This is a genomic window from Geobacillus sp. 47C-IIb, from assembly GCF_014679705.1.
In the GTDB taxonomy this organism is placed as follows: domain Bacteria; phylum Bacillota; class Bacilli; order Bacillales; family Anoxybacillaceae; genus Geobacillus; species Geobacillus thermodenitrificans.
Map to the genome: position 1 here is coordinate 1,398,087 of NZ_CP061473.1, position 113,533 is coordinate 1,511,619.

Below are 113,533 nucleotides of genomic sequence, written 5' to 3' on the forward strand. Positions count from 1 at the left end.
TCAATCGGTTTCACTCGCCTCTTCCCTTCATTAACGAGTCGATGCGGACGTCAAAATGGGCGCGCAGCAACACTTGGGCTAAATGCCAACGCGGAGCAGCGGCCACTTCGCGGTACGTCCGGTCAATATAAATGTGTTCCGCTTCCGGAAACATCCGTCGAAATTGCCGGCGCAGCTTTTCTCCTGCTTCATCAGCGTCTGCCAGCACGTACACGTCCTGACCCTCAAGCTCGTCGGCCAGCTCCTCAAGGCGCGAATCACTGATCGTGCCGTTCGTACAAATAATGACGACCGGTTCGTTCAGCACGGCTGACACTTTTTGTTTATCCGATCGCCCTTCTACAATAATCACTTTTTCTGCCCGTCGCATGTCCGACCCACCTAACTTCAAAAAAGGTTACCATATTGTATGCTCTGCGCCAACAAAAAGTTGAAAAAAAGCAACGGCCATCCACCGTTGCCTTTTAACACCAACCCGCCTCCCCGTCGCAATCGACATATTTTTGATCCGGTTCAACGGTAGCGGTCACATCTTTATAGATTTTTCCGTTCTGCTCGGTATACCCGTTTTTCAACTGAACGCCCGCTGCCGGAAGAGGAAGACGTCCGATGAGCTCGCCTTCCTCGTACAAGTCCAGCGAGCGGCCGTTCAGCTTGCCGGTTACCCGATCCGTAATATCGATGCGCGTTGATTGCAGCGCCATCGGGAGCCCCCCTTTTTAATCAAGTTCCGGTATGTATAGGGTGTCCGGATCGGGGGCGAAGATTGCAGGAACGTTTATCCTTCGTTCACCATCGCCGCGTATTGTTCAGCCGTCAACAAGTTGTCGACTTCGCTTAAATCTTTCGGTTCAATAACAATCATCCACGCTTTTTCATACGGCGATTCGTTCACATATTCCGGATTGTCATTTAACGATTCGTTCACTTCGACGATCGTGCCGCTGATCGGCGCATACAGTTCCGAGACGGTTTTCACCGATTCGACGCTACCAAACGGCTCATTCGCCGTAATTTCCGTTCCAACTTCCGGCAGCTCAACAAACACGATGTCGCCAAGCTCTGATTGGGCAAAATCGGTAATGCCGATGCGCACTTTGTCTCCTTCGACGCGCACCCACTCATGCTCTTTTGAATAGCGAAGTTCTTTTGGCGTGTTCATGGAATCCCTCCATTGCGACAAATTATCTCCTTTTTCATCATAACCGATTTTGGACAAAAACTCACCGAGTTCGTCGCATTTTATTAAAATTTTTTATCTTTCTGCCGACAGGCGTCCGGCGAAAAACGATTCGTACTCTTGCTCGCGAAACCCGACAACAACCCGTTCGCCGCCCGTTAAAATGGGCCGTTTTACTAGCATCCCGTCCGAAGCAAGCCACTCAAGCATCTCTTCTTCCGATGCGCCGTTAAGCTTGTCCTTTAATCCGAGTTCGCGGTATTTCATCCCGCTTGTGTTAAAAAATTTTTTAAGCGGCAACCCGCTTTGACGGTGCAAGCGGGCGAGCTCCTCTTTCGTCAGCGGCTCATCGACAAGATGCACCGTTTGCACCTCGATCCCGTGCTCATCAAGCCACCGCTTCGCCTTCCGGCACGTCCCGCATTTCGGATACCAATACAACGTCAACGCCATGGCCGTCCCTCCTCTAGAACTGTTAACGGAAACAATTGATCGGTTGTCCCCGTTTTTCCGAACCATTGCTATCTGCTTCTGACAGAAAGAAGTACCAGGACAAACCTGGTACTTCCTATTATCACACAATATACTGTTCCGCTTCAATGAGGGCTGCAGCCGCTTCGCGTTTTTTCGCGATCACGTTGATCGGGGTATGACGCGTCAACCGACGGAGAGCGGCGAGCATCATCCGAAGTGTGTCGCCTTGCTCCACGGCAACGAGCGTTTCTTTCGCATGGGCTTCGATTTCATTGAACGCCTCTTGGCAGAAAATTTGCGTATACAACACTTTTTGCTTGTTTTTCTCTTCCCCGCTCGCTTGAATCGCTTTTTCTGTGCGCAAAAGCGCCGATTCCATCGCATAAATGTTGGAAACGATATCAGCGATATTGACAAGCACTTCTTGTTCTTCCTCGATCCGTTGACCGTATTTTTGCACCGCTAAGCCAGCGACCATCAAAGCGATCTTTTTCGCGTTGCGCACCAAATATTTCTCTTGCTCAAGCACCCCTGAACCCGGTTCCTCGGCCGTCATCATCATGAGCTCTTCTTGCAGCTGTTGCGCTTTTTGGAAGAGCGGCAGCTCGCCTTTCATGGCTTTTTTCAAATACATGCCCGGCACGAGCAGGCGGTTGATTTCGTTCGTCCCTTCAAAAATGCGGTTAATGCGCGAATCGCGATAAGCGCGCTCGATTTCATACTCTTGCATAAAGCCGTAGCCGCCGTGAATTTGTACCCCTTCATCAACAATGTAATCGAGCACTTCAGTGGAGAAAAACTTGTTCAATGAGCATTCGATCGCATATTCAGCGATGGACTTGGCAATTTCTTTGCCGTCCTTCGCTTTTTCCGCATCAAGCAAGCCCATCCGTTCATCGAACAAACCGACCGTGCGGTAGACGGAGCTTTCCGCCGCGTACAGCCGCGCTGCCATCGTCGCGAATTTTTCTTGCGTCAGCGTAAACTTCGAAATCGGTCGCTTGAATTGCTGGCGTTGGTTGGCGTATTTCAGCGTGATTTCAAGCGCCCGTTTCGCCCCGCCGACCGCCCCGAGACCGAGTTTATAGCGGCCGATGTTCAAAATGTTGAAGGCGATGACATGGCCTTTGCCGATTTCACCGAGCACGTTTTCTTTCGGCACCGGCACATCTTGCAAAATGAGCGTCCGTGTTGACGAGCTTTTAATCCCCATTTTCTTTTCTTCCGGACCGGTTGAGACGCCCGGGAAGTCGCGCTCGACGATGAACGCGGTGAAATGCTGGCCGTCCACTTTCGCGTAAACGACAAACACATCAGCGAAGCCGGAGTTGGTGATCCATTGTTTTTCACCGTTTAAAATGTAATGCGTCCCTTCGGCGTTCAATTTCGCCGTCGTTTTTGCTCCAAGCGCGTCGGAACCGGAGCCCGGTTCGGTTAAAGCGTAAGCGGCAATCTTTTCTCCAGTCGCTAAATACGGCAAATATTTTTGTTTTTGTTCTTCCGTACCGAACAAGACAATCGGCAGCGATCCGATGCCGACGTGCGCCCCGTGCGAAATGGCGAAACCGCCGGCCGGCGCCATATGTTCGGCAATGATGGCAGAGCTCACTTTGTCCAGTCCTAACCCACCGTACTCCTCCGGGATATCGGCGCTTAACAGCCCAAGTTCGCCCGCCTTGCGAAGCAGTTTCACCGAGCGGTCAAACTCATGGTTTTCGAGATGCTCGAGCTGCGGAAGCACTTCGTTGTTGACGTACTCTTCCGTTGTCTTGGCGATCATTTGATGCTCATCGGTGAAATCTTCCGGCGTAAACACACGCTCCGCCGGAATGTCCTCAATTAAAAAGCTGCCGCCTTGAATCGCATTTTCGACCGTTTTTGCCATTGTTTCTTTTCCTCCCCCAAATATCGTGTGATTGCCCGGGCGGCAGCGCCGCCCGCTTCATTTTCTATTGACTTCACATCACAGCAGTTCAAAGACGCCTGCGGCCCCCATGCCGCCGCCAATGCACATCGTAACAATGCCGAACTGGACGTTGCGGCGCCGCATTTCGTAAAGCAACGACAAGGTCAACTTCGCGCCAGTGCAGCCGAGCGGATGGCCAAGCGCGATCGCCCCGCCGTTGACGTTGACGATCTCTTCATCGAGACCAAGCTCGCGAATGACTTGGACCGATTGAGACGCGAATGCTTCGTTTAACTCGATCAGGCCGATATCGGACAGCTCAAGACCGGCCAGTTTCAACGCTTTCGGCACAGCCGCGACCGGACCGATCCCCATCACTTCCGGCGGCACGCCGGCGACGGCGAACGAACGAAACTTGCCAAGCGGCTTCAAGCCGAGCGATTCTGCTTTTTCGCGATCCATGACCATCACCGCCGCGGCCCCGTCGCTCATTTGCGACGCGTTTCCTGCCGTGACCGTGCCATTGACGGCAAACGCCGGGCGCAGTTTCGCGAGCGTCTCCATGTTCGTGTCCGGGCGCACCCCTTCATCTTGCGTAAAGACCACTTTCTCTTCGACGAGTTTGTTGTTTTCTACTTTGCGCACCGTCACTTCTACTGGTACGATTTCCTCATCAAATTTCCCCTCGGCCAGCGCTTTCGCCGCCCGCTGATGGCTGCGCACAGCAAACGCATCTTGGTCCTCACGGCTGACGCCGTACTTTTTCGCCACTTGCTCGGCCGTATGCCCCATCGACATGTAATATTCTGGCGCTTCTTCCGCCAAGCGGGCATTCGGGCGGACGACATGCCCCATCATCGGGACCATGCTCATCGATTCGACTCCGCCGGCGATGACCGTATCGGAATGACCAAGCATCACCCGTTCAGCTGCATAGGCGATCGCCTGCAAACCGGACGAACAATACCGGTTGATCGTGATCGCCGGCACGGTATACGGCAGACCGGCGAGCGCCCCGATGTTGCGGGCGACATTGAGTCCTTGCTCCGCCTCCGGCATGGCGCAGCCGATAATTAAGTCATCGATATTCCCGTCATAGTTTCCTGCTCGTTTTAGCGTTTCTTTGACGACAAGCGCTCCCAAATCATCCGGCCGCACATGAGCGAGCGTCCCTTTTTTCGCTTTCCCGACCGGTGTGCGCGCTCCTGCGACAATCACCGCTTCTCTCACGCCAATCCCCCCTCAACATTCATCCGCCTTAGTTGCGGAGCGGTTTTCCTTTGACAAGCATATGTTGCATTCTCGCTTGCGTCTTTGGCTCGCCGATCAAGCTTAAAAACGCTTCGCGCTCAAGGTCGAGCAAGTATTGTTCATCCACTTCCGTTCCGTATGGCACGTTGCCGCCAGCCAAGACGTACGCCAGCTTTTTGGCAATTTTCAAATCGTGCTCGCTAATGTAGCCGGAATGGAACATCGATTGCGCGCCAAGCAACATGGCGGCATAGCCGCTTTCGCCGGCCACCGGCACTTTCTTCCTTACAGGCGGGCGATAGCCGTCTTCATATAAGGCGAGCACCGCTTGTTTCGCTTCGTAAAGGAGATGATCGCTGTTCATCGTAATGCCATCGCGGCTGTTTAAGAAGCCGAGCTCACGCGCTTCAGCCGCTGACGTCGACACTTTCGCCATAGCGATCGTTTCAAACGTTTTGGCAGCCACTTTAACATAATCGACATCCGCACCGTTTGGCAGGCTGTTCAACCGTTTGATGTACAACTCCTTGTTGCCGCCGCCACCCGGAATCAAACCGACGCCGACTTCCACAAGCCCCATGTACGTCTCGGCCGCTGCCTGGATGTGAGAAGCTGCCAAGCTCACTTCCGCCCCGCCGCCTAACGTCATGGCAAACGGTGCAACGACGACCGGCTTCGGATTGTACTTCATCTTGAGAAGCGCTTGCTGGAACTGCCGAACTGCCAGTTCGAGTTCAAAGAAGTTTTCGTCCTGCGCTTCCATCAACATCATCGCGAGATTCGCGCCGACGCAGAAGTTTTTCCCTTGGTTGCCGATGACAAGTCCTTTGTAGTTGCGGTTCACTTCATCAAGCGATTCGTTGATCATTTGCACGATGTCGGTGCCGATCGCATTGTTCGGTGAATGGAACTCAAGGAGCGCCACGTCATCACCGAGATCAATGAGGCTTGCGCCGGCGTTTTTCTTGATGACGCCGCGCGTCTCTTTCAGACGACGGATATGAACGATTTTTTCGTTTTCTTCCACTACTTTATAGCCGTCAGGCGCATAATAGAACAATTGGCCGTTCTCCGTTTTATAGAACGACGTGGCGCCATCGGCAAGCATATTTGTAATCCATGCCGGGATGTCACGCCCTTCAGCCTGCATTTTCCGCACCGACCGTTCCAATCCGATCGCATCCCACAATTCAAACGGGCCTTGTTCCCAGCCGAACCCCCATTTCATCGCTCGGTCGATCGCCACGATGTCATCAGCGATCTCACCGACGAGCTGAGCGGTATACAGAAGCGTCGGCGCGATGATGTTCCATAAAAGCGTGCCCGCGCGGTCACCGTCGGCGTACACGAGCGTTTGCAGCTTGGCGGACGCACCCTTTGCCTGCTTCGCCATCTCCACCGCCGGCGTGACCAACTTTTTGCGTGGTTCGTATTGCATCGTGATGTAATTGAGCTCGAGAATGTCTTTTCCTTGTTTGAGGAAAAAGCCTTGTCCGGATTTGCTGCCGAGCCAGCCGTTTCCAAGCATCGCTTTCATGAACTCCGGCACGCGAAACGCATCTTTTTCTTCTCCCTCGACGTTTTCGTACACGTTGTTTGCAACATGTACAAACGTATCGAGTCCGACAACATCAAGCGTGCGGAACGTTGCGCTTTTCGGCCGTCCGATTAGCGGTCCAGTGACCGAATCAACTTCACCGACGCTATACCCGCCTTCCATCATCTCACGGACCGTGACAAGCAGCCCATACGTGCCGATCCGGTTGGCGATAAAGTTCGGTGTATCTTTCGCCATGACGACGCCTTTGCCGAGCACCTCCTCGGCGAACGTTTTCATATAGGCGACGACATCCGGGTCTGTCTGCTCGGTCGGAATAATTTCCAGCAGCTTTAAATAACGCGGTGGGTTGAAAAAGTGCGTGCCTAAAAAATGCTTTTGAAAGTCCTCCGAACGCCCTTCCGCCATCGCTGCAATCGAGATGCCGGACGTGTTCGAGCTGACGATCGTTCCCGGCGTCCGCACTTCATCAACGCGGGCCAACACACTTTTTTTCACGTCTAAGTTTTCAACGACGACTTCAATAATCCAATCGACTTCAGCGAGCCGATGGAGATCATCTTCAAAGTTGCCCGTTTCGATGAGCGCAATGTTGTCTTTCGCCATGAGCGGCGCTGGTTTTTGTTTCAACAGTTTTTGCAGCGCTTGATTGGCGAGACGGTTGCGCACTTGTCGATGCTCAAGCGTCCATCCTTTCGCTTCTTCTTCCTTCGTTAATTCCCGCGGCACAATGTCAAGCAACAGCGTTGGGATGCCGACGTTTGCCAAATGAGCAGCAATGCCCGAGCCCATGACGCCAGACCCAAGCACAGCAGCGCGCCGAATGCGTTTCACCATTCCTGTTCCCCCTTACACCATTGAATGAGCCGTCATTCATTTTTCGGTGAAAAAAATAAATGTGAAAACGTTCTCTACACTTAAATATATAGTATGTTATTAATTTTCGCAATATATTTGCTGCATATTTTTTCCCACATCGCAGCTCGGTTTTTGTTCATACTAGGAAAAGGAGGTGAAGGTGATGGCTCGGTTGAAAAAAAATCCGTCAAAAGGCGGCGTTAGCGCAGCAAGCGTGAAAGGAAACGCCGGCCCGACGGTTGAAGCGGACGGCGGCGGCAAACAGACAAGCCAAAACCAACAGTATAAAAAGCACAATATGCAAGGGGACTAAACGCCGGCGGCGTTTAGTCCCCCTCTGATGCATAACGCAGGGAAGTCATCGGCCAAAGCCGATCGTACCAACAAAGGCGGCGCTCCCGCCGCCCTCCGCCTCCCCTACTTCCGAATAATCCCTTTTAAGACGAACGCTACATTGGCCGGACGCTCAGCAAGCCGGCGCATAAAATAACCGTACCAGTCCGTTCCGTACGGGACGTACACACGCATCGTATACCCCTCGCGCACCAGCTCGATTTGGCGCTCCGGGCGGATGCCGTATAGCATTTGAAACTCGAACTGGCTGTTTGGAATGTTGTATTCCTTAACAAGCTGCTTTGTATATTCAATGATGGCGTCGTCATGCGTCGCCACCGCCGTATAGTTGCCGTTAAGCAAATGTTGTTTAATGATCTTTTTAAAATTTTCATCCACATCTTTTTTTTCTGGGAACGCCACTTCCGGCGATTCTTTATATGCCCCTTTGACGAGACGCAAATTCGGGCGGTATGACTTTAAATCTTCAATATCTTTTTCGGTTCGGTATAAATACGCCTGCAGCACCGTGCCGACGTTATCGTACTCTTTTTTCAACTGTTTAAAAATATCGAGCGTCTTTTGGCAGCGCGAGTAGTCTTCCATATCAATCGTCACAAACACGCCACGCTGCTTCGCCACATCTAAAATGCGGCGCATATTGCGCATCACAAGGTCATCGGAAATATCAAGCCCCATCGATGTCATTTTCAACGACAGTTGCGAATTTAATTTCTCCCGGCTAATCGCCTCAATCGCCTCAAGACAGTGCCTTGCCATCTCGTTTGCTTCCCGCTCATTGTCGACAAACTCCCCTAAATAGTCGACCGTGACGGCTAACCCTTTTTCGTTTAGCTGGCGGATGACACGCACCGCATCATCAATCGTTTCGCCGGCGACAAATCTTGAAGCGCCGAAGCGGAGGCCGTATTGCTTCGCCAACTTCGTCAACGTTTTATTTTTCGACAGGAACAAGAAAAAGTCTCGCATCAGCTGCTCCACAGTTGTAAGCCCCCTTGTTTGAAAACGCATTCACATCTTTATTGTACCACGTTTTCACGTCATTGAATATGTTTTTTCCCTGCTGTTTATTTTTTATTTGTGTATAATTTTCCACTCACTGGATAATCTACAAGCGAACAATGAGTGAAAGGAGCAAAAGACGATGCAGCAGCAACCACAAATGAATCCACAAACGGCGATGCCGCAACCGCCGCAAATGGTGTCATCGAAAGACGCCATGTATTTTTCCGATATGATGTCGTGGAATTTGCTGGCAGCCAAAAAAGCGCACTTTTTCGCCTCGCAATGCCGCGATCCCGAGGTGGCGCAGGCGATCGAGCGCGCCGGACAAATGCATCAGCGCCATTACAATATGATTTTGCGCCATTTACAAAACCCACCGCAACCGCCAGTCATGTAATAAGGAGGAGCGTCGCATGAACACAAGACAAGTGCAAAATCCAGAAACACAAGTGCCAAAAACACCGCAAATGAATGAGCGCGACTTTTTGAACGATATGTTGGCGACGGAAAAGTATATGACGTTGTCCTACAGCGTGTTTTTGCATGAGGCGAGCAACCAACCGTTATATCAAGATATGATGAACATTTTTACAGAAACGCAAAATTGCCAGCGTGAATTGTTCAATTTAATGTTCAAAAAAGGTTGGTACAAGCTCGAAGCAGCCGATCCGCAAAAGCTTCAACAAACATACCAACAGTTCCAAGGATATACAAACCAGTTCCCTTATCAAGGAAATCAACTGCAGTGAAGGGAACAAACGGGGATGCCCGCTATTGCGTGCGGACATCCTCTTTCACGTCTGAAAAGCAGAAATTCTGAACACGAAGGGGGAGAGGGATGACAGCTCCACCTCCATCCGTATGGACAACGCTGCAAACATTAGGGAGCTCGACGGATTTCCAAACAAAAGTGTACCGGAACGATACAGCCGGTCTCTATCTATGGGTGTCGTATGTCGAGCCGATGGTTGATATGGAATTTGTTGCTCGCTCTATTTTTCCTTACTTGTTTCATTGTCCATTTTCATCTTTAGAAGAGATCCACCGAGCTCTTCCAATCGACGATGCATATATTTCTAGCGACCCTAATAATGTGAAGGAAAAATTGCTCGAGGGATATTTATTCATCCGCCTTCATGAAACGGACGAAACCGGGCTGCTCGTAAAGGCGCAAAAAACATTGGAGCGTGCACTCACCGTTCCCGAAGTAGAATTTAGCGTCGTTGGTCCAAAAGAGTCGTTTATTGAATCGTTGGAAACGAATTTATTTTTATTGCGCAAACGAATTCCGATCGACCGTTTGACGGTCAAAATGACAACGGTCGGAACGTTGTCAAAAACGAAAGTGGCGGTTGTTTATATTGATGGCATTGCCAATCCCGACAACGTCCAAACGGTTCTTCAGCGCATCGAGGAAGTGGAATTTGACGAGATCATTGACAGCTCTTATATCGTGCAAATCATTTCGGACAATCGACACTCTCCCTTTCCGCAGCTGCTCGATACGGAGCGCCCGGACCGAGTCGCTGCCGTACTGGCCGAAGGAAAAGTGGCGATTATGGTAGATGGATCGCCACACGTATTGATCGGTCCAACGACGTTAGTGGAATTTTTTTCATCCTTTGAAGACTACTTTCTCAATTGGACGGTCGCATCGTTTTTCCGTCTCATCCGCCTGTTTTCGGTCACCTTTTCTATTTTGATTACGCCGATGTATGTAGCGACGTTGAACTATCATTACGAATTGATTCCAAAAGATTTACTCGGCACCTTAATTACATCGAGAAGGGAAATTCCGTTCCCGCCTATTTTGGAAGTGCTGTTTCTCGAACTGACGATTGAGCTATTAAGGGAGGCCGGGGCACGGCTCCCCACAAAAGTCGGCCAAACGATCGGTATCGTCGGTGGGATTGTCATTGGAACCGCTTCTGTTGAGGCCGGTTTGACAAGTAATGTTTTGCTCATCTTAGTGGCGCTCGCCGCATTGGCTTCCTTTACTACCCCCGTTTATAAAATCGGGAACACGATTCGCTTGATGCGTTTTCCATTTATCCTGTTCGCCGAGATATGGGGGCTGCTTGGCGTTGCCTTTTGTTTTTGTATTATCGTGACCCATCTGCTTTACTTGACTTCGCTCGGGCGTCCGTTCCTTTCCCCTTTATATCCGCCGCGTTGGCGGGATTTAAAAGACGCGTTGGTCCGCCTGCCGTTTACAAGCCAATCCAAACGGCCGGAAACATTGCGAACCGAGCAGCCCATTCGCTTTGATGGGAAAAAGGCAAAACAAAAACGAGACATCGACGAGTGAAAACTGATAGGAGGACGACGATGGCTTCTGTTGCCGAACGTCTACAAGTTTCACCTTTCATGACTTTTTTTATCATTATGTCCATGCAAATCGGTATCGGAGTGCTCGGGTTTCAACGGATCATCGCGGAAACCGCCGGACATGATGCGTGGATTTCCGTCCTGCTGGCCGGCGCTTCGTCCCATCTCATTCTCATCTTGATATACTGGCTGTTGCAACAAGCAGATGGCGATTTCGTCCTCCTTCATCAGCGCCTTTTCGGCCGCTGGGTTGGAGGAGTCCTTTCGTTATTGCTTGTCCTTTACTTTGCCATCATACCGTTTGTCGTTTTGAACACATATATCGAAGTGGTTCAAGTATGGATGTTTCCTGACTTGAAAACATGGGAATTTTCCCTCGCATTGTTTCTTCTTTGTTTATACATTACGTTTGGCGGATTCCGGATCGTTGTCGGCATTTGCTTTTTTTTCCTGATCATTCCGAGCTATTTAGTGTTTACCTTTTGGTTTGTCCTTGATTATAGCGACTTTTACCAGTTACTTCCGATCTTCGATCATTCCCCTTCAGCCATTTTGAAGGCAGCGAAGCAAATGACATTGACGATGCTCGGATACGAAACGGTTTTGTTCTTTTACCCTTTTATAAAAGGCGGAAAGCAATCGGCCAAATGGGCGCATGCTGCCGTACTGACGACGACATTGTTTTATACGTTGCTTACCATATTGACGTTGGCCTACTTTAGTGAAAACCAACTGCAGCGGCAAATTTGGCCGACGTTAATGATGTGGAAAGTGGTTGAATTGCCGTTTATTGAACGCTTCGAATATATCGGCATCGCCAACTGGCTGCTGATTATTTTGCCGAACATCTGCTTAGGCTTATGGTGTTCCTCACGTATATGCAAACAACTTTTTTCGATTCGCCAAAAAATGGCTTTACTAGTCATTACAACGATTTGTTTTTTCTGTACGTTATGGATTGACGACCGCGCCGAAATCGATTTCGCCAACACCATTTTAAACAGAGCCGGTTTTTATTTTCTCTATATATGGATTCCTTGCCTCGCAGGCATCACGTATATCGTAAAGAAAGTGAGAGGAAACGTATGAGCATGCGGACCGCTCTGTTGATTGGGGTCACCGTTGTCCTCCTTTGTGGCTGTGTTCGCAAAGAAATTTTGGATGATATCAATATTGAAAGCGCGGTCGGATTTGATGAGGCAGGAAAAGAGAAAATTCGGGGAACCATTGTCATTCCCGTTTACAAAAGAGGGGAGACAGCGAACAAAACGTTGACAACGGTTTCCTCCACAGCGAAAGACGTGCTTGAAGAACTGCAATACAAAACATCCGAGCCACTCGTCAGTGGAAGCATTGAGATCGCCTTGTACGGAAAGCAACTAGCCAAACAAGGAATTTTTCCTTTTATCGATCAATTCCGTCGTGATGCAAGCATCGGGACGAGACTGTATTTAGCAGTGGTCGATGGGACGGCCAAACATTTGCTAGAAGGAAATTACGGCCGGCAAGGAAACGGTATTTATCTCTCCAACTTACTAAAACAAAATATAGAGCGGCGCGATTTGCCAAAAACCAATTTACATTTATTTTTAAAAACGTACTATGCTGATGGAAAAGATCCTTTTTTACCCTATATACGCCGGGTTGGTGAAGATGTACAAGTGATTGGCGTTGTTCTCTTTCGCGGCGATCGGGTAGTCGATACAATTGGGCAAAGTGACATGTTCTACTTTAAAATCGTAGCTGACGGCTATAGTGAAGGCACCCATACGGTCCGATTAAACAATAAAAAATACGTATCAATTAAAAATATCTCGACAAAACGGACCATTTCCTTTTCAGGGCCAAAAACTCGTCCGCATATTCATGTTCATATTGCTCTTGAAGGAATCGTACGCGAATATAAACATGGGCCGTTCACGTCCGCTGTCCGCCGGTCTGTCGAAAAAACGTTTGAACAACAAATTCGTTCGCAAACGGAGGCGCTTCTCCGTCGTTTTCAAGAAAAGCAAATCGATCCGATCGGCTTCGGTGATCTGGCCGCGAGCCGTTACCGCCAGTTTCGCCACCGCGATTTTTATAAGCATTACAGTCAACTTCCGATCCGTATCACCGCTGACGTGACGATTCGCGACACCGGAATCATCGAATAAGCATCCCTGTTTGACCGACGGGATGCTTATTCTTCATGGCTCGTTTTAATACCACCAACCCGGATACGGTGGATACGGCGGATATGGCGGGTACGGATAAAACGGACGCGGGGTGAGGGCACCACCGATCAATCCACCTAAAAACCCGCCGATCAAAGGAGCACCGAACAACAAACCTGGAAATGGCATCTCTCTTTCTCCTTTCCTCCATGAATAAGAATGCGGTACTTTATTCATATGCACACAATAAAAAAAGAGGGTGGGCTGTCCGCCCAACCCCTTCTCCTTTTTTCACCACCAAATCGGGCCATACGAATACGGATAGAAATACGGCGGGAACAATGTGCTGCCGAGCAATCCGCCTAAGAACCCTCCAAAAAACGGCGAGCCAAAAAACGGATATCCAAACGGTCGCCCAAAGCCCCAGGGTCTCCCAAAGCCCCATGGGCGCCAAACGCGTGCATCGGCCATCTCGATATGGTTCACTTTTCTTCCCTCCTTCCCTTAGTCTCACTGTATGTATGATAAACACCCGTTGTTTAGGCTCGCACCCAATCGCCCAAAAAGAAACAGGCGACTATCAAGCCGCCCCAGCCTACATCAGTTCTACACGCACTTGTTCTGACAAACAGGCGATCGAGTCAAACAAAATGCATACGGCCTCATCCACTTCTGCTTCACTCATAGAGAGCACCGGGATGAACATCAATACCAGACCGAGCGGACGGATGATCAATCCGCTTGGGCGCGCCTCAAGAATGATGCGAATCACAACCATTGCGGTGCGCGGAAAAACGACTTTCGTCGCTCGGTCTTTGACGATTTCGATGCCGCACATCAATCCTTTTTGCCGACTTCAGCATCTCATATAGCATTTCTAGCCAATGGAAGGCAAGAGTGCTTCGCACGTTCGTACGAGTGGGTAGTCGCCAGCTCCCGCTTCACACTTCGTCAGAAGTGAAGCGGGAGGCGTTGACACCAATCTGGTTCCGCAAACGCTTTCCCATCTTCAGCCACCCCAATTTAAACAAATTGACGCTCATCCCAAGACGTTCAAACGCCAGCGCGAACATGGACGTGACGACGGTTTTTCCGCCCCTATTCCGGTAATAGAGGCCGTCTTTCCCATTTCCCCCCTTTGCAGTTGGTTTTTATTTTGACGATACCACTCATTTTGTTAATCTTTAATTTATATAAGTTTACATACAAGTAAGAGGCAGCCTGTACCCGCCTCTTACTCCTCTTCGTTCAACAAAGCGAATAAGTGTGGCAGCTCCTTGTCATGTGTCACTGCCTCCCACCGATGTAGGCTTTGCACTTCTTCATTTTCCAATAAAGAAGCCAACATCCGCACAGCTTCAACAATATGAGCTCCTTTATTCAACATGACACATTGCGCCTGCTTCCCTAACGATACATCCGAGATTTCCGCACGCGCTGGCATCCCCTTTTTCGCTAGCTGTTCAAGCACTTGCGTCGCCCAAATGACCGGAACATGAGCCGCCCGGCATAGCGCCAAAATCTCTTGCTGGGTGACGGCCATATGTTCAAATCCGACTTCAAGCGCTAAGTCACCGCGGGCGATCATCACACCGAACGCCGGGAGCTTTAACCCTTCAAGCAAAATGCGGGCTAAGTTTTGGAGCGCCTTCCTCGTTTCAATTTTCGCAATCACCGGGAGCGAAGAAGCCCCGTGCTTTGAAAGCAAGCGATAAAGCTTCCGCAAGTCATAAGGTGTATGGACAAATGACAGTCCGACTATATCGGCATGCTTAGCGATGAACGGAATCAATTCAAGATCGCGGTCGGTAAGCCGCGGAACGGTCAACTGGATGAACGAGTCAGGAAGATGAATGCCCGTCCCTTGCTTGATCGTTTTCTGCTTTCCTCCATCGGCAATGACTTTTGCCTCGATGCACCATTCATGAACCTTGACGACCCTGGCTAAAATTTTGCCATCGTTTAAATACAACCGATCTCCCGCCCGCACGTTGCGCCATGCTTTCGCCAATGTGGTTGTCATCTTTACGCCTTGTTCGGCCTTTGCAGCCGCAAATTGGGCTTCATCGAAATAAATGTAGAGTGTCGTTCCAGTTTTGACAAGTGCTTTCATCGGAATGAACAACGTGGAAGAAAGAGTAAACGATACCGACCCGCCCCACAATTTCATCCCATTTTGCACATAGGCCGTTCGCGAAAGCAGAACTTTAAAACAAGACGGTCCTATCTGTTCCATCACCTTCAATTTTCGTTTTTTCCCACGCACATCATTGAAAAACAGTTCGTCCCCTTGTTCCACAACTGCTTCCTCTTCAGCCGTCAACTCCAAGATGAACGAAACATCATGAGGAAGCGGGGAAAACAGGTTGGAAGAGTCGAAAGAAATGATACCGACCAACGGTTGAACCGACTCTCCATATTCATTTTTCTGTACTGCCAACTTCACCGGTCCTGTATTCACGGCAAGACGGTCGACCCGAATCTTCGGGCCCGGTAAATCCATGTAGATGCGGCAGCGCTTTCCCAACAGTTGTTGTTGCAAACGCTCTTCCGCCTGACGGATGACAGCGGCCAACGTCTCCCATGTTTCCGGCGAACCGTAGGCGCAATTAATACGGGCAATGTCCATGCCGTACAAAAGCAACCGCTCCACGATGTCCGGATGATCGATCCACGCTTCGTCCATTGTCACCATGATGCGTGTCCGCCGGGAATGGCCCCGTGGGCCAAACATGGCTTCCACCTGTTCATCAAGCAGCCGTTTCGCTTCTCTTCTTTTCACCTTTCGGATCTCTTCCCTACGATCAAACGGCGTGCGCAAATAAGTCAAAAACTGTTCCATGGCCGCGATGAGATGAGATTCTTGCCCAGCGAGCAGCAAGCCCTCTTCTTCAAGTGCCTCCATTAAATCTAACGGCATATGCTCGTTCATATATAAATAAGCAAGCAACTGATCCCGGCTTTCTTCACGGGATGAAAGTGGAAAATGTTTTCGTTTTTGTGCGACCCATTCGACCAACGCGTGGTAAAAGGCGGCTAATCGGGCACCTAAATCCCGTTTGTCGTGCATTCGTGGCACCAACCCTCGTGAAAAATGCGGTTTTATTTCTATATATTCGCCGCCGCCAAAAATCAGGACAGAAAAAAAAACCGACGTCATTCGCCGGTTTTCCACTTGAACACTATTACGTCCTTTTTCACCATACTATTTTTGAACAACCAATTTCATTCCACATTGACAAAGCAACGAATGCTTCAGCCGCCGTATAGGTTGATGGCATTGTTCACAAATCTTCGTTTTATTCATTCATGCTTCTCTCCTTTGTCATCCCCTCTGCTTTCTATTATACACACAACTTTATTTAAAGTAAATATAATTTGATAATAAATATCATTTTACAAAACAAATCGTTTGGACTATGTTTCCAACTATGCTACACTGTTTATAGTGTTAATATTCAAACAAAAGGAGGCTGTAAACATGTACGACATTGCCATCATCGGTGCCGGACCGGCAGGAGCGAGCGCCGCGCTTTTCACCGCTAAGGCAGGCAAGAAAACAATCGTGTTTGACAATGATAAAAGCATCACCAAGCGCGCTTGGATCGAAAACCATTATGGCGTCCCGGAAATCAGCGGTCCCGATTTAATCGAAACGGGCAAAAAACAAGCGGCCAAGTTTGGTGCGAACCTAGTGACAGCGCAAGTGACGGACATTCAAAAAACAGAGAGCGGATTCCGGCTCGACACCGACAACGGTTCATATGAAGCGAAACATGTCATTTTCGCTACCGGAGTGGCCACCGATCTGGCAGAAAAAATCGGTCTGCGCACGAAACCAGCCACCGAACCGCGCATTAAAACTGTCATTGCCGTCGATGAAAACGGCAAAACGAACATCGACGGCATTTGGGCGGCCGGCACCGTGGCGGGCACTAGCGTTCATACGATCATCACCGCCGGCGACGGCGCCAAAGTCGCCATTAACGTTATTAGCGAACTGAACGGCGAACGGTATGTCGACCACGATGTACTGAAAAAATAGCAAAAAAGGCTGTCCGAAAAAAGTTGCCTTCCTTCTATCGATGCATTGAGCGCATATAGACGATGAAAAAGGGTGTCCCGTTATTTTGGGACACCCTTTACTCTCATATGAACCGAATAACAGATGCCTCGGCTAGCTGCCAGACACCTGCCTCATCCTTATTGGCCAATGCTTCGATATTTTCCTTCAAAAAATAAGAGCGGATCGCCTGGTTCATCTTTCATCACAATATGGGTCACTTCGCCGAAATAAAGCGTATGGTCGCCGGCGACGTACGTGCTGTGCACACGGCATAACACATTCGCCATCGCATCCGGCAAAATCGGGTGGCCGTCCACCCATTCAAACGCCACATCCCGTTCTTCCTTCAGCTGACCCGCAAACAAACGCGACAAGTCTTCTTGGTCGCGTGTCAAAAGATTGACCGCAAACTTCCCGGTTTGCTTGACGATGTCATGCATCCGCGCTTTATGGCCAATCGAGACGACCACCAGCTTCGGATCAAGCGAAACGGACATAAACGCGTTCGCTGTCATCCCTTTCACTTCCCCTTGAAATTCGGTCGTCACGACCGTCACACCAGTTGCGAATTTCCCCATCGCGTTGCGAAATGTACGATCATCCATCGGTTCTCCCATCCTTCCCTTTTCATCATCTCGTTGTTCTCTTTTGTGATAAAGCAACGCTCATACAGCTTGACGTTTGCTGCTCCCAACAGGCCAATGAAAAATCACTGTGTCCTTCCAGCAATCATTGTTTATTGCTCTAAACATCCGATTTTCTCAATGCGAGAAATCTTTTTTACATTTGCGATTTTCCATCACTAGCCTACTAGGCAGGCGGTTAGCCGTTAGGCGCCTGTTTCAGACAAGCCGATGCTCGATTCCCCACAGGCAAATCTATCCTCATCATAGCAAAAACCAAGCAGGGAAACAACGACGGTGCACCATCATCCATAACCGTACTGAAGATGTCCTTGCTTAAAGCCGGCTGCCTTCTTTCCAGCGCCTGAACCGTTTTCCCATTTGATGCGCAAGAAGGCGGCTACGACTTCGCTATTGACACTACTCCTTTTCTTCAATGGCAGCGCAAGAAAATGACGAGCTTGCATCCATAGATGAAAACGCAACCGCTTGTCCCCAAAGTGACAGATGATGTCATCGCCCATCGCAACCGCAAGAAAAAGGCAGGCCTCATCCAGATGAGCACCTGCCTTTTAGTGGGGTTACGACGCTGTTTGTTGCGCCCGTTCCCGTTTTCCGGCTGCGTATTGAATGGCAAACATGGCAGCAAATAAGACCAATCCAACGATATCGCTGATTTTTTCTGGATAAATCAGCAGCAATCCTGTCACAACCGCCATGGCGCGTTCAAGAATGTTCAGCTTCCGGTACCAAAAGCCGATCATCCCCGTGCTAATGGCTAACATGCCGACAAACGCGGAAAAGACGACCCATATCAAATTTGGAATGGTTGTATCGATCATTAACAGCGCGGGTGAAAGCACAAACATATACGGGATGATAAACGCAGAAATAGCCAACTTTGATGCATTCACACCAGTCCGTAGCGGCTTCCCTCCGGAAATGCCGGCCGCCGCAAACGCCGCAAGCGCCACCGGCGGCGTAATATCAGCAATAATGCCAAAGTAAAAGACGAACAAATGAGCCGCCAATTCCGGCACGCCGGAAGCGATGATTGCTGGCGCGGCGATCGTTGACGTAATGACATAGTTCGCCGTCGTCGGTGACCCCATGCCGAGAATAAGCGATGTCAACATCGTGAAAAATAGCGTTAAAATCAAAATCCCGTTCGACAAATCGACTAACCCGTTCGCCATTTTTAAGCCAAGACCCGTTTTCGTGACGACCCCGACGATAATCCCAGCCGCCGCTGTCGCCGCCGCCACAGACAACGCACTTCTCGCCCCTTCAACTAAAGCGTTGATGATGTCGCGCCATCCTAACCGCGTTTCCTTTTTCAACGCGCTGACCGCAATGATCGCAACGATCGACCAAAGCGCGGCTCTCATCACACTCATTCCGCTCATCAGCAGCAAAATAACGATAAGGATCGGAATGAGCAAGTAAATTTTTCCGAGCACTTCCTTCCGGTTCGGCATTTCTTCCTCTGTCAACCCGCGCAACCCGATTCGCTTCGCTTCAAAGTGCGTCATCATCCAAATGCCGGCGAAATACAAGATCGCTGGGATCGCTGCCGCTTTCGCGATCTCCCAATACGAAATGCCGCCGATAAACTCCACCATCAAAAACGCAGCTGCTCCCATGACCGGAGGCATGAGCTGACCGCCGGTGGACGCCGTCGCCTCCACAGCGCCGGCAAACTCTTTTCCATATCCGAGCCGTTTCATCATCGGAATCGTAAACGATCCGGAAGTAACGACGTTCGCCACTGAACTGCCGCTGATCGTTCCTTGCAGCGCGCTGGAGAACACCGCCACCTTCGCCGGACCGCCGATTCGTCTCCCGGCGACAACGAGCGCCAAGTCATTAAAGTATTCCCCGACACCCGTTTTTACCAAGAAGGCACCAAACAATAAGAAGACGAAAATGTATGTCGCCGATACGTACAGCGGCGTGCCGAAAATGCCTTCCGTCGTAAAAAACATCGTTTTGACGAGCCCTTCCAAATTGACGCCCCGATGGGCTAAAAATCCCGGCATATATGGGCCGAAATAGGCATACAGCAAAAATAGCGACGCAATGATCGTAATCGGCAGCCCAACCGCCCGCCTCGTCGCCTCAAGCACAAGCAATACGGCGACCAACCCAACCGTAAAGTCGAGCGGCGTCATAATGCCGATGCGTTGGACGATGTCATCGAGCATGAGCGGCAAATACGCGCCAACTCCGATCGACAACAGCGATAAAATGATATTGACGATGCCGACGTTGGTGCGATGAAGATTTTTTTTACGCGCTGGAAACAATAAAAAGATAAGCGACAGAGCAAATCCTAAATGAATGGACAATAAAATTTGTTTTGGAAGCGTTTGAAAAATAGAAGCATATAACTGAAAGAGCGAAAAGGAAAGCAGCCCAAAAAAGACAATCCAGCCGAGAGGACCTTTCAATTTGCGCGTCGCTGCTTCCGGATCATATTTTTCCATCAATTGTTGTTGCTCTTCGACAGATAGTTGTTCAAACTTCTCAGCCAAACAACTTCACTCCCTTCCAGCATTGAAACAATGATAGTCGCGTCACCTTGATGCAGACAATGGAGCCGGGAGGGATGACTGTTTTTAACGTCACCGTCTTCCCTTGATAAACGACACGATGGTTGGCGATAACTCGTCCAACGCTCAACCAGATGGATGGAAATTTGCGCTCCATGCCAGTAATATAGTATTTTCCATCGCGAAACGTAAAGGTTTCCCTTGACTCCGCGTTTGCCGGCATCCCGACCGCCGTATCCTCATAGGTGAGAGCGATTTGTTCAATCGTCCCGTCAGCCAGCACTTGATACGTCTCCTCCACCTCCGAACGGTGAATCGAATGCGTATAGCGAATCGCGAACGTGTCCCCTTGAGAAATCGGAATATACGCAGCAACCTGACCTCCCTTTTCAAACGCCAACACTTGGCGGAAAGGAAGGAAAAAGACGGCAGCCACCGCTAGGAGTACACTGGCCGCTAGGATCCGTTTTCGCATCAGCCGCCCCCCTCAGTGGCGGAAATAAGGAAGGGCTGGCGCCATCACTCAAGCCAGTCCTTCCCGCAACATTGTTATTCCGCTTTAACTCCTTTTTCATCAAAATATTTCTTCGCCCCTGGATGAAGCTCGATCGACATGCCGTCCAATGCATTTTCTAGCTTGATTTGTTGGGCTTTGGCATGTTTGACCTTATCCAAGTTTTCAAAAATCGCTTTGGTAATGTTGTAGACCGCGTCTTCCGGCAAATCCTCCCGAGCGACGAGCATCGCGCGCACGGCCACCGTCGGAACCGTTTCCGCTAGCTTATACGTGCCTTGAGGCACTTCGTCTTTCGCATAGTACGGATACTTCTCGATCAGCGCATTGATTTTGTCTTCAGCGATCGGTACAATCACAACTTCTTCCGTTGCTGACAAGCTTTCCACCGCTCCTGTCGGCGTTCCCGCTGTAATAAAGGCGGCGTCAATCGTGCCGTCTTGGATGCCGGAGACGGAATCATCAAACGACAAGTTGCGCGCTTTAATATCATCCAACGTCATGCCGTGAACTTCCAAAATTTGTTCCGCGTTTGCTCTCGTTCCCGAGCCGGCTTCCCCAACGGAAACCACTTTCCCTTTTAAATCTTCAACGGACTGAATGCCTGATTTTTTCGTGGTCACGATTTGAATCGTTTCCGGGTAAAGGGTCGCAATCCCTTTAACGCTTTCAATTTTCTCTTTAAACATGAGCTTTCCTTCCGTCGCATATGTCGCGATGTCGGTTTGAGCAAACGCAACTTCCGCATCGCCCGCATCCAAAATGGCCATGTTTTCCGCCGATGCACCAGAAGTGATGGCATTCGCATCAATGCCGGTTTCATCTTTGATAATGTCAGCAAACGCGCCGCCAAGCGGATAATACGTTCCACCCGTTCCGCCGGTAGCAATACTGAGGAATTTCACATCGCTGTCTTTCTTCCCATCGGCTCCTTCCTTCTCCGTCCCCCCATTACCATTTCCACAAGCGCCAAGCAACAGTGATAGAGAAAGAACAGCCACGGCACTTGTAAACCACTTTCGTTTCTTCAATCCTACCATCCCCTTTCTTTTTTCATCTCCTTTTACGATTATATTGTACAATCGATATTTTCACAACTATCATATTATTTCCATGGTTATTTTTTATCAGTTATCAACAAGTCTATTTTTCTTACTTTTTTATTTTATGCCGGTATAAATATCCCAAAGATCGCTTCTCCATGGTGCAGATTCATTAGAACAATGAACAGACTAGCGACAAGGGGGAAACCATTTCCGGTGAAAAAAGAAGAAACTTCGCCTCTGTGAAGAGTGCTCATTCTATGAATCTATCGCGGAGCAAAAGGGGGAGTTCTACACGTAGATGACTGAGAAACTCTTTCGTGCGTAAACCTCTCTCAACTTCTTCACGAAACAGCAGATGCCTAGCCGGCTATCCGCCGGCCAGCACACCTGCCTCATCCTTATTGGCCAATGCTTCGATATTTTCCTTCAAAAAATAAGAGCGGATCGCCTGGTTCATCTTTCATCACAATATGGGTCACTTCGCCGAAATAAAGCGTATGGTCGCCGGCGACGTACGTGCTGTGCACACGGCATAACACATTCGCCATCGCATCCGGCAAAATCGGGTGGCCGTCCACCCATTCAAACGCCACATCCCGTTCTTCCTTCAGCTGACCCGCAAACAAACGCGACAAGTCTTCTTGGTCGCGTGTCAAAAGATTGACCGCAAACTTCCCGGTTTGCTTGACGATGTCATGCATCCGCGCTTTATGGCCAATCGAGACGACCACCAGCTTCGGATCAAGCGAAACGGACATAAACGCGTTCGCCGTCATCCCTTTCACTTCCCCTTGAAATTCGGTCGTCACGACCGTCACACCGGTTGCGAATTTCCCCATCGCGTTGCGAAATGTGCGATCATCCATCAGTTCTCCCATCCTTTCCCTTTTCGTAAACTTCGTTTGCACAGCTAAAGGACAGAGCCTAAAGCGATGGCCGTCCCATCATTTCGATGTTATACGGCAAAGGCCCTCCTGATCATGGTAAATAAAGAAAGCAATCATAACCACTATCGTCCATGGCCCGCCGATCCGAGATACGCCTCGGCCACCCGCTCATCAACAAGCAGATCAGCGGCTTTCCCGTTTGCCACGATCCGACCGCGTTCGAGAACATACGCATAATCCGCCGTTTGCAGCGCAGCGCGCACGTTTTGCTCGACAAGCACAATGGCGGTATGAAGCTGGTCGCGCAATCGCTTCAGCAACTCCATCATTTCTTTAACGATGAGCGGCGCCAACCCGAGCGATGGTTCGTCAAGCAGCAACAGTTTCGGTTTTGCCATTAAGCCACGAGCGATCGCCAACATTTGCTGCTCCCCGCCGCTTAACAATCCACCTGGGCGATCAAGCATCGTTTTCAATTTCGGAAACAACTCAAGTACTTGCTCGTAATCGCGCTTTACTTCATGAAGATCGCGGCGATAGCGACGATAGGCCCCAAGAAGTATATTATCCTTGACAGACAAGCCATCAAAAATTTGCCGTCTCTCTGGAACAAGGCAAATTCCTCTTTCGACGACTTGTTCCACCTTTCCATACGGGAGCGGTTCATTTTCAAAGAGAATTTCCCCTTCCTTCGGGGCATAAATGCCGGCAATTGTCCCAAGCAACGTACTTTTCCCCGCCCCGTTGGCTCCGACGACAGCGACAATTTCTCCTTCTCTCACTTGCAGATCTACCTCTTTTAACACGTGCAAATGGCCATGATGCACATGGACGTTGCTAACTATCAACATGGCGCCGCCTCCTCTTCACCTAAATACGCCTTAATGACATCCGGATGGCGGGCGATTTCTTCCGGTGTCCCTTCGGCGATTTTTTGGCCGTAATCGAGGACGACAATTCGATCGGCGACCGACATGACCGTTTCCATATCATGCTCCACGAACAAAAACGTGATCCCTTGCTCCCTCATCGCCAACCATACATCAACAAGCTGCTTTGACTCTTGCGGATTGAGCCCGGCCATCGGTTCGTCAAGCAAAATGAGCGAAGGGCGGGAGACAGCAGCCCTGGCAATTTCCACAAGCCGCTGTATCCCATATGGGAGCGTTCCCACCTGCTCCATCGCCAAATCGGCCAATCCGACTTGCTCGAGGCAGGCGAACGCCTCTTCCCGCGCCCGTTTCTCCTCTTTGACCGTATGCGGCAAGCGAAAACCGGCGCTTATGATCCCGCTTTTCAAACGCGGATGGTATCCGACCATCACGTTTTCCAATACGGTCATATCGGCAAACAGCTGCAAGTTTTGAAACGTTCTTGTCATGCCAAGCATCGCCAGCTCATCCGGCCGCTTGCCATTGACCGTCATTCCGCGAAAACGGACGACACCATCTGTCGGCGGAGTAATGCCGCTGATGACGTTGAACAATGTGGTTTTTCCTGCCCCGTTCGGCCCGATCACAGCGACGATGTCTCCTTTTTTCACCCCAAATGACACACGTTGCACCGCCTGAACCCCGCCAAATGATTTGGACAATTGTTCGACTTCCAACAGCATGGCGCTCATCCGTGCCCTCCCCCTATCGAACGCGCCTCATGGCGTTCGGTCGTTGCTGTTGTTCCTGTCTGACTTCCAGCCGTTGTTCTAAATCGTTTCATTCCCTTTTGCACGGCGCCTGTCAATCCGCTAGGCATGTAAATAAGCATGATAATAAGCAGCAAGCCAAAAAAGACGATTTCAAACTCCCCGCCGGCATCCGGCATCAATATTGGAACGACCGCTTTTAGCCATTCGCCTAAGCAAACATAAACAGCAGCGCCAACAAGGCCACCCCATACGCCCGCCGTTCCGCCAATGACGACCATAATGAGAAAATAAATCGAAGGAACGATACCAAATAAGTCCGGGTTGATAAACGTCACATAATGGGCATACAAACTGCCGGCAACCGAAGCATACATGGCGCTAAGCATAAAGATTTGCAGCTTGTATTTGGTGATGTTCACCCCAAGTGAACTGGCCGCCACTTCGCTTCCGTGAATCGCCCGCAGCGCCCTTCCGACCCGAGAGCGGACGATGTTATGGGCAAACCATAAACCGGCAAGGACAAACAGCCAAACAAGGTAATAAAACTGAATATCGGTCTGCAAGGACATCCCCAATACGCTAATCGGCGGAATACCAAAAAAGCCGTTTAACCCTCCGGTGATCGCTTCCCACTCCTTAAACAGCGTAAACATAATGACACCAAATCCTAACGTCGCCAAGGCTAAATAATGCTCACGCAACCGAAACACCGGGATACCCACGACAAACGCCACCAAAGCGGCCAATACCGCCCCAACTGCCATCGCTAGCCAAGGCGGCCATCCTGCATGAGCGGTCAAATAGGCAGACGTGTAAGCGCCGACACCATAAAAAGCGGCTTGGCCGAGCGAAATTTGCCCAGCGTATCCCATCAACAGCGTCATCCCTGTACTGACTAGCGCATAGACCCCAATGATAATGAGCGTGCTCAACAAATAATTGTTTCCTGCCACAAGCCAAGGGAAACCAAGCCAGGCGGCCACCAAAACGAGCAGCACTAGCCGCCTTCGTCCACCTTTGATCCGTTCATCCCGCTCCAACGCCATCCCTCCTTATACCCGTTTCCCTGTCATTTTCGCAAACAATCCATTCGGCATGACAAAGAGCACAAGCAACAGCAACCCGAAACTAACCGCGTCTTTATATCCAGAAGACAAATACCCTTCGGCAAACGATTCGAGCAAGCCGACAAGAAACGCGCCCGCGATCGCGGCCGGAGCGTTCGTCAATCCACCGACAACAGCCGCGATAAATGCTTTCAACCCGATCATAATCCCCATATCATATGAGGCGCCGGAGATCGGGGCGATGACAATCCCCGCCAAAGCACCAAGTCCCGCGCTGACCGCAATGGCGCCAAGGGACATTTTGCGGATGTCAATGCCCATCAGACGAGCAGCAAACGGATTGATCACACAAGCGGTCACCGCTTTCCCAAAATACGTCCGGTGAAAGAACAAGTGTAACCCGATAAAACTAGCGAGCGAAATGACGATCGCCCAAACGCTTTGCCATTGGAGCACCGCCCCAAACATCGAAAGCGATCCACCCCCAGCAAACGGGCGCAAGGCATACGGATCCGTCCCCCAAACAAGCAAAGCGATCCCGCGAAAGACAAATGATGCGCCGATCGTAATAATAATGAGCACGGCGACAGACGAATGACGCGCCGGCTGAATCGCCAACCGCTCAAACAGTCCGCCGATCACCATCGCAGCCATCATGCTCAACCCGATGGCAAGAACAAACGGCACGCCGCTGTTGACCAACGCAATACAAATCAGGGCGCCTAACATCGCGAAATCACCTTGGGCCAAATTCAAAATGCCGGTCACACTGTACGTAATGACAAATCCAAGCGCCACTAATGCATAAATGCTGCCGATCGTCAGCCCAGAAAACAGCAGCTGCACAAACTGGCTCCATGCTTCCATCAGCTTTGTCCTCCCCCATTGGCTAGGTGAAACAAAAGGGAATTAGCATCCTAATTCCCTTTCACTTTCTTAATCCTCTGCCAGTACGAATTTTCCATCTTGAATCTGTACCATCACCAAACTGTCAGCATCCAGCCCGGTATGATCGTCTTTCGACATCCGGAACACACCTGAGATGCCGACAAAATCCGTTGTCTTTTCCAACGCTTCTCGTATATTTTCTTTGTCGGTTTTCCCTTCTTTGATGGCGTTCATCAACAGATGGAACGCATCCCAAGCATGCCCGCCAAATGTCGTCGGTTCATAGTTGTACGTTTTCTCAAACTGTTCTTTATAGGTTAATAGCGTCTCCTTTTGTGGATCGCTGTCCGGGAGCTGATCAGCCACTAAAATACGCCCAGCAGGGAGAATGACGCCGTTCGCCGCTTCGCCAGCCAAATCGATAAAGCTTTTTGTACCAACACCGTGGCTTTCAATAATCGGCACATCAATGCCCAACTCGCGGATATTCTTCGTCACAACTGCTGATTCTTGCGCTGTTCCCCAGACGACGATCGCCTGCGGATTGGCTTTTTTCACTCTTGTCAACATCGCCTTTGCATCGTCGACTGTCGCCTCAAATTCCTCTTCAATCACAGCTTTGACTCCGTACTCCGGAGCATAGTGCGCAAATTCGCTATGCCCGCTTGTGCCATAGGCATTGGCGACGTTGAGCCAGGCGATGCTTGTCCAGCCTTTTTCTTTCAAAAAGCTGAGCAGTTTCTGAATGACGATGTCATCTCCTTGGGCTGTTTTGAATGTCCAATGGCGTGAGGACCCATCGCTTGGGTTGACGATTTGTTTACTTGCTGCGAGGGAAATGTAAGGAATGCCTGCCTTTTCGATGAGCGGGATCATAGCTAGGGAGTTGCCACTGATCGTGCCGCCAATCAGCGCCGTCACTTTGTCTTGCTCGATCAGTTTTTTCGTGGATAATACGGCCTCGTTTTGGTTGGACTTGTCATCATAGGCAATCAACTTGATTTTCTTTCCATCTATACCGCCTTGTTTATTCCATTGCTCCACCAACATTTTGACAGTCTCCATTTCCGGTTTGCCGAGCGGGGCCGCTCCTCCGGAAGCAGAGAAAATGGCGCCAATTTTGATTTCATCCTCAGTTCCGGATGTCGCCGTCTTTCCGCAGGCGGCAACCAAAAGAACGAGCAATGCCGCCAAACAAGCATACACCCTTTTTCTCATCGTCTTTATCCCCCCTTTTAATTGAAATCGCTTCCAATCAAATCAGCCTTCCTCCGCCAAGCGCTCCTGCTTGGCGGAAGGAAGTTAACGCCGCCGCAAAAATGCTTCGATGGTGTTCATTTTATGTTGGCGCGCATACTGCTCCACCTCGTGCGGCGGTGCTTGTTCGCGTAACAGGCGAATCATTTCCCGATGTTCTCCAATCGAAGCTTTCGCCCGCTGCGGGACGAGGGTGAACCCGTAAGCGCGAATGCGCTTCATGCGCTGCCAAATTTGCTTGATTTGCTCTTCTAAATACGCATTGCCACAGTGCGAATAAATCAAAGAATGGAACGCATAGTTCAGCTCGCTGAACCGTTCCAGCTCCAGCTCTTCCAGCGCTCGCTCCATCTGCTCGTTCAACTGTTCCAGCTGCTTGATCGCCTCCTTCGTTAGTTTAGCGGAGCCGAGCGCCGTCGCATAGCCCTCTAAAACCGCCAACACAGACAAGGTTTCCACGTATTCTTTCTCGTTAATCGTGCTGACAACGGCGCCAGCATACGGCTTAAACTCGACCAATCCTTCCGCCTCAAGCTGGCGGATCGCCTCGCGCACCGGGATGCTGCTTAACCCCAACTCGCGAGCAATTTGATCGATGACGACACGATATCCTGGCCCGTAGGCGCCGCTTTCGATGTGGGACAAAATATACTCATACGCCAACTGTGTCTTGTTTTTCGCTTTTGCTTCCATACGTTTATCATATACCATGCCATATATGTTCGCTAGCAGTTATTTCTGTTCGACCGATAAGGCGGATGAAGGCTTCGTTTTGCCGAATGAAGGAATCGGCGGGTCGCCGACGGCGACATGGACAACTTGCACTTCCGTGTAAAAGTCAAAGCTGTAATGCCCGCCTTCTCGGCCGATGCCGCTATATTTTGTCCCACCAAATGGAATGCGCAAATCGCGGACGTTTGGCGAGTTGACCCACGCCATCCCGCTTTCGATCGCTTGGGCGACGCGGTGTCCACGCTTCATATCGTTCGTCCAGACGTATGCTGCTAGCCCGTATTTCACATCATTTGCCAACCGGATCGCCTCTTGTTCATCAGCAAACGCCATGACCGCCATCACGGGGCCAAAGATTTCTTCTTGCGCCACCTTCATGCGATTATGACAGCCAAGCAGCAGCGTCGGCGGCACGAAATTGCCTTTTTCCAATCCTTCCGGCACGCGTGCGGCGTAAACGTCCGCTCCTTCTTGCTTGGCGATCTCAATGTAGCGGTTCACCCGCTCCCAGTGGGCGCGATGAATGAGCGGACCCAGCTCGGTCGCCGGATTCATCGGATCGCCGATGACGATTTGATCGACGCGCTGTTTCAGCCGTTCCACAAACTCATCATATATCGATTGTTCCAACAACAATCGCGAATTGGCGGTGCACCGTTCGCCATTGAGCGAAAACACGCCCCACACTGCCGCATCGAGCGCCCGTTCCATGTCCGCGTCGGCAAAGACGATGAGCGGTGACTTGCCGCCAAGTTCCATCGACGTTTTCTTCAACGTCGCGGCACTGTTGCGGATGATTTCCATGCCGGTTGTCGTCTCCCCGGTGAAGGATATGAGGCGCACGTCCGGATGGGCAACAAGCGCAGCACCCGCTGTCTCACCAAATCCATGCACAACGTTGAACACTCCGGCAGGCAATCCGGCTTCATCGATGATTTCTGCCAGTTTATTAGCCGTCAACGGCGACCACTCAGCCGGTTTCAAGACGACCGTATTGCCGGTTGCGAGCGCCGGGGCAACTTTCCACGTCTCAAGCATAAACGGCGTATTCCATGGTGTGATCAGCCCCGCGACTCCGACCGGTTTATAGACCGTATAGTTTAAAAACTGTCCATTGACGTGATACGCCTCACCGACAAGGCGCGTTTTTACCATTTCGGCGTAAAAACGGAAGTTTTCCGCCGCACGGGCAGCCTGTTTTTTCGCTTGGCTGATCGGAATGCCGGTGTCGAGCGCCTCTAAGTAGGCGATCTCTTCTTTATACCGTTCAATCAACTCAGCGATGCGAAGCACGTAACGAAGCCGCTCCTCGACCGGCATCGTCCGCCACGGGCCGCCATCAAACGCGTCCTTCGCAGCCCGGACCGCCGCATCGATATCTTCTTTGTTCCCTTCCGCCACTTGGTTAATCGGTTCATTCGTAAAAGGGTTTATGTTGTCAAAAAACGCGCCGTTCGCACTTTCGACAAACTGCCCATTAATATAATGAAGCACGTTCGGTTGCGTTGCCATTCGTCTCCCCCTCTGCTACGGCGTTGTTCGATAACGCGCATGAATGTTGTTATGCTTGTACGTCCCCGCCTCGCTGAATTCATATAACTCGAGCGACAACGCCAAATACCGCTTGGCAAACAGCGGGGCGAAATGGTCTTTCATAATCGCAAACAGTTCATCGCCGACTGCTTTTTTCACTGCCTCTGGGCGACCGGCACCGATTTTCAGCGTCCCATGCACAAAAGCATCATCATGGGAGCCATCCGCCACACAATACTCATGAAGCCGGATGGCTCGTGAACGGATGCCGCCGATCGGAAACCAATCGCTCCGGCGTATCAATGCTTGATTGATTTTCGTCAGCAAGCCGCGAATGTCGGCCTCTTCGCCAAGATTGTCCGTATATTCCAAAACAAAGTGCGGCATCGCGCTTCCTCCCTTTCGTTCTGAAAAGGCCCCGTGCTCTTTAACTGAATGGTTCGCGCATCGTTGGATGCTGGTTATTCAATGTAATTGATGAGCCGGCCGATACGCTCAATTTCCGCGACGACTTCATCGCCGGGCTGAACGTTCACCGCCCCTTTCGGTGTGCCGGTCAAAATCAGATCGCCTGGCGCGAGCGTCATAAAACTCGTAATATATTCAAGCAAATATGGAATGGAAAAAATCATATCGCCTGTATATCCTTCCTGCACGAGCGCTCCATTGACATACGTCCGCAACGCCAGCGCCATCGGATCGCCAACTTCCTCATGGCTGACAATCCACGGGCCGAGCGGCGTTGTTCGGTCACGGTTTTTAACGCGAAAATTCGGTCGGTAGTAATTTTCCAAGTAATCGCGAACAGCGTAATCGTTGGCAATCGTGTACCCCCAAATGTAATCATACGCCTGTTCTGCCTTCACTCGACGAGCCGGGCGGCCGATGACCACGGCGAGTTCGCATTCGTAATGCATCATGTCAACCCCTGCCGGCCGGACGGTGCGGCCGCGGTGGCCGATTAGCGTGTTTTTCCCTTTGAAAAAGAAAAGCGGCTCTTTCGGAGCGGCAAACGACAACTCCCCGGCATGATCCGCGTAATTCAACCCAAGCGCCACGATCGTGCGCGGCTCGACCGGGGGAAGCCACATCACCTCATGCTCATCGACGATCGTTCCATCCGGCAGAAGAAGGCGGCCGCTGTCAAGCGGCTCGGCTTCGGTCACCGTTCCGTTCCACGCGACGCGCGCCTGCTTCATTCCCCTTCTCCCCCTTCTTCGGCAACGATCGGATTTTCCAACGCGCCGATCCCGTCCATTTCGATGCGCACCACATCCCCTGCCGAAACGAGCGGGGCGTCGGCCGGCCAGCTGAAAAACAGCACATCGCCCTGCTCAAGCGTCATAAACTCGGTCACGTCCGCGAGCCATTGTTCAGGCGGGCGCCGAAAACGACGGAGATCGACGCATTGAACAAGACGGCCGTTTACATATACGCGTGCCGCCAACGACGACAGCGGCACGGTTTCCTCTTTTGGCACCACCCATGGACCGATCGGAGTGAACCCGTCGCGCGCCTGCTCCTTCACCGCCGGGCGGTACAGCTGCTCATGCGGGATGGACAAATCGTTTACAATCGTATAGCCGAATACGACATCGAGCGCCCCCTCAGGACGGACGCGCGCGGCCGTCCGCCCGATGACAAGGCCGATCGCTGGAGCGGTGCGAAGCCGGTTGACGCCGGACGGGAGAACGACCGGCCTCCGATGGGCGTTGATCGTATTGGCCGGCTTCATATACAGCACCGGACCTTCCGGTGGCTTCCGATACGGCGGGGCGGTCATCGCCTCGGCCATCGCCTCCCATTCCCGTCGATCATTGAGCGCCACCCCATACACGGCACCGACTTCCGGCGCATCCCACTCCCATTCATCGATGCGCGATGTTCGTCTGTCCAACGTCACCGTCCCGCCGCGCCAGTCCACTTCCGCCTCAATCGAATGCCGCCGTCCGGCCAGGCGCAGCCGCACATTCACGATCGCCTCTCTCCCTTCCATCGCGGTAATCAACGTCACAGCCTCTCCATGTCAAGACCGGTGGGCGCGCCGCCCGCCTTCCTTCAGGCGGAACAGCCGGCAACGCTTATTTCGCCGGCTGCTGTGCCGCCTCAGTCAACAACCCATATTTGACGAGCGTGCGGCGGATTTGTTCCTGGTGCTCTTCACTCGGCAAATCAAGCGGCAGACGAAGCTTCGGGGTGATTTTTCCCAACATGCCAAGCGCTGCCTTTACCGGTCCTGGGTTCGTTTCAATAAACAGCACATCATTGAGCTCCATCAGTTCAAAGTGAAGGTCTTGCGCCCGCTTGACGTCGCCGTCAAACCAAGCATCATGCAGCTCGGCTACCTTCTGCGGCACCACGTTGGCCGTTGCGCTGATCGAACCGGCGCCGCCGATCGCCAACATCGGATAGCACAACAGCTCGATGCCGGAGAACAGTAGAAAATCGCGCCCGCAATGCCATAGCACCCGATTGACATGTTCGAAATCTTTGTTGGACTCCTTCACCCCGATAATGTTCGGGCAGTCCTCGACGAGCCGCGCCAACGTTTTAACTTCCAAATTGACCGCCGTACGCCCTGGGATATTGTAGACGATGATGGGAATGTCAACCGACTCAGCCACCGCCTTAAAATGCTTATACAGCGCCTGCTGGGACGGGCGGTTGTAATACGGGACGATGACCATGGCGGCATCGGCCCCAATCTCTTGCGCAAATTTGGTCAACTCGATCGTTTCTGCATGGTTCGTCGAGCCTGTCCCCGGCACGAACGGCACGCGCCCGGCGACCGCCTTTTTCGCTGTTTCCATCACTTGTTTTCGCTCGTCAAGCGTCAGCGAGCTCGGTTCGCCGGATGTTCCCGTCACCGAAATGCCGTGTGTGCCGCTTTTTATATGCCAATCAATGAGCGACGTCAACGTGGTCAAATCAACGTTTCCTTCTTCATCAAACGGCGTGACGACCGGCGCAATCGAGCCGCGCAGCCGCTCTTTCACCTCGCGGTATGCCATCCCCCTTGCCTCCTAATGGACTGATTTTTCAGAATCTTAATCACATTATACAGAATAATATATATCAAATCAACTATAAAATCATATATGATTTTTGTTAGATCAAAAAGGTCGGTTTCACTTTCTGCAACGTCGGTTCGTTCGGTTCAATCGGTTCGCCGCTATGGACGTCCAACATGTCCGACGCCTCTTCAAACCAACTATCCGGCGCCGCATGCCCCCAAAACGTCTGACGCCGCGGATCGTCCAAATCCCAGCGAATCGGCGGAAAATCCGGATCGCTCGTCAAATAATCACCGTTATACAACTCGATTCGATGGCCGTCCGGGTCACGCAAATAGACAAAGAACGCATTGGATAACCCATGCCGCCCCGGCCCCCGTTCAATGCTGGAGCTATATCCCGATGCCGCCAGCACATCGCACGCATGAATCAGGCTGAGCGGATCCGGCAGCCAAAAACCGATATGATGAAGGCGCGGACCTTTCCCGTTCATGAGCGCCAAATCATGGACATTTTGCTTCCGATGCAGCCAAGCCGCCCACAGCTTGCCATCCTTTGTTTCCGTATATTCTGAGCAGGCAAAACCTAAACCGCGGACGTAAAAATCGTATCCTTTCTGGACATCCGTTATTGCGCAGTTGAAATGGTCAATGCGTTGGACGCGGGCACCGCGATACAAGTCATAGCGCTGCAACAACCGCTCGGTTTTCTCCATATGCGCGAAAAACTCAAGCGGCAGCCCTAATGGGTCTTGGACGCGAAACGCCCGTCCGATGGCACGCTGCGAGCCGTCCTCAAGCCATCTCGGGTTCAGCTGTTGCGCCGCAAACCATTCGTACAGCGCTTCGAGTTCTTGCTCGGAACCGACTTTGTAGCTAAGTGCTTCAACCGCCGGACGCGACGCTTTTTTCAGCACTAAGCTATGGTGGTGATATTCTTCCAACCCGCGCAAATAGATATGCTCACGATCCGCTTCCGTCACGACAAATCCAAGCACCCGTTCGTAAAAGTCACGCGACGCGGCCAAATCAGTCACATGCAGCACCGCGCGAGCACAACGAATGATGGAAAACGTCATTGTTCCTCTCCCCCTCTAATCAATGATCGCTGTTCAACGGAATCGAAACACTTTTTTTCGTACGCAAAAATTCTTGCACAAACTGTTTATACGACTCTTTTTCATAGCCGTCGAAATAGGCCATCCCCATCCGCACGGGGTCACCGAAAAAGTAATATTCATAGTGCGTCTGCCGCGCACCGAACGCGCTCATCGTCAAATCCCAAGCCAGCCGGAACAGTTGGACACGTTCATAACCGTCCACCGTCGCCCCTTGCATCGCCCGGCGGACGATGTCCCCAATTTCTTCATGTTCAAAATCTGCTTCCGTCGGAATCGCCATCAAGCCGGACGCCCCTAAAATGCGGATGATTTCCACCAAACGCGGATACACGCGCGGATACCAGTTGCGCGCAGCATCCAAAGCGGCAAAATCCGGTGTCATCGTTCCCCAACGATCTGGCTTTGCGTTATGCTCAGCCCGGTACAAGTGGCTTTTCATCGTTTCGAGAGCAAGCATGATTTCCGCCCCTTTGTCCTTCACATGTTGAAACTCACCAATGCCGATTGCTTCAATGAGACAAAGGGTAACCCCAAGCAAAAACTCCGTTTTGACGATGTTTTTCGCCACAACTTGATGGGACATATGAACGACCGCATTCGTTTCACGGAACGTCCGGTTACAAATCGACGAATTGCCGCAAACAAAGACGCGCTCCCATGGCACAAACACGTTTTCAAACGAAACGATCGCATCGCCTTCTTCAAATCGAGACGCGAGCGGATGATCCCACGTGCTGCGCCCGTAATCGAACGCCTCGCGGCAAATGAACTTCACCCCCGGCGTATTGTTCGGGATGGCAAAGGCGAGCGCATACGGATCTTCACCGGCTGTCGATTTTTTCACCGTAGACGGGAACACTAAAATTTCATCTGTGATTCCACCTTGCGTCGCCAACAGACGGATACCGCTGACGATGATGCCGTCTTTTCGCCGTTCCACCAAATGGAGCGGCACATCGGCGTCTTTTTGCTCGTGAAGCGCCTTGGCGCGGTTCATTTGCGGATGGATGAGCGTATGGGTCAAGCTGATGTCATTTTCCCGCGCATATTCATAATAGTTTCTCGCATTCTCGGCAAACATCGGGTCGTCTTCGGCAAACAAATCATTGGCGATGCCCATCGCCATCACTTCGGCGTTTAAGTAATCCGGCGAGCGCCCCATCATTCCGGCCGACATCCGCGCCCACTCTTGCGTTGCTTCGCGGCGGGCGATGAGCTCATCGATCGTGGTCGGCTGGATAAACGTCATCCCGACCAACTGTCCGGTTGTCGGCGACCGATACAACATCTTGTCCGGCTTTTCATATTGCCGGTCGTACAGCGCCGCCATGGAGCGAACGACATTGCGAAACGCCGGGTGGACGGTGACATCTTCGACTTTTTCCCCATGAATGTACACGCTGCTTTTCGCCTGCTTCAGCCTCTCCATATACTGATTTCCTGTTTTGGCTGGCATTTTCATTCCTCCCATTTTCAAGTATAATAGATGAAGTAAGCGCTATCATTCAGAATGTTCAAAATTAATATAACATATGATTTCATATATGAAAAATACAAAAAGAATCAACTATTCTATATGAAAAATATATAGAAGCGGTAGAGAAAGGAGACACGGACATGATCGATGTGAAACAGCTAAAATACTTCGTTACCATCGCCGAAGAGGGACAAATCACGAAGGCGGCACAAAAACTTCATATCGCTCAGCCGCCGCTCAGCCAACAGTTGAAGCAACTCGAAGAAAAGCTCGGCGTCCCATTGTTTGACCGGAAAGCGAAAAAAATGGAGCTCACCGCACCGGGCAAATTGTTTTACGAAAAGGCGAAACAACTGTTGCACCAGCTAGATGACGCCATCGCGGAAGTGAAAGAAATCGAAACGGGGGCAACGGGAACATTGGCTGTCGGCTGCGTCAAATCGTGCTTTTCCTATTTGGCCCAAACGATCCGCCAATTCCACGAACAGTTTCCGAACGTCACGTTTCATCTTCGCGAAGGAGATACGTTTTCCATTTGCCAGCTTCTTCAAGAGCGGCACATTGACATCGGCATTGTCCGCCTACCGATCGATTCGTCTCATTACGACATCATTCCGCTGCCAAGCGACCGTTATGTCGCCGTCTTGCCTGAGCATTGGGCATTGAGCCGCTCTTCCTTATCGATGCGCGATTTTGCAGAGTGGCCGCTCCTCCTTCTTCACCGTGTACACGGCGCCGGACAGTACGAACGGGTCGTCGAGGAATGCCGCCGTCATGGGTTTGAGCCAAACGTTCTATGCGAATGCCCGGATGCAACCATTTTGCTTTCCCTTGTCGCCCAAGGCATGGGCGCTACCATTGTGCCACAGTCAACCGTTTCCTTGTTTCGTCTTCTTGGCATTCGCGTCCTCCCAATTGTTGACTCATCAATGAAAGCAGAAGCCGCCGTCATCATCGATCGACAACGCTATGTGCCCAAAAGCGTCCATCATTTTCTCAACCTGTTGCAACAAACCGTCGCCATGCCCATCATGAACGAAAAAAGCAACCATGTGTGAAACGAAATGAGGCAGAGAGGAGCAATCGAGTTCCGATGCCAAGTGGGAGAAAGCCAACTGCCGAGGGAATGCGAATGGTCATACCGTGGGATCGATGCGCATAGAAAAAAGAGGGGCTCGTTTATATAGGGACCCCTCGATCCGTCCATGCCCAAAGATGGTGATAGATGAACGCAAACAGCTTTTCTACAACCCAGCCGAACGCATCAGCCGCTTGCCAATGTCCAAAAAGTCTTCCATGGAAATGCCAGGGGCAAATTCTTCCGGCACGGCATCCAAATCTGGAATCGTTCCTCCTTGCGGGGCGCCTTCCACCACTTCCAGCGGCTGTCCGTCACTCGGATGCGTCCCATGCCAAATGCGGGCGATCTCCTTGTAATATCGATCGCTGAACGTATACAAACGGCGATGGAGGCCTTGGTCTTCATATTTGCGCGCTTCATCGAACGCCCGGTTATCTAACTTCGGGATCGGCAACATCTTCTTCACATCAACGCCAGTCGCCACTTCCAATGCTTTCGCATACGCTAAAATATGAACACCGCCCCGCACCAACAAGTAGCCGATCATCTCACGGGCAGTCGGATGGTTCGTCATTTCATACACGCGCATTTTATGCGTGCGCGCGCCGCATTCCAAGAAAAAGTTATGAAGCAAATCCAAAATCAAGTTGCCACTGTTGAACACATACTCTCCCTTCCACGGATTGCCCATAGAATCACCAGGAAAGGCGGTTTGCGCAGTGGCGATGAAATGATACGAATTGCGTTTGTCTTTTGCCTCTCTCATCGGCGTACAATCGGGATCGCCGGGATGGGTGGTCCCAGTTAAACAAAGGTTGATCGTATTGGCGACAAGCTCGACATGGCCGAATTCTTCCGCCGTAATGCTCGCCACCAGCTCGTAAAACGGGCGCAGTTTTGATTTTTGCCGAAAGTTGAATGACTGAAACAAATAATTGTTCAACGTGGACATTTCTCCAAAGCGACCGCCTAGTAGCTCTTGAACAGCGGCCGCCGCATTCGCGTCCGCGTACTTCGGTGGCGGCAATTCGATGGCCAACCGATCAATCCTCTGAAACACCACGGTATGCTCCTCCTTTCCCTACGTCGCCAAGGTGAACGGAAACGACTTGCGCCAAGCGAATATAATACACCTTTTGATGAGCCGTAAGCACGAGATGATCCGGCTTGACGTCTCTCAACGTGCCAAGCAGCGAATTCCGAGTCGTTTCCACTACCACCTGTTGACCGAGCAGTGATTGAAGAGCATGATATACATAAGGATCAATGAGCGAAACGAGCTGAGGGGACGCATACGGTTGGTTCATGCGCTGTTCCTCCTTATAAACTAAAGTAAAAAATCGTTCCTCTTTATACGTATGAAGCCCCACCGAAAACATGACAACAACCAAGCCCGGTCAAGCATCTCGTTACGGGGCGTTTCGCATCAATGGCACGACAAAACAGTAAATATAAAAAGCCTCTTCATCCGCAAAGGAAAAAGAGGCTTTCTTTGATGCGTTTTTTCGTGTGTATGCCTTAATGAACCTCTCTCACTTGTAGAAGCGGGAGCGGCTCATCATTCCTATCTTCAAGTCGTTGCATATGAGTTGAAGGAACAAAGAGGAAAGATATACTAATCATTAGATAAAAATCATTCTTCAGAAGGGGATGGCTGATGACAACGATTTATGATTATCTAGTAAAAAAGCCTAATGGTGAAATCTTATCCATGGAAACATAGCGAAATAAAACGATGTTAATTGTGAACACAGCAAACCACTGTCGTTTTACATATCAATTTGAAGATTTACAAAGATTGTATAAAAAGTTTGCCCATCAAGGATTCGTGATTTTAGGTTTTCCAAGCAATCAGTTTGCAGAGCAAAATCCTGAAAACGGCCAAGAGACGGCAACGATGTGTAAAGTCAAATTCGGTGTAACGTTCCCTATTTTTGAAGTGATTGATGTCAACGGAGAACACGCCCATCCGCTTTTCCAATACTTAAAAGAACAAGCAGATTGTCGTGAGTTCGGTGTTAATTTGGAAGAGAAAATGCTGAAAACGAAAATTCAAGAAATCAACCCATTCTTCCTTGACGGCAAGAACATTCGTTGGAACTTTACCAAATTTTTAGTGGATGCCAACGGACAAGTCCTGAAACGATTTGAACCTACAGATTCCATCATCGATCTCGAACATGCGATTGAAGAGGCTTTAAAAGCAGCTGCGAATGCCTAACGCATCATAAACCGGAATGTCCAAAAAAGAGCGAATGAAGAAAACGACGGATGTTCTCCATTCGCTCTTTCTTTTTTCTACAGTGAGAGATCCGTCGCTTTCGAGAAATAGCTTCAAAATCAAAAAGTGCCAAAACCCTTATATCAAGGATTTTGGCACTTACGACATCAAATGAATGGAGACGGTGGGAGTCGAACCCACGTCCAGAGGCATCGCCACTTAAGCATCTACGAGCGTAGTCGGTATATTTTGCTTCGCCGTTCGTTCCGCCTACCGACAGGCCTCCCGACGGCTAGCCTGGTTCGTCTCTTCCCTCGTCCTCAGGCGGCGGATTTGGGCGTAGCCCGCTTCATATGAACCCCTCGGACGCCACACGGGCGATGGCGGGAGGAGCTAGCTGCAGCAATTAGGCAGCTAAAGCGTAGTTTTCTTTGCCAGTTATCTTTAGGTGACGTTTTTACGAGGACGTCTCCCTCGGCTCGCCGCTTAAGCTCGACCTACCCCTGTCGAATCCGGATCGTCCCCGCGGTTGCGAAGAAAGATCGGAGCTTAAGCATGAATCACTGGCTTTCGTACTCTTATTATATCATGGCTGAACGCATTTTCAATGGAAATATGCGCTAAATTTTTTGCCGCTCACGGAACGCCCGCTCGATTTCTCGCTGCGCTTCTTTCCGCTTCATGTCTTCGCGCTTGTCGTATTTTTTCTTCCCTTTGGCGACGCCAAGTTCCACTTTGGCAAAGCCGTTTTTGATATACAATTTCAGCGGTACGAGCGTATACCCTTGCTCTTTCGTGTAGCCGATCAGTTTGTTGATTTCGCGGCGGTGCAGGAGGAGCTTGCGCGTCCGCAGCGGATCATGGTTGTAGCGGTTGCCTTGTTCATACGGACTAATATGCATATTATGGAGAAATACTTCCCCTTTTTCCACTTTGGCGAACGAATCTTTTAAGTTCACCCGGCCGTTGCGGATCGATTTAATTTCCGTCCCTTGCAAAACAAGCCCCGCTTCATACGTTTCTTCAATAAAATAATCATGGCGCGCTTTTTTGTTTTGCGCGATGACTTTTCCTTCCCCTTTTGGCATGAACGTCCTCCTCCTCATTCGTAGCGCTTTTATTGTACCAAAAACGAAAAAGAAGGAAAAGCCGCCTGCTCGGCTTTTCCTCACCGTTTTTTCTTTTTCTTCTTTTTCGCTTTGGTATGGCGGCCAGCGTTGTTCTTTTTCGCTTGTGCCTTTGCTTTCTTTTGCTTTTTCCCTTCAATGACAACCGGTGCCGCTTTCGCTTTCGGCGGGCGGCGCCCTTTCATGCCGACAATTTCAAAATCAACGATTCGTTCGTCTTTGTTGACGTTAATGACACGGACGGTAATCTCATCGCCGATGCGGTACATTTTCCCCGTCCGCTCGCCGACCATGGCATAGTTGCGCTCGTCGTAACGGTAATAATCGTCTGTTAAATAGCTGACGTGCACCAATCCTTCGATCGTGTTCGGGAGCTCGACAAACAAACCGAAGTTCGTGACGGAACTAATGATGCCGTCAAATTCCATCCCGATTTTATCTTCCATAAACTCTGTTTTCTTTAAGTCATCGGTTTCACGCTCAGCCTCGACGGCGCGCCGTTCCATGTTGGACGCATGTTCGGCGATGTCAGGCAGCTTTTCCGCCCATTTTTGCTGGGTGTCAGGATCCATCTGTCCGTTAATGAGATACGTCCGAATCAACCGGTGGACGATTAAGTCCGGATAGCGGCGGATCGGGGACGTAAAATGGGTGTAAAACTCGGTGGACAAGCCATAATGGCCAAGGCTTTCCGCGTCATAACGGGCTTGCTTCATCGACCGGAGCATGACGGTGGAAATGACCATTTCTTCCGGTTCGCCGCGCACCGCTTCGAGAATTTGCTGCAAGGCGCGCGGATGGATTTGGTTGCCCGTCCCTTTGACGACATAGCCGAAGTTCGTAATGAATTCCAAAAAGCGCTGCAGTTTCTCCGGCTTCGGATCCTCATGGACGCGGTACATAAACGGCACGTTGAGCCAATGGAAATGCTCGGCGACCGTTTCGTTCGCCACCAACATAAACTCTTCAATGAGCCGCTCGGCAACGGATCGCTCGCGCAAAACGACGTCATATGGCTTGCCGTTTTCATCAACGAGCACTTTCGCTTCTTTAAAATCGAAATCGATCGCCCCGCGCTTCATCCGCTTCGTTCGCAAAATGTCGGCGAGCTCAGCCATGAGTTCAAACATCGGCACAAGCGGCGCGTATTTTTCACGCAACGCCTCATCTTTATCGACCAAAATTTTATTGACGTCAGAATATGTCATCCGTTCCGTCGTGCGGATGACGCTCTGGAAAATGTCATGACTGACGACTTCGCCTTGCGGGGTGATTTCCATTTCACACGATAGCGTCAACCGGTCGACTTTCGGGTTAAGCGAGCAAATGCCGTTCGACAACCGGTGCGGAATCATCGGAATGACACGATCGACCAAATAGACGCTCGTTCCGCGTTCGTACGCTTCGCGGTCAATCGGCGAGCCTTCTTCGACATAATGGCTCACATCGGCAATATGGACGCCCAGTTTATAGTTTCCGTTCTCAAGTTTTGTCACGGTCACCGCATCGTCCAAGTCTTTCGCATCTTCGCCGTCGATGGTGACGATCATCTCACCGCGCAAGTCGCGGCGCCCCTCGAGATCCTTTTCCGTAATCACATCAGGAACACGATTGGCATGATCGATGACATCATCCGGAAACTGAAGCGGTAAGCCGTGCTTATAGATGACCGATAAAATATCGACGCCCGGGTCGTTTTTATGGCCAAGAATTTGGACGACTTCCCCTTCGGCGCTCATTCGTCCTTCCGGGTATGATGTGAGCCGGACGACGACTTTATGCCCTTCGACCGCCCCGTTCGCCGCGTTTTTCGGGATGAAAATATCGTTGACGATCCGCTTATCATCGGGGATGACAAAGCCGAAATATTTGCTTTCCGTATATGTACCGACGACTTCTTTCACCCCGCGCTCCAAAATGCGGACGATCGTCCCTTCGCGGCGCGCTCCGCCGGACTCGGATTGGACGCGTACGAGCACCGTGTCGCCGTGCATGGCATTTTTCAGCTCCGACGGCGGGATGAAAATGTCGTCCATTCCCGGTTCTTCCGGCGTGACGAAGGCAAATCCTTTCGCATGGCCAGTCACTTTACCGCGCACGAGATTCATCCGTTCAGGCACACCGTAGCGGTTGCTGCGTGTCCGAACGACAAGCCCTTCCTCTTCCATGGCGACAAGCGTTTTAACGAACGTTTTAAATTCGTCCGCCTCCGTGATCCCAAACGCTTCTTCGAGCTCTTGAACTGTCAGCGGCTTGTACGCCTCGTCGCGCATAAACGTTAAAATTCGTTCGGCCAATGCGTGATCCATCGGCCCTCTCCTCCTTTCCGTCGTTACCAATCTAACGACTCAAGAAACGCATAAATATCTTCATGCAGCTGCTCTTTTTCTTGATCAAGCGTAATAACATGGCCGGATTGTTCGTACCATTTGATTTGCTTGACCGGCGATTCAATTTCGTTATAAATGATGTTGGCGCTGTCCGGGTTGATCATGTGGTCATGGCGCGCTTGAACGACAAACGTCGGCGCGTAAATCAAATCCAGTTGCTCACGCACATCGGCGATCAACGCTTGCAGCGCTTTTAATGTTTTCATCGGCGTTTGTTTGAACCGTTCCATTTCCTGTTCGATTTGTTCTGCCGATTTTCCTTCCCGTTTTTTATATTCGCGCGCATACTCAAGCACACCTTCATACATCGTTTCTTCGCTTTTGATGTACATCGGTGCGCACATGGTCACAATTCCTTCTATAGGTACAGTGTAACCTAATTTTAAGGAAAATACGCCTCCAAGCGACAACCCAGCAACCGCGATTTTTTCATATCCTTTGTTTTTCAAAAACTGATAACCGTTCATCACATCTTGCCACCAATCGTCCGGACCGGTATGGACGAGCTCTTCCGGCGGCACGCCATGCCCTTTGTAAATCGGCGCATGGCACGTGTAGCCTTTTGATTCGAGAAAGCGTCCGAGCATCCGAACATCAGCGGAGTTTCCGGTAAATCCATGCAAAAGCAAAACGGCACGCTCACCGGCTTCAAAGAAAAACGGTTTTGGCGGAACAATTTTCATCATCGTTCTCCTTCCTCTCTAGATGAAATAGAAAAGGCAGCCCGTTTTTGTAAGGACCGCCCCCCGCTTTTCGCTTATGATGGTTGGACATATGCGACGAGAATCGTCAGCACAAAAAACAAAATGGCCAACACGACCGTCACGCGCTGAAACACTGCATCAAGCCCGCGCGCTTTCTGTTTGCCAAACAGCTGTTCGGCACCGCCGGTAATCGCCCCCGACAGCCCTGCGCTTCGGCCTGACTGCAACAACACAATCGCAATCAGCGCAATCGATACAATGACAAGCAACGTCACAAGCAAGGCATGCATGCCTGACACCTCCAACGACCTACGTTGCAATATTTTTACTATACCATACATTATCGTTTGCAGCAACTGCCTCACCTGTCTCCGCCTTGAATGGCACCAATTCATTTGTTGTGAAACAAAGAGACCATTTCGTTGCTCTTCACTTTCATCTGCTAGTGGATCATGATCCCCGCCTAACAATCGCCTTTTCCGATCATTCCAAACATCAAGACGTCTATAATGAAAAAATGTCGTTTTGTGCTACGTTCTTGATGAAATTCACCGCCCTCTAACGCTCTCCCATCCGTTATCCTTAAGAGCGTGTCATGAACGTTGGTGTTCATCCTCAAAATCAAGTACAATGAAAGAAAAAACAGCGATGGAGGGATTCCTAATGGCAAGGCCAGACGAACGAGTCGTCATTGCGATTGACGGCTATCAATTTAAACGAGCACGCGAGGCGAAAGAAGGGAAAATTTTCGTCACCTCGCCAATCGGTTCGAATTTTACGTTTGATGTGAACGTCATGCGGAAACTGATTGAGGCGATCGATCGTGATCCGGCACTCGCCGAGCGATTCGGGCTTCCTGCCACAGAAGCAAATGATTGAGCGATACATAGAAGAAGGTGTCCCAAAAAACGGGACACCTTTTCCTATTCTGAAAACCAACCGTTTCGTCCTCTTTCCTGTGAAGTGCAGACACGTTGCGTCATTCCTTTTAGAGGTAAAGGCGAACGTTTGCCCACGGTCTTTTCCGCGAAAATGCGCGTACCTTGATCGTGTTCAGACGAAGGACACATGTTGCTTATGGATTTTTTCGTCAAAGGCGTCCTTGCCACGCTTCCCGTTCGCGACCGAACGGATCGTCTTCCACATGGCTCGCAGCCGAAAAGACAAACACCGGTTTGTGCTCTTTTGTGTATACGGGCCACTTCTCTGGTAAATGAGCGCCGTTCGGGTTGCCGGTGCGGGCGAACGAAAGCCAGGCACCATGCATTTCGCTGGCAATCGCCTCACGCTCTGGTCGGTTGCCGACGAAATTCTCGACACCAGGCTGATGGAGGTTATGAAACACAAACGGCAACTCGAGCGTATGGCACGCTTTCAGTTGTCCACCGAACGCCGGCGTTTCATAATCAAACCGATACATGTACACATTCGCCCCTTGCGCTGCTTGGGCATCCGCCGTTCGCAACATTCCGTCGACAAAAACAAGGTACGTCATGATGCGCAGCCATGTTTGCCACGCGGGTGCCGACCGATCCGCTGTTTCCGCGTAATAGCGTACCGCCTCCTCCGGAATAGGCCCGACCTCACGGTTCATCCGGTCAAGCAGTTCTTTTTCTTCGAGTCTTGTCAATGACGGATCAGTCAATGAAAACAAATTGTATTCGTCTTTCGTCACGCCAATTAGGATTGGAATATCACTTGCTGCCCCGTCGTGGAGCGCTTCGATCGGATGGCGTCGCAACACATGTCCGTCAACCACTGGACCGTACGTGATTCCTGGGCCGAGCGACATCGCCGCCTGCAATAGCTCTGCTGCTGGAATCGACAGCAGCCGATCGCGGTCACCCGGACGGATGCCGGCACGTTCTAAAATGCGTTCAGTCAGAGCCATCGCCGTCTCCGGAGAACGAAGAAGAAGCGAACCCGATCCGCTTTGCAATATAGCGCGTCGAAACAGCCCGCTTGCTTCCGGAAGCGACAACAGCACGCCAACGCTTGCCGCTCCGGCTGATTCGCCAAAAATCGTAATGTTGTCCGGATCACCGCCGAACGCCTCAATGTTCTCTTTCACCCAGCGCAGCGCCGCCACTTGATCCAATATGCCAAGATTTCCCGCCTGGGCATACGTTTCGCCAAACGCATCTCCCAAATACAAAAAGCCAAACACGCTCATCCGGTAGTTGATCGTCACGACAACGACATCGCCGTGTTTGGCAAACGCCGTTCCATCATACCATGGAAATGAACCGGAGCCGAATAAAAAAGCGCCGCCATGAATCCAAAACAATACCGGGCGCTTCTTCCCATCCGCCGCCGGTGACCAAATGTTCAGATACAACCCATCCTCGCTCATTGGTTCATTCATCCGTCCGAGCAGCTGGCTGAACATCGAATCGGACGGCTGCATGACGACCGGTCCAAACGATGTCGCCTCACGCACTCCGTCCCATGCATCGGGCGGTTCCGGCGGCAAAAAACGGCGTTCACCGACCGGCGCTTTCGCGTACGGAATCCCTTTCCAATAGAAAACCCCTTCATTTGTTCCCCCGCGCAACCGACCGTACTTTGTTTCCACGATCACGGTTCCCATCCCCTTTTTCAATATTCTAACGATTACAAAAAGATATTATAAACGAATGGTTTACCCACGTCCATTTTTTGCTATCGATAGGAAATCATTTCTGTTTCCCGTAATTAAAGAGGGTGTCTCGCAACGTTGGAGACACCCTTTGTTGTTGATTCCCGTTATTTTTTCAAATTGTAAAACGAACGAATGCCTTGGTAAATAGCCGTGTGGCCAAGTTCGTCTTCAATGCGGAGCAGCTGGTTGTATTTTGCGACGCGGTCCGTACGCGACGGTGCTCCCGTTTTGATTTGGCCAGCGTTTGTTGCGACAGCGATATCGGCAATCGTGCTGTCTTCCGTTTCACCGGAACGGTGCGACACAACCGCCGTGTAGCCGGCGCGTTTGGCCATCTCAATGGCATCGAACGTTTCCGTCAGTGTACCGATTTGGTTCACTTTAATTAAAATCGAGTTGCCGACGCCTTTTTCAATGCCTTCGGCCAGTTTTTTCGTGTTCGTTACAAACAAGTCGTCACCGACGAGCTGCACTTTGTGGCCAAGGCGCTCAGTAAGCAGTTTATGGCCTTCCCAGTCATTTTCGTCAAGTCCGTCTTCGATCGAGATGATCGGATATTTCGACACAAGCTCTTCATACCAAGCAACCATTTCTTCTGATGTTTTGACGACGCCTTCGCCTTCCAAATGATATTTGCCATCTTCTTTGTTGTACAGCTCCGACGAAGCAACGTCCATAGCGAGCATCACTTGTTCGCCTGGTTTGTAGCCGGCTTTTTCGATCGCTTCAATGATCGTTTGCAGCGCTTCTTCGTTCGATTTTAAGTTCGGAGCAAATCCGCCTTCGTCACCGACAGCCGTGTTGTAGCCTTTCGCTTTTAACACAGCTTTTAAGCTATGGAAAATTTCTGCACCCATGCGCAGCGCTTCACGGAAGCTTTCCGCACCGACCGGCATGATCATGAATTCTTGAATGTCAACGTTGTTGTCCGCATGCGCGCCGCCGTTTAAAATGTTCATCATCGGTACAGGCAGCGTTTTAGCGTTAAAGCCGCCCAAGTATTGGTACAACGGCAAGCCAAGCTCATCAGCCGCAGCGCGAGCGACCGCGAGCGACACGCCTAAAATAGCATTCGCCCCAAGCTTTCCTTTGTTTTCCGTGCCGTCAAGTTCAATCAACGCGCGGTCGATCGCCACTTGATCAGTCACTTCTAAGCCGATGATTTCCGGAGCAATCACTTCGTTGACGTTCTCAACCGCTTTGAGCACCCCTTTGCCGAGGTAGCGGTTTTTGTCGCCGTCACGCAATTCAACCGCTTCATATTCGCCCGTCGAAGCGCCGCTTGGCACTAACGCACGGCCGAAGCCGCCTTCTTCCGTGTATACTTCCACTTCTACGGTTGGATTGCCGCGCGAATCGAGCACTTCACGCGCATACACATCAATAATCGCAGACATATCGACACTCTCCTTTTCCGTGTTTGTTATTTAACGATTAACGTTTTTCCGGTCATTTCTTTCGGTTGCGGCAAGCCGAGCAAATCAAGCATCGTCGGCGCCAAATCGCCTAAAATGCCGTCTTTGCGCAACTCGATGCCGTGTTTGGTGACAATGACCGGCACCGGATTCGTCGTATGAGCCGTTTGCGGCTTGCCCTCTGGCGTCAGCACTTCATCAGCATTACCGTGGTCGGCAGTGATGATGGCAATTCCACCTTTTTCTAAAATGGCATCGACGACTTTGCCAAGGCACTCATCGACCGCTTCGACCGCCTTAATCGTCGGTTCGAGCATGCCGGAGTGGCCGACCATATCCGGATTGGCGTAGTTCAAAATGATCGCGTCGTACTTGTCCGCTGCAATCTCTTTTAACAACGCCTCCGTCACTTCATAGGCGCTCATTTCCGGTTTTAAGTCATACGTCGCCACTTTCGGCGAGTTGATCAAAATCCGGTCTTCGCCTGGAAATTTCTCCTCACGGCCGCCGCTCATGAAAAACGTCACATGCGGATATTTTTCGGTTTCCGCGATGCGCAATTGGCGCAAGCCGTGCTGCGACAACACTTCGCCGATCGTGTTGTCGAGGTTCGTCGGCTTGAACGCGACATAGCCTTTCACCGTTTCGCTGAAATGCGTCAAGCAGACGAAAAACAAGTTTTTCGGATGTTTCGGGCCGCGATCAAACTCGCGGAAATCTTCATTCGTAAATGTGTTCGAAATTTGGATCGCCCGGTCTGGACGGAAGTTATAGAAAATAATCGCGTCATTGTCTTGAATCGTCGCCACCGGTGAACCGTCTTCGCGGACGATGACCGATGGAAGCACGAACTCATCGTAAATGCCGTTTTTGTATGAGTCTTCGATACACTCGAGCGGATCGCGGTAGGTCGGGCCTTCGCCGTACACCATCGCCCGATATGCCTTTTCAACACGCTCCCACCGTTTATCGCGGTCCATCGAGTAGTAGCGTCCTGATAAGGTGGCGATTTCGCCGACGCCGTATTCCTTGATTTTTTCCTGTAGTTCTTTAATGTATTGCGGCGCTGTCTGCGGGCCAACGTCACGGCCGTCCAAAAAGCCATGGATGTACACGCGTTTTACGCCTTCTTTCGCCGCTAGGCGCAAAAGAGCGTACAAGTGATGGATGTGGCTATGGACTCCGCCGTCGGAAAGCAAGCCGAACAAATGCAAGCTTGTCCCATGTTGTTTCACATGGTTCATCGCCGCTAAAAACGTTTCGTTCCGGTCAAATTCGCCTTCGCGAATAGCGATATTCACTCGCGTCAAGCTTTGGTACACAATGCGGCCGGCGCCGATGTTCAAGTGACCGACTTCCGAGTTGCCCATTTGCCCTTCCGGCAACCCGACCGCCTCGCCGCACGCTTTCAATGTCGCATGCGGATACTCGTTCCAATAACGGTCAAAATTCGGCTTGTTCGCTTGGGCAACCGCATTGCCATACGTTTCCTCGCGCAGCGCAAATCCGTCTAAAATGATGAGAGCAACCGGACGTTTACTCATGGCGCCCCGCCTCCACAAGCTTCAAGAACGAAGCCGGTTCAAGGCTCGCGCCACCAACTAACGCTCCATCGATGTGTTCTTGTGCTAAAAAGTCGCTGATATTTTCCGGTTTGACGCTGCCACCGTATTGGATGCGGATGGCCTCCGCCGCTTCCGCGCCAAACAGACGTGCGACGACAGAACGGATATGGCCGCAGACGTTGTTGGCATCTTCAGCGGTCGACGATTTGCCAGTGCCGATCGCCCAAATCGGCTCGTAAGCGATAACCGCTTGCTTCACTTGATCTGGCGTCAATCCAGCGAGCGCTTTTTCCACTTGTGAAGCGACAACCGCATTCGTCTGCCCTGCTTCCCGTTCTTCGAGCGTCTCGCCGCAACAAATGATTGGCACGAGACCACGGGTGAAGGCGGCCAACACTTTCTTATTGACCGTTTCATCCGTTTCGGCAAACATTTGCCGACGCTCGGAATGGCCGAGAATGACATACGTCACACCAAGGTCTTTGAGCATCACCGGGCTCACTTCACCGGTATATGCTCCTTGGTCGGCAAAATGCATCGTTTGCGCCCCGATTTGTAAATCGGTGCCGTTTGTATTTTGCACCAACCGATCTAAAAACAAAAATGGTGCACAAATGACGGAATCAACTTCCGCTTTCGGAGGTACAAGCCCTTTGACTTCCTCGACAAACTGAACAGCTTCCGTCAATGTTTTATGCATTTTCCAGTTGCCTGCAATGATCGGTTTTCTCATCGTTCACCTTTCCTTTCGCTAGGCGGCGACTGCCGCCAGGGGCGTCCCATCGGACGCGCTAGATCATTTGTCGTTTAACGCTACGACCCCTGGCAGCTGCTTGCCTTCCATAAACTCAAGGGAAGCGCCGCCACCCGTAGAAATGTGGTCCATTTTGTCCGCCAAGTCAAATTTTTCAACCGCCGCAGCCGAGTCTCCGCCGCCGATGACCGAGTATGTATCCGCAGCTTCAGCGAGCGCTTCGGCGACTGCTCTCGTCCCATGAGAGAACGTCTCCATTTCAAAGACGCCCATCGGGCCGTTCCAGACGACAAGTTTGGATTGGCGAATGACATCGCGGTACAATTCACGCGTTTGCGGACCGATGTCAAGCGCCTCCCAATCGCTTGGAATGGCGTCAATCGGCACCACTTTTGTATTGGCGTCATTGGCAAACCGGTCTGCCACAACCACATCGACCGGCATGTAAAAACGGACGCCTTTTTCTTTCGCTTTTTCCATAAACGATTTCGCCAGCTCGATTTTATCTTCCTCAAGCAACGACTTGCCGACGTCATGGCCGAGCGCTTTTACGAACGTATACGCCAGCCCGCCGCCGATAATCAAGTTGTCGACTTTATCGAGCAAGTTTTCGATGACTCCGATTTTATCTTTCACTTTTGCGCCGCCGATAATCGCCGTAAACGGGCGATCAGGGTTCGAAAGCGCCTTGCCAAGCACTTCGATTTCTTTTTCCATCAAAAACCCAGCGACGGCTGGTAAGTAATGAGCGATCCCTTCGGTTGACGCATGGGCACGGTGCGCCGCTCCGAATGCATCGTTCACGTACAGATCAGCCAGTTCGGCAAACGCCCGAGCGAGTTCGGGATCGTTTTTCTCTTCACCAGGATAAAAACGGACGTTCTCAAGCAAGAGGACGTCGCCTTCATTTAAGTTGGCGACTGCCGCTTTTACTTCATCGCCGATTGCTTCGTTCGTTTTCACGACCGGCCGCTCAAGCAATTCACCGAGACGCTTGGCGACGGCATCTAAGCGCAGTTCTTCGACGACTTTTCCTTTCGGACGGCCGAGGTGGCTGGCCAAAATGACTTTCGCTCCGTGTTCGATCAAATACTGGATCGTCGGCAGTGCCGCACGAATGCGTGTATCATCGGTGATGGCGCCATCTTCCATCGGCACGTTAAAATCGACACGGCAAAAGACGCGCTTTCCCCTCACCTCAACGTCGCGGATCGTCTTCTTGTTCATCGTTCTGGCCCCCTTTGGTCACAGTTTTGGCAAAGGAAAAGGAGTGGGGATCATTTCCCCGCTCCCCTCCATTTCCCTATTATAGACTTGAATCAATGGAAAACTCAATGCCAAGCTGGTCTTACAGTCCTTTTGACGCAATGTAGGCGGCCAAATCAACAACACGGTTCGAATAACCCGTTTCGTTGTCATACCACGAAACCACTTTGACCATTTTGCCTTCGATGACCATCGTCGAAAGCGCATCGATCGTGGACGACGCCGGGTTGCCGTTGTAATCGCGCGAAACGAGCGGCTCTTCGCTATAGGCCAAAATACCTTTTAACTCGCCTTCCGCAGCAGCTTTCAACGCAGCGTTCACTTCTTCAACCGTTACTTCTTTTTCGAGTTCAGCAACCAAGTCAACAACCGATACGTTCGGCGTCGGCACGCGCATTGCCATTCCGTTTAATTTTCCTTTCAATTCCGGTAAAACAAGGGCAACAGCTTTTGCTGCACCAGTCGTCGTCGGAATGATCGATTCCGCAGCAGCACGAGCCCGGCGCAAGTCTTTATGCGGCAAGTCCAAAATTTGTTGGTCGTTCGTATACGAGTGAACGGTCGTCATCATACCGCGAACGATACCGAATTTTTCATGCAGCACTTTCGCAAACGGCGCCAAGCAGTTTGTCGTGCACGAAGCGTTCGAAATGACATGATGGTTTTGCGGATCGTATTTGTCTTGGTTGACACCCATCACGATCGTAATATCTTCGTTTTTCGCCGGAGCGGAAATGATGACTTTTTTCGCGCCTGCTTCTAAATGTTTGGCTGCATCTTCACGTTTCGTGAAGCGGCCCGTCGATTCGACAACGATCTCAACGCCAATATCGCCCCATGCGAGTTGTGCTGGATCGCGTTCTGCTTTTACGATAATTTCTTTGCCGTTGACGACTAAGTTATTGCCGTTCACCGACACTTCGGCATCAAGCGGACCATGAACCGAGTCATATTTCAACAAATGAGCCAGCGTGTTCGCATCTGTTAAATCGTTGACTGCCACTACTTCAATGTCCGGGTTTTTCAATGCCGCACGGAACACGTTACGCCCGATACGGCCAAATCCGTTAATCCCAATTTTTACTGCCATCGTATTTTCCTCCTTACATTATGGATGATTTGTATCGGCAAGGGACGTTAATCCCCTACTAACGCTTTGGCGGCGCCTTCGTCCGTCACCAAGAGGGAATGCGGTGCCCGCTTTATGTACGCCTGAATGGCCTTCGCCTTCGAGGCGCCTCCAGCGACGGCGATGACATGTTCAACATGCGGGAGGTTTTCGAGCTGAATACCGACGGTTTTTACTTTGTGAACGACATCACCGTGTTCATTGAAATAATAACCAAACGCCTCGGCGACCGCATGGCGGGCGATGATTTTTTCCATCTCCACAGGCGGCGTCTTCCGCCGTTTCGCCATCGTCACTGCTTCGCCGATGCCATGGACGACCATACGGCACGATTGAATCAGCTCAAGTACTTCTTTCACTGCCGGTTCTTCAATGAGCGATGCATACGCCTCACCGCTCAGCTGGTCAGGCACATGCAACAGCCGGTAACGGCCGGTCGCTTTTTCCGCCATTTTGGCGCAAATCGTATTCGCTTGGTTTTCAACATCTTCACCAAGCCCTCCGCGCGCCGGGACGAACAACACATCAGCAAGCTTCGGATCCGGCGTCATCATTTCAGCCACCGCTGCCATGGTCGTTCCGCCAGCCACAGCGACAATATCGCCGGGCCGGAGCTGTTCTTTCATGCAGGCGACACACGCTCTTCCCAATTCTTTTTTTACCCAAGGAGAACGGTCACTATCCCCAGCGACCACAACAACGCGCGCAACGTTCAACCGCTGTTTCAGCGCTGTTTCCAATTCCTTGAGCCCAAGCGCTTCCCTCATCAAGTCATTAAGCGTGTGAAGCAACGCCTGGCCTTCTTCCGTTAACCGCATGCCTGACACATCGGTAGAAAGCAAGTTTTGCCCTTTTAAAAATTCGGTTTCCGATCGAAGCACTCGCTCGCTCATACCAAGGCTGGCAGCTAGCGCCCGTCTCCCGATCGGTGCCATGAGCGAAATAGAGTGCAAAATTTGATACCGTTTTTGCATAACATCAAGCAAGTCAGGCAATAATTTTTTTTGTGCCTCTAATAACGATTGCATCAGACCTTTCTCCCTAACCAATCATAGGGACATTATGTGTCCCGGTATGACATATTATGTCCCACTAGTCCATAAAAAATTCCTCCCGCTCCATTTCCATTATAGCAGGAGGAATAAAGGTGTTCAACCTTTTTGCGCCTGCCGCAACCGCTTTCTCACCATTTCTTTTTCAATCATCCCGTATCCGATTTCTTCACCGTCAAGTTCGATGACTGGGATCATTAACTGGTATTTCTCAAGCAACGCGTCATCTTGATAAATATCGATCTCTTCGATCGTGAATGAATAGTCCGCTTGCAGCTCGGTTAAAACGGCTTTGGCCTTTTCACAAAGCGGACAGTTCGTTTTTGTATACAGACGGATGTGCATGCGTTTCTTCCTTTCTTTCTTATAGCGTTTGCCACTTGTTTTCTGTTCATTGCCTTTACGGCAGGCTCGTATATTGTTTTCGTTTGGCTGATGACGGAATGCGCAGCTGTTCGCGATATTTGGCGACCGTGCGTCGTGAGATGGCAATGCCATGCTGATCGCGAAGCAAATCGGCAAGCTGTTGGTCGGAAAGTGGCGCCCGCCGGTCTTCGGCGGAAATGAGCGTTTGAATGATCGCTTTCACTTGAACAGAGGAAGCCGTCTCCCCCGCTCCAGCCGTGGCAGCACTGGAAAAAAAGCGACGCAGCTCGATCGTGCCAAACGGCGTTTGCACATATTTATGCCGGACCGCACGGCTCACAGTTGATTCATGGACGCCGAGTTCTTCGGCCACTTCGCGCATCGTCATCGGCTTCAGCGCCGACAGGCCGCTTTCAAAACAAGAGCGCTGGCGGTCAATAATGATGCCCATGAGGTGAACTAGCGTCTGCTTCCGTTGTTCTAAACTTTTGGCGAGCCATGTAAACTGCCGATACTTTTCTTTCATAAATCGCTCAGCGTGCCGATCGCCAACGGCAACAATATGCCGCTCGTATTCCTTATTCCACCCGAGCTCCGGATGGATGTCATCGTTATAGGTAACAATCCAACCGCCGTCCGCTTGGCGGGTGACGATCAAATCGGGCACGATAAAATGCGGCGTTTCGTTCGCATAATGGATACCGGGCCGCGGCTCAAGCGTGCGGATGAGCTCGAAGACACGCTGCAGCTCACCGAGGCTGACGCCGAGTTGTTTCGCAAGCGTCTTCCACGCTTTTTCGGCAAAGGCGACAAAATGATGGCGAACGATCGTCTCCGCCAACTCATCACGCTCCGGCCGGCGCTCAAGCTGCAGAAGGAGACACTCGGCCAAATCACGCGCACCGACTCCCGGTGGGTCAAGCGATTGCACAAAACGCAGCGCACGTTCGACCTCTTGCTCCGATACGGAGAATCGCGCTGCCAACTCGGCAAGCGGTACGCGCAAATAGCCATCTTCATCTAGCGCAGCGATCAGATGACGAACCATGCGCTCTTCCTTCGCCGGCAGCATCAATCCCGGAAGTTGGGCAAGCAAGTGGCCAGCAAGCGTCTCCGTCCGGCCGCTGATATTTTCGAGCCATTGCTTCCGATCTTTGTCCGTTCGGCTTGTTCTCCGCCGCATCCGACCGCGGCGGATTTCTAAAAATGGGTTTTCAAGCGACTGTTCGTATAAAAACGCTTCCAAATCAAGTGCCGAATATTGCAGCAGTTCAATCGCCTGCACAAGCTCCTTCGTCAGCGACAACTGCAGCCGCTGCTCTTGCCATAACTCCGCCCTCATCGTCACGCCCCCTTTCTTTATATTGTACACGACAGTGACGATGGGGGGTAGGAGAAATTTTTGACGGCCGCCCGCAGGCAAAACAAAAGCACCCGAGGACTCGGATGCTTTCATTCCTCTTTTCGTTGAACACGGATATGCCTAAAAGGCCACCTTTCATACTTGAGCAGAGAGCAAAACGCGCTCTCCTTAGGTCTCATGCTCATGCCTAGGTGAAACGCTCATGGGTCTTTTCTATGAACATGTACGTACGTTGGATGCCACGTTCATGCTCGGGCCGAAGACAACATCTTTTCTGTGCCCCCACCACTTAATCCACCTTATGGTTTGATTGAAGTGGGAGCTTCTCAGATAATCCCGTCTATGAAAAATGTATGACACAGGGATTTGGGGGCAGATCTTTTGTTACAATATCATTCAAACGTGCAAAACCGAAAAAGACACTTCGTTTACCGCTCCACAACCATTCCGCGGCATCACGGCAACAGCTTGGCAAATGAAAAACGGTTGCTGACGCAACCGTTTTGTTGAGACGCCCTCGGCAGGATTCGAACCCACGCTAAGAGAACCGGAATCTCTCGTGCTATCCACTACACTACGAGGGCATGTTATGTTGTTGTTTTTTCTGCTTCGTTCCGTCGCATGTTCTATTATAGCAGGATCAAAAAAAAATGCAAGAGGAAAAATACAATAAAAAAAGAGGAAAAATTGGATGGCTATTCCCTGCTGTTGGCGTTCCTATCTTTTATCGCGATCGCCAACAAAGGAAGCGAGGGAAACCTTGGTTTAAAAACTGAAAAAGCGGTTATGATGAAAAGAGGGATGTTCGCTGTTGTTCGCGAATATATATAGGTGAATGGGAGAAGGCGTTTTGTTTGACCTTCATTGACCATTCATGTATGATTAAGGCGTACATAGGGACCCTTATAGTGGAAAAGGAGGCGTTTTGCATGTATTTAATCCCGACTGTCATTGAACAGACCAACCGCGGGGAGCGGGCGTATGACATTTATTCACGGTTGTTGAAAGACCGGATTATTTTCCTCGGCAGCCCAATCGATGATCAAGTGGCGAACTCGATCGTGTCACAGCTGTTGTTCTTGGCCGCTGAAGATCCGGAAAAAGACATTTCTCTCTACATTAACAGCCCGGGCGGCTCGATCACAGCGGGCTTAGCGATTTACGACACGATGCAATTCATTAAACCGGACGTGTCGACGATTTGCATCGGCATGGCCGCGTCGATGGGAGCGTTTTTGTTAGCAGCGGGAGCGAAAGGAAAACGGTTTGCGCTTCCGAACAGCGAAGTGATGATTCACCAACCGCTCGGCGGTGCCCAAGGGCAAGCGACAGAAATCGAAATCGCAGCGAAACGCATCTTGTTCTTGCGTGACAAATTAAACCGCATTTTGGCGGAAAATACTGGCCAGCCGATCGAAGTAATCGAGCGCGATACGGATCGCGACAACTTTATGACGGCGCAAAAAGCGCAAGAATACGGCATTATTGACCGCGTGCTGACACGCTTGGAAGATAAGTAAACGCAAAAGGCTGCTTCCGTTACGAACGGAGCAGCCTTTTTTCTTGTTTGCCTTCCTCCGGTGAAACTTTCCACATCACCCGTACAAGCGCGCCTCTCATTTTTCTTTTTGTACATAGGCGGCAAGCTTTTCGACCGCTTCCTGTGCATCCGGACCGTCGGCGATCAACGTGATGACAGCCCCATGGCCGATCGCTAGGCTCATCAAGCCCATAATGCTTTTCGCGTTCACCCGCTTGCCGTCTTTCTCTAAAAAGACGTCCGCCGAAAAACGGTTCGCCTCTTGGACGAACAACGCCGCCGGGCGCGCTTGCAGTCCGGTTTTTAGTTTCACTTCAACTTGTTTTTCGACCATTCTCCATCTCCCCCTTACAGCGATTTATGGAAATCGACCGGCTTTCCGGCTCTCAGCCGTTCAGCAATTTCGTCAATTTTGCGCAGGCGGTGGTTGATGCCGGATTTGCTGATTTTTCCACCTGCGACCATCTCACCAAGTTCCTTTAAGGTGACATCTTGATGCTCGATGCGGAGTTTGGCAATTTCCCGCAGTTTCGCCGGCAGTGAATCAAGGCCGATCGTTTCATCGATGTAGCGGATGTTTTCCACTTGGCGGAGCGCGGCGCCGATCGTTTTGTTCAAATTGGCCGTTTCACAGTTGACGAGCCGATTGACCGAGTTGCGCATATCGCGGACGATACGAATATCTTCAAAGCGAAGCAGCGCTTGGTGGGCGCCGATAATGTTTAAAAACTCCGCGATTTTTTCCGCCTCTTTTAAATACGTAATAAACCCCTTTTTCCGTTCCAACGTTTTGGCATTTAAAAAAAAGTGACTGTTCATTAATTCACATAACGACCGATTATGTTCCTCATACAAAGAAAAAATCTCTAAATGGTACGAGGACGTCTCCGGGTTGTTGACCGAACCGCCCGCCAAAAATGCGCCTCGCAAATACGAACGCTTACAGCACTTTTTCTTGATGAGCTCCGGAGAAATATCGTGAACGAACGAAAAATCACCGTTCCAAATATAAAGCTCCCGAAGCAATGAGGCCGCACCGTCAGTAATGCGGACGATATAAACGTTATTTTTCTTTAAACGCATCTTTTTGCGGACAAACAGCTCAACGGCGACATCATATCCTTTTCGGAGCAACATATAAATACGCCGGGCAATCGCCGCGTTTTCTGTCTGAACATCGACTGTCATCCGCCCGCCGGAAAACGACAGCGAACCGTTCATACGCAACAGCGCCGACAGTTCCGCCCGCAGACAACAGTGCTTCACTTCTAGATTGGTGAGTTCTTTTTTCGTTTCTGACGCAAAAGACACGATCGCTTCACCTCCATTCGTTCCCCGCATCGGCCGGTTGGAGGTGTCTGAACCTCGGCGCGGCCATCTGTCGCCTCCTCACTCCGGTGCTTCATCACAATATCTTGCCCCGAGCCGCCCGGCGTCTGCCTAGCGGCGGGGAAGCAGCCCAAGAAGAAGGGAGGCGACTTTCGTTGTATTATGACGAATGACCCCATCATCATACGTAACGATGTTGTCATGAATCACTTGGACGCCAAGTCCGCTGCTATCGTCACGCACCGGCTCGGCCCGCTCCTCCTCGTAGCGGCGGCGGATCGCTTCCGGAATCGCCCCGTTGTTGACGATCACTGCATCTAAAAACGGGCAGCCAAGGTGGCTGTGAAGCGCCTTCACATGATCACTCACCGTATAGTGAGGCGTCTCGCCAGCCTGGGTCATAATGTTGCATATATATACTTTTTTCGCTTTCGCCTTGCATACTTCCTGCCCGATTTTTGGCACGAGCAAATTTGGCAAAATGCTCGTATATAGACTTCCCGGTGCGATGACGATCAAATCGGCGCAGCGGATGGCGTCAATCGTTTCCGGCAGCGGTTCAATATCTTCCGGAGTTAAAAACACCCTCTGAATCTTTTTTCCCGTATTCGGAATTTTGGACTCGCCGGAAACAATCGAACCATCTTCCATTTCAGCATGAAGCACGACACTTTTGTTCGCCGCTGGCAGCACTTGACCGTGCACGTTCAGCACTTTGCTCATTTCGCGAATCGCCGTCATAAAATCACCGGTGATCGATGTGAGCGCCGCTAAAATTAAATTGCCGAGCGAATGGCCGGATAAGCCATTGCCATTTTGAAAGCGATGTTGAAACAACTCGACAATGAGCGGTTCGACGTCAGACAGCGCTGCCAACACGTTGCGAACATCCCCAGGCGGGGGGACGCGCAACTCATCGCGCAGCCGCCCGGAGCTTCCCCCGTCATCGGCGACGGTGACAATGGCAGTTAAGTCAAGATCATATTGCTTCAGCCCCCGCAACAAGACAGGAAGCCCGGTGCCACCGCCGATGACAACAACTTTTGCTGTTTGTTCATCTCTCATCGATGCGCTTCCTTTCTCCTCTCCATGTCCCGGTGCGAGACAACCGTTTTATAATCGGCAGAAAAATGGCGAGCGATATATTCCGCCAACGCCACCGAGCGGTGTTGCCCTCCCGTGCAACCGATGGCAATGACCAACTGGCTTTTCCCCTCGCGCTGGTAATAAGGCAACATAAACGCCAATAAGTCAAGCAACTTTTCTAAAAATTTTTGTGTTTCTCCCCATTTTAGCACATACGATGACACTTCGTCATCGAGCCCGGTTTTCGGGCGCATATGCTCAATATAATATGGATTCGGCAAAAAGCGGACATCAAACACTAAATCGGCGTCAATCGGGATGCCGTATTTAAATCCGAACGACATGACGTTGACCGTAAACCCCGACTGGGCGTGCACGGAAAACTGACGGACAATTTTTTCGCGCAGCTCGCGCGGCTTGAGCCCGGTTGTATCGTAAATGATTTGCGCCCGCCCTTTAATTTCCTCAAGCAGCTGCCGCTCCAGGCGGATCCCTTCAAGCGGCGGCTCGTTCGGCGCAAGCGGGTGCGTCCGCCGCGTTTCCTTGTAGCGCGCGACAAGGGTTGAGTCTTGGGCGTCTAAAAACAAAATTTGCGGCACAATCCACTCCTGTTCGGCCAATTCATCCAACGCAACGAACAAATGGTCAAAAAAGTCGCGGCTGCGCAAGTCCATGACGAGCGCGACTTTATTCATTTTATTCCCGGACTCTTTCACAAGCTCCAAAAACTTCGGCAACAACGTTGGCGGCAAATTGTCGACACAAAAAAAGCCAAGGTCTTCAAAACTTTGAATCGCCACCGTTTTCCCCGCTCCGGACATGCCGGTAATAATCACGAGCTGGGTCGGTTGCACCGTCCCGTTTTGCCCCATTTCCTTCTCTCCTCTCCGTCAACTCGGATCAAGGCGATACGAAAGCAGCTCAAACTCCTCCGTATACACAAAGGCGCCGTACATGACCCCTTCGCCTTTTAAGGCGTAGTCTAAAATATGGTAGTCACCTGGAGCCATTGGCAGTTCCGAAAGCGTCTCAACATCGTGCCAAGCAAGCGTGCCTTCTTCCGAAGACGCTACATTTTCACCAACGAAGTCCTCAGCGAAAAAGGTAAACATCATCCATTCGGACACCGTTTGCTCACCGTCTTTGATCATGACGGTAAACACGCCTTTGAGCCGCGGGTTTTTTAAATAAATCCCCGTCTCTTCCCGGTATTCGCGAATGCATGCTTCGCGCACCGTCTCACCAGGCTCCATTTTGCCGCCCGGGGCGACCCACCAGCCCCGCTTCGGCTTTTGCAAAAGCAGCACTCGGCCGTCTTTATATAATACGCAATTCGTTACCCGTTGCAATTCATTCACCCCAAACATGGAACAAACACATCCATCATCATTTCCATTTTACCATAAATACATAAATAGTTAAGCCAATCCCATCGACAAACCGTTGGAAATGAAAATAGCCGGCAAACAGCCCCAAAAAAAGAGGCGCGGACAAACGTCCACGCCGATCCATAAAGATCTATATAAAAGGGGGTCAATTACTTACTTATAGCATACGACATATGTGTTGCATTCGTGTTACATCTGGATTAAATAACCATTACGGTTTCGTTGCGGTTTCGTTACCGGCTCAGTTGGCCCCTTGCGCATTCAATTTTTCTTTCAGTTCCTCGACGTAATGTTGGGCGCTTTGCGCGGCAATGCTGCCATCACCGGTTGCCGTGACGATTTGCCGGAGCATTTTTTCCCGCACATCACCGGCAGCGAAAATGCCAGGTACTTTTGTTTCCATTTTCTCGTTCGTCACAATATAGCCGTTTTCGTTCGTGATGCCGAGGTTCGCAAATGGCTTGGAGAGCGGCACCATCCCGATGTAAATAAAGACACCATCACACGGGAATTCACGCTCTTCCCCAGTCTGCGTATGAACGAGCGTCACGCTGCCGACTTTTCCATCTTTTTCATTGATTTGTTTCACTGTATGATTCCAAATAAAATCCACTTTTTCATTCGCAAACGCCCGGTCTTGCAAAATTTTTTGCGCCCGCAGTTGGTCGCGGCGGTGGACAATCGTCACTTTATTGGCAAAGCGGGTTAAATACACCCCTTCTTCAACCGCTGAGTCGCCGCCGCCGACGACAACCAAGTCTTTTCCTTTAAAAAATGCCCCATCACAAACGGCACAGTACGAGACGCCGCGGCCGCCAAGCTCTGCTTCACCTGGCACGCCGAGCTTTTTATATTCGGCCCCGGTGGCGATAATGACCGCGCGCGCTTTATATTCTTTGTCGCCGACAACGACTGTTTTGTACGCCTCACCGTCAATGATTTCTTTCACATCACCGTAGGCGTATTCCGCACCAAATTTTTTCGCATGTTCAAACATTTTTGTGGCCAATTCCGGTCCTAAAATCGTCTCAAATCCAGGATAGTTCTCGACTTCTTCCGTATTGACCATTTGCCCGCCCGGGACGCCGCGTTCGATCATCAGCGTTGACAAATTGGCACGTGATGTATACACAGCCGCCGTTAGCCCTGCCGGCCCGGCTCCAGCAATAATGACGTCATAAATTTTTTCGTCTGCCACAACGTCCACTCCTTCGCTCAAAAATCACTCCATCTTCATCGTATAAAAGTCACAGCATGACGTCTATTGATTTGCTCACACATTCGCCGTCCCCATGGTGGCTCATGAATCCAACTGGCGCGCTTTTTGTACATACTTTTTTACAGTCGTCGTAGAAACGCCGTATTTCGCCGCCATCGTTTTTTGCGTCACACGTTCCCCTTGTTGCTGGCGCCAAACATATTCGATCGCTGCCGCCCATGCAGCTCCGTTCACAAACGGTTCGCCCTGGGCTGACGGGTGGGCAGCCATTGTGAAGGCGAAGCGGCAGAGCGCCTCCTTTTCCTCATTATTTGCCAAAAGCACATCGACCATGCGGCCGATATTCGCTGCCCAAGCGGACCGCCCATCATCCAATCCGAACAAAAAAGAATCAATAAACGGGCGCAGGCGCGGGTCGGCCGGCAAAAGACGGCAGACAGCCAGCGACAATGCGGTCTCTTCCGCTTGCGGCGAACGGCTGAACAAATACAACCCGCACAGCCGGTCAGCGAGCTCTTCTCCCTCAAACAAGTGAACAATGCGGAGGAGTGTTTCATCGAACAGCGCCGGAACAGCCCAAGGCTCCTCGCCGCGCTTTTCCGGGTGAAGGGTAGTGAGCGTTTCCCACACTTGTCGGGCTAGCGATTCGTGTCCAATATGATACGCGGAATAAGCAAGCCAGTAGTAAAACGGCCCGTCGCCGTCAAAACCGTTCTTATAGAGGCGGTACAACCAGCGAAACGCCGAGTCGAACCGCCCGACAAGGGCAAAGGTGGCGCCAAGCTTATATTGGTGTTCGCGGAAAAACGGGTAGACCGAAGCGAGCGTCTCGCAAAGAGCAGCCACCTCTTCTTGATCATGCAAATAATAGGCGAAAACGAGCGCATTGCAAAGTGCATGCAAATTACCGGGATCACGCTTCAACACCTCAAGCAGCTTTTGTTTCGCCCTTTCCACGTCACCGTTGTAAAAATAAGCAAGCGCCAAATTGTTGTGCGCCGACCAAAATTCCGGATACCGGGAAACGATCGCTTCTAACGCCTCAATCGCTTCCGCAAACCGCTCTTGCTCAAGCAAATGCCGGGCCCGCTCCTGCATGGTGATCAGCTGCTCTTGCTCTTCGCTTACATCGTGGCGGTCGAGTTTAAGCAGCTCCAACAAATCGGCGGCATCATCAGCGAACTCCCCGTCTGATTCGCATGTCAAATACTGTTCCGCATATTGCGTCGCTTCACGAAACAAGCCAAGACAAGCGTAATTGTTCGCCAAAAAATATAGACAATCGTACATCGTTTCGTCTAAATCGTGAATAATTTTGAGTAACCATTGATTGGACACTTGGTATTCGCCAAGCTCGGACAATACAAGGGCAAGCTGCAAGGCGAACGATGCATCGCGCTCATCAAGCCGGACAGCGCGCTCAAAATATTTCCTTGCTTTATATAAATCGCCCCGCTCGTACGCTCTCATCCCTTTTTTAAAAAAATAGTCCGCGCTTTGGATAAATGGCACAATCGTTGCTTTTCGTGGTGGTCGCTTCAGTTGTTTCCCCATTCTGTCCTCCGTCGTCCGTAAAATTCGTCGAACAACAGTATACCATACTGCCGCCGGAAACAAACAAAAAACTTTGTCACCGCTGACGGGCACACCCCCTCCCCACCTAAAAAGGAAGAGACCAAAAACTCAGTCCATCTCCTCCTGCTAAACACCATCGGCAAACACTTGGTAACGGAGCATGCGCTCGCATAAAAAAGATGCCCTTGCCTGTTCACCTGCTTCCCATCGTTCGTCAAGATGAACAATGGACCGTGCAGGCGGGCATCAACGGGCATCCTGTTTTCCCCTCGGAAACAAGCGTCGTTCCCGATTAGTTCTTAATTATTTATTTTCGACTGCTCCTGTTTTTTGCGCATGCCGCTCGACAAGCGTTGCCAGCACCGCGTCAAGCGGCAGTTTTTGTTCACGCAACAGCACAAGCAAATGATACAGCAAGTCGGCCGCTTCCCATTTTAACTCATCATGGCTCCGATTTTTCGCGGCGATAATCACCTCTGCCGCCTCTTCACCGACCTTTTTCAAAATTTTATCGACGCCTTTTTCAAACAAATACGTCGTATACGCGCCTTCCGGCCGTTCAGCGTCGCGCTGGGCAATAATTTGTTCAAGCTCATTCAAAATCGCGAACCGATCGGCGGTTGGCGTGCGCGCCTCGCCATTTAGCGAGCGGGAAAAGCAGGAATACGACCCGGTATGGCAAGCCGGGCCGGCCGGCTCAACAAGCACAAGGAGCGTATCGGCGTCACAGTCGTAGCGAATGTCCACGACACGCTGCACGTTTCCTGACGTCGCTCCTTTATGCCAAAGTTCTTGACGAGAGCGGCTGTAAAACCACGTTTCCCCTGTCTCGAGCGTTTTTTCGAGCGATTCTTTGTTCATATACGCAAGCATGAGCACTTCTTTGCTTTGCGCATCTTGAACGATGGCAGGCACAAGCCCCTTCTCGTCAAACCGAATGTCCGCTATCATCGCACGTTGACCCCCCTCTCTCTTAAGTACGCCTTCACTTGCCCGACGGACGTTTCTTTATAATGGAAAATAGACGCTGCCAACGCCGCATCGGCTTTCCCCCGCTCAAAGACGTCCAAAAAATGCTCCGCCTTACCGGCGCCGCCAGACGCGATAACCGGAACGGAGACCGCTTCGCTCACTCGCCGTGTCAACTCAACGTCAAAGCCGTTTTTCCCGCCGTCGGCATCCATGCTCGTTAACAAAATTTCTCCAGCACCAAGGCGCACCGCTTCTTTCGCCCAGGCGACGACTTCCCATTCTGTCGCATTGCGGCCGCCGTGCGTATAGACGCGCCATGACCCGATCGTGTCATCATATTTCGCATCAATCGCAACGACGATGCATTGCGAGCCGAAAAAGTCCGCTCCTTCGGTTACTAACGATGGATGAAGCACCGCCGCCGTATTGAGCGACACTTTGTCCGCGCCCGCGCGTAAAATGCGTTTCATATCGTCAAGTGAATGAATGCCGCCGCCAACTGTAAACGGAATAGCCAGCTGGGCAGCGACGCGCTCGACGACATCAACCATCGTTTTCCGTCCTTCGTGCGAGGCGGAAATATCTAAAAAGACGAGCTCGTCCGCCCCTTGTTCATCGTATGCTTTCGCGAGTTCGACTGGATCACCAGCATCGCGCAACTGAACGAACTGCACCCCTTTGACAACGCGGCCGTCTTTCACATCCAAGCACGGAATGATGCGCTTTGTGATCACCGCTCGTTCACCGCCTTTAACGCTTCCGCGAGCGTAAATTGGTTTGTGTACAGCGCCTTGCCAACGATCGCCCCACCGATGCCTTGTTCGGCGTATTCGCGGAGCGCGCGCAAATCATCCAGAGAACGGACGCCACCGGAGGCGATGACTTCTTTTCCAGTCGCCTCCGCCAACCGGACCGCAGCGGTGATGTTCGGCCCCGACAGCGTGCCATCAGTGGCAATATCGGTGAAAATAAACGTCTCCGCCCCCGCTTCAGCAAGCATTTGGCCGAGCTCTTCCGCTTTCACGTTCGACGTCTCAAGCCAGCCTTCTGTCGCCACGAAGCCGTCGCGAGCGTCGATGCCGATGACGATGCGGCGGCCGTACGTTTGCAACATCTTTTTCACAAACGTCGGATTGGAAATGGCGGCACTCCCTAAGATGACACGGGCGACGCCGCGTTCCAAATAGTAAGCGACATCTTCCTCCGTACGAATGCCGCCGCCGACTTGGACATTCACCGAAAGCCGATTGGCCGCTTCAATCACAAACCGATCGTTCACCCGGCGTCCTTCTTTGGCCCCATCCAAATCCACCATATGAATCCACTCTGCCCCTTGGGCGGCGAATTGCTCAGCCATCGCGACTGGTGAATCACCGTACACCGTTTCTTTGTTGTAATCACCTTGCAGCAGGCGAACACATTTGCCGCCGCGCATATCGATGGCCGGGTAAATCGTAAACGATGCCATCAGCCATTCTCCCTTCCTGTGACGATGCCGACATAACGGTTCAAAATGCTCATGCCGACCGCGCCGCTTTTTTCCGGATGAAACTGTGTGCCAAACACATTGTCGCGCCCAACGACCGCTGGAACATCAACGTCGTATTCACTGCTTGCGAGCACGACTTCTTCTTCGCCTGGGACGACGTAATACGAATGGACAAAATACACATGCCCTTCCTCGACGCCGTCAAGAAGCGGCGACGAGCGATGGAAACGAAGCCGATTCCACCCCATATGCGGCACTTTGTACGGCTCGCCGTCATTCGTCACACCTGGAAAACGGACAACGCGACCGCGAAGCAAACCGAGCCCTTCGGTCGGTCCGTTTTCCTCACTTTCGTCAAACAGCAACTGCATCCCTAAACAAATGCCTAACAACGGCGTGCCATCCTGGACCGCCGAACGAATAAAATCAGCCAACCCGGTTTCACGTAAAATGTGCATCGCATCGCGGAACGAACCAACCCCAGGCAAAATGAGCCCGCGCACCCGCGCCAACTCCTCTTTGTCGCCGCTCACGATATACGGGCAGCCGAGCCGCTCGAGCGCTTTGCTGACGCTATATAAGTTGCCCATGCCATAATCGATTACCCCGATCATCGTCATCCCATTCCTTTCATCAATGGTACGTCAAGCGCAGCGTCAAAGCATGCCTTTTGTCGACGGGACGCCTTTGACGCGCGGGTCGACCATCGTCGCTTCATCGAGCGCCCGCCCAAGCGCTTTAAACACGGCTTCGATCATATGGTGCGTATTGCGTCCATAATGGACGATGACATGCAAGTTCATCCGCGCCTCAAGCGCCAGCTTCCATAAAAACTCATAAACCAGCTCGACGTCGAACGTGCCGACTTTGGCCGCCGGAAATTCGCCGCGAAACTCAAAATGCGGGCGGTTGCTTAAATCGATGACGACTTGCGCCAACGCGTCATCCATCGGCACAAACGCGTTGCCGTATCGCTTGATTCCTTTTTTGTCGCCAAGCGCTTCTTTAATCGCTTGTCCGAGGCAAATGCCGATATCTTCAGTCGTATGGTGATCGTCAATATGCGTATCACCTTTCGCATCGACTCGCAAATCAAACTGTCCATGTTTGGCAAACAAATCGAGCATATGAGTCAAAAACGGCACCCCCGTCTCGAGCTCGGCCTTCCCTTCACCATCCAACGAAAACGACAACTGAATGCTTGTCTCATTCGTCGTTCTTGCGATCGTCGCTTCTCTCGCCATTATCGTTCCCCTCTTTCTTTTTTCAACCGCACCTCGATGGCGCGCGCATGCGCCTCCAGCCCCTCTAAGCGGGCAAACGCAGCGATGTCCTTGCCGTGTTCACGGAGCGCGGCCTCACTGTAAACGATCACGCTCGATTTTTTCACAAACTCATCGACGCTCAAGCCGCTTGAGAATCTCGCCGTCCCGTTCGTCGGCAGCACATGGTTTGGCCCGGCAAAATAGTCACCAACCGGCTCGGAGCTGAAACGGCCAAAAAACATTGCCCCGGCATGGCGTAGCTTCCCTAATAGCGCCATCGGTTCTGCCGTCATCACTTCCAAATGCTCGGGCGCCAGCTCATTGACCACATCAACCGCCTCATCAAGCGTCTCGGTCACATAAATGGCACCGTAGGTTTCTAACGCCGCTTGGGCAATCTCACGACGCGGCAGCGTCTCCAACTGCCGTTCCACCTCACTTGCCACCGCCAAGGCGAGTTTCATCGAGGGCGTCACTAAAATGGCCGACGCCCGTACATCATGCTCGGCCTGTGACAACAAGTCAGCAGCAATTTCATCCGCATAGGCTGTCTCATCAGCCAATACGACAATTTCGCTCGGCCCGGCGATCATGTCGATCGCCACATGTCCAAACACTTCCCGTTTCGCCAACGCCACATAAATGTTGCCCGGCCCGAAAATTTTATCGACCGGCCGAATCGTTTCCGTTCCATAAGCAAGAGCGGCGATCGCCTGCGCACCGCCCACTTTGTAAACTTCCGTCACTCCCAGCTCATACGCCGCGGCCAGCACCCCGTCAGGAAGCGAGCCATCCGCATTCGGAGGAGAGGCAATGACAATCCGCTTCACGCCCGCCACTTGCGCAGGGATGACGTTCATGAGCACGGACGACGGATAGGCGGCTGTCCCTCCTGGAACATACAGCCCGACCGCGTCAAGCGGCGTCACCTTTTGCCCGAGAATCGTGCCATCTTCTTTCGTCATCCACCATGATTGGCGCTTTTGCCGCTCATGATAGTCGCGAATGTTCGTCGCCGCTTCACGGATGACTGCCAGCATCTCCGGGCTCAGCGCCGCATGAGCCCGCTTCATTTCTTCCTCCGTCACCTGAAGCGTCTCCAACTTGACGCCGTCAAACTGTTCTGTATACTCCTTCAACGCCGCGTCACCGCGGGCGCGCACTGCGGCGATAATGTCGAGCACTGCTCGTCGCTGCTCGTCCGTCCCGCTTTCAATCGTGCGCCTTAGCGAGACGCCTCCTTGCACCCGTTCGATTTTCATCGTTCGCTCCCCTTTCTGTGACGTCCATCGGTTTTCGTCCATTGGCAACCTTTTCAGCGCTGTCAACGCCGCTCCACCATTCGGCAACACCAGTCCCGAATCTCTACCAATCCATTCATGGGAAACCGTCCGGTTCCCCTTTTCCTACGGTTGTGGGATGACCGCCGCTAATCGGTCGACCAACCGCTCAATCACCTCGCCATTCAACCGGTAGCTTGCCGGATTGACAATAAGACGCGACGTCACGTCAGCGATCCGTTCGAGTTCAACAAGCCCGTTTTCTTTCAACGTCCTTCCTGTCGAAACAATATCCACAATCCGGTCGGCCAAACCGATAAGCGGAGCGAGTTCAATCGATCCGTTCAAGCGGATGATTTCAACTTGCTCGCCTTGTTCGCGGAAATACGTTGACGCGACATTCGGATATTTTGTCGCCACCCGGGGCGCGATCCCATTCATTTTGACGCCGGGCAGCCCCGCCACCGCCAAATGGCAGCGGCTGATTTGCAAATCCAGCAGCTCATAGACGTTCCGTTCTTCCTCCATCAAGACATCTTTGCCCGCTATGCCTAAATCCGCCACCCCATGCTCCACATACGTCACGACATCCATCGGTTTCGCCAAAATAAAGCGCATATTTTCCTCTGCGACGTCAATGACGAGTTTTCGCGATTCTTCAAATTCCGGCGGCAGCATATAGTCCGCCCGGCGCAGCAGCTCGACCGCCTCTTCAAAAATGCGCCCTTTCGGCATCGCAATCGTCAGCATCGCTCTTCCTCCCTGCTCCTTGTCATGTCAGCTCCATAAACCGCGCAGCCATCCCTGCGGCAATGGGTTGGATTCCATTCACGCCGCGTGCACGTTTTCTTTGTCAGCGTGCCCCGCTCTCGCCGTTTCGGCCACTCGTCCGGCTTCCTTCGACGCCCTGTTTACTGCCCGTCGTGCCCGCTCCGACCAAGCAAATAGACAATCGACCGATAGCGCTGACTGTAGGCGTCAATGTCGCGAATACCAGTGATATGCTGTAAAACGACGCGCTGACCTTCCGCTCGCTTCGCCTCCGCCAGCTCAACCGCTTCCGCAAGCCGCTCTTGGCTGAAGACGATGCACTCAATTTCTCCCCGGACGTCCGTCTCGCCAATCGCCTCGATCAGCCGATCAACACGCAACCCAAACCCCGTCGCCGGCGCCGGACGGGAGAATTTGGCCAATAAATCATCATACCGACCGCCGTTGCCAATCGGAAACCCGACTTGCTCGGCGTATACTTCAAACAAAATGCCAGTATAATAGCTCATATGGCTCACGAGTGCCATATCGAGTTTCACCGCCTCGGACACCCCATACGTCTTAAGCGCTGCCAACAGCGCCGCCAGCTCATCCGCTGCTCGCTGTCCTTCCTCGCTTGTCACCAGCGCTTTTGCCGCCTCGATCGCTTCACTGCCGCCACGCAAGGAAAGAAGATCGAGAAGACGTTTTTGATCAATGGACGAAAGCGGCAACGACTTCACATGTTCGCGGTAGCCAACGTAATTTTTTTCATATAAGAAACGGCGCAGCACGCTCGCCCGCTCTTCATTCCCTAAAATCTCCAAAAACAACGCGTTCACATAGCCGATATGGCCGACCGCCACCGAAAAGCGGCTAAGCCCCACGCGCTTCAACAACGCGGCCATTAAGCTAATCACCTCGGCATCAGCCATCACCGTGCCATCGCCGATCAACTCAACACCGATTTGTTCAAACTCCGCCGGCCGGCCACCTTCACGCTGCTGAGCGCGGAACACGTTGGCATTGTACGCCAATCGAAGCGGGTTGCTGTCCTCATACAGCCGCGATGCCGCCACCCGAGCGATCGGCGCCGTCATATCCGGCCGCAACACGAGCGTATGTCCTTGCTGATCCAACAGCTTAAACAACCGATGATCAGCAATTGCCGACGCCGTCCCAACCGTTTCATAATATTCCAACGTCGGCGTCTCGATAAACTCATAGCCCCACCGTTCGATTTCCTCCGCCATCGTGCGACGCACTTGCTTTTTCATTTCATATAAAAACGGCAGCGTATCGCGCATGCCTAACGGTTTTTCAAACATGAACAGCCTTTTTGCCATGTCCCCACGCCCTTTATCTAAATACTTTAGTTTGCTAATATGGTAGAGAAGTGAAGTTATTAGTAGTTTACTCCTTGCTGTCTCCTACGTCAAGAGAAAACGCGCCATCGACAACAAAATGGACAAAGACTCTTCCAAACGAAGAAACGCCTGTCCATTTCGCTCCACCTTGTGCATGTGGCTACTTAACCAAATGATCCAAGGCGCGAAAGAACTTCGAATCATCGGATATGTAGGTGACGCTCAGCGAGACAAACGGTCACTTTCGTCGTAGAACCGACAAGCGCTCCTGCTTCAAGCAAGACGAAATGGAAGTAGTTCACCACTTTAAGCTACTTGTCGTTCGTTATCGCCATGACCGAATTACGAATGAACGTTCTTCTTTTCAAAACCTTTTTCGTCAATCTCCTCCAACACGATAAAAATAGTTTTTTCATTCATTTTACCATTTTTTCAGAATCTTTTCTTTATATAAATCAAAAACCGCCCCCGTTACTCGGAAGGCGGTTCATTCATCCGAACGATGCGCATCGGGCAGCCGGCAACCATCGCCCCGGGTGGGACGTCTTTATGGACGACAGTGCCCGCGGCGACGACGGCGCGGTCGCCGATGACGACACCAGGCAAAATGGTGGAGTTGGCGCCAATCATCACCTCATCGCCGATCACGACATCGCCAAGGCGGTATTCGTCCACCAAATATTCGTGGGCGAGAATCGTCGTGTTGTAGCCGATGACACAATTGCGGCCGATACGGATGTTTTCCGGAAACAAAATATCTGGCATAACCATAAAGGCAAGCGCCGTTTGTTCGCCAATCTTCATGCCAAGAAACGTGCGGTACAGCCAGTTTTTCAGCGGCAAAAACGGCGTGTAGCGCCCAATTTGGATAATGATGACGTTTTTCAGCACTTTCCAAAACGATACGGTGCGGTACAATTGCCAGAGTGAGTTCGCCCCTTGCACGGGGTATTTCGTCGTTCGTCTCACTGGGAGGATGGTTCCTCCTTTCATTCGTTCATGCCGACAATGGCCAACAAATCGCTCATTTTTTCCAGCATAAAGTCCGGTTCATATTGTTCCAAATACTCGCGCCCTTTAATCGACCACGCCACGCCGGCCGTTTTTACACCGGCGTTTTTGCCGGCTAAGATGTCGTGGTAGTTGTCGCCGACCATGAGCGCTTCGTTCGGTGTCGACCGAAGCACATCAAGCGCTTTATAAATTGGTTCCGGATCCGGTTTTGGACGACTAACGTCATCGAGACCGATGACGCACGAGAAAAACGGCTCTAAACGCGTTTTCCGCAAGCCCATGAGCGCTGTGTCATGAATTTTCGTCGTCACCACGCCAAGGCGGAAGCCATGGCGGTGAAGCGTTTCGATCGTCTCATACACCGTGTCAAACTCGCGAATCAACTCATCATGACGGGCATGGTTAAACGTGCGGTAAGTCTTGACCATTTCTTCCATCCGTTCTGGATCGAGTGATCCGAACGTCTCATACAACGACGGGCCGATGAACGGCAGGACGTCCTCACGGCCATAGCGGCCCGGATAGTACTTCTCGAGCGTATGCAAAAACGACTGGATGATCAGCTCATTTGTATCAATCAACGTTCCGTCAAGGTCAAATAAAATGGTACGAATCGTCATGAAGCGGCTTCCTTTCTTTTCGGTTGTTCCAGGCGGCGCCAAATGAACGCCACCGCCATCGTCAGCAATACGGCCGTCACTAGGCGGATCACAAGCAGCGGCCATACCGGAATGCCAAGCGGAACGAAAATGAGTGTGTCCTCCACAACCGCATGGCACGAGACGAGAAAAATGAACGCCAACGTTAAGTCACGCTTGGAGACGCCGTCTTCTTTCGCCGCTTGAATCATGACGCCGGCGCCATAAGCAAGGCCGAACACAAACCCGGCCGCCAGCGTCAGCGACGTGTTCGGGCTCATGCCGAGCGCCTTCGTCGCCGGTGACATCCATCGCGAAAATGTCTCAATCCAATGGCGTTCTTTCAACACTTGAATGACCGTCATCAGCGGAATGACGATCACGACCAACTGCACGATGCCAGTGGCCGCTTTCTTCAACGCCACCAAAGCGATCGCTCCCCAGCCGACAGGCGGCGCGTCTTCCTGCGGCATAAAGCCGTATTGGGCGATTTCCTGGCCTCCATCCCATAAATGGGCAATCAGCAATGCGGACACAATGGCGAGTCCGACGCGCACGATGACCATGAGCGTCACGCTCATTCCCGTACGCGAGGCAACCGATGATTCGACGATCAAGTTATGGCAAAAAGAAAGCATGATCGCCAAAATCAACACTTCCTTCACCGTAAACTCGATCGTCAACATCGCCCCGATCGCCGCGTATAGCCCAAGCAAATTGCCGAGCACAAGCGGCACGGCCGCATCGCCGGATAAACCGAGCCATTTCATGAACGGAGCAACAAAGTCAATGAGCCATGAAAAAAGCGGCGTCGGCTGCAATAATGCCAAAAGGAGCGTCACCGGAAAAATGATTTTCCCGAGCGCCCACGACGTCTTCAGCCCGGCGAGCACGCCGCGCTGCAACGTTCCGATCATGTTCTCCTCTCTCCTTTGCTTGTCTTCCATATGTAAGAGGCGACCTATGGCGCCACTAGTCCATATACCGTTCTCTTGCCCATCCTTTTGCCCGACGCACCATCCACAAGACGAGCGCAATAATAATAAGGGTAATCGACATCACTTGCGCCATGCGCAAATGTTCAGCGAGCATTAAGCTATCGGTGCGCATCCCTTCAATCCAAAAGCGCCCGAGCGAATACCAAATCACATACGACAAAAACAGCTCGCCGCGCCGCAAATTGACGCGCCGCAGCCAAAGAAGCAAGCAAAAGCCGACAAGATTCCAAAGCGATTCGTACAAAAAGGTCGGGTGCCAATATTGGCCATTAATATACATTTGGTTGATGATCCAATCCGGCAAATACAAATTTTCCAGAAATTCGCGTGACACCGGCCCGCCGTGCGCCTCTTGGTTCATAAAATTGCCCCAGCGTCCAATCGCCTGTCCTAAAATGATGCTTGGGGCAGCAATATCAGCCAACTTCCAAAACGGCAGCCCACGCACCCGGGCAAACACCGCTCCTGTCGCCACCGCGCCGATTAATCCCCCGTGAATCGCAAGGCCACCTTGCCAAATTTTCGGGATCTCGGCCAAATGCTTGGAATAATAGTCCCATTCAAACAGTACGTAGTACGCCCGGGCACAGACAATGGCAATCGGCACAGCAAACAGCACCAAATCGACAAATGTTTCTTTCGGCAAGCCGCGCCGCACCGATTCACGCGTCGCCAGCCATAAACCAATCAACACGCCCGTGCCGATAATGACGCCATACCAGTAAATTGTAATCGGACCGAGCTGCAAAAACACGCGGTCCAGCGGCTCGATTGCCGGTTCCATCATGAACACCTCCTTTGCGATGACAGATGGCCGCTCCCCCCTGTCCATTTGCTCATCATCGTCATATCTCCGTGGCCATCCTTATCCGAATTTCCTTGTTCATCCTAGAGAGGAATAAGGCATAAAGAAGCATAGTTTTCATTGAGAAACTTTGATTTTTTGAATTCTCAAAAATCACTGGTGACAGAAAGCAGTGATTTTCTCCAGCTTCCTAGATGATGATTTCATGCAGAATCCCCTGCATGAACCCCCTATTTCTTTCTTCCCTAAAAACGAGCGATAGAAGAAACATCACTGTTTTTTACCGGTTTTCAGTCACGTTCCCCTTCTTCAATGGCATCGCTCAGTCGCGCCGAAAATTCCTCAGCCGCGTTAACGCCCATCCGCTTCAACCGGAAGTTCATCGCTGCCACTTCAACAATGACGGCCAAGTTGCGCCCTGGGCGTACCGGAATCGTTAATCTCGGCAATTCGATATCTAAAATTTTCATCTTTTCTTCTTCCAAACCAAGACGATCGTATTGCTTCTCCGGATCCCATAGCTCTAAATCGATGACTAAGGAAATGCGCTTATGCGGCAGCACCGCCCCAGCACCGAACAAGGTCATCATATTAATAATGCCAAGTCCGCGAATCTCGAGCAAATGCTCAATCAGCTCCGGTGCGCTGCCGATCAATGTATCTTCATCCTCTTGGCGGATTTCGACACAGTCATCGGCGACCAACCGATGGCCGCGCTTCACAAGCTCAAGCGCCGTTTCACTTTTACCGACCCCGCTTTTGCCTGTAATCAATACGCCAACGCCGTACACATCGACGAGTACGCCGTGCACCGCTGTTGTTGGGGCCAGCTTGCTTTCCAAATAGTTGGTCAATCGGCTAGAGAGCCGGGTCGTTTTCATAGTCGAACGCATCACCGGCACCGACTGGCGCTCGGACGCTTCGATCAGCTCCGGCGGCACGTCTAAGCCACGCGAGACGATAATTCCGGGCGTAATATCGGTACATAGCCGCTGCATCCGCGCCCGCTTTTCTTCCGGGGTCAATGTTTCGTAAAACGACAGCTCCGTTCGGCCAAGCAGCTGCAGACGCTCTGCCGGATAGTAGGCAAAATAACCCGCCATCTCGATCCCTGGCCGCGACAGGTCGCTTGTCGTAATCGGGCGGTAAATGCCTTCGGCGCCGCTGACAAGCTCAAGCTGGAACTGTTCAATGATGTCTTTTGTCCGCACTTTTGGCATAATCAGCCTTTCTCCCCTTTCTTCATCTTTTTCCATTGTAGCACGTTTTGTTTCACCGTTGAATGGAAAACATCGGGGAAACAAAATGGAGACGGTTCATCCCGTCTCCGTTACGACCGTTTGCGTAGCGGCTCAACAATCGCTTTTTGCACAAGCAGATGGAAAAACGACAAGACGATCGAGGCGAGCAGCGCCGTGCCGAACCCTCCAATTTGAAACGCATCGCCCATCAGCGCTGCCGTCATCATCAGCGTGATGGCGTTGATGACAAACAAAAACAACCCGAGCGTCAACACCGTCACGGGCAGCGTCAATAAAATGAGCACCGGGCGGACAACGACATTTAACACCGCTAAAATCAAACTCGCCAAAAACGCGGCGCCAATGCCGCTGAAATGAATGTCGGCAAAATAGCCATCAATCGCCATGAGCAAAACGGTATTAATAAAGACTCCAATCAACCAATTCAGCATCACATCACCATCTTTGCTCTAAAATCGGTTGCCGAACGTTCTTCCTGCATGAGCAGATGCCTTTTTCTATTATAGTGCCATAAAACAAGGCAAACATTGCACATGCCGGCCGAAACAATGCACTCCGTCGACCCGCTTACGCAAAATGTAGGTCAATTCTATCTCACTTTTATTTTAACACCTGAATCCCTTTAATGATATTCCAAATCAACACAACAAGGTTCAAAGCTCCAGCGACGAGGAAACCGAGCCAAATAAGGCCGCCGCCAAACAAGAACGCTTCCTCTCCCTGTTGACCGAACAAAAAAGGAACAAAGGCGAACGCAATAAACACAACAATGGTAATCGCCGGAATTAAGTGAGAAAAAAGCGACCGTTTCGCATGGTGTTTCACACCTGGATCTTCCACAACAAAATACACAACGATCGGCAAAATGAATGGCGCAAAAAAGATGCTGAAATAACAAAGGGAAGATAGAACTTTATTGGTGGACAATTCGATAACTCCTTTCTCCATTTCTTCACCTTTTATATACGACGATCATCGTCAAAAGTTTCCCTCTGACCGTAAAAAGATAGCGCCCATCACTCTCCCCAAACGATAGAAAAAGCGGCAAAGCACTACGCCTTTGCCGCTTCATATCGCGCTTGCATGCGCGCCCGGTCACGTTCCAAAATGGGTTTTAAGTAGCGGCCAGTGTGCGATGCCTCGACCTCCGCCACTTGTTCCGGCGTGCCGGCGGCAACAATTTGCCCACCGCGGCTGCCGCCTTCTGGACCTAAGTCAATAATATAGTCAGCCGTTTTTATGACGTCTAAGTTATGCTCGATGACAAGCACCGTATCGCCGTTCTCCACCAACCGATGAAGTACATTCAGCAATCGGGCGATGTCATCGACGTGCAGACCGGTCGTCGGCTCATCTAAAATGTAGAGCGTCCGGCCGTTCGAGCGACGATGCAACTCCGCAGCGAGCTTGACGCGCTGCGCCTCGCCGCCCGAAAGCGTTGTTGCTGGCTGGCCGAGCTTCATATAGCCAAGGCCGACATCGTACAGCGTCTCAAGCTTGCGTTTAATTTTCGGGATCGGAGCAAAAAAGTCAAGTGCATCTTCGACTGTCATGTCAAGCACTTCTGCGATGTTTTTCCCTTTATACGTCACCTCAAGCGTCTCACGGCTGTACCGTTTACCGTGGCACACTTCACACGGGACATACACGTCCGGCAAAAAGTGCATTTCGATTTTAATGATCCCATCACCATGGCACGCCTCGCAGCGCCCGCCTTTGACGTTAAAGCTGAAACGTCCTTTTTTATAGCCGCGCACCTTCGCCTCGTTCGTCGAAGCAAACACCTCGCGAATGTCATCAAACACACCGGTGTATGTCGCCGGGTTGGATCGCGGCGTGCGGCCGATCGGCGACTGGTCGATGTCAATCACTTTATCGAGGTGCTCGAGCCCACGAATGTCGCGGTGTTCCCCCGGTTTTGCTTTCGCTCGGTGCAGTTTTTGCGCTAGCGCCTTATAGAGCACCTCGTTTACGAGCGTGCTTTTTCCTGAACCCGATACCCCGGTGACGGCAATAAACGTGCCGAGCGGGATTTTTACAGTGACGTTTTTCAAGTTATGCTCGCGTGCGCCGACCACCTCCAGCCAGCGGCCGTCCGGCTGGCGCCGCTGGGCTGGAATCGGGATGAATTTTTTCCCGGATAAATATTGGCCAGTGAGCGAGTTCGGATCGTTCATCACTTCCTCTGGCGTGCCGGCAGCGACGACTTCACCGCCATGAATGCCCGCTCCGGGGCCGATGTCAATCAAATAATCAGCCGCGAGCATCGTATCTTCATCATGTTCCACGACAATGAGGGTGTTGCCAAGATCGCGCATGCTTTTTAACGTCGCGATTAGCCGATCGTTGTCGCGTTGGTGAAGCCCGATGGACGGCTCATCAAGCACATACAAAACGCCCGTCAACCGCGAGCCGATTTGTGTCGCCAATCGAATGCGCTGCGCTTCACCGCCCGAGAGCGTTCCGGCTGAGCGGCTGAGCGTTAAATAGTCGAGACCGACGTTTTTCAAGAAGCCGAGCCGTTCGCGAATTTCACGCAAAATGAGACGGGCGATTTGCGCTTCTTTTTCCGTCAGCTCAAGCCCTTCAAAAAAGGCAAGCGCCTCCGTCACCGACATGGCGGTCACTTCACCGATATGTTTACCACCGACCAGAACGGCCAAGCTCTCTTTTTTCAGCCGGTAGCCTTTACATGTCGGGCACGGCTGTTCGGTCATGTATTTTTCCATTTGTTCGCGAACATAATCGGAGCTCGTCTCCCGATAGCGACGTTCAATATTCGAAATGACGCCTTCAAACTGGATGTACTGTTCTCGCACCTTGCCAAAATCAGTTGTATAGCGGAAATAAATCGGCTCCTCGCCGCTGCCGTATAAAATTTTGTCAAGCTGCTCTTTCGGCAAATCTTTCACTGGCACATCCATCGGAATGCCGTAATGGCGGCACACCGCCTCGAGCAGCTGCGGGTAATATTGCGAGCTTTGCGGCTCCCATGGCGCAATAGCATGCTCTTTTAGCGTCAATTTGTCGTTCGGAATGACGAGATCGAGATCGACTTCGAGCTTTGCCCCGAGCCCGTCGCAGTCCGGACAAGCGCCGTACGGGCTGTTGAACGAAAAGAGGCGCGGCTCAAGCTCCCCAATGGAAAAGCCGCAATACGGGCAGGCGTGCTTTTCGCTAAACAACAGCTCCTCCTCGCCGATCACATCAACGACTACTTTGCCATCCGCCAGTTTTAATGCCGTCTCAAGCGAATCGGCGAGCCTTGCGGCAACACCGTCTTTGATCACGATCCGGTCGACGATGACATCAATCGAATGTTTTTTATTTTTTTCAAGCTCAATGTCTTCCGTCAACTCGCGCATCTCACCGTCAATGCGGACGCGTACATACCCTTGCTTGCGGATGTCATCAAGCACTTTCGCATGCGTCCCTTTTCTTCCCGAGACGATCGGGGCAAAAATTTGCATTTTCGTCCGTTCCGGGTAAGAGAGCAGGCGGTCGACCATTTGCTCGATCGTCTGTGAGGCAATTTCAATGCCGTGCGTCGGGCAGACCGGACGGCCGATGCGGGCAAACAGCAGCCGCAAATAATCGTAAATTTCCGTCACCGTACCGACCGTTGAGCGCGGGTTGCGGCTCGTCGTCTTTTGGTCGATCGAAATGGCCGGCGACAACCCTTCAATCGCATCGACATCCGGCTTGTCCATCTGCCCTAAAAATTGGCGGGCATACGCCGATAGCGACTCGACGTAGCGCCGCTGCCCTTCAGCATAAATCGTATCAAACGCCAACGACGACTTTCCCGACCCGGACAGCCCGGTCAACACAACAAGCTGTCCGCGCGGAATTTCAACGTCAATGTTTTTTAAATTATGGGCGCGAGCCCCTTTCACGATAATTTTATCGGTTCCGTTCACCGAGTCATCATCCTTCCGCTTTCAACTCGAAAATGACATCACGCAGCTGGGCGGCTCGCTCGAAGTCGAGCGCTTTTGCCGCTTCTTTCATCTCCGCTTCCAGCTGGCGGATGAGCTCTTCCCGTTCTTGTTTTGTCATGTTGGCAGCCGTCGGCTTGGCCTCGTACGTTTCCGTCTCCTCCGCCGCATAGGTCGCGCGGATGACGTCGCGAATATCCTTTTGGATCGTGCGCGGCACGATGCCGTGTTTCTTGTTGTATTCTTCCTGAATCGTCCGACGCCGCTTCGTCTCTTGAATGGCGATTTCCATTGATTTGGTGATCGTATCGGCGTACATGATCACGTGGCCGTTCGCGTTGCGCGCCGCCCGGCCGATCGTCTGAATGAGCGAGCGCTCCGAGCGCAAAAATCCTTCTTTGTCGGCGTCCAAAATGGCAACGAGCGACACTTCCGGAATATCGAGCCCTTCCCGAAGCAAGTTGATGCCGACTAGCACATCATATTTGCCAAGCCGCAAATCGCGAATAATTTCAATGCGCTCAAGCGTTTTAATTTCCGAATGCAAATAGGCGACTTTAAAGCCCGCTTCTTTCAAGTAATCCGTTAAATCTTCCGCCATTTTTTTCGTCAGCGTCGTCACCAATGTCCGTTCGTTCCGTTCGACGCGCTCGTGAATTTCGCTGATCAAATCATCAATTTGCCCGGCGATCGGGCGAACGTCAATCGTCGGATCAAGAAGACCCGTCGGGCGGATGATTTGTTCGACGACACCCGGGCTATGTTCGAGCTCATACGGTCCTGGCGTCGCCGAGACGTAAATAATTTGGTTAATTTTTTGTTCGAACTCGTCAAACGTGAGCGGACGGTTGTCTAGCGCCGACGGCAAGCGAAAGCCGTGATCAACCAGCACTTGCTTGCGCGCCCGGTCGCCGTTGTACATGCCGCGCAGCTGCGGCAACGTGACGTGTGACTCATCGATGATAATCAAAAAATCATCCGGAAAATAATCGAGCAGCGTGTACGGTGTTGAGCCCGGCGGCCGAAGCGCCAAATGGCGCGAGTAGTTTTCGATTCCAGAACAAAATCCCATTTCGCGCATCATCTCAAGGTCATAGCGCGTCCGCTGCTCCAGCCGCTGCGCTTCTAACAGCTTCCCTTGTTCGCGCAGCTCAGCAAGCCGCTCCTCGAGTTCTTTTTCAATGTTGGCAATCGCAAGCTTCATTTTCTCCTCACGCGTGACAAAGTGCGACGCCGGGAAAATAGCCACATGCTCGCGCTCACCGAGCACTTCGCCGGTCAAGGCGTCGACTTCACGAATGCGGTCGATTTCGTCGCCAAAAAACTCGACACGGATGCAATGTTCATCGCGCGATGCCGGGAAAATCTCAACGACATCCCCGCGGACGCGAAACGTGCCGCGCTGAAAGTCGATATCATTGCGGTCATACTGGATATCAACCAACCGCCGCAACAACGTGTTGCGTTCAATCTCCATGCCGACGCGCAGCGAAACCACAAGCTCACGGTATTCTTCCGGCGACCCTAAGCCATAAATGCACGACACGCTGGCGACGATGATGACATCCCGCCGCTCAAACAAAGCCGATGTCGCCGAGTGCCGCAATTTATCGATTTCATCATTAATTTTCGCGTCTTTTTCAATATACGTATCCGTCTGCGGCACGTACGCTTCTGGTTGGTAATAGTCGTAATAGCTGACAAAATATTCGACAGCGTTGTTCGGGAAAAACTCTTTCAACTCGCTGTACAACTGCCCGGCGAGCGTTTTGTTATGGGCGATGACAAGCGTTGGCTTGTTCACTTTGGCAATGACGTTGGAAATCGTGAACGTTTTGCCTGTTCCCGTCGCCCCGAGCAGCGTTTGATGCTTCACTCCACGCTTTAAACCGTCAACCAACTTTTCAATCGCCTGCGGCTGATCGCCTTGTGGTTGATATGATGACACTAATTGAAAACGGTTGTCCACCGTTTCTCCTCCTTCTCCGATCCGTCTCTCCTCATTGTATCACATCCTCTTAAAGGATGCACAAAAAATGCGAACTGATATTCGTACCAAACGACGTAACGATTTCCATTGCCCGCTCCTCATTTGTCTGCTTATAGAATAGGAAAAAGCGGGCCTCTTTAAGGCCCGCCTCAGACTGTTGACAAAATGGGTTTCAGACGAATGTCTGAAACCCATTTTGTTTCATAAATAGACTATGTTTTCAAAAAAAGTGGGTAGGATGGGAAGCCATGCAAAGGAAAAGAAAGGGCGGTGCTTCGCCTTCCATAGGTAATTCGCCAGTTTTTTTAAATTCATGGCAGCACAAACAAGCATCGCCTGCGCCTCATTTTTTTCCAATCCCCGGTAATGCGTCCAGCGCAGACCATGCTTCTCTTTCATATCGGCGAAATCCCGTTCAATCGTCTCTTTTCGGAGGGCATAGAGTTCCCGGTATTCCGGAACATACCGCAAATGCTCTGCTTCTTCATAGTAGTCCTGCCATACGTGGCGAGTGACTACTTTGGTGTAGCTCTTGCTTTGCGTGCACTGATGAAGATACGGACAGCTTCGGCACACCGCCGGGTCCGATTTGTATTCCCGGTACCCTTCCCGATTCGTAGTAGAGTAAGATAGAACTTGATCATTGGGGCATAGATAACAATCAAAATATTCGTCATACACAAAATCTGATTTCCGAAAGAATCCATCTTTTGTTTTCGGGCGAGTGTACGGCCAAATCGGCTTTACCCCTTGTTCGAGTAAATACTTGGCAATGGCAGGAGTTTTATATCCTGCGTCTACACACACGGCTTCCGGACATGATTGGATTTCCCGTTTCACTCGTTCGAACAGCACAAAAAACGCTTGACTGTCATGGACGTTGGCTGCCGTCACGTAGGTCTGTAGAATCCATCCGTTGCGATCACAAGCTGTATGATACGAATAGGCAAACACTCGCTCCCGTTCATTTTTCACCAACAGTCCGCTCTCCGGATCCGTTTTGCTTACTTTTACTTCCCGTTTTTTTTTTCTCAGATGGCAACGGCGATTTTCCATGAGCGATCCGATCCCGTTCGATTTCTTTTTCGAGTTCCTGTTGGTAGGCTTTGGCTTCGACTTCTGCCATTTCCGTTGTAAACTTCTTTTTATTGGCGCTTGCTTTGACATGAGTGGAGTCTACGTACAAGACACTCGAATCTACCAATCCGTGTTCAAAGGCTTCTTTTAAAATCCGTGAAAAAATTTGATGGAATACATCCGTTCCAGCGAAACGACGCGCATAGTTTTTACTTGGCGTCGAGTGATGAGGAACGGGATCATGAAGACTAAGTCCTAAAAACCAACGGTAGGCGACGTTGGTTCGGATTTGTTCGACGGTTTCACGCATGGAGCGAATCCCAAATACATACTGAATCAAATACATTTTAAACAACATCACTGGATCAATGCTCGGACGTCCATGATCAGGAGAGTAGAGATCTTTCACCACATCATAGATAAAAGAAAAATCAATGGCCGCATCCAGCTTTCTTACCAAGTGATCCTCTGGAACCAGATCATCCAGTTTCACCGTGGTTTCGGTATAGCGCCCATCTTCTTGGTGTGGCCGAAGCATCGTTCCTTTCCTCCATTTCTCCCTCGTCTTACCTTCATAATAAAACAGCTTGTCGACTTTGTCGACAAGCTGAAGCGGGCCTCTTTAAGGCCCGCCTGTCTGTCACTTTTTCAAATTGTTCAACATACGGCCGGCCAATAAGAAACCGGCGATCGTCGACGCAATATCGGCGACGATTTCATGCAGTTCATCCGTATACCCTTTGGCATACGAAGCGACAAGCAACGCGATCGTCAACAACACCGCGATGTATCGATTGTAAGTCACCCGTGTAAACAACAAGACAAGAAAGCACGGAATGATGAGTGCGGCGAGAAACCACATATGCTCAGTCTCCTTTACGAAACAGCTTCGGACGCCGACGCGCCCCGATTGTGGACAAATAACAAGCCAAGCTCATGATGTTCATCTTCATACAACGCCCCTTGGACAAAGCGGACTTCACCGTTATGCCCGATGACGTCAAGCTTACAAAACGCCCGATTGCGCTGCAGCTCTTCATAAAACTCCGCCTCCGTCCGCACGTGGACACCGTTCGCTTTCATAATGATTTCCCCGATTTGTAGCCCCATTTTCTCCGCTTTCGAGCCAGGGAGCACGCCGACAATCACTACCCCTTGCGAATAACGGGCGAAGCGGGGCGGTCGGGCTCGGTCAGCGCGGTGCCCAGAAAAAGCGATCCACTCGCGGCCGATAATCGCCACAGCCCCCGCAACAAACGCCAACGGCAAGTACCATATACCAACAACGGCTAGCAGAGCGACAAGGAGCGCAAGCCGAAGCACACGCCGCCCTTCCTCATGAGCCGCTTCCGGCGGCATGACGTGTTGCCGGCGTTGCGAAAATCCAAGAAGAAACGGCACCAACCAAAACGAATAACCGTCCCCAGCCGGAAGAAGCGGCCACCATGAGACCGGTGACAACGCACCGCCAGATACCGGGAGCACGATCGGCACAAACCAAAAACGTTGCGTCCATTGCATGCCAATCGTCATCCCCCGCTTGCTTTTCACGAGCTGCGGCGACGCCGTCCCGTTTTGGGAACGGAGGATGAGCCACCCTTCAGCCGCCAACAACAACGTAAGAAACAAAGCCAAGGCCGCCCCTGCCGTTGGGCCATCAGGGAATAAGTCGCTCACCATCCCGCTTTGCCCGATCAAACCGAGCAGCACGATCGCACCGCCAACGGTGTACGCTGGCGATAAGAGGCGCGCTTCCATCGTGAAGCCAATGACAACGGTCAGCGCTGTCACCATCCACACCGCCTCGCGCGGCAACGCGACTCCAGCGCTGATCGCCACCACAGACAACACCGCACCGGCTGCCCATCCCCATGTCCAGAGCCCGCGCCATTCTTGCCATGGATGATGGACGCGCACATGAAAGTCACGGCGTTCCCGCTTTACCCGCCGCCAGCCGGCGACAATAGCTAAAAGGACGCCATAATAAAGGAGCGGCTGCCGCCATACGGCCGCGATCCCTTCAAGCAATTCCAGCCCCCATGTTGCCATCCGCTTCCCCCCTTGCTTCGTTCACCAGTCTTTATCTTCTATTCTACCAAATGGCCACGGCAAATCCCATGCCTGCGGCCATCTTTTTTGCCGCTCATGACGAATTTGTGCCGTTTTCCACTTTCTTTGCCGAATAGGCACTAGTTTTGTCGGCTAGGCAGGATTTTCAATGAAGATAGAAAAAGGATATAACAGAAGATGAAAAGGAGGAGTGGAACGATGGAGTTAAAAACGACCGATGTCGCCGCCCGTCTTGGCGTTTCGCCGAAAACCGTTCAACGTTGGGTACGGAAATATGACATTCCGCTGCGGAGAAACGAAGCCGGCCACTTCTTGTTTGACGAAAAAACAGTTGCCTTGCTCGAACGGGTCAAATTTGAACAAGGTGCGGCACTCGAAGCGCCTCCGGCTCCTGACCGTCCCTCGACACCGCCGCGGAACAGCTCCATTCATGCCTTATTCCAAGAGTATGTTGAACCGGAAATCGAACGCGTCACCTCACGCCTTAATCAACTCGAACAACAACTGGAGCAAAAAGCCGATGATGTTGTTTCGGTCCAACTGCTTCATCATCGAAAGGAAATGGAAGAAATCGCTGCCCGCCTCACTGCCCTCGAGCAGCTTGTCGCCCGTCTTGAACAGCAGCTGAACAATCGGCCGCCTTCCTCCCACGAAACACCGAAGGAACCAAAGCGGAAACGGCGCGGCCTCGGGCGGGTGATGGGATTGTTTGCTTAAGGCCCATGCGCTCTGTCCCATGCAGGGCGTTTTTTTTTGCACAAAAACGTTCATGAATGGATTTGACACTTCATCCCGAGACGAAACGCTCATGTTGATAGAAAAGAGCTCCCTTGCTCGGGAGCCCCATCGCTATTTATGGGAACAATACGTGTAACGCCGCTTTCAGCTGTACATCGTGCTTCGGATCGCGGATCGCTTCCATAATTTTTGTTTGCAGTACGTTAGCCGTCGTTTCATCGATACGACCGGTGGCCGGAAGCTTATTCGCTTTTTGGAATGCTTTCACCGCTGTTTCCGTTTCTTTGCTGAAATAGCCGTCCGTACGGCCCGGGTCAAAACCGAGTCCTTTTAACATTTTTTGTGCATTCGCAATTTGTTCATCATTCATATCATACGTGAACGGTTTTTCTACATGAAGCGGAGCGACGTGGAAAAACTCAGGCTGCTCAACGGCCACATCTGGCTTGATTCCTTTTCCATGGATCCAATGCCCATCCGGCGTCAGCCATTTGTAAAGCGTCAGCTTAATGTTGCTGCCATCGCCCATTGGAATCGCCTGCTGCACCGTTCCTTTACCGAACGTCGTCTCACCGACGAGCTTGTAACCGCCGGCTTCCTTCATCGCTCCCGCTAAAATTTCCGATGCCGACGCACTGCCTTTGTCAATGAGCACAACGATCGGGTATGGCTTTTTCTCTGTTATATCAGAATAAAATTTTTGCTTGTCGCCATTGCGCTCTTCAATTTGCACGTACGGTTTATGTTTCGGGACAAGGTCTTTTAAAATTTCCTCGATGCTTTGCAAATAGCCCCCCGGATTGCCGCGCACGTCGATAATGAGCCCGTCGATTTTCTCAGCCTCAAGCTTCGCTAGTTTCTTTTTAAAATCGGCGGCTGTATTTTCCGAAAACGATGTGATTTGCAAATAGCCGGCCTTTTTGCCATCATACGTTTTCACCGCCTCATACACCGTTTCGATCGGGATTTCGTCACGGACGACTTTGACTTTCATCGCATTTTTGGCGCCCGGGCGGAGAATCTCAAGCTCCACCGTCGTCCCTTTTTTGCCGCGGATTTTCAGCACTGCCTCATACAAATCGAGCCCCTCAAGGCTTTCCCCGTTGACGCGCAAAATTTGATCGTTCGGTTTCAGCCCCGCTTTTTCCGCCGGCGAGTTTTTAATCGGTGCAACGATCGTCACTTTCCCGTCAATCATGCTCACTTCAGCACCGATCCCCTCAAATGATGAATCAAGCGATTCGTTAAACTGTTCGGTCGTTTCCGCATCCATATAGACAGAATACGGATCGTCAAGCGTACCAATCATCCCTTGAATGGCGCCTTCCGCCAATTTTTCCTCATCTACTTTTTCCACGTACCGGCTTTTGATCAGCTCATATGCCTGGCGGATTTTTTTTATCTCTTCTTCGTCGTTTGCCCCCTTGGACGATTCATTCGGAATGACTGCTGACATCGGACTGTCCTCTGCTCCGCCGGCCAGCTGCAAGCCGACATACGTCCCACCGGCCCCGATGAGCATCGATAGGGCCATCAATACGGCCGTCGTTGTTTTTTTCACGTTGTTTCCTCCTCACCCTATACATAAAGGAAAAGCACCGCATCATGCCGTGCCATGCCCTTATCTCCATCATATGTCAGGCTTGTACTGAGTATGCTTCCCCATTGTCGCCATAGGGGAAGCGTCGTCTGCTATTAGTTTACACGCTCCCTTTTGATTTCTCAACTCATACGGGCTCAAAAAAAGAGACACCCCGCCTCATTGGCGAAAGATGTCTCTTCCTTTTGGTGTTAGTTTGGTAAGTCAATGAGCATGAACCGCGCCCCTTCGTTCGTCAACAGGCGAAGCGTCGGCGTCTCCGTTATGCGAGCCGCATCGCGCCGTTGCAAGTCCGCCTCACCGTTCAATGACAAGTCTCCCTCGATGACAAAGACAAAGATGTTTCGCTCCTCTGGCTGGGTAAATGTCAGTTCATGTCCGGCTTCCAAGTCAGAAAGGTAAATGGTCAAATCTTGATGAATGTGAGCAATTCCCGGAGAAGAAGGCTGTTTCGCCACGACAGGCAGCAGCGCGTTTCTCATCTTTTCGACTGGAAATTCAACCCGCTCGTACGAAGGCGTTAATCCATACTCTTCCGGCAAAAACCAAAGTTGCAGAAAGTTGACCTCTTCTGTCGCCGACGGATTTACTTCCGAATGAACGATGCCGGTGCCCGCGGACATCCGCTGCACGCCGCCAAACGTCGTCACTGCCTTATGCCCGGTGCTGTCTTCATGTTGCAAATACCCTTTTAACACGATCGACACAATTTCCATCTCCCGGTGCGGGTGAGCACCAAAACCAGCCAGCGGTGCGATGACATCATCATTTAACACCCGCAGCGGCCCGAACTGAATGTTGTTCGGATCGTAATATTCACCAAACGAAAAACTATGGTACGTCTTCAACCAACCGTAATCAGCATGATAACGGGACGAAGCCCGGTCAATACGGATCATCCGTTTTCACTCCTTCATTCCTTTGAAGATGATACGAATAGTAAGCTGTCAGCGATATTCACTAAACCTCATTAATTCATAAATCTCGAATTCGAGATTATTATATAAGAGCATACTTCTTTTGTCAACCTCCTTGTTCGTGTCTGCTTCTCCTTGCTCCTATGCATTTTATCGCCTTTCTTCGAGCAACAAGTCAACCATTGGGCAGGTTAGAGACGGTCTTCATGCGGGCAGCGGGCACGCCGGTCGTTTCCCGGTTGACGATGGCGCCCCTCTCAAGAAGCGATGGCCATAAAAAATACGCAACTCTCCTTCCTCAACGAGGCAGGCAAGTTGCGTATACGAGGTGGTGTAAGCGTTAGAACGCGATATAACTACGCGGGTCGACTGCATTCGTTTTCCCGACATTCCAGCTGCCGCGATGCAATTCAAAGTGAAGGTGTGGACCGGTTGAATGTCCAGTGTTGCCCATATAACCGATAACTTGTCCTTTGCTGACGCGTTGTCCTTCCCCGGCCAAGCGCGCCTCGAGATGGGCGTAAACGGTCGTATACACTTGGCCGTTAATGACGTGGCTGACGAAAATGACGTTGCCGTAGCTGCTAGAATAGTAGGAACGGAACACGACCCCATCAGCAGCCGCAACGACCGGAACGACCGGAGCGCGCTTGCCGATGTCAACCGCCGGGTGGAAATCGGAGCCGCCAAACCGGTAGCCAAAACCGGATGTGATCGGTCCGTTAGCGGGGCGAGTAAACGCTCCGCTTGATACAGGCGGTGTGCTGCCGCCGGATGGTGTTTCTCCGCCGCTTTTCGATGTTGACGATGAAGACGAAGATGTCGACGGCGAAGATTTCGGCGCTGTATATGTACGTGCACGCTGTTTCGCTGCCTCTTCCTCGGCCCGTTTCTGCCGCTCAAGTTCGGCGAGCTGCTGCTTCACAACGGCTTCTTGTTTCGCGATCAGTTCTTTTTCCTCTTCAAGTTCCATTTTATGATGATGCTCTTCTTCCTCTTTTTGCTTCAAATCCGACATTAAGCGGTTTTTCTGTTCAAGCTGGGCATCAAGTTTGGCTTGCAGCTGTTTCAGCTCCTGCAAGTCCGCTTGCAGTTTGTTCCGCTTTTGCGTCAGCTCAGTTTCTTTTTTCTCTTTGAGCGCTTTATCCGCTTCCTGCTCGCGGATGATTTGTTGGTCAGCTTCCATGATGGTTGTCACCGCGCTCATTCGGTCGATGAAGTCACTAAAGCTTTGAGCGCCAAGCAACACTTCCAAGTAGCTGATCGCTCCACCGCTTTCTTGGAGCGAACGGATGCGCGCTTTTAAGATTTCATTCCGTTTTTCAATCCGCTCCTGAATCTCGGCAATTTCTTGTTGCAGCTTGTCAATCGCCCGTTCGGTTTCATCAATGTCCGTGCTGACTTTGCGAATTTTGCCGCTCGTTTCCTCAATGGCGCTATTGAGTTTTTCAATGTCATTAGCGACTTGTTTTTGCTGCGATTGCAGGGCTTTAATGTTTTTTTGCGACTCGCTAATTTTCTCTTCAACGCCCGACCGTTTCGAGCGCAGCGCATTGATTTCGCTTCGTTTTTGCTCGATATCGCGGTTGCTAACAGCGTTCGCCGCCGGCGGGAGAACGCCCAATCCGAGTGTTGCCACGACAGCGAGCACCATCATCTTTTTCTTTTTCATGGCTTTTCCCCTCTCCCTATCAAATTGATTTTTATACTTTCAAAAACTTACGCACTGACATGACGCTTCCCCAGACACCGATCAAAGCGCCAATGCCCAACAACAAGGCGCTCAGTTGCCAAATGAATGGAGAAAACGGCAAAAGCTCGAACAGCTGCAGGGAAAACTGCTGTTTGTATAGACGGTGCACATTGTAATAAACGAGCGCCAGTACGACGATCGGAACGATCGAACCGAGCATCCCAAGCCATAGCCCTTCAAGGAAAAACGGCCAGCGGATGAACCCATTCGTCGCCCCGACGAGCCGCATAATTTCAATCTCACGGCGACGGGCAAAAATCGTAATTTTAATGGTATTAGAAATTAAAAACATCGCTGTAAACAACAGACCAAAAATCAGCACCAATCCGACGTTGCGCATGACCTTAAGCGCATCAAATAGCTTTTCAACCGTCCCTTGTCCATAATTGACTTTATGAACGGACTGGAACGTTTCAATTTGCTTTGCAATTTTAACGGTATCTTGCGGATTAGCAGCTTTCACAACATACACATCGCTTAATGGGTTGTCTTGCTCAAACAGCTGGAACGATGAGCCTTCCTCACCCATGCTTTCAATCAACCGCTTCAGCTCTTCATCTTTTGATGAGTAGTGAACTTCTTTCACACTTGGAAGGGCTTCGATTCGCTGGCGCAGCACATCCTTCTCTTTATTGTCAGCGGCCAAATCGATATGGACGCGAATTTCGACTTCATTTTCCACTTTTTTCGCAAAATAGTTAATGTTGAACATGACGGCAAAAAAGACACCGACCAGCAGTAGCGTCACCGTGACGGCGCTCGCGGATGCAAACGTCATCCAACCGTTGCGGCCAAGACTTTTCACGCTCTCCCGAACGTGGCGTTTGAACGTGTTAAGCGTCATAGCCGTATTCCCCCTTCGCCTCGTCACGGACGATTGTCCCATTTTCGATCGCAATAACGCGTCGACGGGTAGCATTGACGATCTCTTTATTATGAGTCGCCATTACAATCGTCGTGCCCCGTTCATTAATTTTCTCAAACAGTTCCATAATGCCCCACGATGTTTCAGGATCCAAATTTCCTGTCGGTTCATCAGCAATCACGATTTTCGGGGAATTGACGATCGAGCGGGCGATCGAGACACGTTGCTGTTCGCCGCCAGACAGTTCGTTTGGGTAAGAGCGGATTTTATGTTTGAGGCCGACTAGATCGAGTACTTCCATCACTTTTTTGCGAATCACTTTCGGCGATTCTTCAATCACTTCCAAAGCAAAGGCCACATTTTCATACACGGTGAGCGTCGGAAGCAGCTTAAAATCTTGGAACACAACACCGATGTTGCGGCGCAGCAACGGAACTTTACTGTCTTTGATGTTGGCAAGATTGACACCGTTGACCATAATGGTGCCGCTCGTCGGCTTTTCTTCACGGTACATCATTTTAATAAATGTCGATTTGCCTGCTCCGCTAGGCCCAACGACATAGACGAATTCTCCCTGCTTAATGCGAACGCTAACGCCGTTTAGCGCTACGACTCCGTTTGGGTATGTCTTATATACATCTTGCATTTCAATCATCATAATCACCTATTTTTCGACTCGCTTACTGTCATTTCTCGAGTTGTTTCGAACCAATTGTACAAAATTCCACAAGGCTTATTATAGCACGATTTCTTGCTGTCGAATTTTACATTTATATTTCAAATAGGAAACAATAGCAAAACTAGCATAAAAGACCTATATATGCAATATAAAGAGTGAATCTTCTCTTCACTCTGTACACTGTAAGTACTACCATCCTTCTCTCTAAGATCTTGTGAACGCCATCTACAACTGATCTATCGCGTGGAACATTCGTGAGAGGCGAAGAAAAATAAAAGACCGCCCAGTCCCTGAAAGGAAACTGGACGGCGCTTGTTTCGTTTTCGTGACTTATTTTTTCGCGGCGAGCCATTCCGCCACTTTGTCAGCGTCTTCGCCTTGGATGATTCCTCCTGGCATAGAGCCGCGGCCTTTGGCGATGACCTCTTTAATTTCGTCTGCCGAGTATTTGCTTCCTACTTTTTGTAAGTTCGGGCCGACCCCTCCCGAAAGGTCTTGGCCGTGACATGATGCACAGCTTTGTTGATAGACTTGCTCAGCAGCAGCAGTGGTATCCCCTCCACCGTTGTTGCCGCCGTTTTGCTCCCCAGCGTTATCATCGCCGCCGCCACATGCTGCAAGCGCCAATGAAGCGCCGAGGAACACGGTTGCTAATTTCCACTTCATGATGAACTCCCCCTAAAAACAAAAATTCGCTTCCTTCGTTATTATAACCGATTTCTTCAATTTTACGTACGTTGAAATCCTTCCCCAAGCACTTCAGAGGCGTTGGCAACGATGACAAACGCCGTCGGATCAATGGTTCGCACGATTTGTTTCAATTTTGTGAACTCCGATTGAGCGACGACACACATGAGCACTGGCCGTTCATGCTCCGTATACCCGCCATACGCCGGCAACCGCGTCACCCCGCGGTCGATTTCATGCAAAATGGCGCGCCGCACTTTTTCCTCTTCATTTGTAATGATGAGGGCGATTTTTGAATAGCCAAGCCCGACTTGGACGAGGTCGATCGTTTTGCTTGTCACATACAACGCGATCAAAGCATAAAGCGCCCGTTCAATATCGAACACGAACGCCGCCGTCAAGACGATCAAGCCGTCAATCAAAATGACGCACACCCCAAGCGACAGTCCGGTATATTTATGAATGATTTGCGCTGCCAAATCCGTACCGCCCGTCGAGGCACGGCCGCGAAACACAATACCGAGACCAAGCCCGACGCCAATGCCGCCAAACAATGCTCCAAGAAGCGGATTGACCGTCGCCGGCTCCATCCCTTTGGTGATGTAGACGACAAGCGGCAAAAACACCGTCCCGACAAACGTCTTGATGCCAAACTGCCGGCCTAAGAGCACGACGCCAGCGATAAACAGCGGGATGTTGAGCGCCCATTGAACATAGGCGGGCTGGATGCCAAACAGCGCATGCACAATCGTGCTAATGCCGCTCACCCCGCCGGAAGCAATCCGGTTCGGCAACAAAAACACGTTAAACGCGACGGCGACAATCGCCGCGCCAACAAGAACGTACACATACTCCAAGGCCGTCTCCACCGTTGGAGACATCGCTTTATCTCTTTTTCTCCGCATGCTTCCCCACCTTCCTCTGTGAGTATAGCATGCCCGTTTTTTTAAGTAAATGACAGTCAGTTAACGCGATAATGGTCTACTATGATAAAGAAAAAAAGAGCGATCAGATGATCGCTCTTTCAGAGGCTGTCTCAAAAGGTCGTTAAACCGACCTTTTGGGGACAGCCTCTGTTTCTTTTCTTTACTATTTGGTTATTTATTCCTTTTTTGAAGCAGGAATTTCTCCTTATTTCTGAATTTTATCCTGTTTTTTCTTTGTTGGATCGGTTGTGGCCGCCCACTTTCTCAAATTGTGAGCAGCACAAATAAGCCCCCATTCCAAGGTAATTTTTGGGAGCCCTCTTAACAAAAAGCGCTGAAATTGCTGGTTGTGCTTGATTTGCCCAAACACCGGCTCGTTTTCGATTTGTCGTTTTCGGTACGTCGCCGCCCCTTCTTCCGTGGACAGCCGTTTACGGATCTCCTGCCGTTGTTGTTGATTTTTCAAGGAAACGCGGATGGTTTTCGTGTCTTTGCCTTTGGCGCATGCCGTCTGAAACGGGCATCCGGCACAAGCCGTACAACGATACGTCCGTTTGACGGTAACGTACCCGTTGTCGGTCGTTTCCTTCCGTTCATACACAAACACCAACCGTTCCCCTTTGGCGCAAATCCACTCATCCAGCTCCTCATCATACGTCATGTTCTCGATTCGGCCGATCTCCTTCGCCCACGCTTTCGTTTGTTCCCGATCCAACGTGTTGTACTTGATCAGGGCGACTATCTCCTTTTTCTCACAGTACGTGTAGTTCTCCTCACTCCCATAGGCGGAATCCGCAATGGCTTGTTTAGGCATTGGACGCCCATAGGCGGCCAATTGCTCCAAATGCGGAATGAAACATCCGGCATCCCCTGCCCGTTGATGCACGCTAAATCCAGTGATGAATTGGTTCTCTGTCCCAATCTGCACATTGTACCCCGGTTTGAGCTGGCCGTTTTTCATATGGTCGTCCTTCATCCGCATAAACGTGGCATCCGGATCCGTTTTCGAAAAACTGTTCCGTTCGCCTAATCTTTCTTTGTATTCTTCATATTTTTTCTTACGGGGGAGAAGATCTTGTTCCAATTGCCGTTTGGCTTTCTTTAACGTACGATTCTTCGGCTCTTTCTTTAGGCGCTCTTCCACTTGTTCGATGACGGCTTCGATCCTTTCGGACGTGATCGGTGAAGCTTCCAGCTTTTCTTGAAAATCCCCCTCTTGTTCCGCCTCTTCATCTTCTTTCGTCACCTGTTCGATCGAGGCAACGATTTTCCGGAATTTCTCCTCCAGTTTCTGATCGTACTTTTCCGTTGATTTGCGCCAAACGAATGTATATCGGTTGGCATTGGCCTCGATTTTCGTTCCATCCAGAAAATAATCCTCTAACTTGACCAACCCTTCTTGACGCAGAAGATCGACAATGGAGAAAAACGTTTCGTAAATGATGTCCTTCATCCGTTCCGACCGAAATCGGTTGATCGTGCGAAAATCCGGTGTTTGATGGCCGGATAGCCACATAAAGTAAATGTTTTCTTTCAACTGCTTGGCGATTTGGCGAGAGGAGTAGATCCGATTGGCGTAGGCATACAGGATGACTTTCAACATCATTTTCGGATGATAGGCTGGACGCCCTCCGCCAGGATAGAGGGAAACGAACAGAGCCGGATCCATTTTTTCCACTGCCAGATCCACGATCCGGCAAAGATGATGTTTGGGAATGAAAATTTCAAGATCCATTGGCAAAATGAGTTGATCTCGGTTATAATAAATGTACATAAGAAAACCGTCCTTTCTTTGGTAGGGTTGTGGTGACTCTATTATACCAAAAGAGGAACGGTTTTCTTCTTTTTTATCCAAAAAAGTGTCCCAAAAGCGAACGCTATGCGAACACTTTTGGGACATCCTCTGTTTTATTATGAAGGTAAGACGAGGGAGAAATGGAGGAAAGGAACGATGCTTCGGCCACACCAAGAAGATGGGCGCTATACCGAAACCACGGTGAAACTGGATGATCTGGTTCCAGAGGATCACTTGGTAAGAAAGCTGGATGCGGCCATTGATTTTTCTTTTATCTATGATGTGGTGAAAGATCTCTACTCTCCTGATCATGGACGTCCGAGCATTGATCCAGTGATGTTGTTTAAAATGTATTTGATTCAGTATGTATTTGGGATTCGCTCCATGCGTGAAACCGTCGAACAAATCCGAACCAACGTCGCCTACCGTTGGTTTTTAGGACTTAGTCTTCATGATCCCGTTCCTCATCACTCGACGCCAAGTAAAAACTATGCGCGTCGTTTCGCTGGAACGGATGTATTCCATCAAATTTTTTCACGGATTTTAAAAGAAGCCTTTGAACACGGATTGGTAGATTCGAGTGTCTTGTACGTAGACTCCACTCATGTCAAAGCAAGCGCCAATAAAAAGAAGTTTACAACGGAAATGGCAGAAGTCGAAGCCAAAGCCTACCAACAGGAACTCGAAAAAGAAATCGAACGGGATCGGATCGCTCATGGAAAATCGCCGTTGCCATCTGAGAAAAAAAAAACGGGAAGTAAAAGTAAGCAAAACGGATCCGGAGAGCGGACTGTTGGTGAAAAATGAACGGGAGCGAGTGTTTGCCTATTCGTATCATACAGCTTGTGATCGCAACGGATGGATTCTACAGACCTACGTGACGGCAGCCAACGTCCATGACAGTCAAGCGTTTTTTGTGCTGTTCGAACGAGTGAAACGGGAAATCCAATCATGTCCGGAAGCCGTGTGTGTAGACGCAGGATATAAAACTCCTGCCATTGCCAAGTATTTACTCGAACAAGGGGTAAAGCCGATTTGGCCGTACACTCGCCCGAAAACAAAAGATGGATTCTTTCGGAAATCAGATTTTGTGTATGACGAATATTTTGATTGTTATCTATGCCCCAATGATCAAGTTCTATCTTACTCTACTACGAATCGGGAAGGGTACCGGGAATACAAATCGGACCCGGCGGTGTGCCGAAGCTGTCCGTATCTTCATCAGTGCACGCAAAGCAAGAGCTACACCAAAGTAGTCACTCGCCACGTATGGCAGGACTACTATGAAGAAGCAGAGCATTTGCGGTATGTTCCGGAATACCGGGAACTCTATGCCCTCCGAAAAGAGACGATTGAACGGGATTTCGCCGATATGAAAGAGAAGCATGGTCTGCGCTGGACGCATTACCGGGGATTGGAAAAAAATGAGGCGCAGGCGATGCTTGTTTGTGCTGCCATGAATTTAAAAAAACTGGCGAATTACCTATGGAAGGCGAAGCACCGCCCTTTCTTTTCCTTTGCATGGCTTCCCATCCTACCCACTTTTTTTGAAAACATAGTCTATTTATGGAACAAAATGGGTTTCAGACATTCGTCTGAAACCCATTTTGTCAACAGTCTGAAAGAGCGATCAGATGATCGCTCTTTACTTCAATTTCGCGCGCAAATACGCGTCAATGAACACATCGATTTCCCCATCCATCACCGCTTGCACGTTGCCGACCTCCACATTCGTCCGATGGTCTTTGACAAGCGAATACGGATGGAAGACGTAGGAGCGGATTTGGCTGCCCCAGCCGATTTCTTTTTGCTCGCCGCGCAGCTCGGCGAGTTCAGCTTGCTGTTCCTCCATTTTCTTTTGATACAGCTTCGCTTTTAACATATTCATCGCTTTTTCGCGGTTTTTAATTTGCGACCGCTCCGATTGGCACGTAACGACAATGCCGGTCGGCAAGTGGGTGATGCGCACCGCGGAGTCGGTCGTGTTGACGTGCTGCCCGCCCGCACCGCTTGAGCGGTACGTGTCGATTTTCAGCTCTTCCGGACGGATCTCAATCTCAATGTTATCGTCCATCTCCGGCACGACTTCGCATGACACGAACGACGTATGGCGGCGGCCTGAGGCGTCAAACGGGGAGATGCGCACAAGCCGGTGTACCCCTTTTTCCGCCTTTAAGTAGCCGTATGCATTATGTCCCTTGATAAGCAAGGTGACGCTTTTCACCCCGGCTTCCTCGCCTGGGAGATAATCCAGTGTTTCGACTTTAAATCCTTTTTTCTCCGCCCAGCGCGTGTACATGCGCAACAGCATCGACGCCCAGTCTTGCGATTCCGTGCCGCCCGCACCCGGATGAAGCTCCAAAATCGCGTTATTTTGGTCGTACGGCTCGTTGAGCAACAGCTGCAGCTCAAACTGGCTGAAGTCTTTCGTCAATTTTTTCGCTTCTTCCACAAGTTCAGCCTGCAGCTCGTCATCCGGCTCCTCTTTCAACAACTCATACGTCACTTCCAAGTTGTCGAACCGTTCCGCGAGCGATTCAAACTCGCCGACTAATTCCTTGAGCGCATTCGCTTCGGAAATGATCGCCTGCGCCGCTTTCTGGTCATCCCAAAAGCCGGGCGCGGCCATTTGCTCCTCTAATTCTTGAATGCGCGTCTGCTTTGTTTCGAGGTCAAAGAGACCCCCTGATTTCCGCTAATCGCTTAGCCATTTTTTCTAACTCTTGCTTGATTTCCACTAAATCGATCATGTTGTCCTCACCTCATCATGAATATCGTATGCGCATCATTTGCGTTTGCCATTCAAAAGAGAGGCGATGCCTCTCTTATTATTTATAAACGGTTATACCGCTCTTCCGCAACAATGTTTATATTTTTTGCCGCTTCCGCACGGGCACGGATCGTTGCGCCCGACGCGCACCGCTTTGCGGATCGGTTTTTTCTTCGGTTCTTCACCGTCTTCTTTCGGGTGAACCGCCTCGCCTTTCGCCACTTCTTGGCGTTCGAGGTTATGATGGATTTCCGCCTTCATGATGTACGTCGCGACTTCCTCTTCGATCGCCGCAATCATGTTTTCAAACATCGCATAGCCTTCCATCTGGTATTCACGGAGCGGGTCAACCTGCCCGTAAGCGCGCAAATGGATGCCTTGGCGGAGCTGTTCCATCGCATCGATATGGTTCATCCATTTCATATCGACAGCGCGCAGCACAACGACCCGTTCAAATTCGCGCATTTGTTCTGGCGGAATTTGCGTTTCCTTCTCGTCATAGCGCGCTTTGACTTTCGCCCAGATGAGCTCGATCATCTCTTCCGGCTCTTTGCCGCGCAAGTCGCCTTCCGTCACGTCGCCTTCCGGAAGCAAGTAGGCGTTAAGGTAATCGACCACCCCTTTCAAGTTCCACTCTTCCGGCAAGTCTTCTTTCGGCGTGTAGGTGTTGACGACGCGCTCGATCACCGACCGGATCATTTTCTCGATAATGCCGCGCAAATTGTCGGCATCGAGCACTTCAAAGCGCTGGCGATAAATGACTTCCCGCTGTTCGCGCAACACGTCGTCATACTGAAGCAACTGTTTACGGGCATCAAAGTTGTTGCCTTCGACGCGTTTTTGCGCCGACTCGACCGCCCGTGTCACCATTTTGCTTTGAATCGGCTGCGAATCGTCCATGCCGAGCCGATCCATCATCGCCATGAGGCTCTCGGAGCCAAAGCGGCGCATCAACTCATCTTCAAGCGACAAGTAAAACTGTGACACTCCCGGGTCGCCTTGGCGCCCCGAACGGCCGCGCAGCTGGTTGTCGATCCGCCGGCTTTCATGCCGCTCCGTGCCGATGACGGCCAGCCCGCCAAGCTCCTTGACTCCTTCGCCGAGCTTAATGTCCGTCCCGCGCCCGGCCATGTTCGTCGCGATCGTCACCGCGCCTTTCTGACCCGCTTGGGCAATGATCTCGGCCTCTTTCGCATGGTTTTTCGCGTTTAAGACGTTATGCGGAATACCGCGTTTTTTCAACATCTCTGATAACAGTTCCGACGTCTCGATCGCCACTGTGCCGACAAGCACCGGCTGCCCTTTTGCATGGCGCTGGGCGATATCCTCGACGACAGCGCGGAATTTCCCCTCCATCGTCCGATAAATCAAATCCGGACGGTCTTCGCGAATGACCGGACGGTTCGTCGGAATGACAACGACGCGCATGTTGTAGATGTTGCGGAACTCCTCTTCTTCCGTTTTCGCCGTCCCGGTCATCCCCGCCAATTTTTCATACATGCGGAAATAGTTTTGGAACGTAATCGTCGCGAGTGTCATCGACTCGTTTTGAATCTCGAGGCCCTCTTTCGCCTCGATGGCCTGATGAAGCCCGTCGCTGTAGCGGCGGCCATGCATCAAACGCCCGGTGAACGGGTCGACGATGACCACTTTGCCATCCTGCACGACATAGTCAACATCGCGCTGCATCGTCACATGCGCCCGCAACGCCAGCTGAATATGGTGGTTGAGCGTGACGTGTTTCAAATCGAACAAGTTGTCGATGCCAAACGCCCGCTCGGCTTTATTCATCCCTTCCTCGGTCAGCTGGACACTTTTCGCTTTTTCATCGTACGTATAGTCGACATCTTTGCGGAGCGTACGCACGAACGCGTTCGCCTGCACATACAGCTTCGTCGACTTTTGCGCCGTCCCGGAAATAATGAGCGGCGTCCGCGCCTCGTCGATCAAAATCGAGTCCACCTCGTCAATGACCGCGAAATAAAGCGGCCGCTGCACCATATGTTCTTTATACAGCACCATGTTGTCGCGCAAATAGTCGAAGCCGAACTCGTTGTTCGTCCCGTACGTAATGTCGGCGTTGTACGCCGCCTGCTTCTCTTCGCGCGACATGCCGCTTAAGTTCAACCCGACAGTCAACCCTAAAAACTCGTACAGCTGGCCCATTTCTTTCGCGTCGCGCGATGCCAAATATTCGTTGACGGTCACCACATGCACCCCGCGCCCGGTCAACGCGTTTAAGTAGACCGGCATCGTCGCCGTCAACGTTTTCCCTTCCCCGGTTTTCATTTCGGCGATGTCGCCTTCGTGCAGGACAACACCGCCCATAATTTGCACTTTATATGGGTACAAGCCGAGAACACGCTTCGCCCCTTCACGCACAACAGCGAACGCTTCCACAAGCAGATCATCCAGCGATTCACCTTGCTGGTAGCGGGCTTTAAACTCCTCGGTCTTTTGCCGCAACTGTTCATCCGACAACCGCGCCATCTCCGGCCCGAGCGCATCGACTTGATCAGCGATTTTCTCAAGCCGTGCCAACTGGCGCTTGTTCGGGTCAAATACCTTTTTTAAGACTCCAAGCATAGGAAACGCTCCTTATTTTTTCAATGGACTTACTTATTAATCATATCACTTGAGAGGGTACAGTGACAACCATCGCGCAGGCGTAAAAGGATGCGGCTTGTCCACGGAGCAGCCATACCTTGGTCTGCAGTTGTTCGATCGCTGTTGGTATAGTGCCTTTCATGGATTGTATGAAGCCGCATTTGCCCATCTCCCCTAGCTGTATCCCACTCGCTGAAACGACTCCTTCACTTCTGTTTATTTCAGCTTCCCCACGATCCAACCGTTCCTTTACTTCCCCCATTTCCCGCTCAAGGCGGGCCACTCCTTTCATCCGTGCAGCCTGCAAACACCTTGACGCGAGCAGTCAACGAGGCCATGGCCCGTTCCTTTTTGCCAAACGGTCGTCAACCTGCGCAAAGCGCTAACGAACGTCGTCTGGAAAAGCGAAATCCATTTTTTCATCTGCCGAACGTTAACCAATATTTCCCTAAACATTCTCCCCGTATCATGAGAAACATCCCCTGCCCAACAAGCAGGGGATGCGTCTTATCAACAACCGATGTCAGTTTGCCTCAATCAATCCGTATCGTCCGTCTTTGCGGCGGTAGACGATGTTTGTCCGATTCGTTTCGGCGTTCGTAAAGATAAAGAAGTTGTGCCCTAACAAATTCATCTGCAAAATCGCTTCTTCGCTGTCCATCGGCTTTAAGCTGAAATGTTTCGTGCGCACGATTTCAAATTCCTCGTCGTTCTCCGCCGCAGCAGCGCCGTTTGGCACAGGAGCCGCCAACTTCACTCCTTTCTCACGGTCGCGCAGCTTCCGATTGACTTTCGTTTTATGCTTGCGGATTTGCCGCTCCAATTTATCGGTTACTAAGTCAATGGCCGCATACATATCGTCGTGGCGCTCCTCCGCGCGCAACAATAGATGCGGAATCGGAATGGTCACCTCGATTTTTCCTTGTCCATCGTTGTAGACTTTCAAGTTAACGTTTACATGAACGTGATCGGTGTCATCAAAGTACCGCTCCAGTTTCCCGATTTTTTTCTCCACATACTCGCGCAAAGCTGGCGTTACTTCGATGTTTTCCCCACGAATGTTATACATCATTGCTGACCACTCCTTATTTTCAAACTATAGATCCCTACACTTTTTAATTACCCACTAACCCCCGACTTCAATCAAAAATATTTGCGAAGATTTTGTGAAAATCATAGAAAAATATAGTCATAGAGATACATTTTCCCTTATGACGTTGGACATATGTAGTTTGTAAACAAATGAGAAAGGTCCATATTTCCCAAAAGCAGCAACGTGCGGCTCTCGCGCGGCGTACGGCTGACCAACGACGACATTCGTTCTCTTTGGCAAAGGGGTTCAATACATGTATATCGATGGCAAGCAAATATATGACATCCGTCCGCTGATTAGCCTGATTTTACGCCAGCAGTTGGTGCGTATACGACATGATGACCACCTTCGTCAGGCAAAAATGCTGCTTCGTCTCGTTTCTTCGCTCGGTGGAGAGTAACGAAAATCGGATAAGGAAAAAGGACAGTCTGTGCTGTCCTTTTCCATACTCCCAACCTGAACACCGGTACACCAAAAGAAACAGCCACGGCAAGTTACCCACCGTTGCCAAACAATCCACATCAGCCCTCTGCCAATCATTCGCTCCCTATCGCGTTGCGCCGCAAGTTCCACCGTTCGTTTGTGATTTCGACATCCAACAAACGACTGACATATGACAGGACTCCTCTCCTGCGTTCGAAGAGGCTGATGGTTGGCTGCATCTTCACCCCAACTTCCAGCCCCATCCTCACCAATGGGATCGCACGCCTCTCCTGTCACACGCTCCGTTTCTCATTGAACAACATACCGCCGCAGACCGCTCTCCATCGCGATCTTCCACGCCTGAAACGCCGGCGACAACCGTCCACAGACAATGCGCTCTTTCGCCGCCGCATCGGAAAATTGCCCGTCAAGCGCCGCTGCCGCTTCGAGCACATCCGCAAACCGTTCGATATGGCCGACCAAATCGCTCTCGTCAGCGAACAGCTGGCATAAATAAACGTTCGTCTCACCGATTTTCCCAAGCGCCAATAAAAGATCCGCCAGCAACACATCCGCATGCATCCGCCGCGGGTCAGAAAAACTCGCCTCCACATAATCGAGCCCTTCTTCGACCGTCTCAAGCAGCGCCGCGTATTGGCGGATGATATTTAGCGCCGTGCTTGTCAATTCCACCATCCTGAATCCCACCTATCGTCGCTTATCATAAAACATCCCGTCAAAGGAAAGCGGCTGCTCGTATGGGTGAACGTAGTGAGCATTCGCCTGCCGCTTCGCCCCTGCCATCCGCAAATCACTACGAATCTCATCGCGCACTTGACGAAGCCGCGCCTCAATCTCCTGATTCCAAGCGACGATCTCGCGGCCAAGCTGTTGCTCTTCCTCACTGTATGGCGGCCGTAGCTTGTGAAGCAGCCCCTCGCGTCGCCGAAGCAGCTCATCGACCTGCGACAGCCGCGTCTCGCGCTCCTCAGCTGGCCACGGCAGCGCCGTCGCTTCAAGCAGCTGTTTCGTCACCACCCAAACATCGTGCACTACGCCCATTACGCCTGTCCGCCTTCCGCGTATTGCCGTTGTCGATTCAACTGAATCACTTGCTTCCACGTATCGCGAAACTCCGTGACATACCCTTCCACCTCGTCCAAAATCGCCGCATCGTGTTTCACATTCGCCTCGACCAGGCGGCGGTAGATGTAGTCATACATGGTCATCATCGATTTGGCGACGTCATATTCCATTTTCAGCGTCGCCATCAATTCCAAAATAATCTTTTGCGCTTTAATCAAGTTCTCGTTGCGCGCCGCCACATCGCCCGCTTCCATCGCCTGGCGCGCGAGTTTGATAAACTTCAAGCAGCCGTTATACAACATGAGCGTCAACTCACCGGGCGATGCCGTCTGCACGGCGTTCGTTTGATATTGTTGATACGGGTTGTTCATTGCCATCACCTTCACTCCTTCTCGATCATCACAAAATGCGAGATTCGCTATAAAATTAAACAAGCAACGATTGTTAACGCGTTCTGTCCCGAAAAAACGGCCTTCACCATATATACTAGACAAGCAATATAGTGTTCTAGAAAAACGATTGTAGGCATTGCAATGGTCTTCATCACCGTAAGTCATGCACGTTATGAAAAAATCAAAAAACGCTGAAGCCAGCCCCTGCTCATCATTCACCACTCAACTGGGCGCGCCTGATCTAATCAAACGGCCGTCCAATGCACTATCACCCTTGCATGCCGCCGAAGAAGGCGTTCATTAAATACATGCTTTGCTGATTGGCGCGCTGAATCGCCTCTTCCATCGCCATAAATTGTCGGTAGTAGCGGTCTTCGATCAGTTTCAGACGGTCTTCAAACCGGTCCATTTGATTATTGATTTGAATCAACTCACGCCCGATCGCAAACTGCTGGTTCGTCCAAAGCGCCTTCCCGGCCTTTTGTTCAATCTTCCCGATCGTTTCTTTAATCGTATCACGCAAACGGCGGGCAATGCCTTTTTCCGCGTCCGTCGTGCCGTTTTGGTTAAAGAGCTGATACACCGCTTCCGGGTTTTCTTTAATCTTCTCCCGCAGCTTCGTCTCGTCAATGATCAATTTCCCGCCATCGAGATAGTTCGACGACGTTGTAATGCCGAGCTGGGCCAGCTGCGAAAGCCCGCTCGGGATGTTCGCTCCTTCCACTTTCGTATACAAATCCATCCGCATTTGGCTAAGGGCGCTTGATAAAATCGAATCGCCGCGAAGCATCCCGCTTCGCGCTTTTTCTTCCCACAGCTCAATTTGCTTTTCCGTCATCGCTTCTTTTTGCTCGTCAGTGAGCGGTGGATAGCTCCGGTAGCGCTCCTCTTTCAGCTCGGCGTTGATTTTGGCGATCACTTCATTGTATTTATCGACAAACCCTTTAATCACGTTCACCATCGCATCGACATCGGTCTCCACCGACACCGTCGCCGTCCCCGTCCCTTTGACCGTATACGTCACACCATTAATCGTGAACGTGTTCGATGAACGGCTAGACTTTAAGCCGTTAATCGTCACTTGCGCATCCTGTCCTTCGGTTTTTCCAGTGAGCTCCTGCTCTGCCGCTGCTCCTGTAAACCCCAGCTTTTCTGCGAAAAAGTTAGCCGTCTCTTCGTCATCCAGCACCAAACTGGCCTGCGCTCCTGTCTCTTTCTTCATAATCGAAATCCGTCCGGTTTGTTCATCGTAAAACGCGCTGACGCCAAGGTTGGCATTGCTGTTCAGTTGGGCGATCAATCCGTCCAACGTTGTTCCTTGTTTCACCGTCATTTCCACTGTGTTCGTGCTGCCATCGCCGTTCGTCACTTTGATCGTCAGCGTCGTATCAGCATCAACGGAAAAACTCTCCTTGTCCACCCCTTCATCAGACAACCAAACGGCTGACGTTGCCACCTGATCAACTTGAATCGTCGTCGCCACATTCGCCGCGCTGGCGCTTGCTGTCGCTGTCACGACCGCTTCATTCGAGCTCGAGATGGTTTTTTTGAGCATGCTGCTTTGGAGGGTGATGTTGCTGAACAAGTAGTCATCCAACCCTTGCAACAGCGTGTTCATCGCCCGGTAATCATCACGCTGCCACTCAAGCAGCTGCTTTTTTTGATACAGCTTATCCAGCGGCATCCGCTCCGCTCTCATCAAATCTTTGACGATTTGGTCAATATCCATTCCGCTCGCCAAACCGCTAATGCGCAAATTCCCTGCCACGTTTCTTCACCACCATTAAATTTTTCGATCCACCAGCAACCCGACAAACTCCATCATCGCCGCATACATATCCAACAGCTTTTTCGGTGGAATTTCACGAACCACTTCCTGTGTTTTTACATCCACCACTTGCACGTAATACTCATTCAGCTCCTTATGCAGCTCAAACCGAATCGATGTATGGCTCGGCTGCAACAACTCATTCAAGCCATTGACGACGTTCTCCAACTCATCGTTCGAAAACAGATGCGAAGGAGAAGTAACCTCTCCTTCTTGCGGCCGTGCTGCCGAAGCCTCAACGTTTGCTTTCACCTGTTCGCCTCGCCTCAATGCATACGAAAGGAAAGAAGAAGATACTCGTTCAATCGTCATACAGATCCGCTCCCTTGCTTTGAACGCTTTCTATCGTTTATATCGGATGAAACACAGGGAGTGTGAAGGGGGAACGACAATTTCATCTGAACGAAAGGTGGTTTAGGAAGAGTGAAAGAGTGGTGTATAAATGAAGATATCAAAAGCAAAGGAGATGAGAGTAGTGGGATTGGAACATTTGGAGCTATTTTTAAGGATATCTCTAATTACTTCGCTATCGTCTTCCGACCTAATAAATCTCTGCTACCTGACAGTTGACTTTTTATCATTTCCATATTTATAGATTCCTTATGGCCATTTTTCATGGCTATCCTCCTCACTTAAAGAGTGCTATCTGAAGTACATCATGATCTGAGTACTAGATCTCGTTACATTCCTCTTATCATGTACTAAAATCATCAAGGAATTTCTGTAGAAGGGATGCATTACCTCATCTCATGAATTCTTCCACATTACGATCACGAGAAAAGGTGTCCCACATTTTTGGGGACACCTTTTTCAAAAATTGACTTAGTAAAATTAACGAAGCAATTGCAATACTGCTTGTGGTTGTTGGTTGGCTTGCCATGCCTCAACGTCTTTCGACCGTTGTGTAGACTACCTCTTCACCCTCAGCTTCACCTGTTAGGGGCTGGGCGCTTCGGGTCGGCTATTCGCCTCCCCTACGGGCTTCATCACCATAGCACTTGCCGTAGGTGGTATGCCCTAGTCGTTGAACCTTCTCCACCCTTTCGGGACAGGAGCTTGGCTGCTGATTGCCCAATCCTTCGGCTTTTTCCGCCCTCACGTCTGCCGTTTCCAGCTCCGTTGTGGCGCCAAAGGCTCTCAGGGCTTCCCAGCAATTCACCCAGTCATCCTCTTAGCCGTTTCCAGCTAAGACGCCCGCCAAACCAGCCTACCGAAGCAGCTGCAACACCGCTTGCGGCAGTTGGTTTGATTGAGCCAACATCGCTTGTGCCGCTTGCGTCAAGATGTTGTTTTTCGTGAATTCCATCATTTCTTTGGCCATCGTGCCACCCGCCCTTTCGGTACGGGACAAGACTACATCTTCACCCTCAGCTTGACCTGTTAGGGGCCGGGCGCTTCGGATGAGCGAGGACGATGGAAATCCTCTTCACCCTACGGACTTCATCGCCATAGCTTCTCTCCTTAGGCGGTATGTCCTAGTCGTTGAACCTTCTCCACCCTTTCGGGACAGGAGCTTGGCTGCTGGTTGCCCAATCCTTTGACTTTTCGAGCCATCACGTCTGCCGTTTCCGGCTACGTTGTGGCGTCAAAGGCTCTAAGGGGTTTCCAGCAATTCACCCGGTGATGCTCCTAGCCGTTTCCAGCTAGGACGACTGTGCCTGTCGCCATTTAAGCGGCTAAGGCATAATCTACGTCGCGAATGCGGGATTCAGCTGCTGTTAAGTTTTCAGCTGATGTTCCGAGGTTGTTGATTGTGTGTTCTAGGCGGTTTTGGTATGCACCTAACTTAGATCGTTCCGCTGATACTAATTGTATTGCTGTATCTAATGCTTGAATAGCATTTTCTGCCCCTGTTTGAGTTGTAACATCCAAATTATTAACTCCTAAATTTTGTGCTCTCATATCATTGATACTAATATTCATAGTTTGACCATCATTAGCACCAATATGCATTGTTAAAACATTGTTTGCTGTGATGTTGATTTGAACATCATTAGTACCTGTCGTCCCTATTGCACTATCGATTCTTAATTGCAAACCATCATAGTCTCCGCCATGAATAGTTAGAATGTTTCCACTAGCAGTTATAGATGTTGGAACGCTACCCGTTGTTTTTTCTGCATCTATTACTGCAGATGCATCTGTCCCTGTTGCACTAACAGTACCTGTTGAGTTTGTAGCCCCACCACCATTCACGCTATGTTGCAATGTACCAGTAACTGATACAACATTATTGAAACCAGAAATATCGATTTTGGCACTTGAACCAGTTTTTATTGTTGTAAATGTTATACCAGTAGCAAAGTCACCAGATGCTATAACCCCAGTGGAAGATGAAACAGCGTTAATTTTATTAATAAAATCTGTTGCTGATTCCGTTCCGTCCATTGAAATTGATACACCATTAATTGAGAATGTTCCAGCAGCAGCTCCCTCAATTATGGAATCGTCGCCATACTCTGTGAAGGTAATCGTTCCAACACCTGCAGCTTTCACACTGTCAAGAGTAAGTGTACTTGCACCTTTAACCGCTGCAGAACCTCCTAGAATTGATACGTTAGCATCATTTGTTTTTCCTTGTATTCCTGCTCCACCATTTAATAGTTTTTTAGTATTGAATTCAGTTTGATTTCCTATACGATCAATTTCATTAATAAGCTGATTAATTTCTTTTTGAATTTCATTTCTATCATCTGGGGTATTTGTATCATTTGCTGATTGAACCGCAAGTTCACGCATACGTTGAAGGATAGCGTGCGTTTCGTTTAAAGCTCCTTCTGCCGTCTGGAGGAGCGAGATTCCGTCCTGCGCGTTGCGTTGTGCTTGCTCCAACCCACGAATTTGCCCGCGCATTTTTTCCGAAATCGCAAGCCCTGCCGCATCGTCACCCGCACGGTTAATGCGAAGACCGGAAGACAATTTTTCCATACTCTTAGCCGCTTGCGTATTGTTGAACGCTAATTGACGATACGTGTTCAACGCAGAAATGTTGTGGTTAATTCTCATATTCTTCCCTTCCTCCTTGAAATTTTTTCTTCCACGTCCTTGTGGAATGATGGGTTTGGTTTGCGGATAGGAAGAAAGTCGGCCGCCTTTCTTCGCTATACCGCGTTCATTCTTTATATCGGTTTGTTTTTTGGAAGTTTAATAGGTTGGCACAAATTTTTTAGATTTTGACGTCAAGAAATTGGGAAAATGGCGAAGGCTGTTGAATTTCTTTAATGAAGTGAGCTGGGTCGTCTTTGTGTTTGTTAATCATTTCGTTTAAGGCTTGCTCGGCAATAGCCTTATTATCTTGCACAATGCGCGCAACGACGCCTTGGACTGGCACTCCGCCGATACTGACGCTCATTCTTGTTTCCCCCCTTTCAAGTATTTCAATTGCTCGTTCAACCGCTCGAGCGATGATTTGGAGGCGTGGGAGGCGGCGTTGTTTTCGGCTTGGATGGCGAGGTAAATTTCTTTGCGATGGATTTCGACGTGTTTCGGTGCGTTGATGCCAAGTTTCACTTGATCGCCTTGGATGGCGAGGACGGTGATTTCGATGTCATCGCCGATTTGAATCGCTTCTTTCAATTTGCGCGTTAGTACAAGCATATTTGCCGCCTCCTTTATTTCGCCACTTTTTCAGGAAAGAGGCGATGTTTCGTTTTGTAGTTCGTGTTTGTTAAAATAACTTGCTTCCCAAGTCGCTTATGAACGTTAATGACAATCGGCGCCTGCAAGTTTGCCGTTGTGTCGTCGAACGGGTCGGCAACGGTTAAAATGACGTACAAGGCAACGTCTTGCTCGCCAGTGATTTGCAGCTGCTCGAGCGTGTTGTCATCAAGATCGATTTCGTATGTTGGAAAGTACGAAAACGGCTCGATTAAGACAAAACCGAGTGCGGGTGTGTTCACCGATTGTAAAATGATAAACGGTGTGTCTTCGAGCGGTAATAAGACAAACTGTTTTTCCTCTAAAAACCCTGGAATTCCTTGTTCAAAACGAACGATGTCCTTCTCATGAATTTCAATGTCTCCATGATATTTTGTCGCGATTTTCATTTGTTCATCCCTCGATTCGTATTTACGTGACAATGTCGATGCGCAGCGAGTTGCGCTGTGCTAAATCAATATGCACCGCTCCTTGTTTGTAATGGATAATTGGCTGGTGCGGTTTTACATCAATGAGCGGCTTATGAATTTTCCAATCCATCATTAGCTTGCTGGGTTCATAGTCGATTTTGACGCTAAACGGTGACGGCACAAAGCCAATGTTAAACTCAAGCGGCGGGCCTTCGCTGTTTGCTTGCGCCTGCTCGGCGATAACATCGCCTCCATTTTCGATTTTCATCAATTCGTCGCCTTGCGCAGAAACGGTCTCTACGTACGTCAGCCATGTTTCATATCCGTCTTTTGCCGCGTCCTCGATAAGCCGAAACACATGTTTTAAATTCATCTCTGCCCACGCCTGCGACTGGTCGATTGTCAGGCGCGGACGGATGACGTTGATCTCCAGTTCTGGCTTTGGCTGTTCGATCGTCATTTCAGCTGGCGGCTGTGTGATTTCCAGTTGTGCAGGTTCGGTGGAAATCTCCAGTCTTGCGAATGTCGCTTCCATACGAAGCTGCGGAATACGCATCAACAGTTCCTCCTTGTCGAAACCGCCGCACTAGGTGAGCGGAATCGAAACATGATAAGAAAAAAGCCAGCTAAAAAGCTAGCTTATCGTAAAAAGTCGACCAACGTCGGCTGGATAATGCGCGCACCGACCGCTAATGCAGCCCGATGGACACTTTCTTGTACTTTTAAATCGGTAATGACACGTTCCATGTCGACGTCTTCGTTATCCGACAACACTTTTTTCGCAATCACTTCTTGCTGGTTAATGCGGTCTTCCATTAATTCGACGCGGTTCATGCGCGCCCCTAACTCGGCGCGGACACCTAGTAGATTTGTAATATGCTGATCAATATAGCCGAGGTATTCGTTAATATCTTTTCCTGTCTTGGTCGGATCGTCCAAATCGTTAGCAAGCGACTGCAAATCGCTGAACAATCCTTTTCCTTTTTGTGAAGCGTCATAATGGAACACTTTCGTTGGATCCACATTGACACCAATATAAATGCCTTTCGCTAATTCGATTTTTACTTCTTCTGCATTGTTCGATGTTGTAATGGAACCGTTCACCATTTGCACAGGAGGCTGTAATGTGTTAGTGCCATTAAAAATATATTTGTCGCCGACTTTTGTATTAGCGATCGTCACCAACTGTTCGGTCAGCTGCTTAATTTCTTGCGAGATCGCTTGTCGCTGCGTTTCTTCATACGTGTCGTTACTTGCCTGCACGACAAGTTCGCGAATGCGCTGCAGCGCCTGTGTCGCCTTATCAAGGGCCGAGTCGGAGTTTTCGACCCAGTTGTACGCTTCCGAGAAATTGCGTTTAAACTGCTCGACTTCGGCCAAATTCGAGCGGTAGGCGATCCCTTTCATCGCCACGACCGGATCGTCGGACGGGCGGGTGATTTTTTTCCCAGTCGACAATTGGGTTTGATATTGATCTAACTTTTCGTAGCTGCGGGTGATTTGTTTCAACATATTATTCGCTAACATGCTTTGTGTAATGCGCATCCTCTTCACCTACCTTCCGACCACACCCATACCGTTGATAATTTTATCAAGCATCTCGTCAATCGCGGTAATTTGGCGCGCCGCAGCGTTATAAGCATGCTGGAATTTGATCATGTTCATCATCTCTTCATCAAGCGACACCGCGCTTACCGATTGTCGCCTTTCTTCCACCGACTGGCGCAACGTTTCGCTATTACTTTTCATCCGATTCGCCTGCTCGCCAGCGACGCCAAGCTGCCCAATCCAGCCTTGGTAGTTCGTTTCAATCGTGCCTGAGGTAAGCGGCAATCCGAGCGAGGCAAGATCCACCGAGATCCCATCTTGCAGCGAAACGGTTGTGTTGGATAAAAGCAAGCTGCGGACGTTGGCGAGATTGATGGCGTTGTTGCCGTTTCCTGACTCCTTGTCTCTCGTCGCCGCGGCGATGTTGTCCAAATCATCGATATCCGATGCAAGCGCAATTGTTTTTGCCGCACCGTTCACTTGGTCAAGTCCGGAAAAAAACGCAAGCCCCGTGTTTCCGTTCAATCCATAGCCTTGTTCGTGGACAGCGTTAAACAACGTGCCAAACGTATAAGCGAGTTTGTCCAAATTGGCGAGCATCTCCGGATATAGTCCTTCCACGTTCCCATTGACCCCGTTTTCGTAGTATCCATATCCTTCGATCAGCCCGCGCAACTTACCGTTCGGAAGAGTGGAAAACGACACGGCCGTTCCGCCAATGTCAAGTGCTCCAACGCCTGTATCAGGCGGCGTTTCCCTCACGCCATCGTCATCCACGTCACTGCCATCCGGGAAGGAAATAGACGAAGCAGTACGTCCTTGGACGAGATACACTTTTTCGTTGCCGTTGAGGATATATACATCGTACGTCCCTTCTGCCGCTGGCAAGGCGTTGCCACCAACGGGGTGTTTCTCGACTTGAATATCGATGAACTTCGAGAGCTCGTCAACCAACCGATCGCGCTCGTCATATAAGTCGTTCGGCAAATAGCCGTTCGGCTCGATTTCGGCGATTTGTGCGTTTAATTTGCTGATTTGGTCCAGAATAGAATTGATCTTCGTCACCGTCACCCCGATTTGCGTGCCGATGTCCGTACGGATTTGCGTCAGTGAATTCGATAAATAATGGAACGTCTCGACGACGGCAAGACCGCGCTGGCGGACGACAGAGCGCGCCCCTTCGTTTTCCGGGTGGGTGCTCAAGTCTTGGAGGGCTTGCCAAAACTGGTCCATCGTTTTCGCGAGTCCGCTGTCGGACGGTTCGTTCATAATGTCTTCCATTTTCGCCACCGCGTCGGCGCGTGCTTCCCAGTAGCCGAGCTTACTGTTTTCGCCGCGGTATTGGATGTCCAAAAAGTATTCACGCACCCGTTCGACCGATGCCGCCTCCACCCCTGTCCCCATTTGCCCCGGGATGTTCGGGCGATTGAGCCCAGGCGTTGGGAACGGCGTTGTCGCCTCGAGTTGAACACGCTGGCGTGTGTATCCTTCCGTATTGGCATTGGCAATATTATGTCCTGTCGTATACAACGCCGCTTGCTGGGCCATCATGGCGCGCCGAGCGGCTTCTAGTCCGTGGAATGTCGAGAGCATCGTTCTCCCCCTCACGCTTTCGATTCAAACAGCGGGCGGTCTGGCGATGGCGCGTACTCTTGTGTGCGGCTGTAAGTGGACGGGGTTGGGGCGAATGTCTCGCTCATGGCCGTAACGAACTGGAGCGACTGCTCAATGAGCTGGCGGTTTAACTCATTGGCCTCGGACAACGCGTTGACCGCCGCCCTCAGCCGATCTCCGCACTCGCGCAACTGTTGGCGCTCTTCCCCGTTCGCCATCGCTTGGCATGCGGCGATCGTCACCGTCTCGTCACCAAGCCTCTCCTTCAGCCAGCGCCGCCGCCGTTCTTCGAGTTGACGAATGGCAAAAAGATGCTTTTGTTCATCGGCAAGAAGTGCCGATAGTGCCTCAATGTCGTTTTTCTTCAACACTTCCGTTTTCCGCCGCGCTAGCACTAACAAGCTTTCATGCAGCTCGGCATGTGTCCGCAATAGATGAATGAGTTCGGCAAATGTCATCACGAACCGCTTCCTTTATCGGTGATTTCGGTAATAGTCGATCATCCGTTTCGCGACCGCCTTCGGGTCGACCGTATACGTACCGTTTTCGATTTGTTGACGTAGCTCATCAAGTTTCGCCTGCCGCGCCTGTTCCCAGCTTGCCGCTTCTTGCAGCTCCTTCGCTTCTTTCGAAATTTCCACTTGGTCTCCAGACGCCTTCCTTGCCGCTAACCGCTCGGTTTTGGTCAGTTGGCGTTGATACGGATTGACGTTCATCGGACCAATATGGTGGATTTTCATCGCGTTCACCTCGCTTGACCGGCGCTGTTCATATCGTGCTATCGTTTATATCGGAACGTTGGTGAAAATGTTTAGTTCTTTTTATTTTTATCTTCTTGTTCTTGAATGTAATAAGTGATGTAGCGCGAACGGGCATTCTGGTCTTTTCTCTCCTCCATTTGGCGTAAATCTTTCTGCAGCTTGCCTAAACAGTTGGCGCACAGCCGTCCCTCACGAATCATCGTCCCGCACGATTCGCAAGGATAGGTCAGATTCGGGAAGCGAACGAGCTGCAGCCGTCCTTCGCGAATCCATTTCGTAATGAGCTTTTCTGCCACTCCTGTCGCCTCGACGATTTGCGCCATCGTTGCCGTTCGGTTTTCCCGTTTGCGCAAAAACGTGTAGACACGTTCGAACTGTCGTTCTTCCTCTTGATAACATGATTCACAAACGTCACGAGTCGACATTCTAACAAACAACCGCCCGCACTTGGTGCAGTTCGCTAATTCCGCCACCGTTTTCCCCTCCCGATTGCCCAATCAAACGGTTACGTATAAATATTAATAATGAGCCCTTGAATCTCGCCGACAAGCCGTAGAATGTCCAACCCTTTTTGTTCTTTTTTCAACACTTCGTTCGTTAATTCAATCAGCTTTTGGTCAACCTCTTTAACAAGTTTATAGATGCGTGCCCGTCCGCCACGGCTGAATCCGCGCTGTTCTTCCAGCTGGAGGCCGTTTTTCACGGCGTCATCCAAAAAGGAGCGAACGAGCTGCTTATATTTGTGCAAATCTTCAACCGTCCGCGATTCAGCAAGCTTTTTCCCTTGTTCTTCGATTTGTCGGGCTTGCTCGTTGATCCGCTCCCATAGGACATCCCGGCGCGTCTTCGCCATCACCTCAGTAAATGACACCGATTCCATCGCCGTGTTGTCCCTGCGGCTGACGTTCGCTATACTAGCTCGAGTCACTTTTTGCACTTCCATTGCCTTTCACCTCTTGTTATGACCATTATCGCACAATCATAGCAAAAGGGCGAGGCGTTATGGCCCCGCCCACTGCGGACTCAATTAGCTTTTTAGCAGCTGCAAAATCCCTTGCGGCAGCTGGTTCGATTGCGCGAGCATCGCCTGCGCCGCTTGCGTCAAAATGTTGTTTTTCGTAAACTCCGCCATCTCCATCGCCATATCCGTATCACGGATGCGGGATTCGGCAGAAGTTAAGTTTTCATTTGCAGTTGTTAAGTTGTTAATTGTGTGCTCGAGGCGGTTTTGATAGGCACCCATTTTAGAACGAGATTTGGATACAGAGATAATGGCCTCGTCCAATGTGCTGATCGCCGTTTGAGCATTGTCAACTGTTGTGATATCTAAAGAGCTGATGCCGATCTCGTCTTCGCCAAGAGAGGTTTTCAACTGTTGTTTCCAGGACATGGTCAATGTTTGCCCATCATTTGCACCGAGCTGGATACTGATCGACTGATTAGCAGCAAGTATATTCATCTTATTAAATTGGGTTTCTTTACCAATGCGATCAATTTCCTCAATTAACTGTTGAAACTCACTGTCAAGAGCCTCGCGGTCCGTGTCTTGGTTTGTACCATTCGCCGCTTGCACGGCCAGTTCGCGCATCCGCTGCAAGATACTATGGACTTCGTTTAACGCACCCTCCGCCGTTTGGATCAATGAGATGGCATCCAACGCGTTGCGTTCTGCCATTTGCAGACCGCGGATTTGCGAGCGCATTTTTTCTGAAATGGCGAGTCCCGCTGCGTCATCGGCCGCACGGTTGATGCGCAAGCCCGACGAGAGGC

General features: G+C 50.9%; 117 protein-coding genes, 1 tRNA gene, 1 other RNA gene and 4 pseudogenes (1 of these 123 running past the window's edge). 15 read left to right on the forward strand and 108 right to left on the reverse strand.

Annotated elements, in window-relative coordinates:
- Positions 1-10: 10 nt before the first annotated feature.
- The 7 genes from IC804_RS07210 to IC804_RS07240 form a co-directional block, all read right to left on the reverse strand.
- Positions 11-370 carry a ribonuclease M5 gene (locus tag IC804_RS07210; RefSeq protein WP_008880238.1) on the reverse strand — a complete coding sequence of 120 codons (360 nt, stop codon included), beginning with the start codon at positions 368-370 and terminating at the stop codon, positions 11-13.
- A 94-nt stretch (positions 371-464) separates the two neighbouring features.
- Entirely contained in the window at positions 465-704 is a 240-nt protein-coding gene (locus IC804_RS07215) for a YusG family protein (protein WP_008880239.1), read from the reverse strand.
- A gap of 74 nt (positions 705-778) precedes the next feature.
- A complete protein-coding gene (gene gcvH, locus IC804_RS07220) occupies positions 779-1,162 on the reverse strand; it encodes a glycine cleavage system protein GcvH (RefSeq protein ID WP_008880240.1) in 384 nt (127 codons plus the stop codon).
- 93 nt (positions 1,163-1,255) lie between these two features.
- On the reverse strand, positions 1,256-1,633 hold the full coding sequence (locus IC804_RS07225; protein WP_081157406.1) for an arsenate reductase family protein: 378 nt from the start codon (positions 1,631-1,633) through the stop codon (positions 1,256-1,258).
- A gap of 121 nt (positions 1,634-1,754) precedes the next feature.
- Positions 1,755-3,539: an acyl-CoA dehydrogenase family protein gene (locus IC804_RS07230; RefSeq protein WP_008880242.1), complete on the reverse strand. Its 1,785-nt coding sequence runs from the start codon at positions 3,537-3,539 to the stop codon at positions 1,755-1,757.
- A 78-nt stretch (positions 3,540-3,617) separates the two neighbouring features.
- Positions 3,618-4,790 carry an acetyl-CoA C-acetyltransferase gene (locus IC804_RS07235; protein ID WP_008880243.1) on the reverse strand — a complete coding sequence of 391 codons (1,173 nt, stop codon included), beginning with the start codon at positions 4,788-4,790 and terminating at the stop codon, positions 3,618-3,620.
- A 28-nt stretch (positions 4,791-4,818) separates the two neighbouring features.
- The gene (locus IC804_RS07240) at positions 4,819-7,206 is read right to left on the reverse strand and encodes a 3-hydroxyacyl-CoA dehydrogenase/enoyl-CoA hydratase family protein (RefSeq protein ID WP_081157407.1); all 2,388 of its coding nucleotides are present in this window, start codon (positions 7,204-7,206) and stop codon (positions 4,819-4,821) included.
- Between the two features lie 184 nt (positions 7,207-7,390).
- Between IC804_RS07240 and IC804_RS07245 the strand changes: the two genes are divergently transcribed.
- A complete protein-coding gene (locus IC804_RS07245; RefSeq protein ID WP_008880246.1) occupies positions 7,391-7,540 on the forward strand; it encodes a YuzL family protein in 150 nt (49 codons plus the stop codon).
- A 104-nt stretch (positions 7,541-7,644) separates the two neighbouring features.
- On the opposite strand, the gene IC804_RS07250 is transcribed toward IC804_RS07245, so the two are convergent.
- Positions 7,645-8,562 (reverse strand): proline dehydrogenase family protein, encoded by a 918-nt coding sequence (locus IC804_RS07250; RefSeq protein WP_029761818.1) that lies wholly within the window; start codon positions 8,560-8,562, stop codon positions 7,645-7,647.
- 163 nt (positions 8,563-8,725) lie between these two features.
- On the opposite strand from IC804_RS07250, the gene IC804_RS07255 reads away from it, so the two are divergent.
- The 5 genes from IC804_RS07255 to IC804_RS07275 all read left to right on the forward strand — a co-directional run bounded on the left by IC804_RS07255 (position 8,726) and on the right by IC804_RS07275 (position 13,067).
- Positions 8,726-8,983, forward strand: coding sequence for a hypothetical protein (locus IC804_RS07255; protein ID WP_008880248.1), 258 nt, complete (start codon positions 8,726-8,728; stop codon positions 8,981-8,983).
- Positions 8,984-8,999: 16 nt separating this feature from the next.
- The gene (locus IC804_RS07260) at positions 9,000-9,335 is read left to right on the forward strand and encodes a spore coat protein (protein WP_008880249.1); all 336 of its coding nucleotides are present in this window, start codon (positions 9,000-9,002) and stop codon (positions 9,333-9,335) included.
- Positions 9,336-9,424: 89 nt separating this feature from the next.
- Positions 9,425-10,894: a spore germination protein gene (locus IC804_RS07265; RefSeq protein ID WP_029761817.1), complete on the forward strand. Its 1,470-nt coding sequence runs from the start codon at positions 9,425-9,427 to the stop codon at positions 10,892-10,894.
- A gap of 59 nt (positions 10,895-10,953) precedes the next feature.
- Positions 10,954-12,003, forward strand: a complete 1,050-nt coding sequence (locus IC804_RS07270; protein WP_223812910.1) for a GerAB/ArcD/ProY family transporter — start codon at positions 10,954-10,956, stop codon at positions 12,001-12,003.
- A complete protein-coding gene (locus IC804_RS07275; protein ID WP_081157408.1) occupies positions 12,000-13,067 on the forward strand; it encodes a Ger(x)C family spore germination protein in 1,068 nt (355 codons plus the stop codon). Before IC804_RS07270 ends, IC804_RS07275 begins: the two co-directional genes overlap by 4 nt.
- A gap of 45 nt (positions 13,068-13,112) precedes the next feature.
- Here the strand turns inward: IC804_RS07275 and IC804_RS07280 are convergent, their stop codons facing one another.
- From IC804_RS07280 to IC804_RS07295, 4 genes and pseudogenes are all read right to left on the reverse strand, one after another.
- Positions 13,113-13,256: a hypothetical protein gene (locus tag IC804_RS07280; RefSeq protein WP_008880253.1), complete on the reverse strand. Its 144-nt coding sequence runs from the start codon at positions 13,254-13,256 to the stop codon at positions 13,113-13,115.
- Between the two features lie 102 nt (positions 13,257-13,358).
- The gene (locus tag IC804_RS07285; RefSeq protein WP_008880254.1) at positions 13,359-13,553 is read right to left on the reverse strand and encodes a hypothetical protein; all 195 of its coding nucleotides are present in this window, start codon (positions 13,551-13,553) and stop codon (positions 13,359-13,361) included.
- 109 nt (positions 13,554-13,662) lie between these two features.
- Positions 13,663-13,920: pseudogene (locus tag IC804_RS07290) on the reverse strand (adenosylmethionine--8-amino-7-oxononanoate transaminase); the annotation flags it as partial.
- 381 nt (positions 13,921-14,301) lie between these two features.
- Positions 14,302-16,137 (reverse strand): pyruvate kinase, encoded by a 1,836-nt coding sequence (locus tag IC804_RS07295; protein ID WP_081157411.1) that lies wholly within the window; start codon positions 16,135-16,137, stop codon positions 14,302-14,304.
- A 411-nt stretch (positions 16,138-16,548) separates the two neighbouring features.
- Between IC804_RS07295 and IC804_RS07300 the strand changes: the two genes are divergently transcribed.
- The gene (locus IC804_RS07300) at positions 16,549-17,112 is read left to right on the forward strand and encodes an FAD-dependent oxidoreductase (protein ID WP_011888151.1); all 564 of its coding nucleotides are present in this window, start codon (positions 16,549-16,551) and stop codon (positions 17,110-17,112) included.
- Positions 17,113-17,270: 158 nt separating this feature from the next.
- Here IC804_RS07300 and IC804_RS07305 read toward each other — a convergent pair whose 3' ends face one another.
- The 19 genes from IC804_RS07305 to hpaB all read right to left on the reverse strand — a co-directional run bounded on the left by IC804_RS07305 (position 17,271) and on the right by hpaB (position 35,467).
- The gene (locus tag IC804_RS07305) at positions 17,271-17,738 is read right to left on the reverse strand and encodes a flavin reductase family protein (protein WP_008880258.1); all 468 of its coding nucleotides are present in this window, start codon (positions 17,736-17,738) and stop codon (positions 17,271-17,273) included.
- Positions 17,739-18,061: 323 nt separating this feature from the next.
- Positions 18,062-18,280, reverse strand: a complete 219-nt coding sequence (locus IC804_RS07310) for a hypothetical protein (RefSeq protein WP_087960218.1) — start codon at positions 18,278-18,280, stop codon at positions 18,062-18,064.
- Between the two features lie 57 nt (positions 18,281-18,337).
- The gene (locus tag IC804_RS07315; protein ID WP_081157629.1) at positions 18,338-20,290 is read right to left on the reverse strand and encodes a TRAP transporter permease; all 1,953 of its coding nucleotides are present in this window, start codon (positions 20,288-20,290) and stop codon (positions 18,338-18,340) included.
- On the reverse strand, positions 20,283-20,783 hold the full coding sequence (locus tag IC804_RS07320) for a DUF1850 domain-containing protein (RefSeq protein ID WP_081157630.1): 501 nt from the start codon (positions 20,781-20,783) through the stop codon (positions 20,283-20,285). The genes IC804_RS07315 and IC804_RS07320 overlap by 8 nt, the downstream gene beginning before the upstream one ends.
- Before the next feature lie 74 nt (positions 20,784-20,857).
- The gene (locus tag IC804_RS07325) at positions 20,858-21,862 is read right to left on the reverse strand and encodes a TAXI family TRAP transporter solute-binding subunit (protein WP_171355346.1); all 1,005 of its coding nucleotides are present in this window, start codon (positions 21,860-21,862) and stop codon (positions 20,858-20,860) included.
- Positions 21,863-22,266: 404 nt separating this feature from the next.
- Positions 22,267-22,734, reverse strand: coding sequence for a flavin reductase family protein (locus IC804_RS07330; protein ID WP_008880258.1), 468 nt, complete (start codon positions 22,732-22,734; stop codon positions 22,267-22,269).
- 143 nt (positions 22,735-22,877) lie between these two features.
- The gene (locus IC804_RS07335; protein ID WP_081157322.1) at positions 22,878-23,606 is read right to left on the reverse strand and encodes an ABC transporter ATP-binding protein; all 729 of its coding nucleotides are present in this window, start codon (positions 23,604-23,606) and stop codon (positions 22,878-22,880) included.
- Positions 23,600-24,379, reverse strand: coding sequence for an ABC transporter ATP-binding protein (locus tag IC804_RS07340; RefSeq protein ID WP_008880264.1), 780 nt, complete (start codon positions 24,377-24,379; stop codon positions 23,600-23,602). The genes IC804_RS07335 and IC804_RS07340 overlap by 7 nt, the downstream gene beginning before the upstream one ends.
- The gene (locus IC804_RS07345; protein ID WP_035499353.1) at positions 24,376-25,446 is read right to left on the reverse strand and encodes a branched-chain amino acid ABC transporter permease; all 1,071 of its coding nucleotides are present in this window, start codon (positions 25,444-25,446) and stop codon (positions 24,376-24,378) included. Before IC804_RS07345 ends, IC804_RS07340 begins: the two co-directional genes overlap by 4 nt.
- A gap of 6 nt (positions 25,447-25,452) precedes the next feature.
- Positions 25,453-26,334 (reverse strand): branched-chain amino acid ABC transporter permease, encoded by an 882-nt coding sequence (locus IC804_RS07350; RefSeq protein WP_008880266.1) that lies wholly within the window; start codon positions 26,332-26,334, stop codon positions 25,453-25,455.
- A 69-nt stretch (positions 26,335-26,403) separates the two neighbouring features.
- On the reverse strand, positions 26,404-27,573 hold the full coding sequence (locus IC804_RS07355; RefSeq protein ID WP_008880267.1) for an ABC transporter substrate-binding protein: 1,170 nt from the start codon (positions 27,571-27,573) through the stop codon (positions 26,404-26,406).
- A gap of 84 nt (positions 27,574-27,657) precedes the next feature.
- Positions 27,658-28,305: a GntR family transcriptional regulator gene (locus tag IC804_RS07360; RefSeq protein WP_035499355.1), complete on the reverse strand. Its 648-nt coding sequence runs from the start codon at positions 28,303-28,305 to the stop codon at positions 27,658-27,660.
- A 39-nt stretch (positions 28,306-28,344) separates the two neighbouring features.
- The gene (gene hpaE / locus IC804_RS07365) at positions 28,345-29,856 is read right to left on the reverse strand and encodes a 5-carboxymethyl-2-hydroxymuconate semialdehyde dehydrogenase (RefSeq protein ID WP_081157323.1); all 1,512 of its coding nucleotides are present in this window, start codon (positions 29,854-29,856) and stop codon (positions 28,345-28,347) included.
- 15 nt (positions 29,857-29,871) lie between these two features.
- Entirely contained in the window at positions 29,872-30,264 is a 393-nt protein-coding gene (locus IC804_RS07370; protein WP_060476234.1) for a 5-carboxymethyl-2-hydroxymuconate Delta-isomerase, read from the reverse strand.
- A gap of 74 nt (positions 30,265-30,338) precedes the next feature.
- Positions 30,339-31,076 (reverse strand): fumarylacetoacetate hydrolase family protein, encoded by a 738-nt coding sequence (locus IC804_RS07375; protein WP_008880271.1) that lies wholly within the window; start codon positions 31,074-31,076, stop codon positions 30,339-30,341.
- Positions 31,073-31,855 (reverse strand): fumarylacetoacetate hydrolase family protein, encoded by a 783-nt coding sequence (locus tag IC804_RS07380; protein ID WP_029761336.1) that lies wholly within the window; start codon positions 31,853-31,855, stop codon positions 31,073-31,075. Before IC804_RS07380 ends, IC804_RS07375 begins: the two co-directional genes overlap by 4 nt.
- Positions 31,856-31,958: 103 nt before the next feature.
- Complete coding sequence (hpaI, locus tag IC804_RS07385; RefSeq protein WP_008880273.1) at positions 31,959-32,888, reverse strand: 2,4-dihydroxyhept-2-ene-1,7-dioic acid aldolase; 930 nt, start codon at positions 32,886-32,888, stop codon at positions 31,959-31,961.
- A 97-nt stretch (positions 32,889-32,985) separates the two neighbouring features.
- Entirely contained in the window at positions 32,986-33,969 is a 984-nt protein-coding gene (gene hpaD / locus IC804_RS07390; RefSeq protein WP_008880274.1) for a 3,4-dihydroxyphenylacetate 2,3-dioxygenase, read from the reverse strand.
- Between the two features lie 19 nt (positions 33,970-33,988).
- Entirely contained in the window at positions 33,989-35,467 is a 1,479-nt protein-coding gene (hpaB, locus tag IC804_RS07395; RefSeq protein WP_008880275.1) for a 4-hydroxyphenylacetate 3-monooxygenase, oxygenase component, read from the reverse strand.
- A 161-nt stretch (positions 35,468-35,628) separates the two neighbouring features.
- Between hpaB and IC804_RS07400 the strand changes: the two genes are divergently transcribed.
- Complete coding sequence (locus IC804_RS07400; protein ID WP_081157324.1) at positions 35,629-36,546, forward strand: LysR family transcriptional regulator; 918 nt, start codon at positions 35,629-35,631, stop codon at positions 36,544-36,546.
- A gap of 186 nt (positions 36,547-36,732) precedes the next feature.
- Here the strand turns inward: IC804_RS07400 and IC804_RS07405 are convergent, their stop codons facing one another.
- Both IC804_RS07405 and IC804_RS07410 read right to left on the reverse strand, forming a co-directional pair.
- On the reverse strand, positions 36,733-37,629 hold the full coding sequence (locus IC804_RS07405) for a manganese catalase family protein (protein ID WP_011888165.1): 897 nt from the start codon (positions 37,627-37,629) through the stop codon (positions 36,733-36,735).
- Entirely contained in the window at positions 37,613-37,876 is a 264-nt protein-coding gene (locus IC804_RS07410; protein WP_008880278.1) for a YuzF family protein, read from the reverse strand. The genes IC804_RS07405 and IC804_RS07410 overlap by 17 nt, the downstream gene beginning before the upstream one ends.
- A 350-nt stretch (positions 37,877-38,226) precedes the next feature.
- Here IC804_RS07410 and IC804_RS07415 point away from each other — a divergent pair.
- A pseudogene (locus tag IC804_RS07415) lies at positions 38,227-38,790 on the forward strand (glutathione peroxidase).
- Between the two features lie 173 nt (positions 38,791-38,963).
- Here IC804_RS07415 and ssrA read toward each other — a convergent pair.
- The 5 genes from ssrA to secG form a co-directional block, all read right to left on the reverse strand.
- Positions 38,964-39,315, reverse strand: a transfer-messenger RNA (tmRNA) gene (gene ssrA / locus IC804_RS07420).
- A 95-nt stretch (positions 39,316-39,410) separates the two neighbouring features.
- A complete protein-coding gene (gene smpB / locus IC804_RS07425) occupies positions 39,411-39,878 on the reverse strand; it encodes an SsrA-binding protein SmpB (RefSeq protein ID WP_008880280.1) in 468 nt (155 codons plus the stop codon).
- 80 nt (positions 39,879-39,958) lie between these two features.
- Positions 39,959-42,226, reverse strand: coding sequence for a ribonuclease R (rnr, locus tag IC804_RS07430; protein WP_008880281.1), 2,268 nt, complete (start codon positions 42,224-42,226; stop codon positions 39,959-39,961).
- Between the two features lie 23 nt (positions 42,227-42,249).
- Positions 42,250-42,990, reverse strand: a complete 741-nt coding sequence (gene estA / locus IC804_RS07435; RefSeq protein WP_008880282.1) for a carboxylesterase — start codon at positions 42,988-42,990, stop codon at positions 42,250-42,252.
- A gap of 74 nt (positions 42,991-43,064) precedes the next feature.
- The gene (gene secG / locus IC804_RS07440; RefSeq protein WP_008880283.1) at positions 43,065-43,301 is read right to left on the reverse strand and encodes a preprotein translocase subunit SecG; all 237 of its coding nucleotides are present in this window, start codon (positions 43,299-43,301) and stop codon (positions 43,065-43,067) included.
- A 373-nt stretch (positions 43,302-43,674) separates the two neighbouring features.
- Here secG and IC804_RS07445 point away from each other — a divergent pair, with 373 nt between their 5' ends.
- A complete protein-coding gene (locus tag IC804_RS07445; RefSeq protein ID WP_008880284.1) occupies positions 43,675-43,890 on the forward strand; it encodes a hypothetical protein in 216 nt (71 codons plus the stop codon).
- Between the two features lie 211 nt (positions 43,891-44,101).
- Here the strand turns inward: IC804_RS07445 and IC804_RS07450 are convergent, their stop codons facing one another.
- From IC804_RS07450 to IC804_RS07495, 10 genes are all read right to left on the reverse strand, one after another.
- A complete protein-coding gene (locus IC804_RS07450) occupies positions 44,102-45,601 on the reverse strand; it encodes a carboxylesterase/lipase family protein (protein WP_011888170.1) in 1,500 nt (499 codons plus the stop codon).
- 155 nt (positions 45,602-45,756) lie between these two features.
- Positions 45,757-47,049: a phosphopyruvate hydratase gene (eno, locus tag IC804_RS07455; RefSeq protein ID WP_008880286.1), complete on the reverse strand. Its 1,293-nt coding sequence runs from the start codon at positions 47,047-47,049 to the stop codon at positions 45,757-45,759.
- Positions 47,050-47,075: 26 nt separating this feature from the next.
- Entirely contained in the window at positions 47,076-48,611 is a 1,536-nt protein-coding gene (gene gpmI / locus IC804_RS07460; RefSeq protein ID WP_008880287.1) for a 2,3-bisphosphoglycerate-independent phosphoglycerate mutase, read from the reverse strand.
- Positions 48,604-49,365, reverse strand: coding sequence for a triose-phosphate isomerase (tpiA, locus tag IC804_RS07465; RefSeq protein ID WP_008880288.1), 762 nt, complete (start codon positions 49,363-49,365; stop codon positions 48,604-48,606). The genes gpmI and tpiA overlap by 8 nt, the downstream gene beginning before the upstream one ends.
- 63 nt (positions 49,366-49,428) lie before the next feature.
- Positions 49,429-50,613, reverse strand: coding sequence for a phosphoglycerate kinase (gene pgk, locus IC804_RS07470; RefSeq protein ID WP_008880289.1), 1,185 nt, complete (start codon positions 50,611-50,613; stop codon positions 49,429-49,431).
- Positions 50,614-50,734: 121 nt separating this feature from the next.
- Positions 50,735-51,742 carry a type I glyceraldehyde-3-phosphate dehydrogenase gene (gap, locus tag IC804_RS07475; RefSeq protein WP_008880290.1) on the reverse strand — a complete coding sequence of 336 codons (1,008 nt, stop codon included), beginning with the start codon at positions 51,740-51,742 and terminating at the stop codon, positions 50,735-50,737.
- Positions 51,743-51,789: 47 nt separating this feature from the next.
- Positions 51,790-52,809: a sugar-binding transcriptional regulator gene (locus IC804_RS07480; protein WP_081157325.1), complete on the reverse strand. Its 1,020-nt coding sequence runs from the start codon at positions 52,807-52,809 to the stop codon at positions 51,790-51,792.
- A gap of 123 nt (positions 52,810-52,932) precedes the next feature.
- Complete coding sequence (locus IC804_RS07485; protein ID WP_008880292.1) at positions 52,933-53,178, reverse strand: glutaredoxin family protein; 246 nt, start codon at positions 53,176-53,178, stop codon at positions 52,933-52,935.
- 55 nt (positions 53,179-53,233) lie between these two features.
- Positions 53,234-54,541, reverse strand: coding sequence for an RNA polymerase factor sigma-54 (rpoN, locus tag IC804_RS07490; RefSeq protein WP_060476241.1), 1,308 nt, complete (start codon positions 54,539-54,541; stop codon positions 53,234-53,236).
- Between the two features lie 533 nt (positions 54,542-55,074).
- Positions 55,075-55,146, reverse strand: a tRNA-Arg gene (locus IC804_RS07495).
- Between the two features lie 345 nt (positions 55,147-55,491).
- Here IC804_RS07495 and clpP point away from each other — a divergent pair.
- Positions 55,492-56,082: an ATP-dependent Clp endopeptidase proteolytic subunit ClpP gene (gene clpP / locus IC804_RS07500; protein ID WP_008880295.1), complete on the forward strand. Its 591-nt coding sequence runs from the start codon at positions 55,492-55,494 to the stop codon at positions 56,080-56,082.
- A gap of 96 nt (positions 56,083-56,178) precedes the next feature.
- On the opposite strand, the gene IC804_RS07505 is transcribed toward clpP, so the two are convergent.
- The 29 genes and pseudogenes from IC804_RS07505 to IC804_RS07635 all read right to left on the reverse strand — a co-directional run bounded on the left by IC804_RS07505 (position 56,179) and on the right by IC804_RS07635 (position 83,593).
- A complete protein-coding gene (locus IC804_RS07505) occupies positions 56,179-56,436 on the reverse strand; it encodes an HPr family phosphocarrier protein (protein ID WP_008880296.1) in 258 nt (85 codons plus the stop codon).
- A gap of 14 nt (positions 56,437-56,450) precedes the next feature.
- Positions 56,451-57,413, reverse strand: a complete 963-nt coding sequence (gene whiA / locus IC804_RS07510) for a DNA-binding protein WhiA (protein ID WP_008880297.1) — start codon at positions 57,411-57,413, stop codon at positions 56,451-56,453.
- A gap of 129 nt (positions 57,414-57,542) precedes the next feature.
- The gene (yvcK, locus tag IC804_RS07515) at positions 57,543-58,496 is read right to left on the reverse strand and encodes a gluconeogenesis factor YvcK family protein (protein WP_008880298.1); all 954 of its coding nucleotides are present in this window, start codon (positions 58,494-58,496) and stop codon (positions 57,543-57,545) included.
- Entirely contained in the window at positions 58,493-59,389 is an 897-nt protein-coding gene (gene rapZ, locus IC804_RS07520) for an RNase adapter RapZ (protein WP_011888173.1), read from the reverse strand. Before rapZ ends, yvcK begins: the two co-directional genes overlap by 4 nt.
- Positions 59,390-59,407: 18 nt before the next feature.
- Positions 59,408-59,884, reverse strand: a complete 477-nt coding sequence (locus IC804_RS07525) for an NUDIX hydrolase (RefSeq protein ID WP_008880300.1) — start codon at positions 59,882-59,884, stop codon at positions 59,408-59,410.
- Between the two features lie 19 nt (positions 59,885-59,903).
- A complete protein-coding gene (locus tag IC804_RS18825; RefSeq protein ID WP_255505903.1) occupies positions 59,904-60,029 on the reverse strand; it encodes a hypothetical protein in 126 nt (41 codons plus the stop codon).
- 117 nt (positions 60,030-60,146) lie between these two features.
- A complete protein-coding gene (trxB, locus tag IC804_RS07530; protein WP_008880301.1) occupies positions 60,147-61,103 on the reverse strand; it encodes a thioredoxin-disulfide reductase in 957 nt (318 codons plus the stop codon).
- A gap of 102 nt (positions 61,104-61,205) precedes the next feature.
- On the reverse strand, positions 61,206-62,678 hold the full coding sequence (locus IC804_RS07535) for a tetratricopeptide repeat protein (RefSeq protein WP_008880302.1): 1,473 nt from the start codon (positions 62,676-62,678) through the stop codon (positions 61,206-61,208).
- Between the two features lie 324 nt (positions 62,679-63,002).
- Positions 63,003-63,650 (reverse strand): bifunctional phosphoribosyl-AMP cyclohydrolase/phosphoribosyl-ATP diphosphatase HisIE, encoded by a 648-nt coding sequence (gene hisIE / locus IC804_RS07540; RefSeq protein ID WP_008880304.1) that lies wholly within the window; start codon positions 63,648-63,650, stop codon positions 63,003-63,005.
- Positions 63,647-64,405 (reverse strand): imidazole glycerol phosphate synthase subunit HisF, encoded by a 759-nt coding sequence (gene hisF, locus IC804_RS07545; RefSeq protein WP_008880305.1) that lies wholly within the window; start codon positions 64,403-64,405, stop codon positions 63,647-63,649. Before hisF ends, hisIE begins: the two co-directional genes overlap by 4 nt.
- Positions 64,402-65,139: a 1-(5-phosphoribosyl)-5-[(5-phosphoribosylamino)methylideneamino]imidazole-4-carboxamide isomerase gene (gene hisA / locus IC804_RS07550; protein ID WP_008880306.1), complete on the reverse strand. Its 738-nt coding sequence runs from the start codon at positions 65,137-65,139 to the stop codon at positions 64,402-64,404. Before hisA ends, hisF begins: the two co-directional genes overlap by 4 nt.
- Entirely contained in the window at positions 65,139-65,780 is a 642-nt protein-coding gene (gene hisH, locus IC804_RS07555) for an imidazole glycerol phosphate synthase subunit HisH (RefSeq protein ID WP_008880307.1), read from the reverse strand. Before hisH ends, hisA begins: the two co-directional genes overlap by 1 nt.
- Positions 65,781-65,816: 36 nt before the next feature.
- Positions 65,817-66,404 (reverse strand): imidazoleglycerol-phosphate dehydratase HisB, encoded by a 588-nt coding sequence (gene hisB / locus IC804_RS07560; protein ID WP_008880308.1) that lies wholly within the window; start codon positions 66,402-66,404, stop codon positions 65,817-65,819.
- Positions 66,404-67,687, reverse strand: a complete 1,284-nt coding sequence (hisD, locus tag IC804_RS07565; protein ID WP_041264708.1) for a histidinol dehydrogenase — start codon at positions 67,685-67,687, stop codon at positions 66,404-66,406. Before hisD ends, hisB begins: the two co-directional genes overlap by 1 nt.
- Before the next feature lie 144 nt (positions 67,688-67,831).
- Positions 67,832-68,455, reverse strand: coding sequence for an ATP phosphoribosyltransferase (hisG, locus tag IC804_RS07570; RefSeq protein WP_008880310.1), 624 nt, complete (start codon positions 68,453-68,455; stop codon positions 67,832-67,834).
- Between the two features lie 161 nt (positions 68,456-68,616).
- Positions 68,617-69,801: an ATP phosphoribosyltransferase regulatory subunit gene (locus tag IC804_RS07575; RefSeq protein WP_081157326.1), complete on the reverse strand. Its 1,185-nt coding sequence runs from the start codon at positions 69,799-69,801 to the stop codon at positions 68,617-68,619.
- 492 nt (positions 69,802-70,293) lie between these two features.
- Positions 70,294-70,791 carry an acyltransferase gene (locus tag IC804_RS07580; protein WP_011888179.1) on the reverse strand — a complete coding sequence of 166 codons (498 nt, stop codon included), beginning with the start codon at positions 70,789-70,791 and terminating at the stop codon, positions 70,294-70,296.
- 20 nt (positions 70,792-70,811) lie between these two features.
- Positions 70,812-71,456, reverse strand: a complete 645-nt coding sequence (ppaX, locus tag IC804_RS07585; protein ID WP_081157327.1) for a pyrophosphatase PpaX — start codon at positions 71,454-71,456, stop codon at positions 70,812-70,814.
- Positions 71,453-72,391, reverse strand: a complete 939-nt coding sequence (locus IC804_RS07590; protein ID WP_008880314.1) for a nucleoside recognition domain-containing protein — start codon at positions 72,389-72,391, stop codon at positions 71,453-71,455. The genes ppaX and IC804_RS07590 overlap by 4 nt, the downstream gene beginning before the upstream one ends.
- Before the next feature lie 55 nt (positions 72,392-72,446).
- Positions 72,447-73,259 (reverse strand): prolipoprotein diacylglyceryl transferase, encoded by an 813-nt coding sequence (gene lgt, locus IC804_RS07595; protein WP_008880315.1) that lies wholly within the window; start codon positions 73,257-73,259, stop codon positions 72,447-72,449.
- A gap of 308 nt (positions 73,260-73,567) precedes the next feature.
- Positions 73,568-74,497 (reverse strand): HPr(Ser) kinase/phosphatase, encoded by a 930-nt coding sequence (gene hprK / locus IC804_RS07600; protein WP_008880316.1) that lies wholly within the window; start codon positions 74,495-74,497, stop codon positions 73,568-73,570.
- 110 nt (positions 74,498-74,607) lie between these two features.
- Entirely contained in the window at positions 74,608-74,970 is a 363-nt protein-coding gene (locus tag IC804_RS07605) for a phage holin family protein (protein ID WP_008880317.1), read from the reverse strand.
- 169 nt (positions 74,971-75,139) lie between these two features.
- Positions 75,140-75,466, reverse strand: a complete 327-nt coding sequence (locus IC804_RS07610) for a magnetosome magnetite crystal formation protein family (protein ID WP_041264907.1) — start codon at positions 75,464-75,466, stop codon at positions 75,140-75,142.
- A gap of 125 nt (positions 75,467-75,591) precedes the next feature.
- A complete protein-coding gene (uvrA, locus tag IC804_RS07615) occupies positions 75,592-78,459 on the reverse strand; it encodes an excinuclease ABC subunit UvrA (RefSeq protein WP_008880319.1) in 2,868 nt (955 codons plus the stop codon).
- A 7-nt stretch (positions 78,460-78,466) separates the two neighbouring features.
- Positions 78,467-80,446 carry an excinuclease ABC subunit UvrB gene (gene uvrB, locus IC804_RS07620; RefSeq protein WP_011888183.1) on the reverse strand — a complete coding sequence of 660 codons (1,980 nt, stop codon included), beginning with the start codon at positions 80,444-80,446 and terminating at the stop codon, positions 78,467-78,469.
- Between the two features lie 222 nt (positions 80,447-80,668).
- On the reverse strand, positions 80,669-81,634 hold the full coding sequence (locus IC804_RS18510; protein WP_223812912.1) for an IS1182 family transposase: 966 nt from the start codon (positions 81,632-81,634) through the stop codon (positions 80,669-80,671).
- A gap of 124 nt (positions 81,635-81,758) precedes the next feature.
- Positions 81,759-82,082, reverse strand: a pseudogene (locus IC804_RS19015) (transposase); the annotation flags it as partial.
- Positions 82,083-82,184: 102 nt separating this feature from the next.
- Positions 82,185-82,406, reverse strand: a complete 222-nt coding sequence (locus IC804_RS07630) for a CsbA family protein (protein WP_008880321.1) — start codon at positions 82,404-82,406, stop codon at positions 82,185-82,187.
- 14 nt (positions 82,407-82,420) lie between these two features.
- Entirely contained in the window at positions 82,421-83,593 is a 1,173-nt protein-coding gene (locus IC804_RS07635) for a PDZ domain-containing protein (RefSeq protein ID WP_008880322.1), read from the reverse strand.
- A gap of 219 nt (positions 83,594-83,812) precedes the next feature.
- Here IC804_RS07635 and IC804_RS07640 point away from each other — a divergent pair, with 219 nt between their 5' ends.
- Complete coding sequence (locus IC804_RS07640) at positions 83,813-84,331, forward strand: MerR family transcriptional regulator (RefSeq protein ID WP_008880323.1); 519 nt, start codon at positions 83,813-83,815, stop codon at positions 84,329-84,331.
- Between the two features lie 136 nt (positions 84,332-84,467).
- Here IC804_RS07640 and IC804_RS07645 read toward each other — a convergent pair whose 3' ends face one another.
- From IC804_RS07645 to IC804_RS07680, 8 genes are all read right to left on the reverse strand, one after another.
- On the reverse strand, positions 84,468-85,913 hold the full coding sequence (locus tag IC804_RS07645; protein ID WP_008880324.1) for a S41 family peptidase: 1,446 nt from the start codon (positions 85,911-85,913) through the stop codon (positions 84,468-84,470).
- Between the two features lie 230 nt (positions 85,914-86,143).
- Positions 86,144-86,851 (reverse strand): pirin family protein, encoded by a 708-nt coding sequence (locus IC804_RS07650; RefSeq protein ID WP_029761347.1) that lies wholly within the window; start codon positions 86,849-86,851, stop codon positions 86,144-86,146.
- 358 nt (positions 86,852-87,209) lie between these two features.
- A complete protein-coding gene (locus IC804_RS07655; protein WP_081157583.1) occupies positions 87,210-88,541 on the reverse strand; it encodes a murein hydrolase activator EnvC family protein in 1,332 nt (443 codons plus the stop codon).
- 31 nt (positions 88,542-88,572) lie between these two features.
- Positions 88,573-89,466: a permease-like cell division protein FtsX gene (ftsX, locus tag IC804_RS07660; RefSeq protein WP_029761349.1), complete on the reverse strand. Its 894-nt coding sequence runs from the start codon at positions 89,464-89,466 to the stop codon at positions 88,573-88,575.
- Positions 89,456-90,142: a cell division ATP-binding protein FtsE gene (gene ftsE, locus IC804_RS07665; RefSeq protein WP_029761350.1), complete on the reverse strand. Its 687-nt coding sequence runs from the start codon at positions 90,140-90,142 to the stop codon at positions 89,456-89,458. Before ftsE ends, ftsX begins: the two co-directional genes overlap by 11 nt.
- Before the next feature lie 354 nt (positions 90,143-90,496).
- Positions 90,497-90,832: a cytochrome c551 gene (cccB, locus tag IC804_RS07670; protein WP_011888191.1), complete on the reverse strand. Its 336-nt coding sequence runs from the start codon at positions 90,830-90,832 to the stop codon at positions 90,497-90,499.
- Positions 90,833-90,894: 62 nt separating this feature from the next.
- Positions 90,895-91,758: a YitT family protein gene (locus IC804_RS07675; RefSeq protein WP_029761351.1), complete on the reverse strand. Its 864-nt coding sequence runs from the start codon at positions 91,756-91,758 to the stop codon at positions 90,895-90,897.
- A gap of 226 nt (positions 91,759-91,984) precedes the next feature.
- The gene (locus IC804_RS07680; protein ID WP_190300613.1) at positions 91,985-93,553 is read right to left on the reverse strand and encodes an IS1182 family transposase; all 1,569 of its coding nucleotides are present in this window, start codon (positions 93,551-93,553) and stop codon (positions 91,985-91,987) included.
- Positions 93,554-93,922: 369 nt separating this feature from the next.
- Between IC804_RS07680 and IC804_RS18520 the strand changes: the two genes are divergently transcribed.
- Together IC804_RS18520 and IC804_RS18525 are read left to right on the forward strand one after the other, a co-directional pair.
- Positions 93,923-94,381, forward strand: coding sequence for a transposase (locus tag IC804_RS18520; RefSeq protein WP_239691225.1), 459 nt, complete (start codon positions 93,923-93,925; stop codon positions 94,379-94,381).
- Positions 94,272-94,994 (forward strand): annotated as a pseudogene (locus IC804_RS18525) (transposase); the annotation flags it as partial. The gene IC804_RS18520 and the pseudogene IC804_RS18525, both read left to right, overlap by 110 nt.
- Positions 94,995-95,219: 225 nt before the next feature.
- Here IC804_RS18525 and prfB read toward each other — a convergent pair.
- The 5 genes from prfB to hpf all read right to left on the reverse strand — a co-directional run bounded on the left by prfB (position 95,220) and on the right by hpf (position 100,023).
- A protein-coding gene (prfB, locus tag IC804_RS07690) for a peptide chain release factor 2 (RefSeq protein ID WP_144038740.1) occupies positions 95,220-96,324 on the reverse strand; the annotation gives its coding sequence in 2 pieces (ribosomal slippage) (positions 95,220-96,248 and positions 96,250-96,324; 1,104 coding nt in all).
- Between the two features lie 92 nt (positions 96,325-96,416).
- Positions 96,417-98,930, reverse strand: coding sequence for a preprotein translocase subunit SecA (gene secA / locus IC804_RS07695; RefSeq protein ID WP_081157401.1), 2,514 nt, complete (start codon positions 98,928-98,930; stop codon positions 96,417-96,419).
- A gap of 40 nt (positions 98,931-98,970) precedes the next feature.
- Positions 98,971-99,243 (reverse strand): hypothetical protein, encoded by a 273-nt coding sequence (locus tag IC804_RS07700; protein WP_081157400.1) that lies wholly within the window; start codon positions 99,241-99,243, stop codon positions 98,971-98,973.
- Positions 99,240-99,374 (reverse strand): hypothetical protein, encoded by a 135-nt coding sequence (locus tag IC804_RS18835; protein ID WP_255505905.1) that lies wholly within the window; start codon positions 99,372-99,374, stop codon positions 99,240-99,242. The genes IC804_RS07700 and IC804_RS18835 overlap by 4 nt, the downstream gene beginning before the upstream one ends.
- 100 nt (positions 99,375-99,474) lie before the next feature.
- The gene (gene hpf / locus IC804_RS07705) at positions 99,475-100,023 is read right to left on the reverse strand and encodes a ribosome hibernation-promoting factor, HPF/YfiA family (RefSeq protein WP_008880334.1); all 549 of its coding nucleotides are present in this window, start codon (positions 100,021-100,023) and stop codon (positions 99,475-99,477) included.
- A 274-nt stretch (positions 100,024-100,297) separates the two neighbouring features.
- Here hpf and IC804_RS07710 point away from each other — a divergent pair, with 274 nt between their 5' ends.
- Positions 100,298-100,444: a hypothetical protein gene (locus tag IC804_RS07710; protein WP_008880335.1), complete on the forward strand. Its 147-nt coding sequence runs from the start codon at positions 100,298-100,300 to the stop codon at positions 100,442-100,444.
- 332 nt (positions 100,445-100,776) lie between these two features.
- On the opposite strand, the gene IC804_RS07715 is transcribed toward IC804_RS07710, so the two are convergent.
- The 18 genes from IC804_RS07715 to IC804_RS07800 all read right to left on the reverse strand — a co-directional run.
- Positions 100,777-101,163, reverse strand: coding sequence for a DUF8042 domain-containing protein (locus tag IC804_RS07715; protein ID WP_081157399.1), 387 nt, complete (start codon positions 101,161-101,163; stop codon positions 100,777-100,779).
- A gap of 12 nt (positions 101,164-101,175) precedes the next feature.
- Entirely contained in the window at positions 101,176-101,529 is a 354-nt protein-coding gene (locus IC804_RS07720) for a flagellar protein FliT (protein WP_008880337.1), read from the reverse strand.
- Positions 101,529-101,930: a flagellar export chaperone FliS gene (gene fliS / locus IC804_RS07725; protein ID WP_081157398.1), complete on the reverse strand. Its 402-nt coding sequence runs from the start codon at positions 101,928-101,930 to the stop codon at positions 101,529-101,531. The genes IC804_RS07720 and fliS overlap by 1 nt, the downstream gene beginning before the upstream one ends.
- Before the next feature lie 283 nt (positions 101,931-102,213).
- Positions 102,214-103,713 (reverse strand): flagellar hook-associated protein 2, encoded by a 1,500-nt coding sequence (locus IC804_RS07730; RefSeq protein ID WP_081157397.1) that lies wholly within the window; start codon positions 103,711-103,713, stop codon positions 102,214-102,216.
- 15 nt (positions 103,714-103,728) lie between these two features.
- A complete protein-coding gene (flaG, locus tag IC804_RS07735) occupies positions 103,729-104,085 on the reverse strand; it encodes a flagellar protein FlaG (protein WP_029761354.1) in 357 nt (118 codons plus the stop codon).
- Between the two features lie 895 nt (positions 104,086-104,980).
- Entirely contained in the window at positions 104,981-105,094 is a 114-nt protein-coding gene (locus IC804_RS07740; RefSeq protein ID WP_369802849.1) for a flagellin, read from the reverse strand.
- A gap of 347 nt (positions 105,095-105,441) precedes the next feature.
- Positions 105,442-106,779 (reverse strand): flagellin N-terminal helical domain-containing protein, encoded by a 1,338-nt coding sequence (locus IC804_RS07745; protein ID WP_081157395.1) that lies wholly within the window; start codon positions 106,777-106,779, stop codon positions 105,442-105,444.
- Positions 106,780-106,939: 160 nt separating this feature from the next.
- Complete coding sequence (locus tag IC804_RS07750; RefSeq protein WP_081157394.1) at positions 106,940-107,125, reverse strand: hypothetical protein; 186 nt, start codon at positions 107,123-107,125, stop codon at positions 106,940-106,942.
- On the reverse strand, positions 107,122-107,370 hold the full coding sequence (gene csrA, locus IC804_RS07755; protein ID WP_081157393.1) for a carbon storage regulator CsrA: 249 nt from the start codon (positions 107,368-107,370) through the stop codon (positions 107,122-107,124). The genes IC804_RS07750 and csrA overlap by 4 nt, the downstream gene beginning before the upstream one ends.
- Before the next feature lie 14 nt (positions 107,371-107,384).
- The gene (gene fliW, locus IC804_RS07760; protein ID WP_011888205.1) at positions 107,385-107,819 is read right to left on the reverse strand and encodes a flagellar assembly protein FliW; all 435 of its coding nucleotides are present in this window, start codon (positions 107,817-107,819) and stop codon (positions 107,385-107,387) included.
- Between the two features lie 22 nt (positions 107,820-107,841).
- Positions 107,842-108,396 (reverse strand): DUF6470 family protein, encoded by a 555-nt coding sequence (locus IC804_RS07765; RefSeq protein WP_081157392.1) that lies wholly within the window; start codon positions 108,394-108,396, stop codon positions 107,842-107,844.
- Between the two features lie 83 nt (positions 108,397-108,479).
- Positions 108,480-109,385, reverse strand: coding sequence for a flagellar hook-associated protein FlgL (flgL, locus tag IC804_RS07770; protein ID WP_081157391.1), 906 nt, complete (start codon positions 109,383-109,385; stop codon positions 108,480-108,482).
- A gap of 9 nt (positions 109,386-109,394) precedes the next feature.
- Complete coding sequence (flgK, locus tag IC804_RS07775; protein WP_008880347.1) at positions 109,395-110,981, reverse strand: flagellar hook-associated protein FlgK; 1,587 nt, start codon at positions 110,979-110,981, stop codon at positions 109,395-109,397.
- Between the two features lie 11 nt (positions 110,982-110,992).
- Complete coding sequence (locus IC804_RS07780) at positions 110,993-111,460, reverse strand: flagellar protein FlgN (RefSeq protein ID WP_008880348.1); 468 nt, start codon at positions 111,458-111,460, stop codon at positions 110,993-110,995.
- A gap of 15 nt (positions 111,461-111,475) precedes the next feature.
- Positions 111,476-111,742 carry a flagellar biosynthesis anti-sigma factor FlgM gene (gene flgM / locus IC804_RS07785; RefSeq protein WP_008880349.1) on the reverse strand — a complete coding sequence of 89 codons (267 nt, stop codon included), beginning with the start codon at positions 111,740-111,742 and terminating at the stop codon, positions 111,476-111,478.
- 71 nt (positions 111,743-111,813) lie between these two features.
- Positions 111,814-112,236, reverse strand: a complete 423-nt coding sequence (locus IC804_RS07790) for a TIGR03826 family flagellar region protein (RefSeq protein ID WP_011888210.1) — start codon at positions 112,234-112,236, stop codon at positions 111,814-111,816.
- 32 nt (positions 112,237-112,268) lie between these two features.
- Positions 112,269-112,706 carry a YaaR family protein gene (locus IC804_RS07795; protein ID WP_081157390.1) on the reverse strand — a complete coding sequence of 146 codons (438 nt, stop codon included), beginning with the start codon at positions 112,704-112,706 and terminating at the stop codon, positions 112,269-112,271.
- An 84-nt stretch (positions 112,707-112,790) separates the two neighbouring features.
- Positions 112,791-113,533, reverse strand: the 3' portion of a protein-coding gene (locus IC804_RS07800; RefSeq protein WP_011888211.1) for a flagellin N-terminal helical domain-containing protein. 85 nt of this gene lie beyond the right edge of the window; 743 of the gene's 828 nt are visible here — the last part of the coding sequence; its start codon lies beyond the right edge, outside the window; the stop codon is at positions 112,791-112,793.

What these genes read in the sequence shown, in the direction of transcription:
- IC804_RS07575 (WP_081157326.1), bottom strand. Translation starts at nt 69,801, where the DNA reads ATGGCAAAAAGGCTGTTCATGTTTGAAAAACCGTTAGGCATGCGCGAT.
- IC804_RS07640 (WP_008880323.1), top strand. Translation starts at nt 83,813, where the DNA reads ATGGAGTTAAAAACGACCGATGTCGCCGCCCGTCTTGGCGTTTCGCCG.
- IC804_RS18520 (WP_239691225.1), top strand. Translation starts at nt 93,923, where the DNA reads ATGTATTTGATTCAGTATGTATTTGGGATTCGCTCCATGCGTGAAACC.
- hisH (WP_008880307.1), bottom strand. Translation starts at nt 65,780, where the DNA reads ATGACGATGATCGGGGTAATCGATTATGGCATGGGCAACTTATATAGC.
- IC804_RS07480 (WP_081157325.1), bottom strand. Translation starts at nt 52,809, where the DNA reads ATGCAATCGTTATTAGAGGCACAAAAAAAATTATTGCCTGACTTGCTT.
- IC804_RS07765 (WP_081157392.1), bottom strand. Translation starts at nt 108,396, where the DNA reads ATGCGTATTCCGCAGCTTCGTATGGAAGCGACATTCGCAAGACTGGAG.
- IC804_RS07720 (WP_008880337.1), bottom strand. Translation starts at nt 101,529, where the DNA reads ATGGGCGTAGTGCACGATGTTTGGGTGGTGACGAAACAGCTGCTTGAA.
- IC804_RS07675 (WP_029761351.1), bottom strand. Translation starts at nt 91,758, where the DNA reads ATGCGGAGAAAAAGAGATAAAGCGATGTCTCCAACGGTGGAGACGGCC.
- IC804_RS07310 (WP_087960218.1), bottom strand. Translation starts at nt 18,280, where the DNA reads ATGGGCGATGACATCATCTGTCACTTTGGGGACAAGCGGTTGCGTTTT.
- gcvH (WP_008880240.1), bottom strand. Translation starts at nt 1,162, where the DNA reads ATGAACACGCCAAAAGAACTTCGCTATTCAAAAGAGCATGAGTGGGTG.
- tpiA (WP_008880288.1), bottom strand. Translation starts at nt 49,365, where the DNA reads ATGAGAAAACCGATCATTGCAGGCAACTGGAAAATGCATAAAACATTG.
- flgM (WP_008880349.1), bottom strand. Translation starts at nt 111,742, where the DNA reads ATGAAAATCCACCATATTGGTCCGATGAACGTCAATCCGTATCAACGC.
- rpoN (WP_060476241.1), bottom strand. Translation starts at nt 54,541, where the DNA reads ATGAGGGCGGAGTTATGGCAAGAGCAGCGGCTGCAGTTGTCGCTGACG.
- hisA (WP_008880306.1), bottom strand. Translation starts at nt 65,139, where the DNA reads ATGGCATCGTTTACGATTTACCCGGCCATCGATATGCGCGGCGGCAAA.
- IC804_RS07255 (WP_008880248.1), top strand. Translation starts at nt 8,726, where the DNA reads ATGCAGCAGCAACCACAAATGAATCCACAAACGGCGATGCCGCAACCG.
- hisD (WP_041264708.1), bottom strand. Translation starts at nt 67,687, where the DNA reads ATGAAAATCGAACGGGTGCAAGGAGGCGTCTCGCTAAGGCGCACGATT.
- hpaB (WP_008880275.1), bottom strand. Translation starts at nt 35,467, where the DNA reads ATGCCAGCCAAAACAGGAAATCAGTATATGGAGAGGCTGAAGCAGGCG.
- IC804_RS07700 (WP_081157400.1), bottom strand. Translation starts at nt 99,243, where the DNA reads ATGAAAGGAGTGGCCCGCCTTGAGCGGGAAATGGGGGAAGTAAAGGAA.
- IC804_RS07325 (WP_171355346.1), bottom strand. Translation starts at nt 21,862, where the DNA reads ATGGTAGGATTGAAGAAACGAAAGTGGTTTACAAGTGCCGTGGCTGTT.
- IC804_RS07330 (WP_008880258.1), bottom strand. Translation starts at nt 22,734, where the DNA reads ATGGATGATCGCACATTTCGCAACGCGATGGGGAAATTCGCAACCGGT.
- IC804_RS07650 (WP_029761347.1), bottom strand. Translation starts at nt 86,851, where the DNA reads ATGATCCGTATTGACCGGGCTTCGTCCCGTTATCATGCTGATTACGGT.
- IC804_RS07360 (WP_035499355.1), bottom strand. Translation starts at nt 28,305, where the DNA reads ATGGAAGCAAAAGCGAAAAACAAGACACAGTTGGCGTATGAGTATATT.
- IC804_RS07450 (WP_011888170.1), bottom strand. Translation starts at nt 45,601, where the DNA reads ATGGGAACCGTGATCGTGGAAACAAAGTACGGTCGGTTGCGCGGGGGA.
- flaG (WP_029761354.1), bottom strand. Translation starts at nt 104,085, where the DNA reads ATGACGATTGAACGAGTATCTTCTTCTTTCCTTTCGTATGCATTGAGG.
- IC804_RS07605 (WP_008880317.1), bottom strand. Translation starts at nt 74,970, where the DNA reads ATGCTGAATTGGTTGATTGGAGTCTTTATTAATACCGTTTTGCTCATG.
- IC804_RS07300 (WP_011888151.1), top strand. Translation starts at nt 16,549, where the DNA reads ATGTACGACATTGCCATCATCGGTGCCGGACCGGCAGGAGCGAGCGCC.
- IC804_RS07295 (WP_081157411.1), bottom strand. Translation starts at nt 16,137, where the DNA reads ATGCACGACAAACGGGATTTAGGTGCCCGATTAGCCGCCTTTTACCAC.
- IC804_RS07345 (WP_035499353.1), bottom strand. Translation starts at nt 25,446, where the DNA reads ATGGCGTTGGAGCGGGATGAACGGATCAAAGGTGGACGAAGGCGGCTA.
- ftsX (WP_029761349.1), bottom strand. Translation starts at nt 89,466, where the DNA reads ATGACGCTTAACACGTTCAAACGCCACGTTCGGGAGAGCGTGAAAAGT.
- hprK (WP_008880316.1), bottom strand. Translation starts at nt 74,497, where the DNA reads ATGCCAAAAGTGCGGACAAAAGACATCATTGAACAGTTCCAGCTTGAG.
- secG (WP_008880283.1), bottom strand. Translation starts at nt 43,301, where the DNA reads ATGCATGCCTTGCTTGTGACGTTGCTTGTCATTGTATCGATTGCGCTG.
- hpaE (WP_081157323.1), bottom strand. Translation starts at nt 29,856, where the DNA reads ATGGCAACGCAACCGAACGTGCTTCATTATATTAATGGGCAGTTTGTC.
- IC804_RS07245 (WP_008880246.1), top strand. Translation starts at nt 7,391, where the DNA reads ATGGCTCGGTTGAAAAAAAATCCGTCAAAAGGCGGCGTTAGCGCAGCA.
- rnr (WP_008880281.1), bottom strand. Translation starts at nt 42,226, where the DNA reads ATGGATCACGCATTGGCCGAACGAATTTTAACGTTTATGCGCGACGAG.
- IC804_RS07355 (WP_008880267.1), bottom strand. Translation starts at nt 27,573, where the DNA reads ATGAGAAAAAGGGTGTATGCTTGTTTGGCGGCATTGCTCGTTCTTTTG.
- IC804_RS07370 (WP_060476234.1), bottom strand. Translation starts at nt 30,264, where the DNA reads ATGCCGCACTTTGTTTTGGAATATACGGACAATCTTGGCGAAGAGGCC.
- IC804_RS07225 (WP_081157406.1), bottom strand. Translation starts at nt 1,633, where the DNA reads ATGGCGTTGACGTTGTATTGGTATCCGAAATGCGGGACGTGCCGGAAG.
- IC804_RS07635 (WP_008880322.1), bottom strand. Translation starts at nt 83,593, where the DNA reads ATGGCAACATGGGGGCTGGAATTGCTTGAAGGGATCGCGGCCGTATGG.
- smpB (WP_008880280.1), bottom strand. Translation starts at nt 39,878, where the DNA reads ATGCCAAAAGGGGAAGGAAAAGTCATCGCGCAAAACAAAAAAGCGCGC.
- flgL (WP_081157391.1), bottom strand. Translation starts at nt 109,385, where the DNA reads ATGCGCATTACACAAAGCATGTTAGCGAATAATATGTTGAAACAAATC.
- IC804_RS07485 (WP_008880292.1), bottom strand. Translation starts at nt 53,178, where the DNA reads ATGCACATCCGTCTGTATACAAAAACGAACTGTCCGCTTTGTGAAAAG.
- fliW (WP_011888205.1), bottom strand. Translation starts at nt 107,819, where the DNA reads ATGAAAATCGCGACAAAATATCATGGAGACATTGAAATTCATGAGAAG.
- IC804_RS07340 (WP_008880264.1), bottom strand. Translation starts at nt 24,379, where the DNA reads ATGAGCGCCATGCTGTTGGAAGTCGAACAATTGTCCAAATCATTTGGC.
- IC804_RS07320 (WP_081157630.1), bottom strand. Translation starts at nt 20,783, where the DNA reads ATGCGAAAACGGATCCTAGCGGCCAGTGTACTCCTAGCGGTGGCTGCC.
- IC804_RS07305 (WP_008880258.1), bottom strand. Translation starts at nt 17,738, where the DNA reads ATGGATGATCGTACATTTCGCAACGCGATGGGGAAATTCGCAACTGGT.
- ppaX (WP_081157327.1), bottom strand. Translation starts at nt 71,456, where the DNA reads ATGACGATTCGTACCATTTTATTTGACCTTGACGGAACGTTGATTGAT.
- IC804_RS07210 (WP_008880238.1), bottom strand. Translation starts at nt 370, where the DNA reads ATGCGACGGGCAGAAAAAGTGATTATTGTAGAAGGGCGATCGGATAAA.
- IC804_RS07230 (WP_008880242.1), bottom strand. Translation starts at nt 3,539, where the DNA reads ATGGCAAAAACGGTCGAAAATGCGATTCAAGGCGGCAGCTTTTTAATT.
- IC804_RS07375 (WP_008880271.1), bottom strand. Translation starts at nt 31,076, where the DNA reads ATGAAGCAGGCGCGCGTCGCGTGGAACGGAACGGTGACCGAAGCCGAG.
- estA (WP_008880282.1), bottom strand. Translation starts at nt 42,990, where the DNA reads ATGAAAATTGTTCCGCCAAAACCGTTTTTCTTTGAAGCCGGTGAGCGT.
- IC804_RS07680 (WP_190300613.1), bottom strand. Translation starts at nt 93,553, where the DNA reads ATGTACATTTATTATAACCGAGATCAACTCATTTTGCCAATGGATCTT.
- IC804_RS07445 (WP_008880284.1), top strand. Translation starts at nt 43,675, where the DNA reads ATGGCAAGGCCAGACGAACGAGTCGTCATTGCGATTGACGGCTATCAA.
- IC804_RS07745 (WP_081157395.1), bottom strand. Translation starts at nt 106,779, where the DNA reads ATGAGAATTAACCACAACATTTCTGCGTTGAACACGTATCGTCAATTA.
- yvcK (WP_008880298.1), bottom strand. Translation starts at nt 58,496, where the DNA reads ATGAGAGATGAACAAACAGCAAAAGTTGTTGTCATCGGCGGTGGCACC.
- IC804_RS07280 (WP_008880253.1), bottom strand. Translation starts at nt 13,256, where the DNA reads ATGCCATTTCCAGGTTTGTTGTTCGGTGCTCCTTTGATCGGCGGGTTT.
- eno (WP_008880286.1), bottom strand. Translation starts at nt 47,049, where the DNA reads ATGTCTGCGATTATTGATGTGTATGCGCGTGAAGTGCTCGATTCGCGC.
- hisIE (WP_008880304.1), bottom strand. Translation starts at nt 63,650, where the DNA reads ATGATAGCGGACATTCGGTTTGACGAGAAGGGGCTTGTGCCTGCCATC.
- IC804_RS07265 (WP_029761817.1), top strand. Translation starts at nt 9,425, where the DNA reads ATGACAGCTCCACCTCCATCCGTATGGACAACGCTGCAAACATTAGGG.
- IC804_RS18825 (WP_255505903.1), bottom strand. Translation starts at nt 60,029, where the DNA reads ATGGATCGGCGTGGACGTTTGTCCGCGCCTCTTTTTTTGGGGCTGTTT.
- IC804_RS07655 (WP_081157583.1), bottom strand. Translation starts at nt 88,541, where the DNA reads ATGAAAAAGAAAAAGATGATGGTGCTCGCTGTCGTGGCAACACTCGGA.
- IC804_RS18510 (WP_223812912.1), bottom strand. Translation starts at nt 81,634, where the DNA reads ATGTCAAAGCAAGCGCCAATAAAAAGAAGTTTACAACGGAAATGGCAG.
- IC804_RS07400 (WP_081157324.1), top strand. Translation starts at nt 35,629, where the DNA reads ATGATCGATGTGAAACAGCTAAAATACTTCGTTACCATCGCCGAAGAG.
- lgt (WP_008880315.1), bottom strand. Translation starts at nt 73,259, where the DNA reads ATGATGGAACCGGCAATCGAGCCGCTGGACCGCGTGTTTTTGCAGCTC.
- IC804_RS07260 (WP_008880249.1), top strand. Translation starts at nt 9,000, where the DNA reads ATGAACACAAGACAAGTGCAAAATCCAGAAACACAAGTGCCAAAAACA.
- IC804_RS07275 (WP_081157408.1), top strand. Translation starts at nt 12,000, where the DNA reads ATGAGCATGCGGACCGCTCTGTTGATTGGGGTCACCGTTGTCCTCCTT.
- flgK (WP_008880347.1), bottom strand. Translation starts at nt 110,981, where the DNA reads ATGCTCTCGACATTCCACGGACTAGAAGCCGCTCGGCGCGCCATGATG.
- IC804_RS07740 (WP_369802849.1), bottom strand. Translation starts at nt 105,094, where the DNA reads ATGGCCAAAGAAATGATGGAATTCACGAAAAACAACATCTTGACGCAA.
- IC804_RS07410 (WP_008880278.1), bottom strand. Translation starts at nt 37,876, where the DNA reads ATGAACCAACCGTATGCGTCCCCTCAGCTCGTTTCGCTCATTGATCCT.
- hpaD (WP_008880274.1), bottom strand. Translation starts at nt 33,969, where the DNA reads ATGACGTTTTCCATCATTCGTTGTGCTCGCGCGGTGCTGCATGTGACT.
- IC804_RS07525 (WP_008880300.1), bottom strand. Translation starts at nt 59,884, where the DNA reads ATGTTTGGGGTGAATGAATTGCAACGGGTAACGAATTGCGTATTATAT.
- IC804_RS07795 (WP_081157390.1), bottom strand. Translation starts at nt 112,706, where the DNA reads ATGGAAGTGCAAAAAGTGACTCGAGCTAGTATAGCGAACGTCAGCCGC.
- clpP (WP_008880295.1), top strand. Translation starts at nt 55,492, where the DNA reads ATGTATTTAATCCCGACTGTCATTGAACAGACCAACCGCGGGGAGCGG.
- hpf (WP_008880334.1), bottom strand. Translation starts at nt 100,023, where the DNA reads ATGATGTATAACATTCGTGGGGAAAACATCGAAGTAACGCCAGCTTTG.
- gpmI (WP_008880287.1), bottom strand. Translation starts at nt 48,611, where the DNA reads ATGAGTAAACGTCCGGTTGCTCTCATCATTTTAGACGGATTTGCGCTG.
- IC804_RS07630 (WP_008880321.1), bottom strand. Translation starts at nt 82,406, where the DNA reads ATGTGGTTTCTCGCCGCACTCATCATTCCGTGCTTTCTTGTCTTGTTG.
- ftsE (WP_029761350.1), bottom strand. Translation starts at nt 90,142, where the DNA reads ATGATTGAAATGCAAGATGTATATAAGACATACCCAAACGGAGTCGTA.
- IC804_RS07335 (WP_081157322.1), bottom strand. Translation starts at nt 23,606, where the DNA reads ATGTTGATAGTTAGCAACGTCCATGTGCATCATGGCCATTTGCACGTG.
- hisB (WP_008880308.1), bottom strand. Translation starts at nt 66,404, where the DNA reads ATGGCGAGAGAAGCGACGATCGCAAGAACGACGAATGAGACAAGCATT.
- pgk (WP_008880289.1), bottom strand. Translation starts at nt 50,613, where the DNA reads ATGAACAAGAAGACGATCCGCGACGTTGAGGTGAGGGGAAAGCGCGTC.
- hpaI (WP_008880273.1), bottom strand. Translation starts at nt 32,888, where the DNA reads ATGGCATACCGCGAGGTGAAAGAGCGGCTGCGCGGCTCGATTGCGCCG.
- IC804_RS07240 (WP_081157407.1), bottom strand. Translation starts at nt 7,206, where the DNA reads ATGGTGAAACGCATTCGGCGCGCTGCTGTGCTTGGGTCTGGCGTCATG.
- IC804_RS07350 (WP_008880266.1), bottom strand. Translation starts at nt 26,334, where the DNA reads ATGGAAGCATGGAGCCAGTTTGTGCAGCTGCTGTTTTCTGGGCTGACG.
- secA (WP_081157401.1), bottom strand. Translation starts at nt 98,930, where the DNA reads ATGCTTGGAGTCTTAAAAAAGGTATTTGACCCGAACAAGCGCCAGTTG.
- IC804_RS18835 (WP_255505905.1), bottom strand. Translation starts at nt 99,374, where the DNA reads ATGAAAAAATGGATTTCGCTTTTCCAGACGACGTTCGTTAGCGCTTTG.
- IC804_RS07780 (WP_008880348.1), bottom strand. Translation starts at nt 111,460, where the DNA reads ATGACATTTGCCGAACTCATTCATCTATTGCGGACACATGCCGAGCTG.
- rapZ (WP_011888173.1), bottom strand. Translation starts at nt 59,389, where the DNA reads ATGGGGCAAAACGGGACGGTGCAACCGACCCAGCTCGTGATTATTACC.
- IC804_RS07710 (WP_008880335.1), top strand. Translation starts at nt 100,298, where the DNA reads ATGTATATCGATGGCAAGCAAATATATGACATCCGTCCGCTGATTAGC.
- IC804_RS07535 (WP_008880302.1), bottom strand. Translation starts at nt 62,678, where the DNA reads ATGGGGAAACAACTGAAGCGACCACCACGAAAAGCAACGATTGTGCCA.
- IC804_RS07215 (WP_008880239.1), bottom strand. Translation starts at nt 704, where the DNA reads ATGGCGCTGCAATCAACGCGCATCGATATTACGGATCGGGTAACCGGC.
- hisG (WP_008880310.1), bottom strand. Translation starts at nt 68,455, where the DNA reads ATGCTGACGATTGCGATGCCGAAAGGGCGCATTTTTGAAGAGGCGGTC.
- IC804_RS07715 (WP_081157399.1), bottom strand. Translation starts at nt 101,163, where the DNA reads ATGGTGGAATTGACAAGCACGGCGCTAAATATCATCCGCCAATACGCG.
- IC804_RS07270 (WP_223812910.1), top strand. Translation starts at nt 10,954, where the DNA reads ATGACTTTTTTTATCATTATGTCCATGCAAATCGGTATCGGAGTGCTC.
- gap (WP_008880290.1), bottom strand. Translation starts at nt 51,742, where the DNA reads ATGGCAGTAAAAATTGGGATTAACGGATTTGGCCGTATCGGGCGTAAC.
- cccB (WP_011888191.1), bottom strand. Translation starts at nt 90,832, where the DNA reads ATGAAGTGGAAATTAGCAACCGTGTTCCTCGGCGCTTCATTGGCGCTT.
- IC804_RS07505 (WP_008880296.1), bottom strand. Translation starts at nt 56,436, where the DNA reads ATGGTCGAAAAACAAGTTGAAGTGAAACTAAAAACCGGACTGCAAGCG.
- fliS (WP_081157398.1), bottom strand. Translation starts at nt 101,930, where the DNA reads ATGGCAATGAACAACCCGTATCAACAATATCAAACGAACGCCGTGCAG.
- IC804_RS07590 (WP_008880314.1), bottom strand. Translation starts at nt 72,391, where the DNA reads ATGATCGGAACGTTGCAGCGCGGCGTGCTCGCCGGGCTGAAGACGTCG.
- IC804_RS07750 (WP_081157394.1), bottom strand. Translation starts at nt 107,125, where the DNA reads ATGAGCGTCAGTATCGGCGGAGTGCCAGTCCAAGGCGTCGTTGCGCGC.
- csrA (WP_081157393.1), bottom strand. Translation starts at nt 107,370, where the DNA reads ATGCTTGTACTAACGCGCAAATTGAAAGAAGCGATTCAAATCGGCGAT.